Source organism: Ruegeria sp. AF7, assembly GCF_056541885.1.
The window spans coordinates 1-115,343 of sequence record NZ_JBQFYX010000006.1 but is presented as its reverse complement, the minus strand read 5'-3'; the positions used below and the strand labels follow the sequence as shown (position 1 = coordinate 115,343).

Annotated in this window: 96 protein-coding genes and 2 tRNA genes (1 of these 98 running past the window's edge); 46 read left to right on the top strand and 52 right to left on the bottom strand. The window is 55.6% G+C overall.

Features of this window, described 5'->3' with window-relative positions; genetic code table 11:
• The 7 genes from nadC to ACR0AP_RS12685 all read left to right on the top strand — a co-directional run.
• On the top strand, positions 1-104 hold the 3' portion of the coding sequence (gene nadC, locus ACR0AP_RS12715; protein WP_480487362.1) for a carboxylating nicotinate-nucleotide diphosphorylase. 745 nt of this gene lie to the left of the window's left edge; 104 of the gene's 849 nt are visible here — the last part of the coding sequence; its start codon lies off the left edge, out of view; the stop codon is at positions 102-104.
• Between the two features lie 114 nt (positions 105-218).
• Positions 219-1,199: a biotin synthase BioB gene (bioB, locus tag ACR0AP_RS12710; protein WP_209507670.1), complete on the top strand. Its 981-nt coding sequence runs from the start codon at positions 219-221 to the stop codon at positions 1,197-1,199.
• Complete coding sequence (locus tag ACR0AP_RS12705; protein WP_480507023.1) at positions 1,196-2,329, top strand: 8-amino-7-oxononanoate synthase; 1,134 nt, start codon at positions 1,196-1,198, stop codon at positions 2,327-2,329. Before bioB ends, ACR0AP_RS12705 begins: the two co-directional genes overlap by 4 nt.
• Positions 2,326-2,946, top strand: coding sequence for a dethiobiotin synthase (gene bioD, locus ACR0AP_RS12700; RefSeq protein ID WP_480507022.1), 621 nt, complete (start codon positions 2,326-2,328; stop codon positions 2,944-2,946). The genes ACR0AP_RS12705 and bioD overlap by 4 nt, the downstream gene beginning before the upstream one ends.
• Positions 2,943-4,229, top strand: a complete 1,287-nt coding sequence (gene bioA, locus ACR0AP_RS12695) for an adenosylmethionine--8-amino-7-oxononanoate transaminase (RefSeq protein ID WP_480507021.1) — start codon at positions 2,943-2,945, stop codon at positions 4,227-4,229. Before bioD ends, bioA begins: the two co-directional genes overlap by 4 nt.
• Positions 4,226-4,846: a pimeloyl-ACP methyl esterase BioG family protein gene (locus ACR0AP_RS12690; RefSeq protein ID WP_480507020.1), complete on the top strand. Its 621-nt coding sequence runs from the start codon at positions 4,226-4,228 to the stop codon at positions 4,844-4,846. The genes bioA and ACR0AP_RS12690 overlap by 4 nt, the downstream gene beginning before the upstream one ends.
• Positions 4,843-5,598 (top strand): methyltransferase domain-containing protein, encoded by a 756-nt coding sequence (locus ACR0AP_RS12685; RefSeq protein WP_480507019.1) that lies wholly within the window; start codon positions 4,843-4,845, stop codon positions 5,596-5,598. The genes ACR0AP_RS12690 and ACR0AP_RS12685 overlap by 4 nt, the downstream gene beginning before the upstream one ends.
• A 123-nt stretch (positions 5,599-5,721) precedes the next feature.
• Here the strand turns inward: ACR0AP_RS12685 and ACR0AP_RS12680 are convergent, their stop codons facing one another.
• Genes ACR0AP_RS12680 through ACR0AP_RS12670 form a run of 3 tightly spaced genes read right to left on the bottom strand, consistent with a single transcriptional unit; the run spans position 5,722 to position 8,070 of the window.
• Positions 5,722-6,648, bottom strand: a complete 927-nt coding sequence (locus ACR0AP_RS12680) for a carbohydrate kinase family protein (RefSeq protein WP_480507018.1) — start codon at positions 6,646-6,648, stop codon at positions 5,722-5,724.
• Between the two features lie 39 nt (positions 6,649-6,687).
• Complete coding sequence (locus ACR0AP_RS12675) at positions 6,688-7,785, bottom strand: glucokinase (protein ID WP_480507017.1); 1,098 nt, start codon at positions 7,783-7,785, stop codon at positions 6,688-6,690.
• A 42-nt stretch (positions 7,786-7,827) separates the two neighbouring features.
• Entirely contained in the window at positions 7,828-8,070 is a 243-nt protein-coding gene (locus tag ACR0AP_RS12670) for a family 1 glycosylhydrolase (protein ID WP_480487380.1), read from the bottom strand.
• A gap of 107 nt (positions 8,071-8,177) precedes the next feature.
• Here ACR0AP_RS12670 and ACR0AP_RS12665 point away from each other — a divergent pair, with 107 nt between their 5' ends.
• The 9 genes from ACR0AP_RS12665 (at position 8,178) to ACR0AP_RS12625 (ending at position 19,116) form a co-directional block, all read left to right on the top strand.
• On the top strand, positions 8,178-8,927 hold the full coding sequence (locus ACR0AP_RS12665) for a sugar phosphate isomerase/epimerase family protein (RefSeq protein ID WP_480507016.1): 750 nt from the start codon (positions 8,178-8,180) through the stop codon (positions 8,925-8,927).
• A complete protein-coding gene (locus ACR0AP_RS12660; RefSeq protein ID WP_480507015.1) occupies positions 8,927-9,973 on the top strand; it encodes a LacI family DNA-binding transcriptional regulator in 1,047 nt (348 codons plus the stop codon). The genes ACR0AP_RS12665 and ACR0AP_RS12660 overlap by 1 nt, the downstream gene beginning before the upstream one ends.
• A gap of 22 nt (positions 9,974-9,995) precedes the next feature.
• The gene (locus ACR0AP_RS12655; RefSeq protein WP_480507014.1) at positions 9,996-10,745 is read left to right on the top strand and encodes a basic amino acid ABC transporter substrate-binding protein; all 750 of its coding nucleotides are present in this window, start codon (positions 9,996-9,998) and stop codon (positions 10,743-10,745) included.
• Positions 10,746-10,811: 66 nt separating this feature from the next.
• Positions 10,812-12,458 (top strand): amino acid ABC transporter permease, encoded by a 1,647-nt coding sequence (locus ACR0AP_RS12650; RefSeq protein ID WP_480507013.1) that lies wholly within the window; start codon positions 10,812-10,814, stop codon positions 12,456-12,458.
• On the top strand, positions 12,455-14,440 hold the full coding sequence (locus ACR0AP_RS12645; RefSeq protein ID WP_480507012.1) for a beta-galactosidase: 1,986 nt from the start codon (positions 12,455-12,457) through the stop codon (positions 14,438-14,440). The genes ACR0AP_RS12650 and ACR0AP_RS12645 overlap by 4 nt, the downstream gene beginning before the upstream one ends.
• Positions 14,441-14,564: 124 nt before the next feature.
• Positions 14,565-15,689 (top strand): extracellular solute-binding protein, encoded by a 1,125-nt coding sequence (locus ACR0AP_RS12640; protein WP_209507630.1) that lies wholly within the window; start codon positions 14,565-14,567, stop codon positions 15,687-15,689.
• Between the two features lie 116 nt (positions 15,690-15,805).
• On the top strand, positions 15,806-16,918 hold the full coding sequence (locus ACR0AP_RS12635) for an ABC transporter ATP-binding protein (protein WP_480483654.1): 1,113 nt from the start codon (positions 15,806-15,808) through the stop codon (positions 16,916-16,918).
• A gap of 12 nt (positions 16,919-16,930) precedes the next feature.
• A complete protein-coding gene (locus tag ACR0AP_RS12630; protein WP_209597330.1) occupies positions 16,931-17,851 on the top strand; it encodes an ABC transporter permease in 921 nt (306 codons plus the stop codon).
• A complete protein-coding gene (locus tag ACR0AP_RS12625) occupies positions 17,848-19,116 on the top strand; it encodes an ABC transporter permease (protein ID WP_480483655.1) in 1,269 nt (422 codons plus the stop codon). The genes ACR0AP_RS12630 and ACR0AP_RS12625 overlap by 4 nt, the downstream gene beginning before the upstream one ends.
• A 43-nt stretch (positions 19,117-19,159) precedes the next feature.
• Here the strand turns inward: ACR0AP_RS12625 and ACR0AP_RS12620 are convergent, their stop codons facing one another.
• The 10 genes from ACR0AP_RS12620 to ACR0AP_RS12575 form a co-directional block, all read right to left on the bottom strand.
• Entirely contained in the window at positions 19,160-21,076 is a 1,917-nt protein-coding gene (locus ACR0AP_RS12620) for a beta-galactosidase (RefSeq protein ID WP_480507011.1), read from the bottom strand.
• Positions 21,073-21,933 carry an SMP-30/gluconolactonase/LRE family protein gene (locus ACR0AP_RS12615; RefSeq protein ID WP_480507010.1) on the bottom strand — a complete coding sequence of 287 codons (861 nt, stop codon included), beginning with the start codon at positions 21,931-21,933 and terminating at the stop codon, positions 21,073-21,075. The genes ACR0AP_RS12620 and ACR0AP_RS12615 overlap by 4 nt, the downstream gene beginning before the upstream one ends.
• Entirely contained in the window at positions 21,930-22,535 is a 606-nt protein-coding gene (locus ACR0AP_RS12610; RefSeq protein ID WP_480507009.1) for a 2-dehydro-3-deoxy-6-phosphogalactonate aldolase, read from the bottom strand. The genes ACR0AP_RS12615 and ACR0AP_RS12610 overlap by 4 nt, the downstream gene beginning before the upstream one ends.
• A complete protein-coding gene (locus ACR0AP_RS12605) occupies positions 22,532-23,425 on the bottom strand; it encodes a 2-dehydro-3-deoxygalactonokinase (RefSeq protein WP_480507008.1) in 894 nt (297 codons plus the stop codon). The genes ACR0AP_RS12610 and ACR0AP_RS12605 overlap by 4 nt, the downstream gene beginning before the upstream one ends.
• Positions 23,426-23,429: 4 nt before the next feature.
• A complete protein-coding gene (locus ACR0AP_RS12600) occupies positions 23,430-24,194 on the bottom strand; it encodes an SDR family NAD(P)-dependent oxidoreductase (RefSeq protein WP_480507007.1) in 765 nt (254 codons plus the stop codon).
• Positions 24,194-25,900, bottom strand: a complete 1,707-nt coding sequence (locus ACR0AP_RS12595; RefSeq protein WP_480507006.1) for an IlvD/Edd family dehydratase — start codon at positions 25,898-25,900, stop codon at positions 24,194-24,196. Before ACR0AP_RS12595 ends, ACR0AP_RS12600 begins: the two co-directional genes overlap by 1 nt.
• 58 nt (positions 25,901-25,958) lie before the next feature.
• Positions 25,959-27,299, bottom strand: coding sequence for an alpha-galactosidase (melA, locus tag ACR0AP_RS12590; RefSeq protein ID WP_480507005.1), 1,341 nt, complete (start codon positions 27,297-27,299; stop codon positions 25,959-25,961).
• Positions 27,296-28,144 (bottom strand): carbohydrate ABC transporter permease, encoded by an 849-nt coding sequence (locus tag ACR0AP_RS12585; protein ID WP_209507605.1) that lies wholly within the window; start codon positions 28,142-28,144, stop codon positions 27,296-27,298. The genes melA and ACR0AP_RS12585 overlap by 4 nt, the downstream gene beginning before the upstream one ends.
• 1 nt (position 28,145) lies before the next feature.
• Entirely contained in the window at positions 28,146-29,072 is a 927-nt protein-coding gene (locus tag ACR0AP_RS12580) for a carbohydrate ABC transporter permease (RefSeq protein WP_480507004.1), read from the bottom strand.
• Positions 29,073-29,165: 93 nt separating this feature from the next.
• On the bottom strand, positions 29,166-30,425 hold the full coding sequence (locus ACR0AP_RS12575) for an ABC transporter substrate-binding protein (protein ID WP_480507003.1): 1,260 nt from the start codon (positions 30,423-30,425) through the stop codon (positions 29,166-29,168).
• A gap of 140 nt (positions 30,426-30,565) precedes the next feature.
• Here ACR0AP_RS12575 and ACR0AP_RS12570 point away from each other — a divergent pair, with 140 nt between their 5' ends.
• The 3 genes from ACR0AP_RS12570 to ACR0AP_RS12560 all read left to right on the top strand — a co-directional run bounded on the left by ACR0AP_RS12570 (position 30,566) and on the right by ACR0AP_RS12560 (position 34,884).
• Positions 30,566-31,372 (top strand): IclR family transcriptional regulator, encoded by an 807-nt coding sequence (locus ACR0AP_RS12570; RefSeq protein ID WP_480507002.1) that lies wholly within the window; start codon positions 30,566-30,568, stop codon positions 31,370-31,372.
• Complete coding sequence (locus ACR0AP_RS12565) at positions 31,369-32,427, top strand: ABC transporter ATP-binding protein (protein WP_480507001.1); 1,059 nt, start codon at positions 31,369-31,371, stop codon at positions 32,425-32,427. Before ACR0AP_RS12570 ends, ACR0AP_RS12565 begins: the two co-directional genes overlap by 4 nt.
• A gap of 243 nt (positions 32,428-32,670) precedes the next feature.
• Complete coding sequence (locus ACR0AP_RS12560) at positions 32,671-34,884, top strand: NADP-dependent isocitrate dehydrogenase (protein ID WP_480507000.1); 2,214 nt, start codon at positions 32,671-32,673, stop codon at positions 34,882-34,884.
• A gap of 384 nt (positions 34,885-35,268) precedes the next feature.
• On the opposite strand, the gene ACR0AP_RS12555 is transcribed toward ACR0AP_RS12560, so the two are convergent.
• From ACR0AP_RS12555 to ACR0AP_RS12495, 13 genes are all read right to left on the bottom strand, one after another.
• On the bottom strand, positions 35,269-36,303 hold the full coding sequence (locus tag ACR0AP_RS12555; protein ID WP_480506999.1) for a glycosyltransferase family 2 protein: 1,035 nt from the start codon (positions 36,301-36,303) through the stop codon (positions 35,269-35,271).
• Positions 36,304-36,494: 191 nt separating this feature from the next.
• A complete protein-coding gene (locus tag ACR0AP_RS12550) occupies positions 36,495-37,601 on the bottom strand; it encodes a transporter substrate-binding domain-containing protein (protein ID WP_209507596.1) in 1,107 nt (368 codons plus the stop codon).
• Positions 37,602-37,645: 44 nt separating this feature from the next.
• Positions 37,646-38,908, bottom strand: coding sequence for a type 2 periplasmic-binding domain-containing protein (locus ACR0AP_RS12545; RefSeq protein WP_480506998.1), 1,263 nt, complete (start codon positions 38,906-38,908; stop codon positions 37,646-37,648).
• A gap of 21 nt (positions 38,909-38,929) precedes the next feature.
• On the bottom strand, positions 38,930-39,712 hold the full coding sequence (locus ACR0AP_RS12540) for a PP2C family protein-serine/threonine phosphatase (RefSeq protein ID WP_480506997.1): 783 nt from the start codon (positions 39,710-39,712) through the stop codon (positions 38,930-38,932).
• 3 nt (positions 39,713-39,715) lie between these two features.
• Positions 39,716-40,735, bottom strand: a complete 1,020-nt coding sequence (locus tag ACR0AP_RS12535) for an FHA domain-containing protein (protein ID WP_480506996.1) — start codon at positions 40,733-40,735, stop codon at positions 39,716-39,718.
• 201 nt (positions 40,736-40,936) lie between these two features.
• Positions 40,937-43,108, bottom strand: coding sequence for a serine/threonine-protein kinase (locus tag ACR0AP_RS12530; RefSeq protein ID WP_480506995.1), 2,172 nt, complete (start codon positions 43,106-43,108; stop codon positions 40,937-40,939).
• Between the two features lie 341 nt (positions 43,109-43,449).
• Positions 43,450-44,736, bottom strand: coding sequence for a dynamin family protein (locus ACR0AP_RS12525; RefSeq protein WP_480506994.1), 1,287 nt, complete (start codon positions 44,734-44,736; stop codon positions 43,450-43,452).
• The gene (locus ACR0AP_RS12520; protein ID WP_480506993.1) at positions 44,733-46,775 is read right to left on the bottom strand and encodes a dynamin family protein; all 2,043 of its coding nucleotides are present in this window, start codon (positions 46,773-46,775) and stop codon (positions 44,733-44,735) included. The genes ACR0AP_RS12525 and ACR0AP_RS12520 overlap by 4 nt, the downstream gene beginning before the upstream one ends.
• A 69-nt stretch (positions 46,776-46,844) precedes the next feature.
• Positions 46,845-47,711, bottom strand: coding sequence for a hypothetical protein (locus ACR0AP_RS12515; protein WP_480506992.1), 867 nt, complete (start codon positions 47,709-47,711; stop codon positions 46,845-46,847).
• Positions 47,712-47,734: 23 nt separating this feature from the next.
• Positions 47,735-48,136, bottom strand: a complete 402-nt coding sequence (locus ACR0AP_RS12510; RefSeq protein WP_480506991.1) for a hypothetical protein — start codon at positions 48,134-48,136, stop codon at positions 47,735-47,737.
• 46 nt (positions 48,137-48,182) lie between these two features.
• The gene (locus ACR0AP_RS12505; protein WP_480506990.1) at positions 48,183-49,925 is read right to left on the bottom strand and encodes a dynamin family protein; all 1,743 of its coding nucleotides are present in this window, start codon (positions 49,923-49,925) and stop codon (positions 48,183-48,185) included.
• A gap of 8 nt (positions 49,926-49,933) precedes the next feature.
• Positions 49,934-51,946: a dynamin family protein gene (locus tag ACR0AP_RS12500; RefSeq protein WP_480487410.1), complete on the bottom strand. Its 2,013-nt coding sequence runs from the start codon at positions 51,944-51,946 to the stop codon at positions 49,934-49,936.
• Positions 51,947-51,948: 2 nt separating this feature from the next.
• The gene (locus ACR0AP_RS12495; protein WP_209507691.1) at positions 51,949-52,371 is read right to left on the bottom strand and encodes a hypothetical protein; all 423 of its coding nucleotides are present in this window, start codon (positions 52,369-52,371) and stop codon (positions 51,949-51,951) included.
• Between the two features lie 825 nt (positions 52,372-53,196).
• Between ACR0AP_RS12495 and ACR0AP_RS12490 the strand changes: the two genes are divergently transcribed.
• Positions 53,197-53,281, top strand: a tRNA-Leu gene (locus ACR0AP_RS12490).
• A 364-nt stretch (positions 53,282-53,645) separates the two neighbouring features.
• Here ACR0AP_RS12490 and ACR0AP_RS12485 read toward each other — a convergent pair.
• Both ACR0AP_RS12485 and ACR0AP_RS12480 read right to left on the bottom strand, forming a co-directional pair.
• Positions 53,646-53,722: transfer RNA gene (locus tag ACR0AP_RS12485), tRNA-Pro, on the bottom strand.
• 118 nt (positions 53,723-53,840) lie between these two features.
• Positions 53,841-54,956, bottom strand: coding sequence for a THUMP domain-containing class I SAM-dependent RNA methyltransferase (locus ACR0AP_RS12480; protein WP_480506989.1), 1,116 nt, complete (start codon positions 54,954-54,956; stop codon positions 53,841-53,843).
• Positions 54,957-55,253: 297 nt separating this feature from the next.
• Here ACR0AP_RS12480 and ACR0AP_RS12475 point away from each other — a divergent pair, with 297 nt between their 5' ends.
• The 6 genes from ACR0AP_RS12475 to nqrF are packed head-to-tail and all read left to right on the top strand — an operon-like array spanning position 55,254 to position 61,118.
• Positions 55,254-56,597: a Na(+)-translocating NADH-quinone reductase subunit A gene (locus ACR0AP_RS12475; protein ID WP_480506988.1), complete on the top strand. Its 1,344-nt coding sequence runs from the start codon at positions 55,254-55,256 to the stop codon at positions 56,595-56,597.
• Between the two features lie 5 nt (positions 56,598-56,602).
• A complete protein-coding gene (locus tag ACR0AP_RS12470) occupies positions 56,603-57,811 on the top strand; it encodes an NADH:ubiquinone reductase (Na(+)-transporting) subunit B (protein WP_480483685.1) in 1,209 nt (402 codons plus the stop codon).
• Positions 57,804-58,619 (top strand): Na(+)-translocating NADH-quinone reductase subunit C, encoded by an 816-nt coding sequence (locus ACR0AP_RS12465; RefSeq protein WP_209507138.1) that lies wholly within the window; start codon positions 57,804-57,806, stop codon positions 58,617-58,619. The genes ACR0AP_RS12470 and ACR0AP_RS12465 overlap by 8 nt, the downstream gene beginning before the upstream one ends.
• Positions 58,619-59,272, top strand: a complete 654-nt coding sequence (locus tag ACR0AP_RS12460; protein WP_209507137.1) for an NADH:ubiquinone reductase (Na(+)-transporting) subunit D — start codon at positions 58,619-58,621, stop codon at positions 59,270-59,272. Before ACR0AP_RS12465 ends, ACR0AP_RS12460 begins: the two co-directional genes overlap by 1 nt.
• The gene (nqrE, locus tag ACR0AP_RS12455; RefSeq protein WP_209507136.1) at positions 59,272-59,880 is read left to right on the top strand and encodes an NADH:ubiquinone reductase (Na(+)-transporting) subunit E; all 609 of its coding nucleotides are present in this window, start codon (positions 59,272-59,274) and stop codon (positions 59,878-59,880) included. Before ACR0AP_RS12460 ends, nqrE begins: the two co-directional genes overlap by 1 nt.
• 14 nt (positions 59,881-59,894) lie before the next feature.
• On the top strand, positions 59,895-61,118 hold the full coding sequence (gene nqrF / locus ACR0AP_RS12450) for an NADH:ubiquinone reductase (Na(+)-transporting) subunit F (RefSeq protein WP_480506987.1): 1,224 nt from the start codon (positions 59,895-59,897) through the stop codon (positions 61,116-61,118).
• A gap of 54 nt (positions 61,119-61,172) precedes the next feature.
• Here nqrF and ACR0AP_RS12445 read toward each other — a convergent pair whose 3' ends face one another.
• The gene (locus tag ACR0AP_RS12445) at positions 61,173-62,186 is read right to left on the bottom strand and encodes an NAD-dependent epimerase/dehydratase family protein (RefSeq protein WP_480506986.1); all 1,014 of its coding nucleotides are present in this window, start codon (positions 62,184-62,186) and stop codon (positions 61,173-61,175) included.
• Between the two features lie 184 nt (positions 62,187-62,370).
• Here ACR0AP_RS12445 and ACR0AP_RS12440 point away from each other — a divergent pair, with 184 nt between their 5' ends.
• Positions 62,371-63,135, top strand: coding sequence for a metallophosphoesterase family protein (locus tag ACR0AP_RS12440; RefSeq protein WP_480506985.1), 765 nt, complete (start codon positions 62,371-62,373; stop codon positions 63,133-63,135).
• Between the two features lie 2 nt (positions 63,136-63,137).
• Here ACR0AP_RS12440 and ACR0AP_RS12435 read toward each other — a convergent pair whose 3' ends face one another.
• Positions 63,138-63,662, bottom strand: coding sequence for a CBS domain-containing protein (locus tag ACR0AP_RS12435; protein ID WP_480506984.1), 525 nt, complete (start codon positions 63,660-63,662; stop codon positions 63,138-63,140).
• A gap of 123 nt (positions 63,663-63,785) precedes the next feature.
• On the opposite strand from ACR0AP_RS12435, the gene ACR0AP_RS12430 reads away from it, so the two are divergent.
• The 7 genes from ACR0AP_RS12430 (at position 63,786) to ACR0AP_RS12400 (ending at position 71,152) form a co-directional block, all read left to right on the top strand.
• Positions 63,786-63,971: a hypothetical protein gene (locus ACR0AP_RS12430; RefSeq protein WP_209507131.1), complete on the top strand. Its 186-nt coding sequence runs from the start codon at positions 63,786-63,788 to the stop codon at positions 63,969-63,971.
• 66 nt (positions 63,972-64,037) lie between these two features.
• Entirely contained in the window at positions 64,038-65,063 is a 1,026-nt protein-coding gene (locus tag ACR0AP_RS12425; protein ID WP_209507130.1) for an FAD:protein FMN transferase, read from the top strand.
• A 14-nt stretch (positions 65,064-65,077) separates the two neighbouring features.
• Positions 65,078-65,314, top strand: a complete 237-nt coding sequence (nqrM, locus tag ACR0AP_RS12420; RefSeq protein ID WP_480506983.1) for a (Na+)-NQR maturation NqrM — start codon at positions 65,078-65,080, stop codon at positions 65,312-65,314.
• A 73-nt stretch (positions 65,315-65,387) separates the two neighbouring features.
• Positions 65,388-67,058 carry a sulfatase-like hydrolase/transferase gene (locus ACR0AP_RS12415; RefSeq protein WP_480506982.1) on the top strand — a complete coding sequence of 557 codons (1,671 nt, stop codon included), beginning with the start codon at positions 65,388-65,390 and terminating at the stop codon, positions 67,056-67,058.
• A gap of 102 nt (positions 67,059-67,160) precedes the next feature.
• Positions 67,161-68,678, top strand: coding sequence for a 2,3-bisphosphoglycerate-independent phosphoglycerate mutase (gene gpmI / locus ACR0AP_RS12410; RefSeq protein ID WP_480506981.1), 1,518 nt, complete (start codon positions 67,161-67,163; stop codon positions 68,676-68,678).
• Entirely contained in the window at positions 68,675-69,805 is a 1,131-nt protein-coding gene (locus ACR0AP_RS12405; RefSeq protein ID WP_480506980.1) for a murein hydrolase activator EnvC family protein, read from the top strand. Before gpmI ends, ACR0AP_RS12405 begins: the two co-directional genes overlap by 4 nt.
• A gap of 6 nt (positions 69,806-69,811) precedes the next feature.
• Positions 69,812-71,152 carry a S41 family peptidase gene (locus ACR0AP_RS12400; RefSeq protein WP_267367009.1) on the top strand — a complete coding sequence of 447 codons (1,341 nt, stop codon included), beginning with the start codon at positions 69,812-69,814 and terminating at the stop codon, positions 71,150-71,152.
• A gap of 135 nt (positions 71,153-71,287) precedes the next feature.
• On the opposite strand, the gene ACR0AP_RS12395 is transcribed toward ACR0AP_RS12400, so the two are convergent.
• Both ACR0AP_RS12395 and ACR0AP_RS12390 read right to left on the bottom strand, forming a co-directional pair.
• Entirely contained in the window at positions 71,288-71,647 is a 360-nt protein-coding gene (locus tag ACR0AP_RS12395; RefSeq protein ID WP_480506979.1) for a hypothetical protein, read from the bottom strand.
• Positions 71,648-71,658: 11 nt separating this feature from the next.
• Entirely contained in the window at positions 71,659-72,420 is a 762-nt protein-coding gene (locus ACR0AP_RS12390; protein ID WP_480506978.1) for a DUF6478 family protein, read from the bottom strand.
• Positions 72,421-72,670: 250 nt separating this feature from the next.
• Between ACR0AP_RS12390 and ACR0AP_RS12385 the strand changes: the two genes are divergently transcribed.
• The 4 genes from ACR0AP_RS12385 to ACR0AP_RS12370 are packed head-to-tail and all read left to right on the top strand — an operon-like array spanning position 72,671 to position 78,919.
• On the top strand, positions 72,671-75,778 hold the full coding sequence (locus ACR0AP_RS12385) for an ABC transporter transmembrane domain-containing protein (RefSeq protein WP_480506977.1): 3,108 nt from the start codon (positions 72,671-72,673) through the stop codon (positions 75,776-75,778).
• Entirely contained in the window at positions 75,771-76,655 is an 885-nt protein-coding gene (locus tag ACR0AP_RS12380; RefSeq protein ID WP_480506976.1) for a CPBP family intramembrane glutamic endopeptidase, read from the top strand. The genes ACR0AP_RS12385 and ACR0AP_RS12380 overlap by 8 nt, the downstream gene beginning before the upstream one ends.
• Positions 76,656-76,715: 60 nt before the next feature.
• Positions 76,716-77,648 (top strand): acetyl-CoA carboxylase, carboxyltransferase subunit beta, encoded by a 933-nt coding sequence (gene accD, locus ACR0AP_RS12375; RefSeq protein WP_209597255.1) that lies wholly within the window; start codon positions 76,716-76,718, stop codon positions 77,646-77,648.
• Positions 77,645-78,919: a bifunctional folylpolyglutamate synthase/dihydrofolate synthase gene (locus tag ACR0AP_RS12370; protein WP_480506975.1), complete on the top strand. Its 1,275-nt coding sequence runs from the start codon at positions 77,645-77,647 to the stop codon at positions 78,917-78,919. The genes accD and ACR0AP_RS12370 overlap by 4 nt, the downstream gene beginning before the upstream one ends.
• 60 nt (positions 78,920-78,979) lie before the next feature.
• Here ACR0AP_RS12370 and zapE read toward each other — a convergent pair whose 3' ends face one another.
• Positions 78,980-80,038 carry a cell division protein ZapE gene (zapE, locus tag ACR0AP_RS12365; protein ID WP_480506974.1) on the bottom strand — a complete coding sequence of 353 codons (1,059 nt, stop codon included), beginning with the start codon at positions 80,036-80,038 and terminating at the stop codon, positions 78,980-78,982.
• A gap of 149 nt (positions 80,039-80,187) precedes the next feature.
• On the opposite strand from zapE, the gene ACR0AP_RS12360 reads away from it, so the two are divergent.
• The gene (locus ACR0AP_RS12360; protein WP_480506973.1) at positions 80,188-81,423 is read left to right on the top strand and encodes an MFS transporter; all 1,236 of its coding nucleotides are present in this window, start codon (positions 80,188-80,190) and stop codon (positions 81,421-81,423) included.
• A gap of 62 nt (positions 81,424-81,485) precedes the next feature.
• Here ACR0AP_RS12360 and mtnA read toward each other — a convergent pair whose 3' ends face one another.
• The 5 genes from mtnA to ACR0AP_RS12335 form a co-directional block, all read right to left on the bottom strand.
• Positions 81,486-82,580 (bottom strand): S-methyl-5-thioribose-1-phosphate isomerase, encoded by a 1,095-nt coding sequence (mtnA, locus tag ACR0AP_RS12355; RefSeq protein ID WP_480483702.1) that lies wholly within the window; start codon positions 82,578-82,580, stop codon positions 81,486-81,488.
• A gap of 122 nt (positions 82,581-82,702) precedes the next feature.
• Positions 82,703-83,158 carry a YaiI/YqxD family protein gene (locus ACR0AP_RS12350; protein ID WP_480506972.1) on the bottom strand — a complete coding sequence of 152 codons (456 nt, stop codon included), beginning with the start codon at positions 83,156-83,158 and terminating at the stop codon, positions 82,703-82,705.
• On the bottom strand, positions 83,155-84,612 hold the full coding sequence (gene sthA / locus ACR0AP_RS12345; protein ID WP_209507114.1) for a Si-specific NAD(P)(+) transhydrogenase: 1,458 nt from the start codon (positions 84,610-84,612) through the stop codon (positions 83,155-83,157). The genes ACR0AP_RS12350 and sthA overlap by 4 nt, the downstream gene beginning before the upstream one ends.
• A 3-nt stretch (positions 84,613-84,615) precedes the next feature.
• Positions 84,616-85,449 (bottom strand): S-formylglutathione hydrolase, encoded by an 834-nt coding sequence (fghA, locus tag ACR0AP_RS12340; RefSeq protein WP_480506971.1) that lies wholly within the window; start codon positions 85,447-85,449, stop codon positions 84,616-84,618.
• A gap of 102 nt (positions 85,450-85,551) precedes the next feature.
• Positions 85,552-86,481 (bottom strand): AEC family transporter, encoded by a 930-nt coding sequence (locus ACR0AP_RS12335; RefSeq protein WP_480506970.1) that lies wholly within the window; start codon positions 86,479-86,481, stop codon positions 85,552-85,554.
• A gap of 145 nt (positions 86,482-86,626) precedes the next feature.
• Between ACR0AP_RS12335 and ACR0AP_RS12330 the strand changes: the two genes are divergently transcribed.
• Complete coding sequence (locus ACR0AP_RS12330) at positions 86,627-87,244, top strand: TetR/AcrR family transcriptional regulator (RefSeq protein ID WP_480506969.1); 618 nt, start codon at positions 86,627-86,629, stop codon at positions 87,242-87,244.
• 200 nt (positions 87,245-87,444) lie between these two features.
• On the opposite strand, the gene crcB is transcribed toward ACR0AP_RS12330, so the two are convergent.
• Both crcB and ACR0AP_RS12320 read right to left on the bottom strand, forming a co-directional pair.
• Positions 87,445-87,807, bottom strand: coding sequence for a fluoride efflux transporter CrcB (gene crcB / locus ACR0AP_RS12325; protein WP_480506968.1), 363 nt, complete (start codon positions 87,805-87,807; stop codon positions 87,445-87,447).
• Complete coding sequence (locus tag ACR0AP_RS12320; protein ID WP_480506967.1) at positions 87,804-88,172, bottom strand: fluoride efflux transporter FluC; 369 nt, start codon at positions 88,170-88,172, stop codon at positions 87,804-87,806. Before ACR0AP_RS12320 ends, crcB begins: the two co-directional genes overlap by 4 nt.
• Positions 88,173-88,423: 251 nt before the next feature.
• On the opposite strand from ACR0AP_RS12320, the gene ACR0AP_RS12315 reads away from it, so the two are divergent.
• Positions 88,424-90,004 carry an FMN-binding glutamate synthase family protein gene (locus tag ACR0AP_RS12315; RefSeq protein WP_480487475.1) on the top strand — a complete coding sequence of 527 codons (1,581 nt, stop codon included), beginning with the start codon at positions 88,424-88,426 and terminating at the stop codon, positions 90,002-90,004.
• Between the two features lie 85 nt (positions 90,005-90,089).
• On the opposite strand, the gene ACR0AP_RS12310 is transcribed toward ACR0AP_RS12315, so the two are convergent.
• From ACR0AP_RS12310 to ACR0AP_RS12295, 4 genes are read right to left on the bottom strand one after another with little or no spacing between them, the layout of a single operon-like run.
• The gene (locus ACR0AP_RS12310; RefSeq protein ID WP_480483711.1) at positions 90,090-90,746 is read right to left on the bottom strand and encodes an ABC-type transport auxiliary lipoprotein family protein; all 657 of its coding nucleotides are present in this window, start codon (positions 90,744-90,746) and stop codon (positions 90,090-90,092) included.
• On the bottom strand, positions 90,743-92,059 hold the full coding sequence (locus ACR0AP_RS12305; RefSeq protein WP_480506966.1) for an MlaD family protein: 1,317 nt from the start codon (positions 92,057-92,059) through the stop codon (positions 90,743-90,745). Before ACR0AP_RS12305 ends, ACR0AP_RS12310 begins: the two co-directional genes overlap by 4 nt.
• Before the next feature lie 5 nt (positions 92,060-92,064).
• A complete protein-coding gene (locus ACR0AP_RS12300; RefSeq protein WP_480506965.1) occupies positions 92,065-92,880 on the bottom strand; it encodes an ABC transporter ATP-binding protein in 816 nt (271 codons plus the stop codon).
• Between the two features lies 1 nt (position 92,881).
• Positions 92,882-94,006, bottom strand: a complete 1,125-nt coding sequence (locus ACR0AP_RS12295; RefSeq protein WP_480506964.1) for an ABC transporter permease — start codon at positions 94,004-94,006, stop codon at positions 92,882-92,884.
• Between the two features lie 257 nt (positions 94,007-94,263).
• On the opposite strand from ACR0AP_RS12295, the gene ACR0AP_RS12290 reads away from it, so the two are divergent.
• The 3 genes from ACR0AP_RS12290 (at position 94,264) to ACR0AP_RS12280 (ending at position 98,600) form a co-directional block, all read left to right on the top strand.
• Positions 94,264-95,802, top strand: coding sequence for an alkaline phosphatase family protein (locus ACR0AP_RS12290; RefSeq protein WP_480506963.1), 1,539 nt, complete (start codon positions 94,264-94,266; stop codon positions 95,800-95,802).
• A 201-nt stretch (positions 95,803-96,003) separates the two neighbouring features.
• Entirely contained in the window at positions 96,004-97,899 is a 1,896-nt protein-coding gene (locus ACR0AP_RS12285; RefSeq protein WP_480506962.1) for a PAS-domain containing protein, read from the top strand.
• On the top strand, positions 97,899-98,600 hold the full coding sequence (locus ACR0AP_RS12280) for a response regulator transcription factor (RefSeq protein ID WP_480506961.1): 702 nt from the start codon (positions 97,899-97,901) through the stop codon (positions 98,598-98,600). The genes ACR0AP_RS12285 and ACR0AP_RS12280 overlap by 1 nt, the downstream gene beginning before the upstream one ends.
• A gap of 116 nt (positions 98,601-98,716) precedes the next feature.
• On the opposite strand, the gene ACR0AP_RS12275 is transcribed toward ACR0AP_RS12280, so the two are convergent.
• The 5 genes from ACR0AP_RS12275 to ACR0AP_RS12255 are packed head-to-tail and all read right to left on the bottom strand — an operon-like array spanning position 98,717 to position 108,222.
• The gene (locus tag ACR0AP_RS12275) at positions 98,717-100,027 is read right to left on the bottom strand and encodes an HlyD family type I secretion periplasmic adaptor subunit (protein ID WP_480506960.1); all 1,311 of its coding nucleotides are present in this window, start codon (positions 100,025-100,027) and stop codon (positions 98,717-98,719) included.
• The gene (locus tag ACR0AP_RS12270) at positions 100,011-102,158 is read right to left on the bottom strand and encodes a type I secretion system permease/ATPase (RefSeq protein ID WP_480506959.1); all 2,148 of its coding nucleotides are present in this window, start codon (positions 102,156-102,158) and stop codon (positions 100,011-100,013) included. Before ACR0AP_RS12270 ends, ACR0AP_RS12275 begins: the two co-directional genes overlap by 17 nt.
• Positions 102,155-103,579, bottom strand: a complete 1,425-nt coding sequence (locus tag ACR0AP_RS12265; RefSeq protein WP_480506958.1) for a TolC family protein — start codon at positions 103,577-103,579, stop codon at positions 102,155-102,157. The genes ACR0AP_RS12270 and ACR0AP_RS12265 overlap by 4 nt, the downstream gene beginning before the upstream one ends.
• A complete protein-coding gene (locus ACR0AP_RS12260; protein WP_480506957.1) occupies positions 103,488-104,327 on the bottom strand; it encodes a SapC family protein in 840 nt (279 codons plus the stop codon). Before ACR0AP_RS12260 ends, ACR0AP_RS12265 begins: the two co-directional genes overlap by 92 nt.
• A 46-nt stretch (positions 104,328-104,373) precedes the next feature.
• Complete coding sequence (locus ACR0AP_RS12255; RefSeq protein WP_480506956.1) at positions 104,374-108,222, bottom strand: beta strand repeat-containing protein; 3,849 nt, start codon at positions 108,220-108,222, stop codon at positions 104,374-104,376.
• Between the two features lie 228 nt (positions 108,223-108,450).
• Between ACR0AP_RS12255 and ACR0AP_RS12250 the strand changes: the two genes are divergently transcribed.
• Positions 108,451-110,499 carry a dockerin type I domain-containing protein gene (locus tag ACR0AP_RS12250; protein ID WP_480483722.1) on the top strand — a complete coding sequence of 683 codons (2,049 nt, stop codon included), beginning with the start codon at positions 108,451-108,453 and terminating at the stop codon, positions 110,497-110,499.
• Between the two features lie 93 nt (positions 110,500-110,592).
• Positions 110,593-111,384, top strand: a complete 792-nt coding sequence (locus tag ACR0AP_RS12245) for an inositol monophosphatase family protein (RefSeq protein ID WP_480483723.1) — start codon at positions 110,593-110,595, stop codon at positions 111,382-111,384.
• A gap of 3 nt (positions 111,385-111,387) precedes the next feature.
• On the opposite strand, the gene ACR0AP_RS12240 is transcribed toward ACR0AP_RS12245, so the two are convergent.
• The 3 genes from ACR0AP_RS12240 to ACR0AP_RS12230 are packed head-to-tail and all read right to left on the bottom strand — an operon-like array spanning position 111,388 to position 115,226.
• On the bottom strand, positions 111,388-111,954 hold the full coding sequence (locus ACR0AP_RS12240; RefSeq protein ID WP_480506955.1) for a histidine phosphatase family protein: 567 nt from the start codon (positions 111,952-111,954) through the stop codon (positions 111,388-111,390).
• Positions 111,955-113,025, bottom strand: coding sequence for an ABC transporter ATP-binding protein (locus ACR0AP_RS12235; protein ID WP_480506954.1), 1,071 nt, complete (start codon positions 113,023-113,025; stop codon positions 111,955-111,957).
• The gene (locus ACR0AP_RS12230) at positions 113,022-115,226 is read right to left on the bottom strand and encodes an ABC transporter permease (protein WP_480506953.1); all 2,205 of its coding nucleotides are present in this window, start codon (positions 115,224-115,226) and stop codon (positions 113,022-113,024) included. Before ACR0AP_RS12230 ends, ACR0AP_RS12235 begins: the two co-directional genes overlap by 4 nt.
• Positions 115,227-115,343: the final 117 nt, after the last annotated feature.

Below are 115,343 nucleotides of genomic sequence, written 5' to 3'. Positions count from 1 at the left end.
CATTGGAACGGGTCGCATCGATTGCGGCGACAGGGGTTGATTACATCTCGTCCGGTGCCTTGACGCATTCTGCCCGCACCGTCGATCTGGGGCTCGATTTCTGAAGGCGCGGCATTTCCGCTTGATTTATGATCGTTTGCGCCAACACAGTTGCGCATTCAGATTTTATCGATAATAAATCCACAGCAACGCAAGCTGCAGAAAGTTTTATAGATAAAATGATCATCCCACACTCCGGCTGGACCCGTAAAACTGCGCAAGCTATTCATGATCTTCCGCTAATGGACCTTTTGTTCCGTGCGCAGACCGTGCATCGGGAAAACTTTGATCCAAACCAGATCCAGACTTCGAAGCTATTGTCGATCAAGACAGGTGGCTGCGCCGAAGATTGTGCCTATTGCTCGCAATCAGCCCGCAATGGATCAACCTTACCAGCATCGAAGCTGATCGAGGTTCAGCGCGTTCTGACCGAGGCCAAGAAAGCCCGCGATGGCGGCGCGACCCGGTTTTGCATGGGCGCGGCGTGGCGCGAGCCAAAGGCGCGTGACATGGATGCGCTGGTCGCGATGGTCGAGGGCGTCAAGGAACTGGGCATGGAAACCTGCATGACGTTGGGTATGCTCGACGACACTCAGGTGGTGCAGCTGCGCGATGCCGGTTTGGACTATTACAATCACAACATCGACACATCGGAACGCTATTACTCCGAAGTCATCACCACCCGTACCTTTGCGGATCGGATCGATACGATGAACCGGGTGCAGGAAGCAGGGATCAAGGTTTGCTCAGGCGGCATTCTGGGGATGGGTGAACATACTGGTGACCGTATCGACATGTTGCTGACATTGGCCAACATGACGCCTCCACCGGACTCGGTGCCGATCAATATGTTGATGCCGCAGGCCGATACCCCACTTGCCGACGCCGAGCCGATTGACCCGATCGACTTTGTGCGGATCATAGCAACGGCCCGCATTTTGATGCCCAAGTCCTATGTGCGGCTTTCGGCCGGGCGCAGCGACATGAGTGACGAGATGCAGGCGATGTGCTTTTTCGCCGGTGCCAACTCGATCTTTGTTGGCGAAACGCTTCTGACAGCAGAAAACCCCGAAGAAGACACCGACGCGGTCCTGTTTGCGAAACTTGGTCTTCAGGCCGAAAAAGCCGAAACGCGAAACTGCACGGAAGCTGCCGAATGAAAGCAGTCAACCGACTGGAATCGATGCTTGATGCGCTTCAAGCCCGGCACCGCCGCCGGGCCTTGATCCCGACACAAGGGCTGGATTTCGCGTCGAATGACTATTTGGGTCTTGCCGGATCTCAAGTGTTACAACGTGCGGCGCATGATGCGTTGTCGCGGGGTGTGCCTGTAGGTTCGGGAGGTTCGCGTCTGTTGCGGGGCAACCACCCTGAACATGAAGCGCTGGAGCGGGAAGCGGCCGCATTCTTTGGAGCCGAGGCCGCACTGTTCATGGGAGGCGGGTTTCAGGCCAATCAGGCGATCTTCTCCACGTTGCCTGCGGCTGAGGATTTGGTCCTTTATGACGCACTGGTTCACGCGAGCGCCCATGAAGGTATGCGGTCCAGCCGTGCAGGCCTGCGTGCCTTCCGCCACAATGATGTTGCGGATGCACGTAACGTATTGTGCGACTGGCAATCTACAGGCGGTTCGGGCCAGGTCTGGATTGCCGTCGAAAGCGTGTATTCCATGGAAGGTGATCTGGCGCCACTGGAAGACCTGTCCGTACTTGCGCGCGAAGCTGATGCGGTTTTGGTTGTTGATGAAGCCCACGCCACCGGCGTTTTCGGAGGGCGAGGCCGGGGTCTTGCGCATGACCTGAATGCTGATCTGCTGACATTGCATACCTGTGGTAAAGGGCTTGGTGTCTCAGGTGGGCTGATCTGCGGTCCGCGCGTGATGATAGATACCCTGATCAACCGCGCTCGTCCCTTCATCTTTGCGACCGCTCCGTCGCCTTTGAACGCTTCTCTGGTTCGTGCTGCGCTACGGGAGTTGGCCAAGGATGTCAGTCTGGTTGAAGGTGCGCATGAACGTATGCGCCATGCCCATGACACCGCACGGGAACTGGGGTTGCCCGCAGCCGCGTTGAACAGCCAGATCATCCCGGTTGTACTGGGAGACGACGAGCGCACAATGGCGATGGCGGCCACTTTGCAGCAGCAGGGTTTTGACGTTCGGGGCATCCGCCCGCCCACTGTCCCAAAAGGCACATCCCGTTTGCGCGTCTCGATTACCGGAAATGTCACCCTTCAGGATATCTCGACCCTATTTTCAACCATCGCAATCTGTCAGTCGGAGGCCGCATGAGCGCGCTGATCGTTGCCGGAACCGACACAGGTGTCGGGAAAACCGTGTTTTCGGCCGGTCTGGCGGCAGCTTTGCAGGCTCGGTACTGGAAACCTGTTCAATCTGGTCTTGAGGATGTTACAGACACTGAAACCGTCAGCGCGCTGAGCGGTGCCGAGGTCCTGCCCGAAGCGTACCGGCTGAACATGCCCGCCTCACCGCATCTGTCTGCCGAAGACATGGGTATTGAGATTGACCTCTCGCGTCTTGAAATTCCGAAAGTGGACGGGCCTCTTGTTGTCGAAGGGGCAGGGGGCCTTATGGTGCCGCTGAACCGCCAGTCGTTTTTTCTGGACCTGATTGCCGGATGGCAGGCTCCGGTTGTTCTTGTTGCGCGCACCGCCTTGGGAACGATCAACCACACCACATTGTCTCTAATGGCGCTTCGGGCTGCTGGCTGCGAGGTTGTCGGCGTCGCATTCGTGGGTGACCCCGTGCCGGACGTAGAGCAAACCATCGTCGAGATGTGTAAAGTGCATCATCTGGGACGCCTGCCATTTCTGAGCGACCTGACACCGCAGCGCCTGAACGGCGCATTTTCGGCAATCGATGTGGCGACCATTCGGAGGTTCCTGTGACCCCGTTGGAATTTGATGCGCGCCATCTGTGGCACCCTTATACACATGTGCTTGAACCCGGCCCGATGCACCTGATTTCCGGGGCAGAAGGTGTCTGGCTGACGCGTGCTGATGGCATCAGAATGATCGACGCAATGTCGTCCTGGTGGTGTACGGTGCATGGCCACAGGCACCCGGCCATCATCGATGCGATGCAAATGCAGCTGAGTACACTGCCGCATGTGATGTTTGGCGGTCTGACCCACGAACCCGCCGTGGAACTCGGGCGCAGGTTGGTCGACCTTCTGCCAGATGGCCTGGATCGCATTTTCTACAGCGACAGCGGCTCGGTCGCGATTGAAGTCGCGTTGAAGATGGCAGTCCAGTACCAGATTGCCAAAGGCCGGGGCGAACGGTCTGAATTTGCCACGATCCGGGGTGGCTATCATGGCGACACATGGAAAGCGATGAGCGTTTGTGATCCCGTCAACGGGATGCATGGTCTGTTTCGCGGTGCGTTGTCGATCCAGCACTTTCTGCCACGCCCTCACATCCAGTTCGGCGATGTGTGGCTCGACGATCCTTCCGAGAACGGGTTGGAGGCGCTAGAGGCGTTGCTGAATGACAAAGGCAACAGGATCGCCGCGCTGATCCTTGAACCGGTGGTGCAGGGCGCTGGTGGGATGTACTTCTATCACCCCACCTGGTTACGCGGGGCGCGTGCCTTGTGTGATGCGCATGACGTTTTGCTGATCTTCGATGAAATCGCGACCGGTTTCGGACGCAGCGGCGAGATGTTTGCAATGGATCACGCCGGGGTAGTTCCGGATATCCTGTGTCTTGGCAAGGCGCTGACCGGTGGGCATATCACTTTGGCCGCCACTATTGCGACCGAGGCCGTCGCTCACGGGATTGGCGAAAGCGAGGCCGGTGTTTTGATGCACGGTCCCACCTACATGGCCAACCCTTTGGCTTGCTCGGCAGGTGTGGCGAGCCTTGACCAGTTGCAACAGCGAAACTGGAAGCAGGAAGTTGCATCAATCTCGCAGCAGATGAAAACCGAACTCGCGCCCGCGCGCAATCTGCCCGGTGTTGCAGATGTGCGCGTTCTTGGCGCAATTGGCGTTATCGAGATGGAAGAGCGGGTCGACCCCTCCATCGCACATGGATTGGCCGCAGAAACCGGTGTTTGGCTGCGCCCGTTTGCTCGCAATATTTATTGCATGCCTCCCTATGTTATTTCGCCGGACGAACTGAGCAGGGTAACGTCTGCGATGCTTGCTCTGGCTGGGGGGCAGAAATGAAAAGCCGTTGGCTGGCCCAATCAGACGACAGTATTCTGACCCTTGTGTTCGGTGGATGGGCATTAAGCGATGCTCCGTTCCGGGGTCTTACGGGGGGCGGGAATATCCTGTTGGTGGAAGGCTACACCAGCCTCAATGACCCCCTGCCTGATCTCGCCCGTTTCGATCACATTGATATGCTGGCCTTTTCCTTTGGTGTCGCGTCGGCTGCACATTGGCTGGCGTGCTCGGGCTTTCGTCCCGACCGATTGATCGCCATCAGCGGCACTTTGCACCCGGCGTGCCCGGAACGTGGTATTGCGCCTGACATGATCAAGGCAACGGCGGCTCAGCTTTCCGAGCGCAGCTTTGCCAAGTTCTGCCGCCGCGCGGGTTTGCCAGGCGAGCCCCCGGAACTGGACATCGCAGCGGCGCGGCGGGAACTATTTGCCGTGATCCAACGCGGGTCTGCCCCTGATCCGGGTTTTGACAGGGTGTGGATACCCACAAACGACCGGATCATTCCGACAGCGGCCCAAGATGCCGCATGGGCCTCAACCTCGGCCCGAGTCGAACATGTTGCGGGGCCGCACGTACCATTCCTACCGAAGCAAAGTTGGGCGAGTTGGGTATCATGACAGCGCAACTGGCAGACAGGGTGCAGCGGAGCTTTAGCCGAAGCTTTCAAACCTACCACGACACGGCAAATCAGCAAGCCTGGGTCGCAGGCAAACTGGTCTCCGAACTGCGTCGTGCCAGAGCCCCGGACCGTTTTGAAACTGTCTTCGAGCTGGGATGTGGCACAGGGCATCTGACCCGTCTGATGCGACAAAACTTTCACCTGCCAAACCTCATATTGAACGACATCGCGCCGCAGGCTCAGGCAACAGCGGATGCGGAACAGGCGACGTTCATTGCCGGTGATGCGCGTGAAGTTCACTGGCCTTCCCGGATTGATCTGATCGCCTCGGCTTCGATGATCCAATGGATGGAAAGCCCGCTTCAGTTGCTTCACAAAGCGATGGACGCGCTTGAGCCCGGCGGGTGGTTGGCGGTTTCGGGTTTTGGCCCTCAGCAATATCAAGAGCTTAGCGCGATCGGATCTTCAGCGCGTGCACCGGGCCTTACTACGCCAGCTGCTCTTGCCGCTGCTGTCGACGGGCCGATGCAGGTATTGGCCGCTGGTGAAAGCCTGAGACAAACCTATTTCGATACGCCCCGCGAGGTTCTTAGGTATTTGCGAAGAACAGGTGTAAATGGCAGGGCGCAAGGGACATGGACCAAGTCCACGCTGGCTCGGTTCGAAAACGAATACGCTAAGGAATTCGGCACGGACTGCGGGGTCTCACTGACATATCATCCCGTGTGGATCATTGCCCGGAAGCGATAGGTGCTTATTCTGCCGTGGCCCAACGTAATTTGTGAGCCTGCCAGGCGGTCGCAAACTCCGTAGCCACGGCCCTCGGCCTCGATGCGATTGTCACCAGTTCCTTTTTGCGGTTGTTGAAGGCAATCAAATTTCATGTGCCCAGGGCGGCTCTGCCCCGGCGCGTGATACTGTTACGGCGGCAACAGTTGCGCCCAACGCCATGGCCGCCCGCAAGCTTTCGGGGGTCAGATTGCGCAGCCCTTGCTTTGTCAAATGCCCTGCGCGGCTGAGTTCGGTCAAAACCCCAGCATTAAACGTGTCGCCCGCGCCGATCGTGTCGACAACCTGAACAGGTTTTACAGGAACCGAAACCTTGGAACCGTCGGCCAAGTACCCGTTCGCCCCGTCGCCACCCCTGGTCACGATGAGGGCAGACGGACCGGTCTGCAATAAAAGGGACGCTTTGGCGGCCTCGGGTTCGGCTCCTGGGATGATCCAATCAAGATCTTCGTCTGAAACCTTCACAATATCGGACTGCGCAATCATGCGGTTCAGACGGGTTCGATACCGGGTCTGATCCTTGATGAAATCCGGTCGGATATTCGGATCCAACATCACTGCGCGATCCGCTCCGTGGCGGTTCAGAAGGGAGGCATAGGCATCCGCGCAGGGTTCACATGCCAGGCTGATACCCCCAAGATATAAGGCGGACACGGCTGTAAGCTGGTCCGGCATGTCCTCGGGTTGCAGCATTCGTCCAGCGGTGTTTTCATCAACAAAGCCGTAAGTGGCGTGACCGTCTTTTAGCTGTACGAACGCAAGGGTCGTGGGGCGGTCAGAGACGACCACATGTGACGTGTCAACATGGCTTGAAATCAGCGCCTTAGTAATTTGTTGGCCAAACATGTCAGACGACACACCGGTCAGCATTCCGACGGAAACACCCAGACGACCGACTGCGACCGCCGTGTTCAATATCGCCCCACCTGTGTGCGGTACAAATCCTTGTGCGCCCGACACTGTCGGCTCGGAAATCATGTCGATCAGGGCTTCACCACAGCACAGGATCATTTCGTAGTCCTTTTCAGATTATTTTGTCAGGAAGACCTGTTATCGCATCAAAGCGTTCTTGCAGAAATTGTTCGCCCCGATGATGCCGAACTCTGCTTGCTCGGATACATACAGGTTCAACGAGCGGCGCAGTTCGCTGAAACGGCCGCCGCCGTTGAATGCCTCTCTGAACTCATCACCGAACAACCAGCGGTTCTTTTCCGCGACGCCGCCAACAAGAAACACTCCGCCCGCAGGCATCAGTGTGACAGCCATGTCGCCCATCAAAGCTCCCAGATGGGTGTTGAACATCCGAGCTGCCTTTACCGCGACGGGGTCAGAATGGTCGCGGGCGTCGCGCAGGATGTCTTTCGCCGAGCGCGTTGGTGTCTGAACATGGCCTGCCGCCAGCCCGATCGCCTGATAGAGGATAGGCAAGCCCGTACCGCTGAGGAACATTTCAGCTTCCAGCGCGAGGCTGTCACCAAAGAAACACTCGGGCGCAATCCCGCGGGCTGCTTCAAAGATGTCAACTTCGTCTCGGTGACGCGGATACAGACCCACATGCCCACCTTCACCAGAGACTGTATGATAGTGGCCCTCGGAAAACAGCAACGCTCCCACGCCAAGCCCGGTGCCAGGACCCACCACCAATCGCGTGCCTGCGGGCGGTGTTGCGTGACCTTGCAAGACGGCAACATCTTTCTGGGTTACTTCTGCTACCGACCAGGCTGCAGCGGTGAAATCATTAATTACAAACGTATGACTGGCACCGGTGGCCTTGGCCAATTCGGCCTCGGACAGGTCCAGATTGGCATTTGTCAGCCGAATCGTGCCGTTTCGGACAGGGCCCGCCCCCGCCGCCACCACTGCCTGCGGATTTGTTCCGATTTCATCCCGAAGCGCGTGAAACGCTTCAAGCAGATCTTCCAGTGTCCCCGTCGGGCGCTTGCGCAGGTCTGTCAGCTCTCCGTTCGTAACCACGCCCAGCCGTGTGTTGGTGCCCCCTATGTCAGCAACCAGATTCCAATGCTCATGCACCGCACCGGATGGTTGCGCTAACGGCTGAGAGACGTTCTGACCCCCGGAAAGGGCAGACTTGAGCGCCATGAACGACGCTTTTGGTGTTCTCTCAAGCGTTTCAATACTCACGTCCACCAGTCTAAACCTTCTTCCACGTCCGAAGGCCATTCGCATATGTCACAGTAGTGACCAGACAAAACAGCCCTTTACCGGAACATCTTGTGCCAAAGCGTCCCGTACGGCGGTCAGGTGTCGGTCGAGATAATCGATGCGATCATCGTTCTGAAGACGTTCCGCGCTCGCCATACCGGTTTCGGTGATACAGATTGGTGGCCCTCTCGTATAGCCCTTCATTGTTCGGATCAGAAATCGGTTGAGGGTAAATGGCTCGATTTCCCACCCCATCTGGGTTTTGGGCAAAGGCTCGGCGCTTTATTCAGGGTTGGCCGTACGGATCGCATCTATACGGCGCTTGACATGGTTATAATTCATAATCCACCTTAATTGAAACGTTTCAATGGTGAGGGATGCGAGTTTCTGCCCAACTCTACACAGTGCGACAATGCGGTGATCTTGCAGATCAACTGCAATTGGTTGCGGCCTGCGGGTATTCAGATGTCGAAACCACCGGCTTGCATGGCCTGACCCCCGCTCAGATGGCTGGCATTATTATCGGGTCAGGCCTTACTGTTCGGTCAGCACATTTTGATTGGGAAGAGTTTGAAGGGCGATTTACGGATATCGTCGAAGTATTAAACCTAATGGAATGCCGGGTGGCTGTCATGCCTTGGCTGGCGCCCCAGGTGCGGCCCGACGCTGCCGAGGGATGGAGGGCGGTGTCGGGCCAGTTGTCCAAATGGGCAAACCAACTGACAGATCATGGTATCAGCCTTGCGTATCACAATCATGATTTTGATCTTATCGGTGAGGCTGGCGACACACCTCTTGACCTGATCCTTTCCGGCGGAGATGTCTTTTGGCAGCCAGATATCGGTTGGCTGGTTGCGGCTGGCCTGGATCCGGCGGACGCGATCCGCCGCAACGCCAATCGAATCCTGTCCGTGCATGCAAAGGATATTGACCCAGCAGGCGGAACAGGTGACGCGCGCTGGCGCGATATGGGCGAAGGCGTGGTTAACTGGAACGCAACCTTGCGCGCGCTTTCCTCGACCAACTGCACGGACCTGTTTGTCGAACATGACGAAACCGCAGATCACGTACGCACGCTGCAAACGGGTCGGTCGTTTTTGACGGAACAATTGGCAGGATTTGAGTGATGGCGCGGGCGACGATCAAATCGATTGCCAGAAGTACCGGGTATTCCGTTGGCACAGTCTCGAATGCCTTGCGGGATTCCGTATCGGTGAAGCGGGAAACCCGGGAAGAGATTCAGAAAGTTGCATCGGAGCTGGGATACCGGGTGAATCTGGATGGCCTAAAGCTGCGCACTAATAAATCCTATAGAATTGCGGTCATGGTCAGTGTTTCAAATGATGCGGCGGAAGAGTGGGAAGGTGTAGAGTTTACGCGTATTCTGGCCGGAATATCCAACGCGCTAATAGGATCACGCTATCAGCTGAGCGTATTCAGCGCATGTGATGGCGAGGCCGCGCTGCAGACGTTGAAGTCTATCGTGCAGGAAGGGCAGGCTGATGGCGTGATCTTTTCCGGCACGCGGGTTCATGATGAACGCGTCGCGTATCTGCAGGGGCAGGGCTTTCCTTTTGTCACATACGGCATGAGCGACAGCCCTCAACCGCATCCTTATGTGGACCTCGACAGTCAGGCAGCGGCCTATGATGCCACGACCCGGCTGCTTGCGCTGGGGCATCGTCGCATCGCTTTGATAAACCCGCCGGATGACCTGATCTATGCGCAACAACGCCGCCGGGGTTATGCTGATGCGCTGTCAGAATGCGGTGTGGAGTTCGATCCGGCACTGGTTTCCACCGGCCCGACCACCGCGGAATCCGGTCAGCAGAAATTTGCGACGCTTATGCAGTTGCCGAAACCGCCGAGCGCCATCATCTGCGCCAATGAGGCCATAACCCTTGGGGCGCTGTCAGCTGCCGACAAAGCCGGAGTGCAGGTTGGCAGGGACGTTGTGGTCATCTCGAACGATGACTTGAAGCTCAGCCAGTATTTTGTACCGCCACCCAGCACTTATTACTTGCCGATTGCTGAAACAAGCCGTCTGCTGGGTGAGTTCATGTTGAAAGCTTTGGACGGGGTCGATCCGTCCGAGGTTCAGAAAAAGATCAGGGCCACATTGATCGAGCGGCAACCTGACACCCCGGCGCCGGAAGCGGCGCAGACCACCTGATCCAACAAAGGAGTACCTGAACATGATTAAGAACCTACTTGCCGCTGCCACACTCACGACACTGATTGCTCCAGCGGTTATTGCTGCCGACCTAGAGGGTCGTGTTCTGAAAATCGGAACCGATGCGACATACCCACCGATGGAAACCGTGGATGAAACAACCGGAGAGATCGTGGGCTTTGATGTCGATGTGATGAATGCGATCTGCGCGAAGGTCAATTGCGTTCCCAACTTCGTAAACACCGCCTGGGACGGTATCTTTGCGGCCCTTCAGCAGGGTGAGTTCGATCTGGTTATCTCGGGCGTGTCGATCACACCGGAACGCGAAGAAACCATGGACTTTTCCGAGCCTTACATCGTTGTCAGCCAAGCCATTCTGTTGCAGGTCGATAATTCTGACATGACACTTGAGGACTTCAAAGCCGGTGGCCAGAAACTGGCCGCGCAAACCGCGACGACCAACGCCCAATTGGCGGAAGAGCTTGTCGGGCGCGAGAATGTCAGCCTTTACGACAACTTCTCGGCCGCCATTCTGGCGCTTCAGAACGCGGACGTTCAGGGCGTGATCATCGATGGCACTTCGGCGGCGGCCTATGAACAGGAATTTGCGGGCGAATTGACTGTTGGCATTACAGGCCTGCAATCCGACCCGTTAGGCATCGTGTTTCAGGAAGGTGATCCGACAGTGGATGCAATTAACGCTGGTCTGAAAGCCATACAGGAGGACGGAACACTGGACGAGCTGACGGCCAAATACTGGGGCACCAACTGATCCATTAGCGCCCTTTTTTGGTCCGGCGGTCAGCACCGCCGGGCCTTGTTTTAGCGGAGAATTTCCATGTCGCGCCTCAGCACGATCCGCCCGAGTAACCTGGTGTTGCTCGCTGCAGCGCCCTTTATTATCTACCTGTTCGCTACATCCTCAAAATACTTGCGGTCGTTGGTCGCAATTCTGGGGATCGGCATCGACGCGGGGCCCATTTTTGTAGGGTTTCTGCTGATTTCGACCGTTGCGATCCTTGGATATCTTTGCGCCCGGTACGCGCGGTTTTCACAAAACTCCCCCGGCTGGTTGAGGTTCAGTGCGCTTGCTGCGTTACCGGCTGCTGCGGCGCTTTTGGTCATCAGCTTTGTTTCTCCGCAGCTTCTGATGCCATTTGCCGAGTCGGTCTTCTTTCATGCGCTCAGCGAAAACACCTCACCCCTTATCGATCGATCCAGTCAGACCTGGGTACTGTTTCCGGACGTGATCGCCAAGGTTCAGTCGGGACTACAAGTTTTCCTCACAGTTTACGCGGCTGTCGTCGCACTATGCCTGATTTCGGCACGTTTGCAGCCGCCCTGGCGCAGGCGCGTCTTGTTGGGGTTGGAGTGTCTCACGGGCGCGGTTCTGTTTTATCTCATGTTCATGGCTCATTGGCAGTTCGCAACCGGGGTGGCCATTACATTCCGTGCGGCCATTTTTGCCTATATCTTCGCGGCCATTCTTGGTTTGGTCTGGGTCGGGCTGCAATCGTTCAAACCAAAGGCACGTACGACGGTCGTCTATGGTTCGATCAGTTTGGCATTGTTGGCAGCCTCGGCCTTTTTCTTCATGCAGCCGCAGGTCAGCTTTGTTCTGGTGGGCAGCACCGAGGGGCGTATCGCGGTTGTGCGCGGCACGCCGCAGGCGCAGGCTGACATTATCCGGTTTGGCGAGTTCGATGGGGCCGGCGGTCAGCAGTATCGCATCCGCAGCGCAACCGATGCCACTGCCGCGCTTGAACAAATCGAAACGGTCGACAGTGTCTCGGGCGCTTTTATCCCGGAGGAGGCGCATTCGCAAGGTTATCCGGTCCTGTGGCAAACAAGATTTCTACCCGACAAGTACCGCAATCCAGCCCTGGCATTTGCCGTGCTCGGGTTTTTGTTGCTGACACTGACCATCGGCGGGGCTCAGCATAAGCTGCATCCGCTTGCGGTCGGGGCCGAGTTTTTCGTGGATACGATACGTGGCATTCCGATGCTGGTGATCATTCTTTATATCGGTTTGCCGCTGGCGGGCGCAGTCAAGGATGTTACCGGCGGCGGTATCGATATGACCAATATGACACGGGGGATTATCGCGATCTCGGTTGGTTATTCCGCCTATATGGCCGAAATTTTCCGGTCCGGGATCGAGGCGATACCAAAAGGCCAATTGGAAGCGGGCAGCTCTCTGGGTTTGTCGCGATGGCATACGGCGCGGCTTATTGTTCTGCCGCAAGCCCTTCGGATTGTAGCTCCACCGCTTGGCAATGAGTTTATCGCGATGATCAAGGACACGTCATTGCTGTCAATCCTGTCCGTCCGCGACATGACCCAGAGGATGCGAGAATTTCAGGCGGCTAGCTTTTTGCCCTTTGCCCCCTTCAACACGGCAGCAATCCTGTATGTCGTTCTCACACTCGGCTGCGCCAGTTTCCTGAAGTGGATCGAACGACGCACGGCAAAGGACACACGATGAGCGCGCTGGAACTTGGGGTTTGTTACTACCCCGAACAGTGGGACCCTTTGCAATGGCGAGACGATGCTGCCCGAATGGCAGATATGGGGTTGGATTGGGTGCGGATTGCTGAATTCACCTGGGGCCTGATCGAACCCGCGCGCGGTCAGTTCCACTGGGGCTGGCTGGATGAGGTGATTGAGATTTTGGGGCAAGCCGGTCTGCGGGTCATGATGTCCACCCCAACAGCCGCCCCCCCAAAATGGTTGATCGATGAGTACCCCGAAATCCTGCCTGTAGGGCCGGATGGTCGGGTCAGAGGGTTCGGTTCGCGCAGGCATTATTGTTTTTCCAGTGAGGTTTATCTGACCGAGGCGCAAAGGATCGCAACCGAATACGCTCGCAGATATGGTCAGAATTCGTATGTACAAGCGTGGCAGATCGACAATGAGTATAACGACCACGATACAGTTCTCAGCTATTCCGATGCCGCGCGGACTGGTTTTCAGAACTGGTTGGAGGAACGATATGGTGCAATCGACGTATTGAACGACGCGTGGGGAACCGTTTTCTGGGGGTCGCTTTACTCACGGTTTGGTCAGATCGAACTGCCCAACGGGCTGGTCGCCATGCCCAATCCAGCCCACGCGCTGGATTTCGCGCGCTATTCTTCAGAGCGGGTTCGGCTGTTCAACAAAACGCAGGTGGATGTTCTGCGCAAATATGCGCCGGGCCGGGATATCACCCATAACTTTATGGCAGGCAGTTTCGAGTTCGATCACCACGTCGTGGCTGCTGATCTGGATATTGTCGGGTTCGACAGTTACCCGCTGGGGAACCTATTGGGCTCTTCCCTTTCGGATGAAGAAAAGCGCCGTTATCTGCGCACCGGCGCACCGGACTATCAGGGATTTCATTGTGATTTATATCGCAGTCAGGGGCGCGGTCGGATGTGGGTTCTGGAACAGCAGCCGGGTCCGGTAGATTGGGCCGATAAGAACCCCTCTCCGGCAGAGGGGATGGTTCGGCTTTGGACCTGGGCGGCCTATGCACATGGCGCGCAAGCCGTGATGTTCTTTCGCTGGCGACAGGCAAAATCTGCTCAAGAACAATACCATACAGCGATATTGCGGTCAGATGGCAGCCTGGATCAGGCCGCTGTTGAATTGGCCCAGATCGTGAAGGATCGCGCCATTTTGCCACCCGAGAGGCGGGCAAAAGCGCGGGTTGCAATGCTGCTGGATTATACCTCGATCTGGGCGGCGGATATCCTGCCGCATGACAGGGATTTCCCCAATGTCCAGATTTTTCGCGAGTGGCACACTGCTATTCGTGGTTTTGGGGTCGATCTTGATTTTGTTGGCCCTGAAGATGAACTGAGCGACTATGCCCTCATCGTATTACCGCAAAGCATGATCGTGACGGCTGACCTTGCAGACAAGCTTGACGCTTCGGGAGCCAAGATACTGATAGGTGCCCGTTCCGGCAGCAAGACATCCGGGATGAACACTCCTTCCAATCTGGCTCCGGGCGAACTGGCAAAGTTAACAGGTATCCGTGTCACGCGCGTCGAATCACTCCCTTCACTTGCGCAGGAGGCTGTGATTCTTCCCGATGGTCAGCAACTCGAATTCACGGGCTGGCGTGAAATCGTCGAAACCAAAGAGCACGTTTTGGCCCGCTTCAAGAGCGCTTATTGCGATGCCAGCCCGGCGGTCATCCGTTCTGACCGCACGACCTATCTGGCAATGGTTCCGCGTAATGAGCTTTTGCAAGCGATTGTCGGTGAGGTACTGAACTGGGCTGGGATAAATGCAACGCCTTGCGATCCCGATTTGCGCATAACCCAACGCGGCTCGACCTACTACGCGTTCAACTTCAGTGACGTTTCAAAGCCTTTGCCTGTTGGCCTTGCACGTCAAATTTTGCTTGGTTCAGATCCGGTCAATCCAAAGGACATTACCGTTTGGCAGGAGAATGCGGCGCCTCATAATTCAGCTTAGACGTGTCAAATCGCGAAACTGGACATAAGATTTTCGCAAACTGTCACTTTTGGACTGACGGATGGGCGCAGAAAGTCCTATGAATAGAAAACAAAAAAATCGAGTCCAACAACGGGAGAACACTATGGTTACCAAATCATCACTTTCCAGACGCACTGTTTTGAAAGGAGCGGGTGCCGCTGCACTTGCCGCGCCTCTTTACAGCAAGAGCGCACTGGCGTCGTCCGGTGAAATCAACATCCTGATGTGGTCGGATTACCTGCCGCCCAGCTTTATCGAAGAGTTTGAGACCCTTACCGGCATCAAGGTGAACTACACCGGGATCGGCTCAAACGAAGAAATCATCAACAAGATGAAGGCAACCAAAGGTCAGGGCTTTGACATCGTCTCACCGACCAACAACCGCTCGTTGCAGTGGGAGCCGCTGGAGCTGTTGCAGCCCTTTGACATGAACAAGGTTCCGGTCGACTTGGTGAACCCTGCCATGGCCAAAATCGGTACGGATGCTTGGAACTTTGGCGGCGCCGGGGTCCACTGGTTGCCGCATATCTGGGGCACCGAAGGTATTGCATACCGCACCGACTTGTGGCTGCCGGCTGGGGATGCACCATCCTATGGCGACGTCTGGTCGGAAGAAAACGCAGGCAAGACCATGGGCCGCGCGCATTCTATGATGCTTGGCGCTGGTCTTTACATGGAGCGTTCCGGCGAGATGGAGCCGGGTTCGGTCTGGGCCGCATATGGCGATGAAGAAACCATGCGCAAGGTCTGGGGACAGATCACCGACTGGTGCATTGCACGTAAGGATCGCATCAAGCTGATCTGGAACGACGCCGACACGCAGAAGAACGGCCTTCTGAACGAAGGTGTTGTTGTCGGTCAGACCTGGGACGGTCCGCCACTGGCACTGAAATCGGCTGGTGAACCGGTGCACTATCAGGCGCCTATCGAAGGGGCGATGGCATGGGTTGACGGGATGTCGATTCCATCTGGTGCGGCGAATATCGACCAGATCTATGCCTTCATCGACTTCGCCTATCAGGCCAAACCTGCCGGTGTTGCCATCGACAGCCACGGGTACAACTCTCCTGTTCTGGGGGCTGACCAGTATTCTGGCGACACCTACAAGAAGAACTTTGCCGAGGCCTATCCGGGCGACTCGCTGGCCAACCTCAACCCGTGGCCGGCCGAAGCACCATGGTATGCTGAAACGCGGACCGAGTTCGTCAACAAGTTCAAGAGCGCATAAGCGATCTGAAACCATGCCCCTCGCGTTCTGCGGGGGGCAACAATCTGTGCGCCGCTCCGGCGTAACGGAAAGCTATGTGGTGTGGTGACAGCACACACCTCAGGGAGATACCAAAAATGAGTGCAGGGGTCGGAGTCGATCTGGAAAACCTGTGGATCCGTTTCGGTGACTTCGTCGCCGTGCGCGATGCAAACGTCAATATAAACGGGGGCGATTTCTTTTCGTTCCTCGGGCCCTCGGGTTGCGGAAAAACAACGATCTTAAGGGCTGTTTCCGGCTTTCTCGAGCCTAGCGAAGGCAATGTTCTGATCGGCGGCAAGAACATGCGGGGCATCGGACCTAACAAACGCCCCACTGCTCTGATCTTTCAGAACCTGGCGTTGTTTCCCTTGATGAAGGTCTGGGAGAACATCACGTTCTCGATGGAAATCAAAGGTGCCAGCAGCGCCGAACGGCGCAAGCGCGCTGATGCGCTTTTGGACATGATCGCGCTGCCGGGGCAAGGCGACAAACTTCCTAGCGAATTGTCTGGGGGTCAGCGTCAGCGAGTGGCCATCGCTCGCGCCCTTTGCGCCGAGCCGGATGTTCTGCTTCTTGATGAACCTTTGTCGGCACTTGACCTCAAACTGCGCCAGCACATGCGAACGGAACTGCGTGAGATACAGCAGCGTGTGGGCATTACCTTTATCTACATCACACACGACCAGGGCGAGGCACTGACCATGTCAGACAATATCGCCGTCATGCGTGCAGGTGTGATTGACCAGATTGCCGACGGTAAAACCATCTACAACGATCCCAACACGGCTTTCGCGGCCTCATTTGTCGGCGAAAACAACGTTTTCCGTGGCAAGATCAAACAGGTCATGGGCAACGAGGCGCTGATCTCGACCAACCGTTCGGGCGACCTGGTTGCACGGATATCGACCGCCAACCAAGGCAAGATGAAAGAAGGCGATAGTGCGATGATGTTCATTCGCCCCGAAGCTTTCGCCATTGCGCCCGAGGGGGCTTCGGGAGACCATTTTGTTACCGCGCGGGTCAACCACGAAGAATTCGAAGGCAACGTCTTCAACATCTTTACCGAAGGTGAAGGCGGAAAAGAGATCAAGGTGTCGATCCCGAACCATGGACAATCCTTCGAGGACCACACCGGACAGAACATCACGTTGGAATACAAGACGCATAATGCCGTCATCGTTCCTGCGGGTGAACTGGCTGCAGAATAAGGGGAAATACTCATGCCCCAGTTTCTGAAAGACTTCTTCAATCGCAACGGCACCGGCATGGGAGTGGCGATCCTGGGTCTGGTTCTGTTCTGGACCATCGGCCTGATCATCCTTCCGCAGCTGTCGATGTTGGACTTCTCGTTCCGTCCGAACCTGCCGCCGCCAGAGATCGGCGGACCCAAAGACGTATATACGCTAGAGAACTACAAATATCTGATTTATGGCCCCGAAGGCGGCAGTCAGGACTACAACACCGTTGATCTGAGGGTGTTTTTCCGAACTCTTGTGGCTGCGGTTTTTGTGACGGTTTTCAACCTGATCATCTGCTATCCGATTGCCTATTACCTGGGTCAGGCCGAAGGTAGCCATATTCGTATCTTTGCGATCATGCTGATCATCCCTTACTGGATCAACGAAATCCTGCGCGCCTTTGCGCTGCGCATCATCTTTGGGGAAACAGGTGTGTTGAACACGTTGTTCACGGGACTGGGCATCTGGGATACGCCGTTCGACTTCATTCGCAATGACATCGCGCTCTATGCGGGTCTGGGATACGCCTACATTCTGCTGATGATTTTCCCGATGTATAACGTGATTGAAAGTCTGGACAAAAACCAGATCGAAGCAGCACGCGACCTTGGGGCGCCGTGGTGGCGGATACATTGGCGTGTGGTCATTCCTTATGCCAAGCCGGGGATCAGCTCGGGCTGTACCATGGTCTTCATGTTGTCCGCCGGTGCGTTGGCTGCGCCGCAAATTCTGGGCGGGCCGTCCAGTCTGTGGTTCACCCAACTGATCTATCAGCAGTTCAATGACAACAACGACTGGCCACAGGGCGCCGCCTACGCGATCGTTCTGCTGGTCACTTGTATTCTGTTCGTGCTGGCCATGATGCGCCTGTTCAAAGTGAACATGGGGGATATCGGGAAATGAACAATTCCTTCCTCCGTATAAGCATCTGGGTCTATCTGGCGATCTTCTTCCTGTATCTGCTGGGCCCGCTTGTGATCATGTCGATCACCGCGTTCAACTCGTCCGGCTTCCCCCGAATGAGCCCATGGGAATGTCTGACATTCCAGTGGTTTGGCGAACTGTTTCAGGATCAGCGCATCCTGAACGGTATCAAGAACTCGCTGATCATCGGAATCGGCACAGTGATCCTGTCCGTGGCGATGGGTTTGGCAGGCGCGCTGATGCTGACCCAGATCTGGCCGAAGCTTCGCGCGACCTACTATACTGTCATCATCGCACCGATCCTGATCCCCGGTGTGGTTCTTGGTATCTCGACGCTGGTCTTCTGGGACCGGATCAACCGGATGCTGGGGCTGGGTGCAGACAGCTTTCTGTCGAACGGTATTTTCCTGACGGTGATCGGCCAATCCACCTTCATCGCCAGTTACTGTATGCTGGTGCTGGTGGCGCGGTTGCAGCGTTATGATGTCGCCCTGACCGAGGCTGCGCTGGACCTTGGGGCCAGCCACGCTCAGGCTTTCCGCAAAATCCTGCTGCCGTTCATGCGCCCGGCGATTGCCTCGGCGGCGGTGCTGGCATTCTTGGCTTCGTTCGAGAACTACAACACCACCACTTTCACCTTTGGTGAATACCCGACGCTGACGATTGAGCTGGCTCAGAAGGTTCGCTACGGCATCACGCCTGCGATCTCGGCGCTGGCATTCATCATCGTTGCGCTGACGGTTTTCTTCGCTCTGCTTAACGAAGCCAAGCTGAAACGTCAGGAACTGGTGGCCGCGGCGCGTAAGAACGCAACGGTCGAGGAACTGGCTGGAAAGATCAAGCTGCCCAGTTTCTTTGCCGGTAACATGGCCGCCGTGTTGTTGGTCGCATTTGCGGTTGTAACGATCACCGTTATCGGCACAGCGGCGACCTACAGTCCGGCGCAATGCATTGCCGATGTTCGCGAGCAAAAACAGCTGGAAGCGGAACAACGCATTCAGGAACTTCGCAAGCAGCGTGAGGAACGCCGCAAACAGCAGGAGGCGGAAAAAGCCGGGCAGGGTGATGCCCAAACCGCGCCAAAGCCGTCAAATAACAGCGGTTTTGGTAATGTCTTCGCTCCGAACTCGCTGGATGGTAGCGAGAATGAAAGCAACGAAGGTACTTCTGAATCCGAGAGTGAGCCATCCAACAACAGTGGTTTCGGAGGGGTGTTTGACCCCAACAGCCTGAAAAGCGACTAATCGCTGTGCTAAGCGGCAACCAACGCATTTGCCCGGACAGAATTCAAATCTGTCCGGGCAGATTGCGCTTCAGGATTTTCACATCACAACCGCCAATGGTCGACCCGTTCCAGACCACCGGTTCAGCGTTATAGTTGATCAAGAACACGTGATCGGCTGTCTCACGCAGTCGCAGTCCTGGCGGCATTGGCTTCGGGCTCAATCCCGTTTTTCCCGCAGCCAGACCGACGACTCGATCCCATAATATTTCGTTTGGGAAGCCTGCAAGATACCAAAGCCCGTCCCCTGCCATAAGCGCAGGCGCTCCGTCATCAAACCTCAGAGTTTCTTCGGCTGATCCTGAAAGGCGATCAATCCAATGCTGTGCCGCGCCGCCGCCTCGGACCGTCCGGTTGACAGCGGGGGGCAGTGTTTCGACCAAATCCACGTTGCAGTCCAACCCTTTCAGGCCAGGTCGACCAGCGGCGGGGATCTGGAAATCACGGGTAATTGCGCCGCTGCGCGGGCCGAGGATTGCCAGATCCGAGTTGTCCGTTAACCTACGCTCCAAATCCGGGTCAATCGTTGCCAGTCCGGGGGCAAGGATCAGTGCATAATGCGCGGACAGGTCATTGGACGAAACGAAATCAATCGACAACCCCGCCCGGCGCAATGCACGATAAGCTGAGAAGACCAACCGGAAATAATCAAAGCCTGCTCCTTGCGGTAGCGATGTCCAGGCCCAGTCCGAGGGGTAATCAAACAGTATGGCAACTTTGGATTGCGCCTGATGCACCTCGCCCAATGTGGATAGCTCATCCGCTGTCTGACGGGCCTCGTGCAAGGCAGGGGCAGGGCGATTGTCCGGTGTCAGCAAACCCGCGTGCATCTGTTCCTGTGCAAAGGGGGCTTGGCGCCATCGAAAGTAGCTCACAACCTCAGCACCGTGGGCGACAGCCTCAAGCGACCACAACCGTACCATTCCGGGCAGGGGTGCCGGGTTATAGGGCGCCCAATTCACAGGACCGGGTTGTTGTTCCATCACCCACCATCGGCCACGGCCTACTGCCCGGTAAAGATCATGGTGAAACGCCTGCATGTCCGGATCGCCTTGCTGAAGAAAGGCGGTCTTGTGGGCTTCGTCATCTTCCAATCGGTCCGATAGAAATCCGATCGGATAACTGTCCCAAGTCGCAATATCCAGATCCGCGCCAACCTCGAAATGGTCGAAATCCAGAATACGGCCCATGTAGTTGTGCAACAGCGGCGCATCGGTCAAAGGTCGCAACACATCGACCTGAGCTTTGTTGAATGCCACAACCTGATCTGAACTGAACCGACGGAACGCCAGTACATGAGCGGGGTTAGGCTCGGTTACAGTTTGATTGGGTAAATCAACCTCATCGAAGCTACGGTACTCCATCGACCAGAACACGTTTCCCCAGGCCTTGTTCAGCTGTTCTATGGAACTGTATTGAACAGCCAGCCAGCGCCTGAATGCGTTCAGAGCCGGGGTACTATAGCTGACGGTTGTGTCGTGGCACCCATACTCATTATCGACCTGCCATGCCGCCACATACGGGTTGTGACCATAGCGCTTCCCCAGGACCCTTGCGATACGGACACATTCATCGACATAACCCTGGTGGCTAAAGCAATAATGTCGCCGTGACCCGAATTTGCGCACGTTTCCATGTGCATCCACGGCCAGCATGTCCGGATGTTTGTCCAGCATCCAACGCGGTGGCGTTGCTGTTGGTGTGCCAAGCACGACTTTCAATCCCGCCTTGCCAAGTGTTTCAACCGCAAGGTCCAGCCATTCGAATTGCAGGGTTCCGGGGTGGGGCTCCAGCCGGCTCCAGGCGAACTCTCCTATGCGCACCCACGAGATGCCAGTGTCCACCATGCGCGCGGCATCTTCCGCCCACATCGCCTCGGGCCAGTGTTCAGGGTAGTAACACACACCAAGTTCCGGCTTCATAATATGATCCTGTGTTCTGCCTGCCCTCGCCCCGCGTTTGGCATTGCAAAGGTCATGCCGTTGGTGGGTTGGGATTCAATATCCGCGTTGCTCAACCCTTGGCGCGCTGAGGTGCAGAACAGCGTGCCTAAGCTGTCGCCGCCAAAGGCCGGGCAGGACGTATGTAACGCGTCGAAGGAAATGGCCTTTAGGAATTGACCTTCGGGCGTGTAGGCCGCGACACGTCCAACCCCCCATTGCGCGATCCAGATGTTGCCGTCGGCATCAACCACCGCACCGTCCGGGTTCAGGCATTCTTTGCGTAAGTCCAGAAATACCGTGCTTTCTCCTTCGGGCCATCCGCTTTCTGCATTCAAGCTCCAGCGCCTGACCTGCCTGACCGTCGTGTCACAGAAATAGGCCACGGATCGAACCGGGGCAAAACAGATTGCATTGGAAATCGTCACATCCGACACGAGACATCTGAGTGTACCTTTCCAGAACCGATAGATTGATCCGGCCCCGGCTTCAGCCTGTTTGCCCATCGTACCGATCCAGAAACCGCCCCAGGGATCAGCGCGACCGTCATTCGAGCGGGTGATTGGGTTGTCTGCCTCGAGCGGCGTGACCAGCGCTCGATGCCCGGACTTCAAGTTAAACTGCCAAAGACCCGTTTCCGACGCCAAAAGCAGTGTATCGCGATCCACCCAGCCAGCGGCAGAGACATGTTCATCGAAATCCCAGCTTATCTGATTTACGCCTTCGCGCGTCATCAGGCGTTTGTTGAGAATGTCGAACCAGAATAGCTGTTGCCGAGCGGGGTGCCATAGCGGACCTTCGCCCAACGCGCATGGGCGGTCGTCAAAGACCGTACTCATCCTGCCGCCTTGTCAAAGGCTGCCACGATCTGCCCCGCGCGTTCTGCGATTTCGACTGTGTCCATGCCGGGTTTGTACAGCGCTGATCCAATCCCGAATCCATCGGCACCAGCTTTGATCCATTGGTCGAAATTTTCAGGCCCGGCACCACCGACGGCAAAGACGCGTGTTTTCTTGGGCAAGACGGGTCGAAGTGCGGCCAATCCTGTAGGGCCTGCCATGACGCCAGGAAACAGCTTAAGTCCTGTGGCCCCGGCTTTGAGAGCGGCAAAAGCTTCGGTCGGCGTGTAAACACCCGGCCAGCTGTGCATCCCCAACGCCACAGACCGTTTGATCACATCAGCATCATAGTTGGGTGACACGATCAGCCTGCCTCCGGCATTCCGGACGGCGTCCACCTGATCAACTGTTAGTACAGTACCTGCGCCTATCAGGGCGTGATCTTCGAAGGCGCGGGCCAGTATGGAAACGCTGTCGAGCGGATCAGGCGAATTGAGTGGAACTTCGATCCGGTCGATCCCTGCATCGATGATAACTCTACCAACGGCTTCAGCTTCTTGTGGTCGCAAGCCACGCAGAATGGCGATGATGGGGCGGCTCATGCGGTTTGCCTTGTCATGTTTCGCGCCAGCGCCAGTCCGGCCAGCGTTGCTTCGGTGGCGTTTGCAGTCTCAACAAAAGCGCCCTGTTGTTTCAACGCTGCCGCATAGACCCGCGATACGGCATCTGCACCAATGATAGCCAGTTGTTGACCCAGCCAATAGGGACGGGTTGCGGCCAATTCAGCACCAATAAGCAGTCCCGACAGCCGCGCACGCGCGATGCCTTTGTCCTGATTATGCAGCAGGTCCGCAGCCCGCAAGCCGAACAGGCGCGCAGCCAATTGTTCGGGTTTGGACAATGTGTCCGCCACAGCATCGGCAAAGGTATTTTCATCCCATCCTTCACCTATCGAATGCCGCAGCACAGATTGCGCACTTAACAAATCAAAAAGCTCTCCGGTCATGAGCGTCCGGAAACTCACGATTTCACCTGCGCTGACCTGAACCCATTTCGTATGGGTTCCTGGAAGACAGAGGACACCATCCCAGTTCTGGCGAGCACCCAAAAACCCTGCGATCTGTGTTTCTTCGCCCCGCATCACATCTGGTGGGCTCAGTTGCTTTAATCCGGGTATGACGAAGGCCCGGATGCGCGAGTTTGTGCTGGGAACACGGACCGGTACTTGCGGCAAGGGTTGCGACGGAACGGTAGAATAAGGTGCTTCGACCCAGCCTTGGCGTGCACCGACCATACCGCAGGCGATCACATCTATGGGGCCATCCTTCAGCCAGTTTTCAACAAGTTCCAACAGGGCAGTCTGGAACCCGTCGGCTCCGATACGTGCCATACCTTTGTCGGACTGCGCGCAGTCCAGCACCGTTGCCCCCTGCATGGCCCAGACCCGCAGGTGAGATGTGCCCCAATCGGCGGCGATCCATTCAGTATTCATTGTGTCACCCTGAAACCACGACGCCGCCATCAACCGCCATACACTGACCAGTCATCGCCCGGCTGGCGTTGGATGCAAGAAACAATGTCGGTGCAACCATGTCTTCGGGCGTCAAATGTTCTTTCAGGCATTGTCGATCCAAATGCGCGGCCAAATCTTCGGGCGTCGCCCACATATCCAGTTGTTTTTGCGTCAAGACCCAACCGGGAGCCAGCGCATTCACACGTATGTTTTTTGGTCCCAGTTCGCGGGCCAAAGACCGAGTCATCCCTGTAATGCCCGCATTTGATGTCGTATAGATCGGATAGCCTGCATTGCCCATCATGTAGCTGATCGAGCTGAAATTAATGATAACGCCGCCTTCTTTCATTTGCCGGGCCGCTTCCTGACAGGCGAAATAATAGGCTTTCAAGTTTACCTCGATCATCCAGTCCCAGAACTCGGTCGTGGTTTCCTCAAGTGTATGGCGTTGGTCATTGGCCGCGTTGTTAACCAAAACGTTCAGGGGGCCGTGGGCTTTGGCGGCTTTGGCCATTGTCGTGTGAAGAAGCTGGGTGTCGGTCATGTCACCCTTCATGAACAGAGGTGCGCGGCCGTGTTTGTCGCGCATCTCTTCGACAAAACCGCTGGCATCCGATCTGCCGATAAAAGCCACATTGGCCCCCTGAGCCAGAAACCCATCCGTCAATGCTGCGCCCACGCCCGAGCCTCCGCCGGTGATATAGACGGATGACCCGTTCAAGTCATGAAATGTCGCTGGTTGGGTCATCAGTGGCTCTCTCTGGTCACAAGGCGGGTGTCTTTGCCGACGAGGAAATCCAGATCGGCCCCTTGATCGGCCTGCAACACGTGATCGACATAAAGTTTGGCATACCCGCGGGAATAATGTGGCTTGTCTGGGTTCCATTGGGCTCGGCGCGCGTCCAATTCTTTTTCGTCCACCAACAGTTCAAGCTTGCCGGCGCTGGCAGATACGCGGATGCGGTCGCCGGTTTTCACCAACGCAAGCGTGCCACCCGCCTGTGCCTCAGGGCTGACATGCAGGATGACGGTGCCATAGGCGGTGCCGGACATACGGGCATCCGAGATACGGATCATGTCGCGAACGCCTTCCTTCACCAATCTGGCCGGAATCGGCATGTTTCCCACCTCGGGCATCCCGGGATAACCCTTGGGTCCACATCCCTTGAGCACCAGAATGCTTTTGGGTGTGACCGGCAGATCATCCCGGTCGATATTGGCTTTCAGGTCTTCGATGTTTTCGAAAACGAACGCCTCACCCTCGGTTTCAAGAAGGGCATCTGTTGCGGCAGAAGGTTTGACGATGGCTCCGTTGGGCGCAAGATTGCCGCGCAAAACACGAAGGCCAGCAGCGGGCTTCACCGGATCGTTGAAAGGGCGGATGACGTCGCGGTTGAAACATTCGGCACCTTCGAAATGGGCCGAGATGTCCTTGTTCAGAACCGTTCTGGCCGGGCGCAGGAAAGGTTTGAGTTCGCTCAACACAGCCGGAACACCGCCAGCGTAACAGAAATCTTCCATCAGGTATGTGCCCGAGGGCATGCAGTTCACCAGAAGGGGAATCTCTGATCCGATTTCAAAGTCCTTGAGCGTCAGGTCAACGCCCACGCGACCTGCGAGCGCCAGTAGATGCACAACGGCATTGGTCGATCCCCCAACGGCCGCATTGGCGAGGATTGCATTCTCGAAGGCTTCCCTGGTCAATATGTCCGATGGTTTCAGGTCTTCGTCGACCATTTCGACAATCCGCTTGCCGGTCAAATGGGCGAGGGCCATGCGGCGGGCGTCAACGGCGGGCAGGGCGGCATTGGTGGGCAGGCTCATGCCCATCGCTTCGACCAGAGACGCCATGGTGCTGGCTGTCCCCATGGTCATGCAAACCCCGGCACTGCGGGACATCCCGGATTCGGCGCTCATGAACTGCTGAAGGGTCATCTCTCCGGCGCGCACAGCTTCGGAAAACTTCCAAACATCTGTTCCTGAGCCAATATCCTGACCGCGATATTTTCCATTCAGCATAGGGCCGGAGCTGACAACGATCGACGGCAGATCGACCGATGCCGCGCCCATCAGTTGGCCCGGCGTGGTCTTGTCGCACCCGCCCAGCAGAACCACACCATCAATGCCATATGCGCGGATCGACTCTTCGACATCCATGGCCAGAAGATTGCGAAACAGCATGGCTGTGGGTTTCATCTGGGTCTCGCCCAACGACATGACCGGGAATTCGACGGGAAAGCCCCCGGCCTCCCAGACACCGCGCTTTACCCCTTCGGCCAGATCGCGCAGGCCGGAATTGCAAGGGGTCAGCTCCGACCATGTGTTGCAGATTCCGATGATTGGCCGCCCATCGAAGGCGTGATCAGGAAAACCCTGATTTTTCATCCAGGATCGATGGATGAACCCATCCTTGTCGAGTTTCCCGTACCAATGCTGTGAGCGGCGTTTTGACATTGTTCTGTGATGCTTTTTTAGGTCTGGGTGGATTTGAGTATTTGTAAAAAGGTGAAATTCAAGCGGCGCGAGATGGGTGGCACCAATCTGGCAGCCAGTCGGCATGGGCAGACAGAAGGTCGTTCACCAGATTTCGAATTTGGCGCAGGTCCAGTTCGGCGGCGGTGTGCGGGTCCATCATGGCTGCATGATAGATATGCTCGGGGTTCTGGTCGACCAATGCCCTGACTGTGAGTTCCTGAACGTTGATCTGGGTACGCATAAGGGCGATCAGCTGCGGTGGGACGTCTGTGATGACAGAAGGCTGAATGCCATTTGCATCAACCAGACACGGTGTTTCGACAGCGGCCCCCATAGGCAGCTGAGGTATCTGGCCGGTGTTTGGCAGATTGCCATAGGCCACGTAGGCGGTGTCAGAGATGATTGCGTTCATTATGTCTGCCGCAAACTCATGGCTGCGAGTGACGGCTATGTCGCGCCAGTCAGTCAGGGTTTTGGCCTGCTCTTTCCAGTTGTTCATCTGTTCCACACAGCGGGTCGGGTATTCATCCAGTGGGATTGAGAATTTCTCGATCAGGTCCGCCCGCCCGTCTTTGATGAACCATGGCACGTATTCTGCCAAATGCTCAGAACTTTCGGTGCAGAAATAGCCAAGGTGGTCCATCACTTCGTAGCGCACCTTGTTGGGGCAGCGCGGCATCAGCAGCGGCGCCTTGGGGATCCTGCCGCTGACATAACCTTGCCGAAGGGCGGGGTATAAATCTTGTCCCTGATACTCAAGTCGCAGGAAGAAGGCGACGTGATTGACGCCCGCGACCTTGTAGCGAATGTCGTCTTTTGGCAGGTCCAAATCATGTGCCAGTTCCGCCACCGTGTTCTGAACCGAGTGGCACAGGCCGACCTGCTTCAATGATGGGTATCTCTCAGCCAATGCCCAGGTGTTGATGGCCATTGGATTGACGTATTGCAGCAATGTCGCATCAGGGCATAGCTGCATCATGTCATGCGCCACGTCCCACAAGACCGGCACAGTGCGCAACCCCCGCATGATGCCACCCACGCCCAGCGTATCGGCGATGGTCTGGCGCAGCCCGTATTGCTTGGGGATCTCAAAATCTGTGACGGTGCAAGGCTGGTACCCGCCAATCTGAAAGGCAGTGATAACGAAATCGGCACCATCAAGTGCCGCGCGTCGATCTGTATGTGTGGATACTGTCGCGTTTGACCGGACGGAACGGATCAAAGCGCGGGCTACAGCTTCGCTTTCCATCAGGCGTACGGGGTCGATGTCCATCAGCGCAAAATGACTGTCCGCCAGAGCAGGCGTTAACAGGGCATCCCCCACGATATTCTGCATAAAGATCGTGGAACCTGCTCCGACGAATGTTATCTTTGTCATTTTACAGCTCCGAGGGTCAGGCCCGCGATAAAGTGCTTTTGCATCAGGAAGAACATGGCAACCGGTGGCAGCGCTGCTACGATCGAGCCCGCGCTCATCAGTTGGTAGGCGGCACGGAACTGGGCGTTGAAACTGGTGATGCCTGCTGTGACAGGCTGGCTTTCCGCGCCCTGTGTCAGGACGACCGCCCAGAAATAATCGTTCCAGATGAAAGTGAAGATCAGCACGCTGAGCGCGGCTATTGCAGGTTTCATCAGCGGCAGGACCACGTACCAGAAGATGCGCCATTCGCTGATACCCTCGACCCGCGCGGCCTCGATTAATTCAAAGGGCAGGGCCCGGATAAAGTTGCGCATGAACAATGTGCAAAAGCCAGTCTGAAAGGCGATGTGAAACAAGACGAGGCCGGTTTTTGTGTTGTAGAGGCCCAAATCCAGGGTCAGGTCGCGCACAGGCACCATCAGGATCTGGAATGGCACGAAATTGCCGGCTACGAACATGAAGAAGATCCATAGGTTCGATTTGAATTTGTAGATGCCTAGTGCAAAGCCGGTCATGGAACTGAGGGCAACGGCACCGATCACAGTGGGGATAGTGATCATGAAAGAGTTCAGCAAATACCGCGGCATGTCAGAGTTGAAGAAAACCAGCCCGTAATTGACTGCGCCCTCAAAACTGGATGGCAGGCCCCAATAGTTGGCGTTGGTGAAGTCCGCCGCAGGTTTGACCGAAAACAGAGCCACCGCCAGCAGGGGCCCAAGCCACAGCAACAGGGCAATTGGCAGCATCGCCTGATAGGTGATCTGCGCGGCGCGCGGCTGTTTTTCGATAGGTTTGGGAAACATCTTAGCGCCCCCTTTCTTCGCGATACATCGACCAGAGGAAATAGGCGATGAAGCAGAGCATGATCAGGAACAGAACCACAGCGATTGCCGCGCCATACCCCATCCGGAAACCGTATTCGGACAGGGCGACCTCGAACATGTAATAGGCCAGCACGCGGGAGGATCCGAATGGCCCGCCCTGTGTCATGATTGAGATCAGGTCGAAACTGCGCAGCGCCCCGATGATTGTCACGACGAATGCAATGAAAGTCGCCGGGCGCAACTGCGGCAGAATGATGTGCCACAGCATTCTCAAGCCTTTGGCACCATCCAGGCGTCCGGCTTCGATCTGTTCTGGATCGACGGCATTCAGTCCGGTGAGGTAGAGGATCATGCAATAGGCGGTTTGCGGCCAAAGGCCCGCGACGATGATGCCATAGGTGACCAGGCGCTCATCACCCAGCACATTCAAGGGGCCCATTCCAAATAAGCCGAGAAACTCATTCAAAAGGCCAAAAGTAGGATCGTAAAACCACGTGAATACGAGGCCAACAACAACCTGAGAGATGACAAATGGAAAGAAGAACAGCGATTTGTAAAGGCGGATACCCCAGACCGTCTGGTTCAAAAACAAGGCAATGAACAGGCCCGTAGGAATGGCCAGAAGGTACAGGATCAGCCAGATCAGATTGTTTTTGAGCGATATATAGAATGCGTCCCGGTCAACCCACTCCCAATATAAGTCTTCATAGTTGCGCATTCCCACATATTCAGCGGCCCCCAACCCATCCCACTCGTAAAGTGACAGGTTGAAGGACTGGAAGACCGGAATGATCACATAGACCATGAAGAACAGCAGGCCCGGAGCCAAAAATAGCCACGGGGCGATCCGCTGTTGGTTTATGTGAAACCAGCTTTCCTGTTCTGGGGCGTCGGGGGCAGTGGTCATGGGTGTCCCGGGTTTTCTTGAGGTGAAGGCGGGCTGAAACCTGCCCAACAAAGCGGGTCAAGTAGGCCGGGCTTCAGCCCGGCCCAAGCCTGATCAGTTGTCGTAGATACGCTCTCGCGCGCGTTCCAGCTTGGCCAGAATACGGTCAGCATTGTCTGGTTTGACCATGAATTCTTGGAAACCTTCCATTGACACTTTGGCCATTTCAGCCGGCGCGTCGCGGTCCCAGAACTGAGCCACACCGCCGGGGCTGTTGGACGAGAGCATTGAAAAACCCTGCTGCAGGAACTTGTCATCGTCTACTGAGGATTGCGCGTTCACCGGCAGCTGACCGAGGTTTGACCCATTGTTGATCTCGGTCTGTTCGTCCGCCGAGACAACAAAGCGCAGGAATTCACGCGCTGCTTCTTTGTTCGAGGCATTCGCCGGGATATGGAATGTATCGGTCGGCGCGTCTTCAGCCAGTTCGACATCAGGGTTGATTGACACGAATTGGTAGAAATCCAGCTGATCATCGGTCAGCCCTGCTTCACGCAAGGGCGCGACTGCGAAGTTGCCCATCAGGTACGCGGCGGCTTCTCCATTGACCATGAATGGCAAAGCCTCCTGCCAGCTATAGGTCTGATGGTTATCAATGAAGGCCCCCATGTCGATCAACTGCTTCCAGTTGGCAAAGGTCTGCTTGACCCGGTCATCTTCCCAGCTGATTTCACCATTGGCCAGCTGGTTGTGAAAATCAAACCCGTTGGTGCGCATGTTCAGGTAGTCGAACCAGCCACCAGCGGTCCAAAGGAACTTGGTCCCGATGGTATAGCAAGCGCGACCTGAATCGACGATCTTCTGGCAATTTGCCAGCTCTTCTTCCCAAGTGGTCGGTTCGCTCAGGCCCAGCTCATCAAAGATGTCTTTGCGGTAGTAAACGCCCCACTGGTAGTAGGTATAGGGCACGCCCCATTGTTTGCCGTCGATGGTCATCGCGCCTTTGGTTGATGCCAGGTTTTCGGCGATTTCAGGTTCCGACCAAAGATCCGAGACGTCTTCGAACAGACCGGCCTCGACATATGGTTTCATACGGTTGGCGGCGTACCAGGTGGCCACGTCAGGTGTGTCGGCCGTCAGAAAGTTGCGGATCTGGGTCTTATACGCCTCGCGGTCGATCACCGTGGTTTCAATTTCCAGGCCGGGGTGCTGCGCTGCAAACCGTTCGATCATCGCTTCCATCGTTGCGCGCGGGGCCGGGTTCGACGTGTCCAGAAAAATCCGAAGTTCTCCGGTCAGGTCGGCAGCTGCCGGTGCCGCCATAGCAACGCCAAGTGCCAGCGCAGCGGTTGTGCGCTTGAAAGTGGAATACATGGTTTCCTCCCTGTTGTCTCCATGCAAGTTTCAAATAATGAAACCTAGTTTTATATATTGAAAACTACACATCGACTCGGTTAGTCTTGTCAAGACCCTCGTGCGAACTGCGATGGGCAAGCGGAGGAGAACGGACGCTCGTGTCAGGTGACGGAACTATTGGCAAAGCATGTGACGTGCTGGATCAGGTCGCCGCATTTCAGCGCCCTGTGCGATTTTCGGAATTGCTGGACGACAGCGATTTCCCGAAAGCAACACTGTATCGGTTTTTGCAATCATTAACCAATCAGGGAATGCTATGTTACGACCCCGAGCGCCAAACCTACGCTCCGGGTATGCGTTTGGTAAGGCTTGCGCATGCAGCTTGGACCCAAAGCTCACTGGCCCCTATCGCACGTCCGTTTCTCGATATTCTAAGCCAGGAAACCGGCGAGACCGTGCATTTGGCGCAGCTCGATGCAGGTCAGGTTCTATACGTTGATAAACGCAACGCAGCGCAACCGATCGAGATGTATTCTCAGGCGGGTAAGGTGGGCCCGGCCTACTGCACGGGCGTCGGCAAGGCGATGCTTGCATTTCTGGATGAGGGAGACCTTAACCGGGCAATTTCGCAGCAGAGTTTTCACCGCTTTACCGACAAGACCCTGACGTCGGACAATGATCTGCGCACCGATCTTGATCGAATTCGCAGCAAGGGTTTTGCCGTTGATGACGAAGAACATGAACCCGGAATTATCTGCGTTGCCTGCCCCATTCTGACAACAAGCGGTCGGGTCCTAGGCGCAATCTCGGTAACCGGCTCGACCCAACGAATGGATTTTGAACAACTCGAGGCATGGGTGCCTCGTGTGCGGCGGGTGGCTGAACAAATCAGCACCGAGGCACAGGCTTGGCGTTTCCCTGAAACGCGACCAGACCTCGGCAATGACAGGAAGCAAGCGACATGACAGGTGTAACTCTGAACCAGGCAATCAAGCGGTACGGCCAGACGCAAGTCATTCACGGCATCGACTTGCAGATCGAAGATGGTGAATTCTGTGTTTTCGTTGGCCCTTCGGGATGTGGCAAATCCACATTGTTACGGATGATCGCGGGTCTTGAAGAAACGTCGGAAGGCGAGATCCACATAGGGGCGCGGGACGTAACCCACATGGACCCGGCTAAGCGCGGCGTGGCGATGGTGTTCCAGACCTATGCGCTTTATCCACATATGACCGTGGCAGAAAACATGGGCTTTGGGCTGCGCATGAACGGCGTCGCAAAGGCAGAGATCACCAGAAAAGTGCAGGAAGCCTCGAACATTCTGAAACTTGACCAGTACCTCAAACGCAAACCCAAGGCCCTGTCGGGCGGTCAGCGGCAGCGGGTTGCGATTGGCCGTGCCATCGTTCGTGGCCCCGACGTTTTCCTGTTTGACGAACCTTTGTCCAATCTGGACGCCGAGTTGCGCGTGGAAATGCGTGTCGAGATCGCGCGCCTTCATCAGGAAATCGGCGCGACCATGATTTACGTGACCCATGATCAGGTCGAAGCCATGACCATGGCCGACAAGATCGTCGTGCTGCGGGATGGACGTGTTGAACAGGTTGGCGCTCCGATGGATTTGTACCGCGATCCCGACAACCGGTTTGTCGCAGGTTTCATCGGTTCGCCTGCAATGAACTTTCTGGAATGTGATTATGAGGACGGCCTAGTCTCCCATCCCGCACTTAGCAAGCCGTTGCCCGTTTCTGCGGCTATACCCTCTGGTCGGACCAAGGTGATATTGGGCATGCGGCCCGAACATATTCAGATTGACCGTTCGGCTGATGCCTGCACCGTGGACCTGACCGAAGCCTTGGGCGGCGTGTCCTATTCCTATTTACGGACGCCAAATGGTGATAAGCTGATCGTTGAGGAACGGGACGATCAACGAAGCAGAACCGGGGATCGGATCGGCATCGCCATACAGCCAGATCGTGTGATGTTTTTTGATCCAGAGACCGGGCAACGGTATCGTTAGTCACGACCTTCCAGCCCACGGGCAGTCTTACCCGTCCCAAGAGTTGCACGACACTTTATCTGACCCGTGGCAAAACGCGCGGGCAGATGCGATTGATTCCAAGTCAAACGTGATTTAAGGGAAGCCCTGTCAAAACAGAGTCACCCAGGGGCTGTATCGTGGTTTAGCCCCTCTCACGCCACGCAATTGTGGTTGCAACTCTTGGATCGCACGCCCCGAAAGGCTTAAAAAAGGTAAAAGAATATGGCAGATAAATCGAACTTCGACATATTGTATACCATTGTAGACGAAGCGCCAGAACTGGCCAGCGCCTCGTTCCTGCCCATCATTCGCAAGTTCGCATCTGCTGCGGGCGTTCGCGTTGGCACCAAAGATATTTCCCTTGCGGGACGCATTTTGGCAGCATTCCCCGAGAACCTTACCGACGATCAGCGTGTAAGTGACGATCTGGCTGATTTGGGCGAGTTGGTGAAGACACCTGATGCCAATGTCATCAAGCTGCCAAATATCTCTGCCTCGGTTCCTCAGTTGGTTGCGGCCATCGAAGAACTGCAATCGCAGGGTTACGACATTCCGACTTACCCGGCAGAGCCTGCAACGGATGAGGAAAAGGCGATCCGCGCCCGTTATGACGCGATCAAAGGTTCCGCTGTTAACCCGGTTCTGCGTGAAGGGAACAGTGACCGCCGTGCGGCGCGTGCCGTGAAAAACTATGCTCAGAACAACCCGCATTCGATGGGCGATTGGGCGTCGGACAGCAAGACCAAAGTGTCGTCCATGCCGGCCAATGATTTCTATGCAAACGAGATTTCGGCCACCATTACCGCAGCACAAGCAGGCGATGCTAAAATTGAATTTGTGGGCAAGGATGGTGACGTCACCGTTCTGAAAGACGGCTGGTCGCTGGAAGAAGGAACCATAGCCGACGCGACTTTCATGTCGGTCAAGGCACTGTCTGCGTTCCTTGCAGATGCCATTGAGGATACCAAAAAAGACGGGACCATGTTCTCGCTGCATATGAAAGCCACGATGATGAAGGTTTCAGACCCGATCATCTTTGGCTATGCGGTCAAAGCGTGGCTGGCCCCCGTGTTTGAAAAATTCGGCGCGGAACTGGATGCGTTGGGTGTGAACCCAAATTCAGGCCTGGGTGCATTGCTGGAGCGCGTACAGGGTCACGCCGACATCATGGCTGCCATCGACGCGCTCAAGGCGGACCGGCCGTCCATGTATATGGTGGATTCGGACCGCGGGATCACGAACCTGCATGTCCCATCGGATGTAATCATTGATGCCTCAATGCCTGCAGTGATCCGTGCCGGGGGCAAGGGCTGGGACCAGACGGGTGCCAAAGGTGACACCAACTGTGTGATCCCAGATCGGTGCTACGCGACCGTCTATGATGAGGCCATCAAGTTCTTCAAGGCCAACGGCGCGTTGAACCCGTCCACGGCCGGAGCCGTGGCGAATGTGGGCCTGATGGCTCAGAAAGCCGAGGAATACGGTTCGCACCCGACAACTTTCGAGGCGCCGGCCGATGGTACGATCCGCATCGTTCTGGCCAATGGCGAAACGTTGCACAGCCACAGTGTCGAGGCCGGCGATATCTGGCGCGCCTGCACTGTCAAAAAAGCGCCGATCGAGAACTGGATTCAGCTGGCCATGGACCGTCAGCGTCTGACCGGCTCCGAGGCGATATTCTGGTTGGACGCAAACCGGGCCCATGACGCGGAGCTTATCAAATATGTCAAACCGGCGCTTGAGGCTGCTGGCGTGGCCGACAAGTTCCTGATCATGGCCCCGCGTGAAGCGACCCGTCAGTCGTTGGAGACGATCACCGCTGGTAACGACTCGATTGCCATCACAGGCAACGTGCTGCGGGACTATCTGACTGACCTGTTCCCGATCCTGGAGCTTGGTACTTCGGCCAAGATGCTCTCCATCGTTAAACTGATGAACGGTGGCGGACTGTTCGAAACCGGTGCCGGTGGCTCGGCGCCCAAACATGTGCAGCAGTTGGTCGAAGAAAATCACCTGCGCTGGGACTCGATGGGTGAGTTCTGTGCGTTGGGTGAATCGCTGAACTTCCTTGCTGACAGCAAAGGCAACGAGAAAGCGGGCATTCTGGGTGCGGCGGCCGAAGCAGCGACGCAGGGTATTTTGGACAACAACCGCTCACCCAGCCGCAAAGTTGGTCAGCCGGATAACCGCGACAGCCACTATTGGTTTGCACGCTACTGGGCTGAGGCTTTGGCCGCCCAGTCCGAAGATGCGGAACTGGCTGCCGAGTTTGAATCATTGGCCAAGGATCTGGCCGCCAATGAAGCGCAAATCCTGTCCGAGTTGGCCGCAGCGCAAGGTAAAGCTGCGGATTTGGGAGGTTACTATCACACCGACCCAGCCAAAACGGCAGCGGTTATGCGGCCCAGCACAACGTTGAACACAATCATCGGCTAATCGCTAACGGCAAAAAAGGTGATCCCTCGCCTGTTCAAAACATGGAAAGGGACCGGCACAGTTGTGCGGTCCCTTTTTGTATCGCAGACACTGTGACGGAAAGTAGGGTCGGCAAAAGTTTTTTGCATCTACAATGCTTTATAAAAAATTTGTTTGTACTTACGGGATTCCCCTAATAGCAGGACAGCGCTGACTGCTTTAAACCTTGGATAACAGAGAATTTCACTGGTGATGCCTTAGGGCCTTATCACTCACTCAGAGAATGACCAGCATTTGGGGTGCTGGTCATTTCATTTTGGTTCTCAGGATTTTCTGGACAGCTCAGCAGTTCAACCATGGTTGAACACGAAATCGAGTGCTTACAAAAATACTGGAGACAGGGTTTTAGCCAACACGCCGGGGTTCTGGGCTGGCAATCGGCGCTTGTATTCTGTTCGCTCCGCTAACCGCAACACCTTTATGCCGCAGATAAGAAAGGCGACGCGCCTCACGCCGGGCGAGCGCCAGGGATTCCAGGATAAGCGCGCACACGATCGACAGCATGGTTCCAACAAAACCGGATACTGCGACAACCAAAGATGGAACTCGGTCAACCAACCCCGTTTCCAGAAACTCTCGGAAAACCGATACGAAAACGAAAAGCGACGGTAAGAAAATCAACAAGGCCAAAGAGAGGAAGAAAGCGATTGGTTTTTCGTCCTTGATCAGAAGGCCAATCATCTTGAGAATTCGCCACCCATCGGAATAGGTGGCTAGCTTGGAATTCGAATCCGGAAGCCGTGCGACGTATTTGGTCTCAATTTCTCCAATTGGCATGCGCATCTGCATCGCGTGTACCGTAAGTTCAGTTTCAATTTCGAAACCGTTGGAAACCGCTGGAAAACTTTTGACAAAGCGTCTGCTGAAAACACGATAGCCGGAGAGCAAGTCGTTGATTTTGCTTTTAAAGAAGAATTTCACCAGCCCGCTGAACAAGGCGTTTCCAAGTTTATGGCCCCGCCGATAGGCTTGAATGTCGTCGTTTACCCGCGCGCCGTTGACCATATCAAGATTTCGAGAGACCAGCAGATTTATCAATTCAGGTGCTGCCATACTGTCATAGGTCGCATCCCCGTCTGCCATAACGTAGACATCCGCATCCACGTCGGCAAACATCCTGCGGACAACGTTACCTTTACCCTGATATGTTTCAGAATAGACCCGCGCGCCAGCTTCTTGCGCCACTCTGGCTGAGCCGTCCGTGGAATTGTTGTCGAATACATAGATTACGGCTTCTGGCAGGGCGGCGCGGAACTGCTTGACTGTTTCACCAATGGCAATTGCTTCATTGTAACACGGCAAGATAACGGCAATCTCCAAGCCCTGCCACGACGCCCGCGTCAGAGCTCCACTTCGGATATTCAAGGCACCCTGTATCATTTGTTACTCATGCTCGCTGAGATCTGTCACTTGAAGGATGATTGCACTTCATTCCCAAAATGCTGCGCGTATGAGGCAGTTCTGAAGCAGATAAATGGCTGAAATTTGGCATCCGGCTGAAACGCACCGATAATTCAGCAAAAAGGGGCCGGTTCAGGAACCGGCCCCAAAGTTTCAGCTGAACAGAGGGATCAGTTCGATGCTGAGTTCAGCTTTTCATTTTGCTCACGCAGTGTATCCGAGATAATCGCGTACCATTCACCGGATTGACGCATTTCGATCAGACCTTTGTTCATCATTGCGATGTACTCGCGCGCGAATGGGTTAGTACGATGTGCAAGGAAGCTCATCGACGACAATGTAGACACATAGGGGTTCTCAACAATGTCAGCCGATGTCAAACCCATGTCTTTCATTGTTGATGCGAACAGATCAACTTCGAATGCCGCAACATCTGCAGTCCCGGTCAATACGGCGTCAAGACAATCACGGGCCGAATTGGGCTGAACCACAGTCGTGTTCTCGCGGTTCAGTCCTTGTTCTTCCAAGACAACCATGCTCCAGCCTGCCATACGGCAAATGGTCGAGCCTTCCAGGTCCTTGAAGCTTGTCGCGCTTGCGTATTCGCTTTCCGGCAGTGTGAAGAAGCCACCGACGATATCATAAACCGGAACGGAAGCTACGAATTGACTGCAGCGAGCTTCGGTTTCTGGAGACCATTCGTATGTACGGTTAGTACAATCCGGAACAGTCCATGCAATTGAAATATCAAACGCGCCAAGCGGCAACAGTGTATCCAGATGTGAACTCCAGTCGTCGACAAAGCTGACGGAGTACTCGCGGCTGTTTCCAGCCCGCTGAAGGCTGGTCGTTGCCAGACGGGTCATAATGCCCCCGCCACTGAGTGTTTCGGTTGTGAACGGTTCCCAGCCGTTACCTGCCACCATTTTAATCGGCGGCGCATAGACATTCGACCGCTTTACGCTGGCCGCACGCTGTTCTTCAGCAGCGATGATTTCCTGTGCGCTCTGACCGTTCGGCAGGCTGCCGTCTTCACAGGGCAGGGCCAGCACCAAACCAGGGTTGAGAGACCCCGGGTTGGTGATTGCATTCCTGTTCGCGTTGAAGATCGGCTGGTAGTTCGAGGTGCCATAGGCGGCGATCGCGATGGTTGCCAATGTGTCACCGTCTTGCACAGTATAGTTCGTGCACGCTTCCTGTGCAGCGGCGGCGCCTGCGCTCAGAGCTGTGATGGCGGTTGCCGACAGCACTGCTTTCTTAATATTCTCGTTAAACATGTCCACTTCCTCCAGACTTTAAATTGTCAGGCCAGACGGGGGCCTTATCCATTTTCCATTTGATGACGCAGTGCGGTCGACACGATATCGCGCCATTCGCCCGACTGCTGCATGATTGCCAGACCCTGATTCAGCGTCTCTAAGATCGCTTCCCCATCAGGATTATCTTTATGGGTCATGACGTTTAGCGACTTGATCGCCGCCAGGTTGGGGTTTTCGATAATCCGGTGTTTGTAGCCAAGCCGTGCGATGGCTTCCTCTGCCAGATGCGCTTCGATTGCCACGATGTCAGCGGTTCCGTCCATCACAGCATGAAAGCACTCGTCGGGCGATGTTGGCCGCATCAACTTGATGACGGGTTCGTAAAGACTTACCGCGTCCATATGTGAAAGCGACCAACCTTCCGGGCGGCAAATTGTTGTCCCGGCAAAGTCGGCATAGGTCAGCGTCTGCTCGTACCCCGATCCATCGCGTGCAAAGAATGTATCCACGACTTCATAGAACGGGTTCGAGAAATCGTATGTTTCACAACGATTACGGTCACTTTCAGACAACGCTGCTGCATCTTCGCAATTTGGGCGTGACCAGGGGAAGGTGCCGTCAAATGCAAGTGTTGGCATCAATAGATCCAGATGCGACGACCAATCGTTCACGAACTGAATTTTGTACGCTTGTTCCGGTGCGGCCCGCAGCATCGCTGTCTCAACCAGATGCGTGTAAAGCCCCCGGTTGGGCAACGCTTCGTCCGTAAACGGAGCGTAGTTCCCGCCGGTAATCAACAGCAACTGACGATCACGAATTTCCGGGCGCGTTTCAGCGTTAGCATTTCTGATCAGTGCGGCGGCTTCCGAGCGGGCTGCCTCGATCTCTTCTTTGGCAGCGGCCCGTGCAGCGACGACTGCATCTTCACTTGCCTTTTTTGCCTCAGCTTCTGCCGCCGCGACACGGGCTTCCGCTTCGGCCACGGCTTTCTCCGCGCGTTCTTCTGCCGCTTTTACCAGTTCTGAGGCCATTTCAGCCGCGAGGCGTCCTGCTTCGGTGTCGGGCAACTCGGGTGCGCGCCCGACATCTTCCAGGCAAGGCAATTTCAAAACATCGCCGACACGAATGATATTGGGATTTGTGCCGATAACATCCCTGTTCGCATCGTAGATTGGCCGATAATCTTCGGTCGCGTAAACTTGGATTGCCAATTCCCGCAGGCTGTCGCCGCGCTGAATCTCGTAGGTTGAACATGCCTCTTGCGCCGACACCGCGCTTGTGGCGGCGGCGAGGGCAAGGCTTGATATGATTATATGTTTTCTCATGGGTCCTGTTGCTTTGCCTGTTTAATTTCTCGTAAGTTTGGCGACGGCGATCGACAGATTGTCCTGATCGGGATCGCCCTTGGCCTGCACAGCCAGTTGCAAGGCTTCGGCGATTTCCTGTGCTAGATCCTGCTGATGCAGGCGCAGAACATCCTGAATCTCAGCGTCGCTGAGATATTGCAGCCCGTCACTGCCAAGGATCAGAATATCAGCCGGAGACACGATCAGCGGTTCTTCAGGGCAATCCACTTTTGGAATAGCGCCCCCCATGATTACCGACGTCAGTTGGTTCCTGTCCAGTTCCTGTGCTTCAGCTTCCGAAAGCTCGCCAGCGGCCAGTTTTGCGTCGATCACGGGGGCCATCGAGTGGTCTTCGTTCACCTGTGTCAACTTGCCTTCGCGGAACAGGTAAAGGGGGCTGTCTCCGATTGAAATCCTGAACACACGCTGACCCAGAAAGAGGACACCCAACAAGGTGGAGCCCATGTTGAAACCCTGGCCCTGTGCCTCGTTATGGTCAGAAATCGCTGCATTGGCTTGCATGGCAGCCAAGGGCAGCGCGTCAATTGCGGCGCCTTCATTCAAGGTATCGGCTTCTAGCTCGGTATCCAGCGCGTTCCGCCAAGCGGCAATCACCATTTCCGAAGCCACTTCGCCCGCTTCGTGGCCACCCATACCGTCAGCAATCGCGATATAGCCCGCGTCCGATGCGTCGAACATGCGCGCAGCAATCGCGTCTTCCTGCGTTTCCCGCTGACCCTGGTTCAGGATCAGCGCAACATCATATGCCGGAGTAGCCAGCATCTATCAGGAATCCCGCCAATCAAAACCTTCATCGCAGAAGGCCATAAATCGGATTGAGGTTTCACTGATGCGGATTAGATCTCCGCTGGAGAGCGCGATTGTGCTCAGAACGGGTTTACCATTCAGCCGAACAAGGTTGGCCTTACCGCCATGTCCCAGATAGCATTTTCTATCTTCGGGGTCGTAAGCAATAACGGCGTGGTTGGAACGTGAAATGCCTGTGTCGCCGAAATCCAGTTGGATCGCCTGGTCATCGTTTCGACCGATTTGCATCAGACCTTCGGTCAGGGTGATGCTGGCGCCCCGTCCGGGACCTGCCGTCACTACGAGCCAGCCAACCGGGAATGTTTCCTGAGCGGTTTCTGTTTTTGAGACGGGTTCTGATGTTTCAATCAATTCCTGAACATGCGTATCCGCACGCTCAAACCCCAAGAACGTTGTTTTGACCCGTGAACGACGGTCTTCGACCGGGGCGGCAGGCGTGGGCTGAGCCTGCACAGCGACCTCGTCCACCATTGTTGGTTCCTGCATGGGCGGGGTCGCATCTTCAGCTTCCACCTTCTCTGGCGCACTCATTTCAGCTGCATCCAGAGGCGGCTTAACTTCATCCGGTGTTTCTGCAAGCTCGTCGGCTACATGCAAAGTGATGATTTGATCGTCCGAGATATTCTCGTCATCATCGGGGTCGGCCATCAGGTTTTTGGTATCTTGGTCGTCCTCGCCAATCGCATCTTCAACAAAGATGGATTCTTCAACCGGTTCTTCCGTGTTTTCCGCCGCAACTTCGTCGAATTCCGGCATTTTCTCTTCAGGGATAAGCTCGTCTGTTTCCTCGTAGGATTCAGACGTCATGTTTCCACCGGCCAGTGCGGCGCGCAGCGCGTTGAAGTCCGCGATAGGCTCCTGCTTTTCGGTTTCAGGTGCCGCGCTGTCCGCTGCATGAGCGTTGTCTGCAACATCGTCTTCTTTGGTTTTGCCGGCACCTTCGAGAAGCCGGCTCAGAGGGCTTTTGTATTTGAACATGGTGTCGACACCTTCGAATTGTTGGCACGGACCTTTCGTGCCATTGGGCTGCTACCTACCTCCGCGTGAAACAACGCAGAGACACTCAACGAAAAACATGGAAACTGGTACTCTCTGCGGTGGGCCGGACCCCACCGGGCGGCAAACTGAACGCCACCCTCAGTAAACTCACACTGGCAGATCAAAAATGAACCGGTCAGATCACTCCTGCGCTAACTGCATGATCGCGGCTACTTCGGCACCGTTACGGAGCACGGTTAGCTTTGCTTCTGGCTGGCTGTCGGAAACCAGCGTAGCCAGCATGTCATCAAGGCTTTCGGGCCCATTCAATGTCATGTCAGTCTGGCTTTCGCTTAACAGAACATCACCTTTTCGCAGTTGGCCCGTTGGCTCTGCCGGGACGGAGCTAACTTCTGTCTGCCATCCGTCACTTCCCGAGCCGCTGACAGTGAACGAATAACCGTTCTCCAATCCGATCGAGCGCAGCGCAGGCAGTGCTAGCAGGCCATTCTGTGCACGGGTCTTTCCAAGCGGACGATAGCGTGCTGCAACGCGAGTATAGCCGTCTGGATCGACGCTTAGCTTGTCTAGGACCTGCGCAGCGAAAGACATGTCTTCACGAACCTGGTTGCCGTTCAGCGTAAAGATCACAACTCCGGGTTCCACCCACTCGCCGACAATGCTCATGTCCTGATCGGCGTCCACACCGGTAACCGCTATAGTTGCACCTGTTGCGGTGCGGCGGCGGGATGTCTGGAAGGGGATTTCAACATCCCAATGGTGGAACGATATCTGTTGTTCTGCGGGAGTACCGGAAGCGGCATCGGTTTTAGGTTCGGCCACAGCGGCTGCAATCTCTTGTTCTGCTGGTTGTTCTTGGGCACCGACCGTCTCGGTAGTTTCGGACGCTACTTCTGTGGTGGTTGGTTCCGCAGGTTCAACTTGCGCCTGCTCGACAGGCACTTCTGGTTCAGGTTGTTGCTCTGAAGCGACCGCGACGTCGGGTTCAGGTGTTTCGGCCGCGGGCTCTTCCACCGCGGGCGGTTCTGCTTCAGCAGTTTGAGTGGTTGCTTCAGGCAGCGTCGTCGTAACCTCAGCTTGTTCTTCACCTTTGTCGCCGGACATCACAAAGAAACCGCCTGCGGCCAATGCTGCCACAAGCACTGCTGCACCAGCTATCATCTTGCCGCTGCCACCGGATCCGCTCTGAACTACGGTATCAACTGCGACCGGTGTTTCCGCTTTTGCGGAAATCTTGGCCATCTCGGGTTCATTCTTTTTTTCGTTTTCGCGAACAATGTCCGAGTTCCCGGCGAGCAGAGCCGTAACAACCGCTTCGGCATTTTCGCTTTCGGCCTTGATCCGCGCCTTTTCTTCTTCCTTGTCCTTGCGATCCATGCCGACGATCACCGAAACCGGGCGATAGGCGAAGGTATCAAACATCACGCCAGGGCCGCGGAACATGCGCAGCCAATCCAAGGCTGTCTGCAAACGGTCCGTTGCGTGCACTTCCATTGCCTTGTCGATTGCTTCGAGGAATCCATCGGGATATCCGTCAAAGCGATCTGCCAATGGGGTATAAGGGTCGTCCTGCCCGTTGTTGAATGCATTCAGGCGACTCTGGCCGTCGACCGGACGTTCACCACTGATCGCATGGTATAGGGTTGCCGCCAAAACATAGAGATCGCTGCTGGGTCCCTGTTCGGCACCTCGGACGTAAAACTCGTGCGGCGAATACCCGTCTTTTATGACACGCAGGGTCAACAATGCGGCCGACTTGTTTGCGGCTTGCTCACGCGCGGCACCGAAATCGATCAGGACCGGGTTTCCGTTTTCGTCAATCAGGATGTTATCCGGTGAAATGTCACGGTGCAGCATCCCGCTTTGGTGGATGAACGACACCGCGGACAGCATCTTTTCCGTTACCTGTACGATAAAGTCAGGACCACCATCGTTTTCCGGATTTTCAACATAGTCCAGCAGGTCGCAACCACGGATCAGATCCATAGCGATGTAAGCTGTGTCGTTGTCTTCGAACACCTGGTGAACGTCGACGATGTTCGGATGCACCAGACGCGCATGATTGCGGGCTTCCTGAATAAACAGGTCGATAATGGCGCGTAGATCATCCTTGTAGGACGGGTCGTTCGGCTCAACCAGGTCCCCGTTGCGACGGCACAACGCACCGGGGAAACATTCCTTGATCACGACGTCACGCTCCAGGCTGTCGCGCGCTAGATAGGTGATCCCAAATCCGCCATTGCTGAGGTATTGGAGGATTTCATACTGTCCGCGCAACAGCTTTGCGCCCGGTTGCAGTCCTTCAATCTTTGGTTCGTCGTGCGTTGCACCGACAGCCTGGTTGTGGCTCATTTCAATCCGCCCGTTCTACTCATTTTGCGGCTTTATCTAACAGGGCCGGCAGCCCACGAACTCACAACCAAAAACAACCGCAGGACACTTAAGAACGGTTAGACGTTTCAAATTTGACTTTAATGGGGCCGCCTGATGGCTTCACTAAGGATCGTTTTTTTGAATATGGCCTATATAGTATACCAACTACGTGCTGATACTACATATTGACCTATGGGGTGGATAAAACGAAAACTGATGACCCCAAACAGGTCTGTTGGTCTACGAATTCGAAACAATAAAGGGCCGATTCTTCGGCCCTTCGAATCGCTTTACAGCGCTTCAATCCTTGTGAAAAGTGGCTAGGTACCGGTTTTAGGTTGCGCCGCGGCGACGGTACTGCCAGCCCATGCAAGGTTGTCACCAAGCTGTACAAGTATGCTGATTGCGTCTTTCAAAGGCGCATCCCCGCTTTCAAACTGAAGCAACAACAACAAGTCAGTCGCTTTTTCGAACTCAGCCGGAATCCAATCAGCATCAGGATCAATTTCACCACCTTGGTCCAACCGCTCTGCGAAATCTTCGACGATTTCTTGGCAGCTTTGTAGAAAGGCAGCGGGTTCAATATCAGCGGAGTCACGCAGATCTTCATAGATGCTTGCAATGGCAGCTAGCCAGTCTTCAAGAATGGGGTTGTTCAGTGGCGGAAGGGCAGACTCCAACGTTGACTGCATCGAGGCAGTATCGCTTACGGTCGGTTCCGGCTCTGGCCCTTTCAATGTTTCCAGGAATGGCAGAAACTCGTGCTCCAGATCCTTCCGAGCAGCGTTAAGGTCACTGCGCCGCCGGTCAGACGCCGCATCAAGGACCTTTTCAGCAAGTTCCTGGCCACCACAGTTTTCCCAAAGATCGAAATCTGGTTCCGGCTCTTGTGCCATGGCGCGCACCGCGACGGGCGTGCCAATTGGGACCACAGCGCGAAACAGACCTTCTTTTTCTTTGTTCAATCGAGCTAACACCCGATCCAGAGCGGACTGCACCGGGGGCAAATCAGCATGCGTGACCGCCAGCAGGCTGTTGGCTCGTAGCTCGGGCGGCACCTGCGCCCACAAATGCCGTTCTGTTTCACGCCATGCGCTAGTGCCATTAGTACACCAGATGGCACAGTCGACGAATTTCAGCAGGTCCAGTGTCTGTTTGTATGTATCATCCAATGCGCCAGAGCCGGGAAGATCGAACAGCGATATTTCTTTGAGGGCAGGGGTGTTCAATCCAACCGAAATAAAGTCAGGCTCATCCGAAGCGGCCTTCTCCAGTGCTATGCCAGAATATGTCTTGGGCTCCTTGTTCCACCAGCCGACTGTCGTCTCTGGCGTATCCGCGTAGGCAACGATGACAAGTGGCAGCTTAAGATGCTGCGGGCCGGTTGGAAGGATATCCGCCCCTGCCAACATGTTCGCAAGGCTTGACTTGCCCGCCCCGAACTCTCCAGCGAAACCGATGTTGACCGCGTTGGACAAGCGCTCGGCATGGGCCAGGGCCCGTGCGCGCATATCTTCCAAATTCGGGTCCGACGACAACTTTTCTGTCGTTGTCAGAAAACGCTCCAGCTGGCGCACTTCCTGTTCGGTTCCGGGAAACTCAATCATTCCGCAGCCTCTGCTTGTCGTTCGTCCACGTTGCTTGTTCCAAAGACACTATCCAACTCGTCAGCAATACGGCGCGCCCGTTCAAACGCAGCTTGTGCTTCCGCCTGAGCATTCAACTCACCCGCTCCGGAGCGGTGCTCAAGATGGCCTGCCAACAGCGCCAAGTAATGATCCAGAACGGTTTTCAACCGTTCCAGAAGGTTCTCACGCGTTGTGTCGATCAGGTCATCGCCAATCAGTTCGAATTCCTGCACGATCATGCGCTCGGCCCGCGCCACAACGCTGTTGCGCGATATCAGACGCGACAACCAGTTTACACGCAGCTCAACGGTAATGCCACGGGTCAAGGCGGTGGTGTCCGGGCGGAACCAACGCACTGCACTTGTGTTCATGCGATTGTCGACTGGTTCCTGCCAACCTGGCAGTGCCCGCAAAGCGGCGTTGCATTGCATGTCGATCGCGTAAAGTTCGCTCAACATGCGTTGCCGCACAACTTGCGACGCGCCCTGCACCAACTCGCGCATTTGTTCGCGCAAAGGAGTGAAATTCAATTCGGTCGCGCCGCCTTTGGCAAGCAATGGGGATTGTCCTTCAGGTCCGCGCACCACAACAAAGACGGATTCAGAGACTGTGTCATCCATGACCCCACGCAGGTTTGACAGAACATCGTCCATGTCCTTGACGATGTCTTGCGATTTGTCCGCAATCAGTTTGCGCAGATCACCAAGCGTCTTGTCGCTGTCATCCGGGCTGTGCGCCCCCGCGCTGCCTTCGTCTTGCAGCGCACGAAGATGTACCTGTGACCGCTCCAAATCGCCACGCGCGAAGCTGTCGAGATGCTGCCACGCCATCCGCAGCTGTTCGTTTATCGGCCCGTCCGCCAACGCCTGAGTGACATGGCGGCGCAAGTCGGGCAAGCCCGACGCGATCATCGCGGCAAACCGTAGTACAGCCTCACGGCTGATGGGTCCCGGGCCTTGTTTGATCTCGGCCACGCCGTTCAGGTACTGTTGCATCTGTTCCGGGTGCGCCCGCAACCAAGCCAGAATATGATCGTGGTTCACACCGGTTTCATCGCCAGTCAGTGCATAATGCGCCCATTGTGCGCTTCCCATCAGTACATCGATATTCGACGTGCCTAACGCTTTTGCGAGCCCGTCTACAACATCCAGACGCACCTTTGCCGCATCATCGGCCCCGCCGCCCAACTCATCGACTCGGTTGATGAAGACAACGATCTGTCCAAGTTCCAATGCCTGCATCAGCCTGAACAGTTTCAGGTCCGCACGCGACAACGCCTGATGCGCTGACAGAACCACCACAAAGAAATCGGATTCCTTGAGATACTGACGCGAAATCTCCTCACGGATCAGCAGGGGGTCATTTACTCCGGGCGTATCAGTGACGGTCAGAGGGAATGGGAAATGTCCGATGTCGAAATAGACCTCGGCCTTGCGCGTGATGTCGCTGTAAAGTCCCCGATCACTGCCGGGGTCAATTGTTCCATCTTCCGCAGGGTCGTCCCCGGCGCACACGTAACGCGCCAGATCATCGGATGTCAGTTGATCCAGATCGTGGTGTTGACCCAACAGCTGTTCATAACTGTCCCCCAGTCGCCGACGCGCCCGGGTCTTCATGGCTTCGACCTGCTCTTCGATCATCTCGCGCTTGTAGCTGTCCTCGTCATCCGGGAACATGTTGCGCAATTCTTCGCCTTCAGCGATCAGTGATTGCCACTGGTAGTTGTCGAAGAAATGGAACTCGGCCCCTTCGGTTCGACCGTTCGGGTGCCCGAAATGCATGTCGGTGATCACGGTCGTCCAGGGGTTCACGTCCGACGGCAGGTATTCTGCCTGACCGGTGAAGCCGTTGATCAAGCGCGACTTTCCTGCTTTGATTTGCCCGACGAAGGCAACTGACGGTTTCAGTTTCCCCAGATCACCAATGATGCGCGATATGAACTGACGCGTTTCATCATTGCTCGTCCCATTCATGTCTTCTGCGATGCGAATAAGCTCGCGGCGATGTGTTTCACTCATTACTCTTTACCCTGACTACAAAAAAACAACGCATTGAATTAGTCGAAAATTTGAATGCTTTGGGGGCGGTCATTCCTCGGCCTCCTCCAAAGATTTCCAAAGATTGATTACCGCCCCAAGTTTGCGGGCATCGTGGATGGCCACAGCGATCTGCTCGTTATCGCTCAGAACTGCCATACCCGCACCCTTACCACCCGATGGCCGCATGACGATCAGATGCGGGCCTTCGAATTCGCCCCGGGTGTCATTGTTCCAACCAGCAAGATCCGAAACAAAACGTGTCAAAATCTCTTGATTGGGGTGCATTCCCTCGGAAGGTTTGCAGGTTCCTTCGCAAGCCACCGCAGTGTTTTCCATATTGTCCACAAGGACACGACCTGTGGCAAAGCGTTCGGCCCCTTCAAAAAACTGTTGCGCCAACGAATTGCCCGACCGTGCTAACGGGGCAGGGCTGTCATCTGAAGGTTTTTCAACATCTGGAACGACAGACACGATGGGCTCAGAGGAGAGCTCAATTCCGGCGCAGGCGCTTTCGATCTCACTCAGCGTAATACCAACATCATCAACCTCCAGTGATGAGGCGGGCTTTCCTGACATCAGTTCCAATGGGGCAGGTGCGGCTGAGATGTCAGAAACCAGTTGGGCCAATTTATCGACCAGCGCGGTACGTGATTCCGTTTCGAAATCAGGGATCTGCCCGGACGGCACCTGAAACACATCCGTGATCCGAGAGCTGTTCACTTCGATTCTCAGGCAGTTTCCATTTGCCGCGGTCAGTTCCAGTCGCCTGGGCAATATTGTTCCGCGAATGAAACGCAATACAGCCGCCCGACGGGCTGCAGCAGTTTCACCGGGGACAATCACCGTCGGAGACAGGCGGGCAACCGAAGACCGCCCGATATCTTCGAGCATGTCGAGAATGTCTGTGTCCATCATACCGTGACCCCCTCTGGTCCCGTTCAGACTGCGGCCGCAACCGGCTTGAGACTGAGATGCGATTTCGTGAGCGCCAGCCCTACATTCGTGCTGTTGCGGCAGATATAGCAGACCACATGATCAGGATATTCCTTGGTCCGCAAAAAGATGTTCAACCGGTCTTTTGAAAACACCGCGATTTCCCCGAACCCGGCGTTTTCCTCATCAGTGTTTCCGGCCTCGTGCAAGAGCGCTTCAAATGCAGCGACACCCCGCCCCTGAAACAGATTGGCCACTGCGATTGCCAAAGTGTCCAGCGATTCTGCGCAATCTGGATCAGAGACACTGCTGCCTAAAAGCATGCCGGTCTCCATGTCGATATACCCGGCTGCAATGCAGTCGGGTATCGTTTCAATCGCGGTGTTCAATGCATCCTGAATGGACATTTAACTCTTTATCGTCCTTCTTCTCAGCGCTTTGACTAAGGCGTCCTTACAAAACATGCCATTCTGCACTGCTGCTTTCTTTCGTCTTTGGAATGGCTTGCGGGGCGTGTCTGGACTGTTTCGCACTATATTCAACTGCGATCTGGTCAAATTCGGCAAGAAAGGCTTTGAATACATTCTGAAGCCCGACTGCGTCTTTTGGCAGGTCCTCCTTGTTTGTAATTTCCCGCCACATATCCGACGCGCTAAGCGGCGACCCGGCTGCGGATTCTGGAAGATCGATGTGCGCATCGTGGCGGATATCGCGGGCGTCTTCCTCGACTGAGGCTACGACTTCTATCAAGCCGTTTGTCTCAGGCTCAGGTTCGTAATCCTCGGCGTTGTTCTCGGGCTGAGCGGCCATCAGAGCCGCAATGGAGGATACCGAGACTTCGATACCCCGATCATCACGCGATTCAACTTCCGGCGTGAAAACTTCGACTTCGTCCGCTTCGGCCGCGGCTTCACGCAGAGTCGTGTTCAACGAGGTCAGCACGTCATCAACGGACTTGTCGCCCGTTTCAGCATCAGGAGCGTCACCCAGCAGGTCGTCAGCATTATCGGCAGCACCGAATTCACCGGACAGGTCGAACTCGTCCACGTCTTCTTCCAGACCGGCGACATTCTTCAACTCAAGAGGATCGCTTGAGGTGTCCTTGAAGAAGGCACGCAACTCGTCGCTGGTGTCGGTTTCCTCAGACATCTGCTCGGTGTCTGATACCATTTCTGCCCGCAGCCGTTCAGCGTCTTCCGGGTTGATCCGAACCCGTTCGCCTTCGTCAACGCGTCGCTCTACACGGGCTGGCCGGATGGGGAAGCTTGTTACGACATTATGATCGTCGGCTTCTGGCTGCTGTTCGTTTTCCAGCGGATTGACCAGCCGCAAAGGAGTAGCTTCGATGCCGTCCGCCAGTGCCTCTCGGTCGTCTGGTTTGCGGGCGGGGCGCAGTGGTTGAACCTTGAATGCGCCGGACTGGCTTTTGTCGATCTGGTACCGCGCCAGCTGATCGGCGCGATTGTCCATGATCTGTTCTGTGATTTCCAGAAAACTGTCGATCATCTTGCCGCCGCCGCTGCGCGACCACATTTCGGCGTCGCCAGTCTTGTCACGGGCATTGATCGCATCCCGGGCGGAAAACAAAATGGACCGGTTGAACAGATGTCCGGCTTCGCGATTGACGCGTCGCAGAACCTTTTGACGGTCTTTAAGGTTTAGTGCATCCGCCCGCGTCACCAACAGCAGCGAGTTGTGTTGCAAGCGGTCCGGCAGCGAAACCCACGTTGCACGTTCGGTTTCGCGCCAGGCTTGCGTCGCATGGGTGCACCAAATGACGCCGTTTGCCTGCCCGACTGCGCGCTGCCAGACATCTGTCGAAATTTTGGGGTCCGAGATGCCGGGGGTGTCGATCAGATCGACGGCTTCCAGAATATCTGCCTCAAGGAAGATACGAATGAACTGCGCGTCGTTGACGCCAACAGTCTCAAGCTGATCCAGTTCGATTGGCTCAATGCTTCCGTCATGCCGCTTGATATATGGTTTTTCACTGCCCCAGCTAAACCAGACCGGTGGTAACTGGGTTGCAGTAACCTGCGTTGGCAAGGTTTGCGTTCGCAGTAAAAAGTTCATCAGTGTGGATTTGCCAGCGCTGAATTCACCCATCAAAGCGAAAACCGGTTTGCGGCGGGACCACTGCTCGATACGTTCCCATGCTTTCGGTGAAACAAAGCGTGTTTGTGAATCTTTTGCCATTTTTCTACTTATGCCGCTTCGTTGCTTAGGTCTTTCAGGATGTCACCCAGAATCTCGTCTCGCGATTTCTGAGGTTGCAGGCCCGCCATCGCTGCCGAGGTCTGGCTGGAGTTTTTGTCTGCTGATGATGAGATGCTCAGCAACGTTTCCTTCTGTTCCCGCATGAAATCCGCCAGAATAGCGCGGACGTTTTCCAACACGGCCGCAATCTGGTTTTCCTCGATATCCTTGGTGATCGAATTCGCCTCGGACGCGATCAGGCGTGTGTAATCGGCAGCGTATGCTTCAAAACCTTTGCGCTTTTGCCACCAGCGCCGCCACCAGGTACTTTGCAAGTCCAGAGCGATCGTCCGGCCGATCCCCAATGGTGGTGGAACGCGCGGCACGATAGGTGCTTCGATGCTGAATTCGCCCAGGTGGTTGCCAAGAATTTTGTGATACAGCGCTTCGACATCCGCAGCCGCAGTTGAGTAGAGCGCGCCAGCATCCTTACGCATTGCGCGGGCAAAACTGAAATAAGCGGCTTTTTGCAAAGTCCTCAATCCAGCAGGGTCGTATTGCCACGTGCCTTGCTCGCCATTCTTCTCAAGGTGCGCGATCAGAGAATCCGTGGCGCGCTTCACAAAATTCGCCTCGGCTGAGTTCAGGCGCTCCAACACTTTGTCGCGTAATGCATTGGTCAGTTCGGCTGCTTTCTTTTCATATTCCGCAGAAACTTTCGCAATTGCATCTTCCGGAGAAACACCGTCAAGATCACGCGCAACGCCTTCACCCTCTGACAGAGTCTTTGCCACGGCGGTGGCACGAATCTGGCTGGCGATGTTGCGGGCACGATGGCGAACCCGATCCATCAGCCTTGTTCCGGCACCTTCTGCAATACGCTCGTTTATCGCCAGCAGCAGGTCAGGCAAACCGGACAATGCCCAGATTTTATCCAGCGAGGGGGCCTGATCACCGAACCCGGCAGCGAGGTAAAATGTATTGAGTGCTTCGCGGGATTCCTCGTTCAGAATTTCGGGGTTCCCGGTCAGCGCTGCCTCGGCCCACAAGGCACTGCCGAACACGACACTTGTCTTTGCGTCGATGTTGTTCTGTTTCAGAGTATCCAGAATCCGGTCGCGGATTTCGGGGACTTGATTGACCGGGTCTGACAACTCGTCAATCCGGTTCACAAACAGGACAATCTGGCGGTTCTCAAATTGGGCGATGATCCGCATCAAGGCCATGTCCATGGTGGTCAGGGCTTGGCTTGCGGCAAGCACCACAACACAGACTTCGGACCCGCGCAGGCTGCGCAGGGTAATCTGTTCACGCACCATGAAGGTATCGTTGACACCCGGCGTATCACAAAGCTTCAGCGCAATCGGGTACTGAGGGATATCCATGTACAACTCGGCCGACTTGGTCACATCTGCGAACCGGCCTGTTTTTGGATTGATATCCGGGTCGTCCTCATCGCCCAGGCAGACATATCTTTGGATCAGTTCTTCATCGAAGTGATCGTATTGGTGGCTTTGGCCAAGTATCAGATCGAAGTGCTTTCCAAGACGCTCTTCCGACTTTGCTTTCATCTCGCCGATCTGACGGCGAATGTCCTCCATCTCGTCATCTGCACCGGCACGGTTGGCCAACTCGCCCAACCGGCCACCCCCGACCATCAGGTTGTCCCATTCTTCCTGCTCAAAGAAGGTGAACTTGGCCTTGGTGTCGCCCGGTGGACGCGTGTTGATGTTCAGGGTTGTGACGACCGACGTCCACGGGTTCACATCCGACGGAAGCAAAGATGGGCGCCCCGCAAGAATGTTTACAATCGATGATTTGCCCGCTTTTACCTGACCGACCATAGTGATGCTGGCGGTGAAGTTTTCCATCCGGGTCTTGAGTGTTGCCAGACGTGCCGAGGAGCGCGCATCAGCCACCTCAGTCAATTGATCAATCTGCGCCGTCAGTGATGACATTGCAGAGGTCATCGGCGCCAGAGCTTCGTTGCCGACAGACAACAGGTGATCATTGCGCGCCATGCTTAACCTCCGGTTCCCGTAGCTGCGATGCGGGGTTCATGCGAAGGACGTCCTGTTGGAATTCCTGTCAGCGTGTCGATACGTGCGATCAGGTCCAAAGCGTTGCCCAGAATGTCAGCCTCGGCGCGCGGGCTGATGGTTTCGTATGCCTTGGCGTCAGCTAGCACTTCGATCGAGCTGAAGCGATCGCCGTTTTCAAGGCACGCAACGCGGCGTCCGGTCGGGAACCCCTCGGATTTGACCGCGGGCAATGGCATACGCGCGTTGGCCAGCAGGTAGTGGTCTCCGGAGTGGGTTCGGAGCGAAATCCCAAAACCCGTGTTCGGATGGTCCCGGTTCAGGATCTTGAGTTCGCCAAGAAAGCTTTCGCGAGCAAAGAAGACAGCCTCTTGCTCGGCAGTAGCGGAGGGATTCAGATCGGTCACAGCAGTAAACCTTGTACTGGAGTTGAGCAGGAAACTCGTACCGGCGCCAAAGTGGCAAAAAAGACTCATTAACTCCTGCTAAACAACAAGACCCTTCAAGGCGGTCTTATTTTGACGTGAATAAGATTTTTTGGCGTTTGAAATGTGGCAGCTTTGTGGTGGAGTGCTCTTGAGAATGTCTCAACCTGCGCGGGAATGCCTATGACGCAAGTGCCAATCCGCACTTCCTGTTTGAAACCGAGCGGAGACTGGCGAAACACAATAGCTTGTACCTGACGGTACAGGTCATTCAGTAAACTGTATGGTTCTGTAGGACATTGTAGCCGGGTAAGCCATTCTTGTTATTTCAGAACCCTGAAGTCTCTCTCTGAGTTGGCAAGGGTCGCAGATGCGTTTCCTGGGGCGCCGTGGCGGGTAATCCCGCGCCCCTTTCCAAGGGTTAAACTACGAGCGTGCAACGGCAGCGAAGGATGATCTCCATATTCGCTCTTGGTGATCATGCAACAGTCTGTCAGCTTGTCTTTCTGGCCTTTGGTCAACGTAAGCGTGATATTTCGCAGGCTAAATGGGCTGAAATCTAAACTTCTGCACGAATGAAGGGCTCCTCCACATTAGCGTGGTCTTTGACCCGCAGGATATCGGATTTCACGGCCACTTATGTTTCACTGACAAGCCTCTTAGGACTATACATCTTCATTAGATAGTGTGGTTGCCCCATATCCGATCAGAGGATCTACAAACTTGGCGATACGTGTATTTTACCTCTCGCGCTCGGAAGCAAGCTTTGTTATTGACCGCTTCATTCCAGCGCTGCGGCGCTGAGTTGCGGGTGTGGCGAAATTGGTAGACGCACCAGATTTAGGTTCTGGCGCCGCAAGGCGTGGGGGTTCAAGTCCCTCCACCCGCACCACTTTGATCAACTAAAGTTTTGAAGATATTAGCATCTATTGTTCAGTTAGGTTTTGCCCGCAATTGTTCCCCAAGTTCAATCGCTGCTGGTTTCCCTGTCTTCGATCCAATCGCACATCTCTAGCGCACTCAACGGTGCTTATCTTTTCCACTGATGAATAGGGCTTTCCTTATCGGCCCATAAGTCCGGAAGAGGTTAAGAAGGCCGCTGGGATCAATGATAGGAAGATACGAGATATTGCTGCCGTGGATTATGGATGAAGATTGAGATCGAAGTAAGCACATCCAGTGCCAGAAATGCTGTGGATACTGTTTCGGGCGAGCTGCTGCAAACAACAAAGGCGCCCTTGGGCGCCTTGATTTACTGGTCGGAGTGAGAGGATTCGAACCTCCGGCCCCTGCCTCCCGAAGACAGTGCTCTACCAGGCTGAGCTACACTCCGACCGTGGCGGGTGATCTATACGGGGCTTTTCCGATGCGCAAGAGGATTTTGAGAAGCGGTCATCTGAATCTGCCGTCTTTGAACCGGTATCGGATGGGCTAGGCAAGTCACGCGACTCTCATGGCAGAGCGTCCGTTTTGTACAGGCGGATCTTGGTGCCTCCGTGGTCTACCACCGGACCGGGTGCCAGCAAAGGCAGGCGGGTCGCCCGAGCCAGGGCTGGGGCGCTGGTGACCACCCCAACACGCCATCCGCGAAAACGGGTCATCAAGGACTTTCCCAAGGCTCCATAGACAGAGCGCAGACGCTTTTCATCTCCAATCCGCGCCCCGTAGGGAGGGTTCACAATGATCAGCCCGGTTGGTCCCGCGGGGGGTTTGATGTCACTGACGGAAAGCTGTTGAAATTGCGTATTGGCGCTTACCTGCGCTCTCTCGGCATTGGCTGTTGCGGCTTCGATAGCTCCGGCGTTGCGGTCAGAGCCGCAGAAGGTGAGAGTGCATTCAGCAACCTCAGACTCGCTGCGCATGTCTTGCCAGCGGTCAGGGTCGAAGCCAGCCAGGTTTTCGAACGCAAAACTGCGGGACCGACCAGGGCGCAGCCCCAGGGCAATCTCGGCGGCTTCGATCACGAAAGTACCCGAACCGCACATCGGGTCCAACACCGGTTCATTGCCGCTAAATCCGCAGTCACGCAGAAACATGGCTGCCATCGTTTCGCGCATTGGCGCTTTGGCAATTGCTTCTTTATGACCACGCTTGTGCAAAAGCTCTCCAGAACTGTCGACGGAAAATGTACAGATGTCCTTTTCGATTCTCAGCAAGATCCTGACATCGGCGTCGGAAGATATCGGAGCGCCCAGAGTTTCGGATATCGCTTGTTCAACTCTCTGCCGTGCGGCACCGGCATGATATATTCTGGATTTGCGGCTGGTGGCCTCGACTTTGACCGGAACATCGGACCGCAGGAACTCACCCCACGGAAATTTACGCGCGCGTTTGTCCAATTGGGCCAAATGCACCGCAGGAAAACTGCCCAGACGGACCAGAACCTTGTTAGCACCGCGTAACGTCAGGTTGGCGCGCCAGACCTCGGACCACGAACCACGGCAGATGACACCCCCTGGAATCGTCTTGACCTGAGAGAACCCGTTGAACTGCGCCTCGGCAGCGAGGGGAGCTTCAAGCCCCGGGGTGGCAATCAGAAAAATTTCGAAGTCTGTGTCTTTTTCCATTCCGGTTGCTTACACTGGAAGTTCAGCGGGCGCGACACGCAATTTTGACCCGTATTTTTGGCCATATTGAGGGAAAACTCCAAGATTATGCAGTTTGATCTTAACTTTTGGCGGTAACAGGTTTGCGTTTGCGGGCATCCGCGCGTAAAGGGTCCGTGATCAGAATTACGCCTGCGGATTTTGGACCCATTTCGACGCTTTTGCGAGGGGTGCCTGAAAAAAACCGCGTTATTGCATGACCCCATAAGGGTGTCGGCAGGGCTGGCGCAGGAAAGAGGCTTGGAAGAACGTAGCGGCATGCAAACTTTCAAACTTAAAAAAGGGTTGGACCTGCCAGTGGAAGGCGCTCCCGACCAAACCATTCATCCGGGTCCGGAATACTCGACCGTTGGCGTTCTGGGTGGGGATTACATTGGCCTGAAGCCAAAGATGCTGGTGCAGGAAGGTGATAGTGTCGAGCGGGGTACGCCGCTCTTTTGTCACAAAGATGCGCCTGACGCGATGATGGTTGCACCGGTGACAGGCAAGATTGTTGCCATCAACCGGGGTGCCCGCAGGGTGTTGCAGAGCGTCGTCATCGAAGTGTCCGACGCCAATGACACGGGCTTGGATTTTTCGAGCGTGGGCGATGCGCACAGCGCCGAAGGCGTGACTGCAAAACTGTGCGTCGCTGGTCTATGGACCTCATTCCGCACGAGGCCTTATTCGAAAATGCCGGAACCCGGTGCCAAGCCGAACGCGATTTTCGTGACCGCCATGGACAGTGACCCTTTGGCGGCTGATGCCGCCACGATCATTGCCGAAGCGCCCGAGGCCTTTGCTGCTGGGTTGGCGGCAGTCAGCAAGCTAACCGAAGGCAAGACTTATATTTGCCAGAAACAAGGTGACACGATCCCCGGCGCGGATGTCGCCGGTGTCGAGGCCGTGGCGTTTTCCGGTCCACATCCATCGGGCCTGGCAGGAACGCATATTCACTTCCTCGAACCGATTTCGGGGGAAAAGCAAGTCTGGACTATCGGTTATCAGGACACCATCGCGATTGGCCGCCTGATGCAGACCGGGCGTCTGGATCCGAGTGTTGTGATCGCCTTGACCGGGCCCGGTGCGCGTCAGCCGCGTTTGATCCGCACCGTGATGGGCGCGTCCACGGACGACTTGACACGAGGTGAGGTAAGTGTGGACGGAACGCCCCGCATTATCTCGGGTTCGATCCTGTCGGGTCAACATGCCGACGGACCGACCGCATATCTGGGGCGGTTTGCCCGTCAAATCTGTATCATCCGAGAGGATCACGATCAGATTCCGATGGGCTGGATCCGACCAATGCCTTCCAAGTATTCCGTCCAGCCAGTATTGGGCTCGGCCTTTTCCAGAAAACTCTATGCTTTCACGTCCAACCTGAACGGTGGCCGCCGCGCGATGGTGCCGACAGGCGTGTTCGAAGAGCTGATGCCGCAGGATTACCTGCCCACACAATTGCTTCGGGCGTTGCTGGTGATGGATACGGATACGGCTCAGGCACTGGGAGCGCTTGAGCTGGACGAAGAGGATCTGGGCCTTGTGGGCTTTGCCTGTCCGGCGAAATATGAATACGGGCTGGCGCTGCGCGACTGCCTGAAAAAGATTGAAAAGGAGGGCTGATCCGAATGGGATTGCGTAACTTCTTTGACCGGATCGAGCCGAACTTTACCAAGGGCGGCAAGTACGAGAAGCTTTTTCCGATCTACGAGATGGTGGAAAGCTTCATCTACACTCCGAAAACCGTAACCACCGTTGCTCCTCATGCGCGGTCTTACGTGGATATGAAGCGCATCATGACATATGTCGTGATTGCCACTATTCCCTGCATCCTATGGGGAATGTGGAACACCGGTTATCAGGCAAATTCGGCCATTGCCGCGCTTGGCCCAGAGTCTGCAACTGGTTGGCGGATTGCAATTCTTCAGGTTCTTGGCATCTCGTTGAATCCGGACAGTATTTTTGCCAATGTCATGCACGGGCTTATGTACTTCCTGCCGATCTATATTGTCACGTTGGTGGCAGGCGGTATTTTCGAAGTCATTTTCGCAACCGTCCGCGGGCATGAGGTGAATGAAGGCTTTCTTGTCACTTCGATGCTTTACGCCCTGATCATGCCTGCAACCACGCCTCTGTGGCAGGTTGCCCTGGGTATTATCTTTGGTGTTGTCATCGGCAAAGAGGTATTCGGCGGCACTGGTAAGAACTTCCTCAACCCTGCCTTGGTGGGGCGGGCGTTTTTGTATTTCGCCTATCCCGCGCAGATGTCGGGCGATGCAGTCTGGACCCCGGTTGACGGGTTTTCCGGGGCGACGGCTCTGGCTGTGTCGGCTGCCGAAGGCTACCAGGCACTGGCCGCTGACGGTATCACCTGGTGGAGCGCGTTTTACGGCACCATTCAGGGCAGTATCGGGGAAACCTCGACTCTGGCCTGCCTGATCGGTCTGGCCTTCCTGCTGATCACCAAGATTGCCAACTATCGGCTGATTTTGGGATGTCTGGCGGGCACAATTGCGTTCACCTGGCTGTTGAACCTGATCGGGTCCGAGACGAACCCGATGTTCGCAATGCCATGGTACTGGCATGTCGTGTTGGGCGGTTACGCCTTTGGTCTGGCTTTCATGGTGACCGAGCCGGTCTCGGCAAGCCACACCAATGTCGGGCGCTATATCTATGGTGCACTGATTGGTGTCATGGTTGTGTTAATTCGTGTGATCAACCCAGCCTTCCCCGAAGGTATGATGCTGGCCATTCTGTTCGGCAACGTCTTTGCACCGCTGATCGACTATTTTGTCGTTCAGGCCAACATCAAACGGAGGGCGCGTCGCCATGTCTGATACGCAATCCCCTGAACGCAAGGGCGCGATTGCCCGGTTTCTGGCGGCCTCGCCGGATTCGGTTGGCAAAACGATCTTCATCGCTGTTGCGGTCTGTCTCGTTGCCTCGATGATCGTGTCGGCCGCCGCAGTCAGCTTGCGCCCGGTGCAAGAGTCTAACAAGCTGAAGGACAAACAGGTCAACATCCTGCAAGTAGCCGGGGTGTATGAACCCGGCGTCAATGTCACCGAAGCATTTGCCGCATTCGAGCCGCATGTGCTGGATCTGGCAACGGGCGATTTTGTGGACGATCAGTTCGACCCGGCCACCTTTGACGATCTGGCCGCTGCCGGTGATCCGAACCTTAGCGTCGCGCTTGACGACGATCCCGCAGGCATTGGCCGCAAGGCAAAGTACCGGGTGATCTATTTGCTGCGCGACGACGCGGGGGCCTTGGACAAGGTAATTCTGCCACTGCATGGCTATGGGCTGTGGTCCACTCTGTACGGTTTCATCGCGCTGGAGAAGAACGGCAACGATATCTACGGCTTGCAATTCTATCAGCATGGCGAGACGCCGGGTCTGGGTGCTGAGGTGGACAACCCGCGCTGGAAGACGTTGTGGAACGGCAAGAAGCTGCGCGACGACGCGGGAGTGTTGCAGATCACCGTCGCCAAGTCGCAGCCTGCGGCCGGGCCCGACTATTACATCGACGCCCTGGCAGGTGCGACCCTGACCACTGTCGGTGTCGACAACCTGGTGAGATTCTGGATGGGTGACGCGGGTTACGCTCCGTTCCTGGCCAAGCTGCAAGCAGGAGAGATCTGATGTCTCAGACCAAGAAAGAGCTGTTGGTCGACCCCCTTGTCGACAACAACCCAATCACCCTGCAGGTGCTGGGCATCTGTTCGGCTCTGGCGGTGACTTCGTCGTTGCAGGTGGCCTTTGTGATGGCGCTGGCGGTGACCTTTGTGACCGCGTTTTCGTCGATGTTCATTTCGATTTTGCGAAACCAGATTCCCGGTTCGATCCGAATCATCGTGCAGATGGTGATCATCGCCTCGCTTGTGATTTTGGTGGATCAGATCCTCAAGGCGTATGCCTTTCAGATTTCCAAGACTTTGTCTGTGTTCGTCGGCCTGATCATCACCAACTGTATCGTTATGGGCCGAGCCGAGGCATTCGCTATGAAAAATCCGCCGGTAGCATCGTTCATCGACGGTTTGGGCAACGGCATGGGCTATGGCCTGATCCTGATGCTGGTGGGCATCATCCGCGAACTGTTTGGATCGGGCAGCCTGTTCGGGGTGACAATCCTGCAAACGGTCAACAATGGCGGGTGGTACGTGCCCAACGGCCTGTTGCTGCTGCCGCCGTCGGCGTTCTTTGTGATCGGCCTGCTAATCTGGGCTTTCCGCACGTGGAAGCCGAACCAGGTCGAAGAACGTGAATACAAAATCCAGCAGGTAGAGGCGCACTGATGGAAGGGCTTATCTCTCTGGCCGTGAAGGCCGTCTTTATCGAAAACCTCGCGCTCAGCTTTTTCCTTGGCATGTGTACCTTCATCGCCGTGTCGAAAAAGATTTCGACTGCCATCGGGCTGGGAATATCAGTCATGGTGGTGCAGGCCATCACCGTGCCCGCCAACAACCTGTTGCTGTCCTTCCTGCTGAAACCGGGCGCATTGGCATGGGCCGGGTTCCCGGACGTGGATCTGACCTTTCTCGGGCTGATTTCCTACATCGGTGTGATTGCAGCGATGGTTCAGATCCTCGAGATGATCCTCGATAAGTATTTTCCACCCCTCTACAACGCGCTGGGGATCTTCCTGCCTTTGATCACTGTAAACTGTGCCATTCTGGGTGGTTCGCTGTTCATGGTCGAACGCGACTATAATTTTGCCGAGGCGACCACCTATGGCATCTCATCCGGTTTCGGCTGGGCGCTGGCGATCACCGCGATGGCAGGCGTGCGCGAAAAGCTGAAATACTCGGATGTTCCGGACGGGCTTCAGGGGCTGGGCATCACCTTTATCACCGCCGGGCTTATGGCGATGGCCTTTATGTCCTTCTCGGGCGTGAAATTGTAAGGGGGGGCGAGAGAATGGAAACCTTTTCGCTCGGCGTTGTCCTGTTCACCCTGATCGTTCTGGCGCTGGTGGCCATCATTATGGCTGCACGTTCCAAGCTGGTGTCGACCGGCAACGTCAACATCACCATCAACGGTGAAAAGACTATCTCGGTTCCGGCTGGTGGCAAACTGCTGCAAACATTGGCGGCCGAAAAACTGTTTGTTCCGTCAGCCTGCGGTGGTGGTGGTACCTGTGCCCAGTGCCGCGTGAAAGTGCATTCGGGTGGCGGTTCGATCCTGCCGACCGAAGAAAGCCATATCACAAAGCGCGAAGCCTCCTGTGGCGACCGTCTGTCCTGTCAGGTGGCGGTCAAGCAGGACATGGAAATCGAAGTTCCAGAAGAGGTCTTCGGCGTCAAGAAATGGGAATGCACCGTTCGCTCGAACGAGAATGTCGCGACCTTTATCAAGGCCCTTACCCTAGACCTGCCCGAAGGTGAGGACGTGAATTTCCGCGCCGGGGGCTACATCCAGATCGAAGCGCCTGCTCATCAGTTGAAATACACTGATTTCGACGTGCAGGAAGAATATCGCGAGGATTGGGATCGCTTCAATCTGTGGCAATACGAGTCGGTTGTGAACGAACCTATCGAGCGCGCCTATTCGATGGCCAACTATCCGGATGAAAAGGGCATGATCATGCTTAACGTCCGGGTTGCTTCACCGCCTCCGGGCTCAGAAGGAATTCCGGCGGGACAGATGTCGTCCTACATCTTTAACCTGAAGCCGGGCGACAAAGTCACAATCTCGGGTCCGTTTGGTGAGTTTTTCGCACGTGAAACCAAGAAGGAAATGGTCTTCATCGGTGGTGGTGCCGGTATGGCACCGATGCGCAGCCACATCTTTGACCAGCTCAAACGCCTTGAGAACCGCGACCGCAAGATCAGCTTCTGGTACGGTGCGCGGTCCAAGAAAGAGATGTTCTTTGTCGAGGATTTCGACCAACTGGCGGAAGAGTTCGACAATTTCGAATGGCATGTCGCTCTGTCGGATGCCCAGCCCGAGGATGAATGGAAAGGCTATACCGGCTTCATCCACAACGTTCTGTTCGAAGAATACCTCAAGAACCACCCGGCACCTGAAGATTGCGAATACTACATGTGTGGACCGCCAATCATGAACCAGTCAGTAATCAACATGCTGCTGGATCTGGGCGTGGATCGCGAAGACATCATGCTCGACGATTTTGGCGGGTAACTAATGAAACCGGCGCTGAGTGCGCCGGTTTTTTCATTCCGGCGCCAGGTCGACCTATTTTCCATAATAGTCCCGGTACCAATCGACGAATTGGGCAATGCCGTCTTTCAGGTCGGTCTGCGGGCGATAATTCGTCAGTCGCTGCAGCAGCCGATTGTCAGCCCAAGTGGCATGAACATCGCCCATCTGCATTGGCATAAAGTTTTTGACCGCTTTCTGGCCAACAGCCTCTTCGATGGCTTCTATGAAATCCATCAGACGCACCTTGTCTCCGTTGCCAATGTTGACGATGCGGTACGGTGCAACGGGCGACAAGCTGTCACCATCTTCGATATCCGCGCGGCTGGTCGGGCGGACCGGCGGAACATCGATCAGCAACCTGATCCCACGCACAAGGTCTTCTACATGCGTGAAGTCGCGATACATGTCGCCATGATTGTAGATGTCGATTGGTCTGCCATCCAGTATCGCAGCGACGAATTTGAAATAGGCCAGATCGGGGCGCCCCCAAGTGCCGTAAACGGTAAAAAATCGAAACATGGTGGTCGGCAAATCCCACAGATGGGCATAGGAATGCCCCATCGCCTCATTCGCCTTTTTGGTGGCGGAGTAGATCGTCAGTTGGGTGTCGGCTTTTTCTGTTTCGATGAACGGCATGTCCTCGTTTGCACCGTAGATTGATGAGGTCGACGCCATCAAAAGGTGTTCCACTTTGTGCTGACGCGCGATTTCCATCACATTGAACGTGCCCACAACGTTCGACTCGATATAGCTGCGAGGATATTCAAGGCTGTGCCGCACGCCTGCCTGCGCGGCCAGATGGACGATGACATCGGGCTGAAACTCCTCAGCGACCTGCACAAGACGGTCAAAGTTTTCCAAACGGTCTTCAGTTGCCGTAAATCTTGGGGTTTGAAGCAGTATCTGATGTCGACGCTGTTTCAGGGTCACATCATAATAGTCGGTCATCCCGTCATAGCCATGTACCTGAAACCCTTCTGCCAAAAGCAACTTGGCCAGGTGGAACCCGATGAACCCGGCAGAACCTGTAATCAATACTCGTTTCATGAAACCCTCAGAACTCACTGCAAATTCTTCGCTGATCGAATGGCGTTGATCCTATCATCAGATCAACTGCTTGCGAACATCCTGGGGGCCATATCGGACAATCTAAGGCTCGTGGTCAACACTTTGCCTACTCAAACAGTTGCTGATTGCGACCACTACGCAGGGCGGGTAGGGATCAAATGCCATGATGAAAGACTGGATCAGACGGCGGTTCCAATCCGCGGTGAAGAAAAGCACCAATGCGATGCCATGCGACGTGGCACCCGCAGAAAAGGTGACGGCCGTCGGCGACATTCACGGTCGTCTTGATTTGCTTCAGGCGGTTTTGCCACGACTCGACGATCAAAGCCCACTGGTCTTTCTGGGCGATTACATCGACCGGGGGGCATACAGCGCGCAGGTACTGCGGCATTTGCATCACCTGAGTGAAGCGTCAGACGGGCGGGTGCAATGCTTGCTTGGCAATCACGAAGAGATGCTGCTGCAATTTGTAAACGACCCGGAACGTTACGCCAGGCTTTGGTTTCATAACGGCGGAGCGGAAACTCTGGCATCTTTCGGCCTCGTATGTCCCGACGAGTTGGATAGTGGAAAGCATCTGCCTGAACTGGCAGAGCGTCTGCGGCACAAGATGGGCGACAGCTTGCTGGACTGGCTTGCAAATCTGCCGCTGACCTGGACCAGCGGCAACGTCACCTTTGTCCACGCGGCACTTGATCCGCGGCTACCCATTCAATCCCAGGATCGCCAAATCTGTCTATGGGGGCATCCGATGTTTCCACGGCTTGCCCGCAGTGACGCGCAATGGGTTGTGCACGGTCATACAATTGTAAGCCAACCCCGGGTTAGAAACCGAGTTGTGTCGATTGATACCGGTGCCTTTGCCTCGGGCAGATTGACCGCCGCTGAAATAGACGGCGGCAGTGTTAGGTTTTTTTCAATCGGTTGAACCTAGCCAACGATCATCTGCTTCATACGAAGCGCTTCATACTCCAATTCCCTCAGGCGGAAATGCACAACATCTCCGATAGTGATGACACCGCACAAATTGCCATCCCGCAGGACCGGCATATGGCGGAATCGTCCTTCAGTCATGGTTTTCAGCACGTCATTCAGCGTATCCTCGGGCGTGCAGGCCTTTACTTCCGTTGTCATCAGGTCTTCGACCGACTGCGGCAGGGTCTGTCCGGGCGTATCGGCCATGCGACGCACGATGTCGCGTTCCGACAAAATCCCTTGCAATGCCCCGTTCTGATCTGTCACCAGAACTGCGCCAATCCGCTTTTCCTTGAGCGTGTTCACCACCGAATGGATGGTATCATTAGGCCGCACCGAAAACACCGCATCCCCTTTACCATCAAGCAGCTTGGCTACGGTCGTCTGCGAATGCGACAGGTTCGAATCCGCTGATTGGCTGTAGGTCGTCTTGTCGGCTTTGTCACCGCGCGACGGCGACTGGTAAGAGGTTGGAGCCATGGGCAATCTCCTTTTTGGTTCTTGCAAAGTCTTTCCCTTTCACCTTAGCGCAGCTAAACGACCTGTATAGGGTCCAATTGCAAGAGTTGATAAACCGTGGGTCGGGAAAGGGAGCCTAGTCTTTTGAATGAATTCTATCTTACGCCCCCGGTCGCCGCGCTGATCTTCTTTGCGGCTGTTGTGTGCGGTCACAACTTTCGCATGGCGTGGAAGCAACAACAGCCCGGGTGGCAGAAACGCGCGTGGCTGTTCGGTATTCCGGCCGGAACTGGTCTTTTGCTGTTGGGTTTCCTTCCGCTGAAACTGTAATGCCAATTTGACTCTGGCTGGGACCGCTGGCATATGCCGGGCACAGAATGTCCCGGAGATAGCCCAATGCGTCTTTTACCCGTGCTGGCCTTTTTCACCCTTCTTTCAGGCTGTCTTTTTGACAAGGAACCCGAAGTGGTCCGTCTGTCTGGTGAGACAATGGGCACGACCTACAAAATCACCGCAATTGGCGAAGACCTTGACGAAGACGCACTGGCTTCTGCTGTCAGTGAAAAGCTGGCAGCCGTGAATGCCAAGATGTCCAACTGGGATCCGAACTCCGAGGTTTCCGTTTTTTCCGCGTCGTCCAGCACAGATCCAATGCCTATTTCCGACGAATTTGCGCTGGTTCTTTCGGCGGCGAACGAAGTGCACGCAAAATCCGGTGGCATTTTCGACGTAACCCTCGGCCCTTTGATCGAACTTTGGGGTTTTGGCCCACGCAAACCCGAGGACCCGGTGCCATCGGATGCCGATATCAACACCGCGCTGAGCGGTGTAGGTCAGGGCCGCCTGCTGAAGCTCGATACAGATGCTGGCACGCTTGCCAAGTCAAACGCCAGTGTGGGCATTAACCTTTCGGCGATTGCAAAAGGTTATGGAATTGACGCTGTTGCGGAAACCTTGCAGGCCGCTGGCATCGAAAACTATCTGGTTGAAATCGGCGGCGATCTTGTGACCAAGGGTAAGAATGACAAGGGCGAAGCGTGGCTCATTGGCATCGAAAAACCTGAAACGGGTTCGCAAACTATCCAGTTGATCGTTTCTCTGGATGACAGGGGTATGGCCAGCTCGGGCGATTACAGGAACTTCTTTGAAAAAGATGGTGTGCGCTATTCGCATATCATCGATCCGACAACAGGCCGCCCGATCACGCACCGCACCACTTCGGTCACCGTGCTGGCCGAAAACGCGATGATGGCCGATGCCTGGGCAACAGCCATGCTGGCCTTGGGTCAGGAAAAAGGTCTTGCTTTGGCGGAGAAACATAAACTTGCCGTGTATTTCATCTCGCGGGATGTGACAGGCGGCGAAGATGCCTATATCACTGCCCATAGCACGGCGTTCAAAGACGCGCTGGGATCGAACTGACTGTTGGAGCTGAGATGAGTACCTTTATTCTGGCCTTCATTCTTCTCGCTCTCGTCATGGTGGGCATGTCATTGGGTGTCATGCTGATGGGCAAGACCATCAAAGGCAGTTGCGGTGGCCTAAACGCGATCTCGGGCGCGGATAAATGCGTTGTCTGCCAAAAAGATGTCGACCCCGACAGCCCACTGCGCGACAAGCTGCAATGCAAACGCGCCCAAAAAATGCTGGAGCAAATAGACCGTCAGGCCTGACACAGGTTTTGCTTCGTTCTGCGGATAGAATTGGCTAACTAAGTCCTCGAGACTTTTGGGGGAGGGTGTCAACTTGGCTAAGGCAAAAAACATCCTGTTCATCATGTTCGACCAGCTGCGCTGGGATTACCTGAGCTGTTACGGTCATCCTCATCTGCATACGCCAAATATCGATCGTCTGGCTGCCAAAGGCGTGCGCTTCAACCGCGCCTATATCCAATCGCCGATCTGCGGCAGCTCCCGCATGTCCACCTACACAGGGCGCTATGTGCATTCTCACGGCGCGTCGTGGAACGGAATTCCCTTGAAAGTCGGCGAGATTACGATGGGCGATCACCTGCGTAAGGCGGGGATGGATTGCTGGCTGGTCGGCAAAACCCATATGCGTGCAGACGCCGAAGGGATGGCGAGGTTGGGTTTGGAGCCCGACAGCCTAATCGGGGCCCGCGTCGCCGAATGCGGATTTGACGTGTACGAACGGGACGACGGTATGCTGCCCGAAGGTCCGGATGGGTTTTACGACCCCGACGGGGCAAAGGAATACAACAAGTTCCTGAAAGCCAAGGGGTATGAGAGTGACAACCCCTGGCATGACTTTGCCAATTCCGGGTTGGATGCGGATGGCAACGTTTTGTCTGGCTGGTTTCTGAAGAATTCACCCGAAGCCGCGAATATTGCCGAGGAAGACAGTGAAACACCCTATCTGACCGGTCGCGGGATCGAGTTCATGGAAACGCATGATGGCCCGTGGTGCTGTCATCTGAGTTTTATCAAGCCGCATTGGCCGTACATTGTACCAGAACCATACGCCTCGATGTATGGGCCGGAACATGTGCTGCCTGTGGTGCGATCCGACGCGGAACGTCAGAATGCGCATCCCGTGCTGAAAGCCTTCATGGACACAAAGATCGGCCAGACCTTTTCGCGGCAGGACGTGCGTGAGGCGGTTATCCCGGCCTATATGGGGCTGATCAAGCAAGCCGATGATCAGATGGGCCGCCTGTTGGATTGGTTGGAGAGAACCGGGCGGATGGAAAACACGACGATCGTGGTGACATCAGACCACGGTGATTTTCTGGGCGATCACTGGATGGGAGAAAAGACCTTTTTTCACGATGCCTCGACCAGAGTGCCGTTGATCATCTATGACCCGTCGCCCGAGGCCGATGCAACACGCGGTACCGTCAGCGATGCGCTTGTGGAATCCATCGACCTTGCGCCGACCTTTGTCGATGCGGCTGGTGGAGAAGTGGCGACGCATATTCTGGAAGGTCATTCACTGCTGCCCATCCTTTATGGAGAGGTGGACGCGTTGCAACGCGATGTGGTGATCTGCGAATATGACTACTCGGCATCGCCAATCGCAAATGTTTTGGACGTGTCTGTCCGCGATGCGGTGATGTTCATGGCCGCAAGCAAGAAATGGAAACTGATCCATTGTGAAGGTGGGTACCGGCCAATCCTGTTCGACCTAGAGAACGACCCTGATGAGTTGAACGATCTGGGTGACAGCGCGGAACATGCCGGTGTGATTGCCGAGTTGTACGAGTATCTGTTCGCCTGGACGCGGCGGGCGTCCCAGCGCACGACCCGGTCCGAGCAGCAATTGATCGACATGCGCACCAAAAGCCGGGGCAGGGGTGTTGTTCTGGGCGTCTATGATGAAAACGATGCGCCGCTGGACCTGACGGTCAGATACCGCAATCGCAAGGCGCGCCCTTTCCAAAGCTACTTAAAAGACTAACCCTGCTGCGTCGGTTAAAATTGTTCATCATTACGAAGGTGGTTCACCCGTCGAAGTCCAAAGGATAGAAGGTGACCCAAGAGCAGCAAACGGAGTACATCAATGGCCATCCCCAAACCTGTTGTCCTGTGCATTCTAGATGGTTGGGGTCTGTCCGAGGACACTAAAGCCAACGCACCCTATCTGGCAAACACGCCGACCTTTGACGCGATCATGTCTAATTGCCCGCATTCGACCCTGATCACCCACGGCCCGGATGTGGGTCTACCAAGCGGGCAGATGGGCAACTCAGAGGTCGGGCACACCAATATCGGTGCAGGGCGTGTGGTCGCCATGGATCTGGGCCAGATCGACCTTTCCATTGAAGACGGGACATTCTTTGAAAACGAAGCGCTGCAGGCTTTCATCACCAGCGTTAAGTCCGCTGGCGGCACTGCGCATCTGATGGGGTTGATCTCGGATGGTGGGGTGCATGGTCATCTGAACCATATCCTTGCCGCAGCCACTGCCATAACGGATGCCGGTGTCCCGGTTGCACTGCACGCAGTGACGGACGGGCGTGATGTCGCGCCAAGGTCAGCTCTGACTTACATCGCTGAGCTGGAAGAACGCCTGCCCGAAAACGTACGCATCGTCACCGTGAGCGGGCGGTACTTTGCCATGGATCGCGACAATCGCTGGGAGCGTGTCAGTGAAGCATATGGTGCAATGGTCAACGGGCAGGGCCGAACGGCCAGCAGCGCCCATGGCGCGGTTGATCACGCCTATAACCAGTCCGAATCTGACGAGTTTGTCACACCAACCGTATTGACGGGATATGACGGTATTCACGATGGCGACGGTTTCTTTTGCCTGAACTTCCGCGCTGACCGTGCACGTGAAATCCTGCGCGCCATCGGAGAGCCCGGATTTTCCGAGTTCGCGACAGGACCGCGCCCGAAGCTTTCAGCACTGCTGGGCATGGTCGAGTACTCTGACGGGCATAATGCTTACATGACCACGGTTTTTCCAAAGCGCACGCTTGTAAATACGCTGGGCGAATGGGTCGCCAAGCAAGGGCTCCGTCAGTTCCGACTGGCGGAAACCGAGAAGTACCCGCATGTTACGTTCTTTTTGAATGGCGGTAAGGAGACGCCCGAACGAGGTGAGGACCGCTTTATGCCGAGCTCGCCGAAAGTGGCGACCTACGATCTACAGCCCGAAATGTCATCCGCAGAGGTTACGGCGAAGTTTATCGAAGCCATCGAAGGCGGGTATGACCTGATTGTTACAAATTATGCCAACCCCGATATGGTTGGTCATACAGGTGATCTGAATGCCGCAATCAAAGCATGTGAAGCCGTCGATCAGGGGTTGGCGCAAGTCATTGCGGCTCTTGAAAAGGTCAAGGGGGCGATGATTATCACGGCCGATCATGGTAATTGCGAAGTCATGGTTGATCCTGTGACCGGCGGCCCGCATACGGCCCATACGCTTAATCCTGTTCCGGTAGCGCTGGTTGGCGGGCCAGAAGGTTCTATATTGCGCCAAGGACGTTTGTCCGATCTCGCCCCGACCCTGCTTGAACTGATGGGTTTGCCTAAACCCCCGGAAATGACCGGGGAAAGCCTGCTGTCATGAAACCGGCTGCTCTGGCAGTGTGTCTGTTTTTGGCCTTGCCGGCGCTGGCCCAGCCAGACGCTTCCAAGGCTGCTTTGGATGCAGCGCAGATGCTCGAGCAGGCGTCCATCGCGTTATCCGAAGCCGAAAGTGCCCGGGACCGGGTCAATGCTCTTACGGAGACGATCCATGCCTATGAGGCCGGGCTGGGTGCGATGCGGGTGGGATTGCGCCAAGCGGCTACCCGTGAGGCGCAACTGAGTGCCGAGTTGCGGGCGCGCGAAAAGGAAATCCGGCGATTGCTCGGTGTTCTGCAAACCATTGAAACGACCGAACCACCCGTTTTGATGTTACATCCCGCCGGCCCGTTGGGGGCTGCTCGCGCGGGTATTATGCTGTCCGAGGTCACCCCCGGCCTGAATGCCAGCGCGCAGGAACTGGCGCAGGACCTAAATGAAGTGCAGACATTGCGTGTCTTGCAGCAAAAGGCCTCGGAAACTTTGACAGAGGGTCTGACGGGCGTTCAGGCGGCCCGTACCCGTCTGAGCGAGGCAATTGCCGACCGCACGGATTTGCCCCGCCGCTTCGTAGAAGACCCGGTACGTACGGCCATCCTGATCTCGTCGACTGAAACACTGGATGGTTTTGCAAGTGGTCTGTCCGAGATCTCGGAAGGAGAGATCCTCGACAGCAATGCCAGCGTCTTGGACAGGAAAGGCCGGATATCAATGCCGGTACAGGGTATCTTGCTGCACAAGGCCGGTGAAACGGACGCCGCCGGTGTCACGCGCCCCGGCCTGATCGTAGGGACACGCCCGCGCGCTTTGGTCACATCGCCTACCGCTGCGACAATTCGCTATCGCGGGCCGCTGCTGGATCTGGGAAACCTGATAATACTTGAACCTCAATCGGGACTTTTGTTCGTGTTTTCCGGTTTGCAGGAGGTCTATGGCCAGACCGGTCAGGTGATCCCAGAGGGCACACCAGTTGGTCTGATGCCCGGTGAAATGCCGGGAATCGGCGCAATTTTGTCAACAAGCAGTGATGGCACTGGAACTGACCGCTCAGAAACGCTCTATATAGAGGTAAGAGAAGACAATCGCCCCGTGGACCCGGAATCGTGGTTTCGGACCGACAAGGATGGATAAACGCGTATGAAGAAATTTGTGGTGGCCGGTCTGGCTGGAACTGTGGCAGGTATTCTTGCAACAACTCAGATCGCAGGACCCCTGCTGGCGCAGGAGGCCGAGAACAAGGCAAGCGTCTATGAACAGCTGGATTTGTTCGGCGACATTTTTGAACGTATCCGCGCCCAGTATGTCGAAGAGGTTGAGCCCGAAGAACTGATCGAGGCGGCGATTGACGGCATGTTGACATCGCTTGATCCGCATTCGAGTTATCTTTCCCCCGATGATGCCGAACAGATGCGCGTGCAGACCCGGGGCGAGTTTGGTGGGTTGGGTATCGAAGTCACGCAGGAAGAAGGCTTTGTCAAAGTTGTATCACCCATTGACGATACCCCCGCCGACGCAGCCGGAATCGAAGCCGGGGATTTCATTACCCATGTGGACGGTGAAAGCATTCTGGGCCTGACGCTGGACAAAGCTGTTGACCTGATGCGCGGCCCGGTCGGATCCGAAATTATCATCACCGTCGTACGTGAAGGTGAACCTGATCCGTTCGACGTCACTATTATCCGTGACACAATCAAGTTGACCGCTGTGCGCGCTCGGACCGAAGGCACCAGTGTCGTTCTGCGTGTGACCACGTTCAACGACCAGACCTTCCCGAACCTGCAGGAAGGATTGCAGGAACAGATTGCTGAAGCGGGTGGCATCGACAAGGTCAACGGTTTTGTTCTGGACCTGCGCAACAACCCAGGCGGCCTGTTGACTCAGGCGATCAAAGTGTCGGACGCGTTCCTGAACGAAGGTGAAATTGTCTCCACGCGCGGCCGCGACCCGAATGAGGGTGAGCGGTTCAACGCCACCCCCGGGGATCTGGCTGAAGGCAAGCCAATTGTGGTGCTGATCAATGGCGGCTCGGCCTCGGCATCCGAGATTGTGGCCGGTGCATTGCAGGATCATCGCCGCGCTATCGTTGTGGGCACCAAGAGCTTCGGCAAGGGATCCGTACAGACGGTCATGCCGCTGCGTGGTGACGGCGCCATGCGCTTGACCACATCGCGCTATTACACTCCGTCGGGACGATCAATCCAGGCCCTTGGCGTCAGCCCAGACATCATTGTTGAACAACCTCGCCCTGCACCTGCGGAAGAAGAGGAAGAGAACAACGGGCGTACCCGGTCCGAAGCTGACCTGCGCGGCAGTCTGAACAATGACAGCCTGAGCGAGGATGAAATCCGCCAGATCGAGGAAGATCGCGCAAGGGCTGAAGCAACCGCTGAGCTACGGAAAGAGGATTATCAACTGGCATATGCCATAGACATCCTCAAAGGCCTGTCAGCGTTCACCCCACACGGGCCGTCCCAATAACCAAACCAATGGGCCGCGTACAACGCGGCCCATTTCTTTCTGTCTCGTAAGATTTTTTTGTCATCCAGCAGCGCGATCCGAATGCGACGCGCAGAGTGCGCATAACCGAATGGATGATCCGATTTCGCAAGCGTTTCAGCCGTCTCTGCGACTTACCCTTCGGAAAGCGCGTTTCAGCATATCCAGCTCCGCGCGCAAAAGGTCCACTTCCGCCCTGAGATCATCGGCGGCGGGCTCTCCTGCTATTATGGAGAAACTCCCAAGTTTATCGACACTGCCTGCGTCGACTATGACGAAGCTGTGCACGCCTTCGGACAGGGCTGTGACGGGTACCGGAACATACAGATTCCATCCGTTGTCTGTAGGTGAAAGCTCAACACCCTCCAGAGCTTTGCCCAGATATCGAACCTCCAACTCTGGTTGCCGTTCGGCCTCAACATGGCCGTGCCAAATACCGTTTTCGAACCGAATGAAAGTCAGGGATGGTTGTGTCATCTTTGATCGTCTCACAAGTCCGCGCGATGGAAGCGGCAAAACGCAAGGTCTCGCACACTCATACGGTTCATCTGCGGTTTCTCAAAAATAAGATCCAGCCAGATCTTTTCGATCCGACGTTCATTCAGAGGCAGGTGAGCCAGGTCGAAATCAACTGCGTTCACGGTGTCAGAAGGGTCTAGCTGCCGCAAAACCTGCTCCATGTTGGGCCCGTGCTGAACATTGAGACGTGCAAACACGCCAGACGGTTTCTCGCAGTCAATCAGGGTTTCCAACCGGATCAGATGCTCGCGTGTCAGGTCGCGGGCAACCTCACGCGGCAAATCGATAGATACCGACAGGAACGACCCCTCGAAGCCAAAAACCTCGACCTCCAGACTGAACGGGGCCAGATCACTTGCCCCCCGGTTGCGGATTTGCCGCACAGCGATTTCGGTCAATGGGCAGTCGTGAAATAAGCTGACCTGATCGTCCATGACCGTTTTACGGGGAACAGAGGCCATGCCGGATTGCAACAACGGCGCGCGCCACAGGTCGGGTCGCCAGCTCCAGTCGGTGCCGACAGGCCGGTGAAACTGAGTTGATCCTATTTTCGGGCGGAGCAAGCGCGCATCCGCCAGTTGGATCAGGCGATCCAGTTGTCCACGCAGACTGCGCGCCTGATCGCGTTTCACCCGCAACTCGGCCTGCGCCGAATCTGGCGCCTGCCGCACGGCCCGGCGCCAGCGGCCGAGCGTCCTGCGATGAATATAGCGATCCAGAATCCTGCGCATGGTCTCTTCGTCCGATAATGTCCTTCTTTAGTCAAAGAAATGAGTAGGAATAAACCCGCAATCACAAAAACACTACTTGAGCGCTACGTTTTCTGGTTGGTGGCCAAGCATAAAAAAGATAGGTGCCGGATTTGGAGCCTGACCCCGTCAATTCTTGCAATACGTCGGGTCAATGCTTACCGTCTGTTTCCTGAAAATGGGTTACCCCTGAACAGCCATACTTCAGTTCAGCTATCGATAAGGCCAGGCTATGGAGCCCACATTATTTTCTTTTATTTGGAAGCATTCAAAAAAGCAGCAACTTGTCCTGTTGCTGTTAACGGTCCTGTCCTTCCCGTTTCTATATGCGTCGCTGGAGCTACCTAAACAAATCATCAACGATGCCATCGGTGCGCCGGGCGACACGGTGACAATCTGGGGCATCACAGTGTCTCAGGTTCAGTACCTGATGATATTGTGCTTTGCATTTCTGGCTACTGTGATTGCCAGCGGGTTGATGAAGATGCGCATCAACACGATGAAAGGCATCTTGTCTGAACGAATGCTGCGCCGACTGCGCTTTACGTTGATTCAACGCACAATGCGCTTTCCGAAATCCTATTTTGCAACCACCAGCCAAGGAGAGCTGGTCTCGATGATCACATCCGAGGCCGAGCCGATGGGCGGCCTGATGGGGGATGCGATTGCGCAACCGGTGTTTCAGTTCGGTCAGATGATGACAATCGTCACGTTTCTGTTCATGCAAAGCATCTGGTTCGGTTTGGCAAGCATTGCGCTGATCCCGCTTCAGGCCTGGTTGATCCCGAAGTTGCAACGCCAGATCAACTTGCTGAACAAGGACCGTATTCAGGAGGTCAGGCGTCTGAGCTCGGAAATCGGGGAAAGTGCGGCGGGCATCAGCGACCTGCGCACGAATGGCGGCTGGCGCTATCGTCTGGCGCAGTTCAGTCATAGGCTGGGGACCTTGTTCGAGATCCGGTTCAAGATCTACAACAAGAAATTCTTTATGAAATTCCTGAACAATCTGATCACTCAGATGACGCCGTTCCTGTTTTATTCGGTGGGCGGATACCTGGCGATCACGGGCGAGGTGACAGTAGGTGCATTGGTTGCCGCGTTGGGCGCGTACAAGGACCTAAGCGGGCCCTGGAAAGACCTTCTGACCTACTACAACCAGGTACAGGACATGTCCCTGCGGTGGGAGGTGGTCACCGAAAGATTTGCCCCGGACAACATGATCCCCGAAGAGCTGTTCATCGGAGAGCCGGAAACCATCCCACATCTGACCGGTGATATCGAATTGCGAAATGTGACCGTTCGCGATGGCGACGGCAAAACCATTCTGGAAGACATTGATCTGACCATCCCGCGGGGCGCGCGTGTGGCGATTCAATCCGCCCATGCGTCGGAACGTAATGCGTTGGGCCAGTTGCTGACCCGCGAGGTGCTACCTGTTCAGGGGGATGTGGTCATAGCTGGCCACAAGCTGGACGAATTGCACCAATCAGTTATCGCGGCCCGGATCGGGTATGCCTATTCACGCCCCTATCTGTTTGACGGAACTTTGGGCGATAATCTGATGATGCCGTTGCGCACCCATCCGCAGCACGAGGCAGATGCCATAAGAACCCCGTCCCGTCGTCAGATCGAGTCTGTTCGGGCGGGTAACCCACCGGATTCGCTGGAAGATGAGTGGATCGATCCGGGACTGGCCGGTCTGGACGATATCGATGGAATACGTGACTGGTGGTTCCAGCTGGTGGAAGCCATGGGGATTGACGAGTTCATGTTCCGGCGCACTCTGCGCACCCAGTTTGATCCAGAGATACACCCGATACTGGCACAGGAAATAGTCAGGCTGAGAGAATCCATCGCCGAACGGCTGAAGGCAAAAGGACTGGACCGGTATGTCTATCGGTTCGATCCAAACCAGTTCAACCCGGCCGTCCCGCTTGGGGGCAACTTGTTGTTCGCGGCACCGTCGCGTGACATATCTCCAGACATTCTGGCCGGAGACGCGCGGTTCGTGCAATTGCTCAGCACCCATGATTTGGCAGATGACGCGATCAGCATATCGAATGCTGTCATGGATACTCTTGGCAAGACATTTGGGCGGGACGGGGCCGACCATCCCCTGTTTCTGCGGCTTGGCATGTCCAAGGACATGTATCATCGGCTGCTCGATATTCAGGACCGGCGCAAAGCCAAAGGGAATGCTGCGCTGAGCGATCAGGAGCGTGCCTTGCTACTGACAGTGCCTTTCCTTCTGACAGCAGAACAGATCGGCCCGGATTTCCCAGAGGAATACAAGGAAAAAATCCTTGCTATCCGCAAGACCCAGGCCGAGCGGTTGCGCGGTGCAATGGACGGTTTGTTCATGTCTGTGGCGCCTGACATCTATGTGCCGCGCTTGACCGTGATGGAAAACGCAATCTACGGCCGGATATCGTTGATGGCGGGTGCCCATGCCGAAGATATCGAAGACATCGTTGCCGAGGCCATGAACGAAGCCGGTCTGCGCCGTCGGGCAGCGGCCATTATCTATGACCTGCCGTCCGGGTTGGGCGGCAACAACCTTCCAACCGTGTTTCAGGAGCGTGCCGCTTTTTCACGCGCAGGCATCAAACGCCCCGACGTCCTGATCCTGGACAAGGCGCTGGCCAGCCACGACTCGGAAAGTCGGTTGCGCACGCGCCTGAAACTGAGAGAGCTGCTGCCCGATTCCATCATGATATTCATGGAGGATCATTTTGCGCATCCCGAAGCTTATGACTTGTTTGTGGAAATCAAGGATGGACGGATCGACGGCGTCTCGCGGAGCAGACCAGCGCATGAGGACAGAACTTCGGACGATCTGAGCCGTAAACTCGAGATTCTGTCTGCAACGAAGCTGTTTTCAGGCCTGGATGGCAGAAACCAGAGGCTGCTGGCGTTTTCGGCGCAATGGTACGAAGCCAGCGCCGGACAAGTCATCTTTTCCCGCGGTCAGGCGCCGGATGCGGCCTATTTGTGCATTTCAGGACAAGCCAAACTGGATTGGTCCAATGAGGATGGAACGAAACGCACAATCTCGATCATAGAACCCGGTCGGCTCATCGGAGACCTGTCCATCATTACCGGGGAACCAAGGCAACTGGATCTGGTCGCGACGGAAGATAGCAGCTTCTTGCGCATCGGCGCAGAAGAACTGCGTGCCGTTGTTGAAAGTGACGCTTCGGTCGCTATGCAGTTGCTTCAAACAGTTGCAGGGTATCTGACCACGCTTTCGAACAGAATCAGCGTGGCCCAGAACGCCGAAGACATGTTTCCACCCGTGACGGATGAAACGGCGCAGGAAGGTATTGGTAAGAATGCCTAGCGCGTATTCAGCTCATGCGCGCCTGGTCGAAACAGCCCGCGCCAAACCCGAAATCTGGCGTCTTTTGCTGGGGTTGGCATTGATCGCCGTGTTGGTCAGCGTTTCGAACTTGGTGTTTTTCACCGCGATCGCGGGGTTGGGTTCGGAGGAATGGGCACAGGAACTTTTGCGAGGCAACACACCTATAGCGCTGCTACTGTTACTGGCCAGTTTCGGGTTCATCATTCTTGGCGTGGCGGTTGCCGCACGTCAGCTTCAGCACCGATCCTTGCGATCAATTTTTGGCCAGCGTAGTCTGTTTGCAGCCCAATTTCTGAAAGTGCTGAAAGCCCTGCTTTTCTTGGGCGCTGTCGGTGTCTTGCTGCCGCCCTACGGTTTGGGGGATTCTCTGTCAAAGAATCTGCCATTTTCAACTTGGCTGTTGTTGCTTCCGGTCTCTGTGTTGGTTGTCCTGATTCAGACCAGCGCCGAAGAAGTTCTGTTTCGGGGGTACATTCAGCAAGCGCTTGCAGCCAGATTTCAGTCGCCCGTCGTTTGGATGGGGGTTCCGTCTGTTTTGTTTGCGGCTGGCCATTACACGCCGGAACTGGCAGGAGAAAATGCAATTCTGTTTGTGCTGTGGGCATTTGTTTTTGGGATGCTTGCATCCGATCTCACAGCGCGCTCAGGTACATTGGGGCCTGCTATCGCCTTGCATTTCTTCAATAACATCATCGCACTATTGTTCGTTTCCCTGCCGGATAGTCTGAGCGGGCTGGCGCTTTTCTCGCTTCCGTTCGATGCATCTGACGCTGAACAGCTTCGTCCCTGGCTGGTGGTGGATTTGGCGGTGATGTTCGTATGCTGGCTGGCGGCGCGGCTTGCGCTCAGGCGTTGATTGCATTTCTTTCCGTGGCGTCTTATTTGACGTCAACACCGCACAAGCCAAGGTTCCGACATGAACTGGATCACAAACTACGTCCGCCCCCGGATCAACTCGATCTTCTCTCGCCGCGAAGTGCCCGAAAACCTCTGGCAGAAATGTGACGAGTGCGGAACGATGCTGTTTCATCGTGAACTAGCGGAAAATCAGAACGTCTGTACCCAATGTGACCATCACATGGCGATTACCCCACGCGAGCGGTTCAATCACCTGTTCGACGGCGGTATTTTCACTGAGGTTGCAGTGCCAGCGCCAAAAGAAGATCCCTTGCATTTCCGCGACCAGAAGAAATACCCCGAGCGTATGCGAGCGGCGCAGAAAAAGACCGGCGAAAAAGAGGCGATGCTGGTTGCCAAAGGCGAAATCGGACGCACGCCAATCGTTGCAGCAGCGCAGGATTTCTCCTTCATGGGCGGATCAATGGGCATGTATGTGGGCAACGCGATCATCGCGGCCGCTCAAGAAGCGGTTAAGCTAAAGCGCCCACTGATCCTGTTCTCGGCAGCGGGTGGAGCGCGGATGCAGGAAGGCATTCTCAGCCTGATGCAAATGCCGCGCACAACCGTGGCCGTCGAAATGCTGAAAGAAGCAAATCTGCCCTATATCGTTGTGCTGACCCATCCCACCACCGGTGGTGTGACGGCGTCATATGCGATGTTGGGCGATGTCCACATCTCTGAACCGAACGCGCTGATCTGCTTTGCCGGTCCCCGAGTTATCGAGCAGACGATTCGCGAAAAGCTGCCCGACGGCTTCCAGCGGGCCGAGTACCTGCTGGATCACGGGATGCTGGACCGTGTCACCAAACGTACCGAGATGCGTGACGAACTGATCACCATCACCCGGATGCTGATGAACCAACCGCCGGCGATCAAAGGTGACCTGCCAGCACCGACACCGGATGAAACGGCCAAGGTCGCGCAGGCCGAAGAGACCGGGAAAAAATGAACACCAAGACATCTGACGCCATCCTCGACCGGATGATGGCGCTACACCCCAAGATCATTGATTTGACCTTGGATCGCGTCTGGCGATTGCTGGCCGCCTTGGACAATCCGCAGCTCAAGCTGCCACCGGTTATCCATATTGCCGGGACCAATGGCAAAGGCTCGACCCAGGCCATGATCCGGGCGGGCTTGGAAGGGGCAGGGCGTTCCGTTCATGCCTACACCTCGCCCCATCTGGCGCGATTTCACGAACGTATCCGGTTGGCGGGCGAACTGATTTCAGAACCCGACCTGACTGCGGTTCTGGATGAGTGCTACGCGGCGAATGGCGGCGAAAACATCACGTATTTCGAGATCACAACCTGCGCTGCCTTGCTGGCCTTCTCTCGCTGCAAAGCGGATTACACTCTGCTCGAGGTCGGTTTGGGCGGACGGCTGGATGCAACAAATGTGATTGATGAACCGGCGGTGACAGTCATTACGCCTGTTTCAATCGATCATGAACAGTATCTGGGCGACACTTTGGGAAAGATTGCCGCCGAAAAGGCGGGAATTATCAAACCCGGTGTGCCATGCATCGTCGGCCCGCAGGAAGACGAGGCACTGGAGGTGATCGAGTACACAGCCGCCCGGTTGGGCGCACCGCTGCTTATACATGGCCAGCATTGGCACGTTCATGAAGAAAACGGGCGCTTGATCTATCAGGACGAAACCGGGTTGCGTGATCTGCCGCTCCCCAACCTGCTGGGTGCACATCAGTTCCAAAATGCCGGTGCCGCCTTGGCGGTTCTGCGTCATCTTTCAATGGGTGACACTGCCTACGAGGCTGCCGTGTCCAATGCCGATTGGCCCGCGCGTATGCAACGTCTCAAAACCGGTCCGCTGACCGAGCAAGCCCCCCAGGTCGAACTGTGGCTGGATGGAGGGCATAACGCGGCCGCAGGTATCGCGCTGGCCGATGTGCTGGCAAAGATGCCGCAACGCCCCACGCATTTAATCTGCGGTATGCTCAACACGAAAGACGTGACTGGGTATCTCGCGCCACTGTCCAGACAGGTTGCAAGCCTGACCGCCATCTCCATACCAGGAGAGGCGGCCACGCTCAGCGCCGATGAAACCGCCGCCGCTGCCTCCAAAGTTGGCCTGCCTTCTTCAGTCGCTGCAAGTGTTTCGGAAGCGTTGAAGACAATCACGGACAAAGACCCACAGGCGCGTGTCTTGATCTGCGGCTCCCTTTATCTTGCCGGAAACATCCTGCGCGAAAACGGTTAAGCTTCATCTTTTCGCAAATACTCCGGGGGAGGCGCGCGCAGCGCGACGGGGGCAGAGCCCCTACTTCCCCCAGTTCTGGTCCTGCATTTCCCGCAGGCGCGACGCAGTACGCTCAAACTCAAAGGTGCCTTCTCCTTCGACATACAACATCTCGGGTTCCGCCGCAGCCGAGCAGATCAACCGAACTTTTGCCTCGTAGAGCGCATCTATCAGGATGACAAAGCGCTTGGCTTCATTGAAGTTATTTCTCGACAAACGGGGGATATCCTCAAGCACCAACACTTTAATTGCTTCTGCGATAGCCAGATAGTCCGCCGGTCCCAGCATCCGGCCACACAGGTCATAAAACGAAGCCCGTGCAACCCCGTTGCGAAATGCGGGCAGTTCGACGGCGCGTCCTTTGACCTGCAATATCAACGGATCGGCAGGCCCTCCTGCAAGATCTTTCCAGACATCCCGAATTTTCTGCCGCGCCTCAGGCCCGATGGGCGTAAAATAGACCGGGGCACCCTCTAGTCTGTTCTGACGGTAATCCGTGGGCGATACCAGTTCCCATACCTGCAACTGGTCTTTGATATGGGCAATAAAAGGCAGGAACAATTGCCGGTTCAACCCATCCTTATACAGCTCGTCCGGATGCCTGTTCGACGTGGTCACAACGACAACGCCACCTTCATGCAGCAGGTCAAACAAACGGCCGACGATCATCGCATCCGTAATGTCAGTGATCTGCATCTCGTCGAAGGCCAGCAGGCGGACGGATTTCACCACCTCCTTTGCCACGGGTGCCAGCGCATCTTCGACGTTCTCTTTCCGGGCCTTGTGCATTCCGGCATGGATTTCCTGCATGAAGGCATGAAAGTGAACGCGCCGTGCGGGGACTTCACCCAGCGTGTCGACGAACATGTCCATCAGCATCGATTTTCCACGTCCGACGCCACCCCACAGGTATAGGCCTTTAGGCGGAGGCGGAGCCTTGCGGAAAAAACCTCGTTTAACCGGCTCGGCCAGTGCCGCACGGATGCGCTCAAACTGGGGCAACACGGCTTCTTGAGCGTCGTCACGCGTCAGAGTTCCATCCTCGACGCGGGCTTCGTAGTGCGAAATCAGATCCGTCATGACCCAGAGCCTTACCCATGACCCAGCCCGTTGAAAAGAAGCCTTTTCCCTGACGTATCAAATTTGCTTATCCGTGACCGCAAATCTGTTGAATTGACGCAACCCGTAAATCCAGTACGGTCCGTCGGACCAAGCTACCCGAGGTCTCTATGCCGCAATCCACCCGCATGTTGAACCCGATCCTGATCGTTGGATGCATCATCATCACGGTCAGCTTTGCCGTGCGCGCGTCTTTCGGCGTGTTTCAGATTCCGATCGCCAGCGAATTTGGCTGGTTGCGCACGGATTTCTCACTGGCGATTGCAATCCAGAATCTGGCTTGGGGCATCGGCCAACCGATCTTTGCAGCTATCGCTGAGAAAGTAGGGGACCGAAAGGCCATTATCCTTGGCGCTTTGACCTACGCTGCCGGTATGGTGCTTTCAGCCTGGTCCGTCACACCTCTTGAACACCAAGTCTATGCGTGGCTGGTGGGGTTTGGCATTGCCGGAACCGGGTTCGGCGTGGTTTTGGCTGTGGTCGGTCGCGCGTCCTCTGATGAAAACCGGTCCATGTCGCTGGCCATCGTTACCGCCGCGGGCAGCTTTGGGCAGGTTCTGGGCGCGCCGACGGCTGAGTGGTTGCTGTCATTCCTGCCCTGGCAACAAGTCTTCGTCGTGTTTGCCGCTGCGATTCTTGCGCTTGTATTGACCTTGCCTTTCATGCGGGCGCCTCAACCAGCTTCAAAGGCAGAGTTGCAAGAAAGCATGGGAGAAATTCTGGGGAAGGCGTTCCGAGATCCTTCTTACGCTTTAATATTTATTGGGTTTTTTAGCTGCGGTTACCAACTTGGATTTATCACGGCCCACTTCCCCGCATTCGTGACCGAGATGTGCGGACCGATCCAAGCCGGCAGCGTGCTGCATTCCATCGGCATCACATCCACGTCCGCACTTGGCGCGGTATCGATTTCACTGATTGGTTTGGCCAATATCGCCGGGACTCTTTTGGCAGGTTGGGCGGGTAATCATTTTCCCAAGAAATATCTGCTGGCCTCGGTTTATGCCGGTCGAACGCTTGCTGCGGCGTTGTTCATCATTTTCCCGATAACGCCGCTGTCCGTCATTACATTCTCGCTGGTGATGGGGTCGCTTTGGTTGGCCACCGTTCCGCTCACGTCGGGTCTTGTCGCGCACCTCTATGGTTTGCGTTACATGGGAACACTCTATGGCATAATCTTCTTCAGCCATCAGGTTGGCAGCTTCCTGGGCGTCTGGCTGGGGGGGCGTATGTATGACCAGTATGGTGACTATGCCCTGGTCTGGTGGATCGGTGTGGCAATAGGGGCCTTCAGCGCCATCGTTCATCTACCTATCCGAGAGAACCGTCTGGCAGTCCCCGCCTGACGTGACGTTTCGCGCTCGACCTACGTGCGCGTGCCAGCGGTAACGCCGTGTGGGGTGTTAATCTAGCCGACTCGATCCGGAAACAATCCTGCAAGGCCTTCGGCCGAGGCGGCACAGACGCCGCGTTCGGTGATAAGCCCCGTCACCAGCCGGTTGGGTGTGACATCAAAGGCAGGATTGCCACCTTTCGTCCCGTTCGGGGTGACGCGAACATCGGCAATATCCCCCTGTCCATCCACGCCCATGACATGGGTCACTTCTTTTTTATCGCGTTCTTCGATTGGGATTTCCGACACTCCATCCCGAACCGTCCAGTCAATCGTGGGCGAGGGCAGGGCGACATAAAACGGAACCCCGTTGTCCCGCGCCGCCAAGGCCTTCAGGTAGGTGCCGATTTTATTGCAGACGTCGCCTTGTGCCGTGGTCCGGTCTGTACCGGTGATGACGGCGTCAACCAAACCATGTTGCATCAGGTGACCGCCTGCATTGTCCACGATGTAACGATGGGGAATGCCGTGTTCGCCAAGTTCCCAGGATGTCAGCGCCCCCTGATTTCGTGGTCGGGTCTCATCCACCCAGACATGAAGCGGAATGCCCGCGTCATGCGCGTGATACATCGGGCTTGTCGCCGTTCCCCAATCCACCGTTGCCAGCCAACCGGCATTGCAATGCGTCAATAGCCGCACCGGTTCACCTGCGGGCTTTCGGGCTGCAATTTCTTTGATCAGTTGCAGCCCATGGCGACCTATCGAGGCATTGATCTCAACATCTTCGTCTGCAACCTCCTGTGCGAGTGCCCAGGCCCGTTCAGCACGATCACTTGGGGCAAGTGGCATCAGCGAGTCGCGGCATCTGTCCAAGGCCCATCGCAGGTTTATTGCCGTTGGGCGGGTCGCGTGCAATACGTCATACGCGGCGTCGAACGAAGCGTTAGAGCTGTCACGGGACATCTGTTCGGCAATTCCAAACGCGGCTGTTGCACCAATCAGTGGCGCACCCCTGACCCACATGTCGCGGATCGCTGTCGCAAATTCATCCAGCGTTTTCAGGGCAACCACCCGAAAGTCATGGGGCAGCCAACGCTGGTCGATAATCCGAACCTCACCTGCCGATTTGTCCCACCAAATCGACCGGTAATGAGCACCCTGTACTTTCATAATTCGGTCTCCGTTTGCGAATAGCCTGATCAGAAGTCTTTCGCAGCCTGCGTTCTTTCTGCGGGCTTGTAAACGGGCGTTTCTGGTTGCAGGCTCGCATTTTAACTTGCCGATGATTGCACTTATCCTCGGGTCGCCGCGCGAAGTTCCCGCTCTAAGGCGTCCAGAAACCTTGAACGATCGGCTTTGTTGAATGGTCGGCCGCCGCCTCCGGCCCCAAGCGGATTGGCGGCCCGAAGGTCAGCCATCAGATCACGCATTGCCAATTGCTGGCCTATGTTGGCTGCCGTAAAGGCTTCGCCGTTCGGGCGCAAAACTCGGGCACCCGCTTCGACGCATTTCGCAGCCAGAGGGATATCGGAGGTAACAACTACATCCCCTGCGCCGCAGCGTTCTGCTATCCATTTGTCGGCTTCGTCAGCGCCTTCCGAGACCACGACGACCTGAGCCAACGGGTTTGCTGACGGTCGAAGACCGCCATTCGACACCAGTGCCATAGGCACCTTGTGTCGCGTTGCAACCCGTTCGGCCTCGGCCTTTACAGGGCAGGCATCGCCATCGACATAGAGCGTTGTCACGCCTTTTTGGCCTCTTTTTTCTCTGGTTCAGCAGGTTTTTTCCGCACCTTGAATTCGTCCGGGATCGGCATCCGGTTGAAAGCATCCAGCCCGGCGATCTTGTAAGCCTCGGCCAGAGTTGGATAGTTGAACGTATTCTGAACGAAGTAATCGACAGTGCCCTTCAGGTTAAGCACCGCCTGAGCGATGTGGATCAGTTCAGTCGCACCTTCGCCCACAATCTGCACACCCAAGACACGGCGGGTCTTCAGCGAAAACAGCATCTTCAGCATGCCGTGTTCCAGCCCCATGATATGCCCGCGCGAGGTTTCGCGGAATCGGGCCACGCCGACCTCATACGGAATGCCACGTTCCTGAAGTTCTTCCTCGGACATGCCGCAGGTGGAAATTTCGGGAACCGAGTAGATACCATATGGGTACCACGGGCTTTCCGGCAGTGTAGGTGTCTCGAGCGCATGGCAGGCAGCCACACGCCCTTGCTGTAATGAAGTCGAGGCCAGCGAAGGGTGACCGATCACATCCCCGGTCGCGTAGATATGCGGAACCGCGGTCTGATATGTCTTGCGGTCTACCTTGATCCGATTGCGGTGATCGGTTTCCAGTCCAACTGAATCCAGATTGAGTTTCGATGTTGCGCCCATGCGCCCGGCTGCAAACAGCAGCATTTCCGCCCGCACGTGGCGCCCGTTTTCAAGGGTCACTTCCACATGCTCGCCCGCATCTTCAATCTTTTCGACAGCCGATCCCAACCTCAGATCAACACCGTTTTCGCGGATCTGATGGGTGAAATCATGAATCAAGCGGCTATCGATGAAGTCCAGAAACGTATCCCGCGGCTCGATCAGCGTCACCCGAACGTCCAGTGCCGAGAACATCGTGGCGTATTCGACCCCAATGACCCCGGCACCGATAACAACCAGTGAACGCGGGATTTCCGCCATTTCCAGAAACTCGTCGCCATCGACCACGGTCTTGCCGTTGAACGGAACATAATCGGGGCGGTAGGTCTTGGTTCCTGTCGCAATCAAAAACTTGGCGGCCGTTACACGTGTGGTCTCTCCGGCATCGGTGGCGACTTCCACTTCATGTGGCCCGACGAACTTGGCTAAACCGTCCAGAGTATCGACGTGGTTCCGGTTGAACTGATGTTCCAACACATCGACCTCGTGATCGAGGGTCATGTGCAGGCGGGCTTTCAGATCTTCGGCGCGGATCTGGTCCTTGACCCGATAGGAACGGCCATAAAAACTGCGCTCGCGCCAACCGGACAAATTCAGAACTGTTTCGCGCAATGTCTTGGATGGGATAGTGCCCGTGTGAACGGACACCCCACCAAAACGGTCTTTACGGTCGATCACCAGAACCCGTCGCTTGAGCTTGCCAGCCTGAATGGCTGCAGAACGCCCCGAAGGCCCGGAACCGATGATGACCAGATCATAATCGTATTTGCTCATACCTCAGTCTCCGTACAGCGCTTCGGCGTGGAAAACGATGTGGTCTTCCATGAAGGTAGACACGAAGAAATACGAATGATCATACCCCGGCTGGAGGCGGAAGGTTGCTTGCTGGCGACGCTCTGCGATGGCTTGGGCAAGCGCTTCTGGGCGCAGCAGGTCCATGAACTGATCATTGGTGCCCGTATCGATCAGGATGGGGCCGTCGAAACCGGTTTCTTTCATCAACAGGGAAGCATCGTGTTTGGCCCAAAGGGATTCATCATCCCCCAGATACGCGCCCAGCTGTTTGCGCCCCCAGTCAGCGCCCGTCGGGTTCGCGATGGGTGCGAAGGCCGAAACCGAGCGGTACCGTCCCGGAAGGTTCATGGCCAGTGTCAATGCGCCATGCCCGCCCATGGAATGACCCGTAATGGCCTGACGTTCGCTGTCGATGGCAAAGTTTTCGAACAGCAAGGCGGGCAATTCGTCGGCAATGTAATCCCACATCCGGAAATGCGGTGCCCAAGGCTCCTGCGTGGCGTTCACGTAGAACCCAGCGCCCTGGCCCAAATCGTAGTCGTTGTGATCCGCAACACCTTCACCGCGTGGCGAAGTGTCGGGAAATACCACCGCAATGCCTTGTTCCGCAGCCCAAGCTTGTGCGCCGGCTTTTGTCATCGCGTTTTCATGGGTGCAGGTCAGACCAGACAGATACCACAAGATCGGAACCGGGCCATCTTTCGCCTCGGCCGGAAGAAAAAGGCCAAACGTCATGTCGCATTGGCATGCCGACGAAGCATGTCGATACACGCCTTGCACTCCGCCGAAACAGGCATTTTCCGAAAGGGTTTCCATCAGGCATCGTCCTTATTCTAGAGTCGCAACATGGCTAACGATCCACGGACCCGGCGTAAAGTCCGAGTGCCTTTGGAGTGAGTATTTTTAAAAGGGTGAAGGTCAGGGGGTACCTAGAGCCGCAATAACAAGTGGTATGGTGACAATGCTGACGAGCGTCGACAGTAAAATAGCAGCCGAGGCGCGCTGTGGGGCAATGCCGTAATGCGCGGCCAGCATATAGACATTTCCTGCCACGGGCAGAGCTGCTGCTGCAATTGCAACGCTTGCCGGGAATGTTCCAACCGGGATCAGCCAGATCAGGGCGATTGCCACGAAAAGCGGGTGGAGCACCAGTTTGCAGAAACTCAACCAGGCTGCGATCTGAATTCTTTCTGCGGATTTGCCAGCAAGGGACGCACCGATTGCAAAAAGCGCTCCGGGGGTTGCGGCACCACCGAGGATGGTCAGAAAGTTGTTCAGCGGATCGGGAACCGGGATTTGCAGGGATGACCAGACGAGCCCGGCAGAGATCGAGACAATCATCGGGTTCTTGAGCAGACCCATTCCAATCAGTTTGAATGTGGCTGGGGTCAGCCTTCCGTCGCGACCACCGTTGATCAGGATCACGATCAGAGACGAGAATACCACCAGATCTACGGTCAGGACCAGCATGACCGGACCAATAGCGGCTTCGGTGAACAGCAGCGCGAGCATCGGCAGGCCAAGAAAGCCAACGTTCCCAATAGCAGCGCATTGTGCCTCAACCGCCGAAGTAGGCACGTCCAGGCCGCGTATCCACGCAACGCAAGTTGCTATGCCATAAACAGCAGCGGTTCCAATGAGATAACCGAAGATCAGTCTTGCGTTGAAAATCTCTGCAAAGGGTAGGGTCGCCGCAAATCGAAAAAGCATTGCCGAAAGCGCGAAGAAGAAGACGAACTTGGTCAGGTATGCGGTTGCTTCGGCCGTAAAGAACCGTGTGCGCCCAGCCCAAAAGCCAAGGCCGATGATTGCAAAAAAGGGAAGTGTACGCAAAAAGATATCGGCCATGGGCCAAGTCCTAGCACGGTTTAGAACCGTCGCAAGAGCTCAACACCCCAAATTGGGCGAGGTCAGAGTTAAAGGGAATACGAGAATCCTTGTACCTGAACCGAACGGTTTATAAACTGTGACAGGTATTGATCGAGGAGATGACATGACCCAGACCGCCACCATCCTGCGCACAGGCCGAAAGTTTGATCAGGTTTTGCGCGGGGCCCGAGAGGTTTTCATGGCGGACGGATTCGAGGGCGCAAGCGTGGATGATATTGCCCGCGCGGCTGGGGTGTCAAAAGCAACCTTGTACAGCTATTTTCCGGACAAGCGCCTTTTGTTCATGGAAGTTGCACAAACGGAATGCTGTCTTATGGCTGAACGGGTCGTGGCGATGATCGACGAGACCAAACCCGCCCGCGAAGTACTGATGATCGCGGCGACGCAGTTGACGGCGTTTCTGGTTTCAGATTTCGCGCAGCAGGTTTTCCGCATTTGTGTTGCCGAACGAGACCGGTTTCCGGAACTTGGCCGCGCATTTTACGAAGCGGGGCCGCAAAACGGCCAGCGTCAAATGGCAGAATACCTTGAAAAAGCCGTGGCTAAAGGTGAGTTAGCAGTTGAAAATGTCCAAATAGCGGCTGAGCAGTTTTCCGAGCTTTGCAAGGTAAGGATCTGGACTCGAGCGGCCTTTGGAATTCAGAAGTCGTTCAGCAAAGAAGAAATCGCTGAAGTAGCGACACAAGCCGTTGATATGTTTCTTGCCCGTTATGAGGTCTGATCCGATTAAGAAATGGCCCATGTCCGGATCAGGGACACAGACCATTGCTCACACACCAGAACACTCGATGCAGTTCAGCTTACTGCGATAAGTCTTTTCAAACTCTTTATTTGTCAAACTATTGGCGCGGTTTGGGACTCAACGTAGGCTGGAAAGAAGAGCAGATCAGCGTCCGAGTTTGTTGCCCAGTTTGGTGCGCTTTAGCTCGCTAGCAACAGGCCAAGCCAGAAAGAAAACCAGCACAGAGCAAGGCTGATCAGAATATTGCCTGCTGCCAAATACAATGTGCGTTCGCGGTGAAGTTCAAGCGATTGGTAGGCAAAGCTGGAGAAAGTCGTAAAACCGCCGCAAAACCCGAAAACAAGGCGTTTTTGGTCCTCGGGTATGTCTACAGGACCGCCCAGATACCCAACCCAGATCCCCAGCAGCATGCTACCCAACACATTTACGAGTAAGGTCGCTAGTGGCAAGTCGTGCCGAATCTTCAGCGCCAGCCAATGGCGCATCACGGCCCCCAGACCTCCACCCAAAGCGAACATGGAATGAAGATACACTTCGCTCATGACGGCGTCTTTTCGGAATGAAAATGCCGTCCAAGTCTTTCACCAAACAGCGCGGCAGCAAGGCCAAATGAAACTTCCAGCCCGATTGCCAGGGACGTTACCCATAGGCCGCCGTCGGCTATTCGTTCAAGATCTGCGACAAAAGACGAAAAGGTCGACAATCCACCGCAAAACCCGACGGCGCCAAGATGCAGAACATGCGCGTGCACCTTATTGCGCACGGAATATAGCCAGCCCAGAACAAAACAGGCGACTACGTTGATGCCAAAAGTCGAGGTGAGAAAGCTTAGACCTGGGATCTCTAGTGTAAACGCCTCACGCAACAACGACCCAAGTGCACCGCCTGCGAAGACGGATAGAAACATCACGCTTTTTCGGTCATGCCAGAGGTGGGATTGTGTGTTTGCCAAGGATCGGCCCTTTGTCGTCCGTTAAGCGTGATTTATCCGCCGGTTGCACCGGGTTCAACAGTTGGGCGGTTCGTAACATGATTTCACGTTTGCGTCCCTCAGCAGACATTTTTCCGCGGGCACTTGAAATAAAATTTCAATCTGTTTCACGTTGAGTTCTGACAGCATGGCTCATCAGCCCGATAATAACACAAGGAGTATGGAACATGATTGTACGCAGAATTTTCTTTTTTCTGAGCTGTGTCTGTCTGCCGGTGGTTCTGATCCTTGGGTTCTTCTGGTCTCATGCGCTTTGGCTTCTGATCATTTTGGTGCCGTACGCGATCATCGGTCTTTATGATGTTCTGACGACCAGGCATAACGTCCTGAACAATTACCCGGTTCTTGGGCATTTCCGGTACATGCTGGAATTTGTAAGCCCGGAAATTCGCCAATATTTTGTGGAAACCAACGAAAGCGGACGGCCTTTCAACAGGATTGTCCGAGGGCTGGTTTATTCTCGGGCCAAGGGGCAGGTGGACACACAGGCGTTCGGCACGCAATACGACATTACCGAAACCGGGTATCATCGCGCCAACCACTCACTAGCCCCCAAACATGTAGACAAAAGTGAAGAACGCATAGTGCTGGGGGGTCCGCAATGTACGCAACCCTACAGCGCCTCACGCCTTAATGTGTCTGCCATGAGCTTTGGCGCGCTCAGCGCCAATGCCATCCGCGCGCTGAACGGAGGAGCCAAGGATGGGGGGTTCGCGCATAACACCGGAGAGGGCGGGCTGTCACCGCATCATCTGGCCGAAGGCGGGGACATCATCTGGCAAATCGGGACGGGTTACTTCGGGTGCCGGACCCCTGCTGGTGGATTTGACAAGGACAAGTTTGCCGAAAAGGCAGGAAGGGACGTGGTCAAGGCTATTGAGATCAAGCTGTCTCAAGGTGCAAAGCCCGCCCATGGCGGTGTTCTGCCTGCTGCCAAAGTCGATGCCGAGATTGCCGAGATACGGGGAGTGCCCGAACATCAGGATGTGATTTCTCCGCCCACCCACAGTGCCTTCGATGGGCCCACAGGTTTGATGCATTTTGTCCAGCACCTGCGAGAAATGTCAGGCGGCAAACCTGTCGGGTTCAAGCTGTGCATCGGCAGGCCGTCCGAATTCATGGCGATCTGTAAAGCAATGCTTGAAACGGGTATCTTGCCGGATTTCATCACAATTGACGGGGCCGAAGGGGGCACGGGCGCAGCCCCGGTGGAATTTACCAACCGGTTGGGTATGCCCCTGAACGAAGCCTTGATCTTTGTCAGCAACTGTTTGCGTGGTGTCGGAGTGCGTGACAAGATTCGGATCATCTGTTCCGGAAAAGTGGCGACCGGTTATGACATGGTCGAGAAGTTGGCGCTTGGTGCCGACATGTGCAACTCGGCGCGCGCGATGATGTTTGCGGTGGGTTGCATCCAGGCATTGCATTGCAACACAAACCGTTGTCCGTCAGGGGTGGCTACACAAGATCCCATCCGCGGGCGCGCTGTGAACGTGCCGCAGAAACGCCGCCGTGTTCATCGCTATCACGATGCCACACTGGAAAGTTTCCGCGAGCTTTTGGGCGCGATGGGCAAGGAAAAAGCGTCCGAGTTACATCCCCGTGATATCCTGCGCCGAACTGCGGACGAGCATGAGCGTACCTATGCCGAGCTTTATATTTATCTGGAGGACGGTGCCTTGTTAAAGGACGACATTCCCGAAGAATTTGCAGATGATTGGAACCGAGCTTCGGCCGCACAATTCTGAAAACCACATTGGGTAGCGCGATGATTGGTCATGTGAAAGCGCGGCCGTAATTGCCCGCTTTTTCCGCCGTCTTATGCAACTTTCGTTATCTGGGAATGGATCGCGGGTTGTTTGCCACGTGGGTATTGATCTTGCGAATGCTCCATTCAACAGAATCTCTCATCGCGCGCCCCAAGGCCAGGTCAAACGCGTTGATCAGATCCGGCGTCTGATCGCTTGCCGCCACGACGTTTTCCTGGAACGAGCTGGATGCAACGATTTTATCTTCGTATTCGTCGATCACCTTGATGTTAATGCGAACTTCGACGCGAATATTGGCTCCGTTCTCGGTATTTTCGATCACGACCCCCTGAAACTCTCGAAGGTCCGGGGCTATTACATAATCGGCCCGCAGGCCAACGGTTGAGCGTCCAACAGCTGCGACTTTGCCCGAGTTCTCAAAGCTTTCAACCAACAAGGTTTGAACGATCAAGGGCGCGCGATCCACCCAGCGGGCGCGGGGCAAATATTGAACCTGCAACGAGGTGGGCTGAATGGCAATCTGGTCCGTGTTTACAGCGGCAGTTGCCGTGGGTTCCTGAACGACGATCTGCTTTTCAATCCTGGGCAGCGCCGAGGAAAACGTGCTTTTTGGGGTCAGCAGATACAAATCATTCGGTTTCGCCGCTTGTTGCAACGTGCCCAGACCAGCGCAGCCGCCAAACAACGCGACCATCAACATTGCAAGTGCAGGCTTGATCATTGACGAAACTCCGATGCTTGGGTGCCCAACAGGAAACGTGCCGGATCGCGTTGAACTTTGTCTACGAGGCGATCCAGACCGATGACAAGGCGCTGGGATTCTTCGATGAAACGAATAAATTGAGGCAACCCGACACGCAGGAAATCCGAAACTTGTCGGCGGTTGCTCTGAACAATGCCATCGATGGTTCCCAGTAGTTCGGACGCGGAATTTGACGCGCTCAGGACGTCGTCCGAGATCTGGTCGATCTTTTCCGTGATGCCCGCGACGGTTTCGGTCACCTGATTGGCCGCCTTCCGGACATCTTCCGCAACAGGTGCCACGTCTTCCTCCATGACACGATTTGCAGAGTCAAAAGCGGATTCTGCCGAAGCCAGCGCCCCCTTGGCGGACTCCATCGCCGTAGTAATCGAGCCAAGCGTCGTATTGGCGTTCATCACGGTTTCGTTCACAATTCCAAGGGTAACGCTGCCTTCATCAGATAAAACGGTCAATCGTTCAGCCAGTTGCGAGCCTCGCTCGATGAAAGGCTTCACGTCTTGCTGCAAAATACGGTCCGCCATCTGAATGGTTGTATTAGCTTCATCCAGCGCTGTCTTGGCGGACTCGGATGCCGTTTTGACAGCTTCCAGTGTTTCAGAGCCGGTCTTGAGCGTTGTTTGAGCGGTTTCGATCAGAGGGTCCAGCCGCTTTGAAAACGCGCCAATATCCTGCGCAGCGCTGCCGATATCACTTGCGACGGATTCAAAACTTGTCAGTGTCTTGTCCAGTTTACCTGTAGCCGAAGCAAGATTGTCCAGAATACCGCTCACAGCTTCCCGGTTTTTATCATCGACGACTTTGTTCAGGTTTTCCAAAAGCGTCACGGCTTCATCCAGAGCTTTTGGCGCGCCTTCGAACAGGGATTGAATTGCGCTGCGTTTGCTCTTGATAATGCTCTTTTGTGGCAATCGTTCAGCGTTAGCCGATCCACCGGTCAGTTCAACATAGCCAACACCGGTTACGCCAAGTGACTGAAGCTGTGCGATTGTCTCATCGGTTATCGGAATGTCTGCGTCCACTTCAATCCGCACCCGAACCTTTGACGGATCATTTTCGTCCAGCTGCAAGGAAACAACCTGCCCGACAGGCAAGCCGTTGAAGTTTACGCCGCCTGCCGCCGACAGACCCGCGACATTGTCGAAAAGAACATCGTAGTAAGCGTATTGGCGCGTGATCTCAAACTTGGCGAGCCACAGGAAAAAGCCGAATGCGCCCAGCAACCCCGCAAGGGTAAACGCGCCAATGAGGATATAGTTCGCCCGGGTTTCCATTGCCTTTACCTGTTTTGCCCCTTCTGCTGCGCCGCGCGGGCGCGGGGGCCTGTGAAGTATTCCTGTACCCAAGGATGGTCGACCTTGGTCATGTCCTCAATCGGACCTTCAACCAACACGCGCTTTTCTGCAAGCACTGCAACGCGGTCACAGATGGCGTAAAGGCTGTCCAGATCATGGGTGACCATAAAAACTGTCAACCCAAGTGCCTGCTGTAACTCGCCGATCAGTTCATCATATGCCGCTGCGCCGATAGGGTCCAATCCTGCGGTCGGTTCGTCCAGAAAAACGATCTCGGGGTCAAGGGCCAGCGCCCGGGCCAGCGCGGCGCGTTTGCGCATACCGCCCGATAATTCCGAGGGAAACTTACCGCAACTCAGCTGTGGCAGGCCCACAAGGCTGATCTTCAATGCACCCAGAGACTCCATCAGTTTTTCGCTGAGACCTGTGTGTTCCCGCAACGGAGCCATCACATTTTGGAGCACGGTCAGCGACGAAAACAGTGCCCCGTCCTGAAAGGCAACGCCCCAGTGGCGTTCGATTCTGCGACGATCATCTTCCGGACCATTCAGAACATCGACGCCCAGAACTTCGATTTCTCCGGCGGCGGGTTTGTTCAGCCCTACGATAGTTCTGAGTAATACGGATTTACCGGTGCCCGACCCGCCGACGATTCCCAGAACCTCTCCCCGCCAGACGTCAAGATTTAGGCCTTCATGTACCACTTGCGTACCGAACTGAGTTCGGAGCCCGTGCACACGAATGACCGCCTCGCGGTCTGTGGTCGCGGCCAACGATACCTGTTGTGTGTCATTGTTCATGTCATATTCCGATCTCTGAGAAGAAGATCGAAAACAAAGCATCGATTGCGATCACCATGAAAATGGATTGAACAACTGATGCTGTCGTACGTTGACCGACACTTTGGGCGGACCCTTTGACCTGCATTGCCTGCCAGCAGGCAACAACGCCGATGACGAGCGCAAAGAACGGTGCCTTGATCAGGCCGACCGCCAGTTGCCAGACGTCGGTGTTTTCCTTCAAACGAGTAAGAAACATGCCGGGGCTTACACCCAGGTCGATCCAGCTCATCAAGGCGCCGCCAAACAGGCCTGCCATATCGGCGACAAACCCCAATATGGGCAGCATGATCAACAAGGCCAATACGCGGGGAATGACCAAAACTTCGATCGGGTCCAGACCCAGTGTTCGCATTGCGTCGATTTCTTCCTGCACTTTCATCGAGCCGATAGACGCGGTGAATGCAGAACCCGAGCGCCCGGCAACGATTATGGCCGTCAACAATATGCCCAATTCACGCAGAACCGAGATCGAGATCAGCTCGACCACGAATATCTCAGCTCCAAATTGCTTCAGTTGGGTCGCGCCCTGAAAGGCCAGTACGACACCGATCAGAAATCCCATAAGGGCCACGATTGGCAGTGCCTTGAACCCGGTTTCTTCCATGTGCGTGACCAGCGCTGCCTTGCGCAGTCGCCATGGCATGACAATGGTACGAAACAGCCTATGCAGTGTCAGACCCAGAAATTCGAGGATCGAAAGTGTGTCCCGCCAGGCACCTACCGTGATGTGGCCCATTTGGGCGATCAAATCTAGCAGACTTCGCGGTTTATCAAGCTCACCGGGTTCGTCGGGGATGCTGCGGGTTACAGTATCGATCAGAGTGGCATGTGCTGGTTTCACCCCTTGAAACTCAAGTGTTGCACCTTGCGACGTGAAGCGTCTGCCGAGATCCGCGATCAGCCAGGCACCGCCTGTATCAAGAGCTTCGACATCGGACAGATCAAGAACGACCCTGTCTCCGGTTAGATGGACAGAGGCAAAACCCTGCTCAACGGTTTGCAGCGATTGCGTGAGCAGCTCTCCGGATATGCGTACACGAGTGCCGCTGGAATCGTGTTCTGAGATAATCGAAGGTTGCGTCATGAGGTCATGTGAATTGAAACATTCAATGTCCGCAATGGCTTTGTGCCATTGGACTTCTTTTTGCCGCGCTGGATGGCCTAGACGTCACGCCGACCGTCGCATTGGAGCTATGCTGAACAGGTGCATGCCAGAGGTTGTCGCACAACAACTTTGTCGGGATAGCACGCCTTTGCCTGACCGACAAATCGGTTGCGCTATGGCGGGAAGCAATACACATTCCGCGTTGTTTGTTACGGCGCGGAATCGGAGAAGTCGGTATGCATCAGACCAAGAACGTCTTGTTTGTCATCATCGACCAACTTAGAGCGGATTGCCTGTCCGGGGCCTTGGCAGACCATGTGAACCTTCCGAATTTGCGGGCTTTTATGGATGAGGCCGTGACCTTTACCCGCCATTTTTCGGTCACCAATCCCTGTGGTCCCTCGCGCGCATCGATTCTGACCGGTCAATATGCGATGAATCATCGGTCGGTAAGAAACGGAACGCCGTTACGGCACGATACCCCAAACATCGCCACGGCGATGCGCAAAGCTGGTTACTTGCCAATGTTGTTTGGGTACACAGATACCTCCGCCGACCCGCGCGTCCATGATCCCAATGACCCTGACCTCAAGTCTTACGAACAGTCGATGACCGGGTTTGTTGAAGTTGTCGAAATGCGCCTTGAAGAATCATATCCTTGGCAAGCGCATCTGATGAAAAAGGGGTACCAGTTCGAAAAGTACTGGGATGTCTACAAGCCCGTTTCGCCCGACGGTGGACACCCGCGGCTGAATGATCCCGCGCTGTATCGGGCGGAAGACAGCGATACAGCTTTTCTGACAGATGCCTTTCTTGATGGGATCGCGCCGCATCGTGGAAAGGGTTGGTTCGCCCATTTGACCTATATCCGCCCGCATCCGCCCTTGGTCGCACCGGCCCCGTACAATGACATGTATGACCCGGCGGATATCCCTCTGCCGCACTGCTTGCCAAGCGCAGCAGCAGAAAAAGCAGTGCACCCGTTCTTTGGACCAAAGCTGGATACCTTTAGCGCGAAAAAATTCGTTCACGGTTTCGATGACGTTGAACCTACGGACGAAAACATTCGCACCTTGCGTGCTATATATCTGGGTCTGGCGACCGAGGTTGATCACCACATCGGTCGTGTTGTCCAGTACCTGAAGGACAGCGGGCAATACGACGATACATTGCTGGTTATCACCGCCGATCATGGTGAAATGCTGGGGGATCGACACAGCTGGGGCAAAATGACGGTCTACGACGCAGCGTATCACACACCGCTGATGATCCGTTTGCCCGGGAATGAAGCTATGGCGGGAAGCAAGATCACCGTTCCAACCGAGTCCGTGGATGTCACTCCGACCATACTGGACTGGATTGGTCAGGCTGTTCCGAACGCTATGGATGGTCGGTCCTTGCTGCCATTGTTGCGGGGTAATATCCCGGACAATTGGCGCGACTATTCTTTCAGCGAACTTGATTTCTCAGAACCTGAAAACCCGACGTTATGGCAGCAGGAATTGGGGACCGGTAACAGCGACTCGTGTTTGGGAATATTGCGGGATGAACGGTTCACCCTGGTCGAGTTCGCTGCCGATCTGCCCCCGATCCTGTTCGACCATCAAGGTAAGGGCGAATTCGAGAATGTCGCGGAGAATCCGGATTTTGCAACAGATCTCGCACGGTTAGGCCGACAGATGTTGCGCCACCGGATGAAAAATATGGACCACACATTGTCCTTGCACTCGATCACATCTGAAGGCGCAAAATCCTGTCCCAGATACACATCTTAGAACGCGGTTTATTGTCAACGTTCATCTATTCTGGCTGTACCGGATGCTCGGTCACGGGCGGGTGTGTCGAAGTATTGTGCTTTGTGCACTCCCGGATTGCAAAAAGCAATTGAACGAAGACAGGGTCCGAAACGCCTCCCCTCAATTCCACTACCCGTGCATGGTTTCAGATGCTAGGCATGAGCCGAGGAGAAGACGAACTTGGACATAACGGAAAAGCGTATCAAGGCGATGACGACCGCCGGGCTGAACCTGATCGGTCAGGCGCTTTCCATTTATGACAGCAAATTGCAACTGGTGCTCAGCAATCGCCGTTTCCAGGAAATGTTCGGTTTGCCGGACGAGCTTGTTCAAAGGGGTGCTTTGTTTCGGGATACGATCCACTTTCTTGCCAGCCGCGGTGAGTATGGCGACGATGAAAGTGTCGAGGAAATGGTCAATCTGCGCGTCCAGCAAGCCTTGGCGTTTGAGCCTCACTACATGGAGCGCGTGCGTCCCAATGGGCAGGTTGTTTCAATTGAAGGCGCACCGCTGCCACAAGGCGGGTGGGTCGCGGTCTACACCGATATCACCGGAACGCGGCGGGCGGAAAACCTGTTGCGCGCGCGGTCTGAGGAACTGTCGGAACAGTTGCTGAGCCACGCGGAAGAACTGTCCGCAACCAACCGCAAACTTGCGGCCACGATCGCGGCGCTGGAAGAGGCCAAGCGGGAATTGACCGAAATCGAAGCTCGCACACGTATGGTGACCGAGATGATGCCGGCTCATATCGCGCATTTGGACAGCGACGGCCGTTACGATTACTCGAACCGCCGGCTGAGCGCCGTCATGCCCGGGCGTCCGTCCGATATTCTGGGACTTCATATTTCTGAAGCGTTAGGCACGGCCGCCTTTGAACGGGTTCAGGCCCATTTGCTTAAGGCCTATAGCGGAGAGCCGTCGGTCTTTGAGTTCACTGAAGATCAGGATTCCCGCCGTATTCGGGTTTCGTTTACGCCAGATGGGGCAGGGGGTGTGTACGTGATGTCGGTGGACATCACCGAAGAGACACAGGCACGCGTTGCATTACAGCAAACCCGCCGCCGGGCGATGGCTGCCCAGATGACCAGTGGGCTTGCCCATGACTTCTCCAATCTGCTCACTATCATCCTTGGGATGCAGTCCCGCCTCGACAAGATGGATTTGCCGGATGGCGCGCGGGAACTTGTGGCGGCAACTCAACAAACCGCGCGTCGGGGCGGGCAACTGCTGAACCGGATCGCCGACATGACTGGAAACCGAACGCCGCAACCGCAAGCCACTGACATTGGGGGATTGTTGGAAGATCTGAGGATTCTGGCGACACCGTCACTGCCACGGGGCGTGGGCTTGTCTGTCGTAAACACCTTGCCGAAACAGACATTGATGCTTGATCCGGGTATGGTTCAGGATGCGCTGCTAAACTTGGTCCTAAATGCCCGGGACGCCTGCGGAAGCACGGGCCAGATCACAATCAGTGCACATGCCATTGGTGAGATCTGGATCGAAGTCACGGTTTCCGACACTGGGCCGGGGTTTTCACCCGAGGCGCTTGAAAAAGCGCTGAACCCGTTTTTCACAACAAAAGGGAGCGACGGTTCGGGTCTGGGGCTGCCGATGGTTTATGATACGGTCAAGCTTGCTGGTGGCGATCTGAATCTAAGAAATACGCCATCTGGGGCCTCAGTTGTCATGCGTTTGCCTTTTCGGCCCGCTCCTCCGGCGCAGGACGGATTGGTACTGTTGGTTGAAGACAGCGAAGACCTGCGCGGGCAGTTTCGGGACATGCTGGTGGATTTGGGCTTTACTGTCATTGAAGCAAATTCAGTTGATGAAGCACTGGCCTTGATATCAAGTGTGAAGGATATTTCGCTGGTCTTGTCCGATATCCGTTTGGAAGGACACGGTACAGGCTTGGATATCCTTGAACAGTTGAAACCGGGGTTGCCGCTTATCCTTATGACATCTCTGCCAAATTCAGATCCGCTGCATCAACGGGCCCTTGCTTTGGCACCTGTTTTGCGTAAACCGTTCTCACAGGCCCAATTGTCCGCTCTCATCCAAGCCGAGGCCGCCTGATGTCGCAACCAATGGTGACCATTCTCGACGACGAACCCGAAATTCGGCGCATTCTGAAGGATGCACTGGAGGATGCCGGTTTCCGGACGCAGAGCTTTTCTCGTGCCAGAGAGTTTGAAGCAGCCCTAAATCGAGTGACCCCGGATGTTTGCCTCGTGGACCTGTCTTTACCAGATACCGACGGGCTGGCGCTTGTTCATCGCTTGGCGCTGGAACAGGGTGCAGCTGTGATCATTATTTCCGGCCGGGCACAGGTTCAGGACCGTGTGACCGGGCTGGAGCTTGGCGCAGATGACTATATTACCAAGCCGTTTGACCCTACCGAGGTCGTAGCCCGGGTCCGGGCAAGGTTGCGCGCACCGCGCGGGCGGACGTCACAATCGGACAGGGCGGAATTCAACGGCTGGATTGCGCATTTTGATCGGTATGTTCTGGAAGACGGGTCAGGGTCTGAAACACCTTTCAGCCATGCTGAAGGCGAGGTTCTGCGTCTGTTTCTGGAAAGCCCCAAACGGCTGATCAGCAGGGGGCAGATGCAGGAGTCTTTGGGCGGTGCGGCCGGCGACAGTTTTGATCGTGCTATGGATGTCAGAATCTCCAGATTGCGTACGAAACTTGGTGAAGATCCAAAGAATCCGCGCCTGATCAAAACGATTTACGGTGCCGGGTATATTTTCCTGGGGGATGTCGACTGGAAATAATGAGCTCTGGTAGTCAGATTTCGAACCTGAATTTCTATCGACCCCCTCTGCATCAGGCAATGTTGATTGAGTATACTGTAAGAGCCTGAAAAAAAACTATTTTATGGTCTTTTCAGTTACTCACGCAAAGCTTGATCTTTTATTTTCACGACAGGTTCCAGCAGATACTCCAATACGGATTTTCGACCTGACAAAATGTCAACCTCTGCGATCATGCCGGGTATGATTTCCACAGCAACACCATTTCCATCGAGCATGGTGTCGCTCGTGCGAATTTCCACAACGAACACCTCTTCGTCGTTCCGCTCTGAACGTGTGACGGTATCGGCGCCAATCCGTACGATTTCACCATCCAGCGCCCCGTATCGCGCAAAGTCATAAGCTGTAATCTTCACTTTCACAGGCTGTCCAGCGCGTAGAAACGCAATATCTTCGGGCTTTACGTAAGCTTCGACCAATAGTGTGTCGTCCAGGGGAACAATCTCGACAAGGTCTTCGCCACTCCGCGCCAAACCCCCAATGGTTGTTCGGTGGATGCGGTTGACGATACCGCGAACCGGAGAGCGAACCTGCGCTCGTGCAGCGCGGTCGCGTAGGGCTGGCAAGGCGGGTTGCAAAGCCGCCAGTTCCGCAGTTGCAATGGCTAATTCAGTAAGCGCCGCACTTCGAAATCGGCTGTGAGCAGCTTGAATGCGATCATCTATTTCATCTAATCCGGTTTGCAACCTACTGGTCACGGCTTCGGCACGGACCTTGCGACCGCGCCACTCGGCTTCGCTGCGCCGCAACGCCAGCAATGTCGTTGCCGGTTCCATTTGCCGCTCGACAAGCGGAGCTATGATTGCACGCTCCTCCCCAAGCACCTTTAGGGTTTCTTCTGCTGTTACCTGATCCACTAAACCTTCTTCGTGTTCTTGCTGCTTTTGTTCACGTTGTCGTTCCAATATTGCGATTTCTGCTTCCAGCTCTGCTTGCCGACCCTTATACAATGCAGTTTCCGAACGCACGACACTGGGTGCACCTTCGATCAACTGCGCATCGAAATTCAATTGCGTACCATCAATTTCTGCCTGCAGTCGTTGTGCACGGGCTTGCAGTCCGAAAGCGCGCTGTTGTTCTTGGCCAAGTTGGCTGTCGAGTTGTGTGGCGTCCAGTTCCATCAACAATGTTCCTTTGTCGACCAACTGACCTTCGCGCACATGGAGCGACCGCAACACGCCAGGTTCGGAGGCATCGATCACCTGAACGTCGCCCGAAGGTACGATCCGTCCATCGACGCGCGTTACGTCATCCAACTCGGTCAAATGCGCCCACAGCCCGGCCGAGACAATACAGGACAGGATCAACAGCAAGAGCAATGAACCACGAACGGGGGACCGCCCCTGCATTTCGCGCGCCAACTTCGCCAGATCAGGATGCTGCGACATTCAAGTGCCTCCCTTTCTGGCGCATGTGCTGCGTCAGCAAGCTCTTGGGCCCATCAGCTGCGATTTTTCCGTTTTCCAGAACGATAACTCTGTCCACAAGCTCCAGCAGGCTGGTTCTGTGTGTTACAATGACCAGGGTTGACCCGGAAGTTGACTTACTCAGACGCTGAACCAGTTGGGCTTCGCTTTTGACGTCCATCGCACTGGTTGGCTCGTCAAAAAGCAAAACCGGAGGACGCCCGACAAGTGCCCGTGCCAGGGCGATTGCCTGCCGTTGCCCACCGGAAAGCCCCTCACCACGTTCCGCGAGTTGAATATCATAGCCCAAAGGATGGCTGTTCACGAATTCTTCGACTCCGGCAATGCGGCCGGCTTCGACAATGTCGCAATCTCTGGGTCGGATTGCGCCACTGGCGATATTGTCCCTGACAGACCCCGAAAAAAGCCAGACATCCTGTAAAACGGATCCGATATTGCGTCGCAAGTCACCCGGGTCGATCTGACGTATGTCCAATCCATCAACCATGACCGAGCCCACTCGTGGCGTGTAAAGCCCCAATAGCAGGCGCGCAATCGTGCTTTTCCCGCATCCGATTTGACCGAGAATTGCGACTTTCTCACCGGGCTTAATTGTGAATGAGACACCACGCAGGGTATCTTCGCCTTGGTCAGAATACGAGAAATACACGTTATTGAAGGCAAGTGCCCCTTTGAAATCAGATCGGGTCAGCCATGTGCGCCCCTCCGGGCGTTCGCTTTTTGCATGCATTAGCGCATTGAGACTGCGATAAGCGCATCTGGCCTGGTTAATGCGGGTCAACGTCTGCGCCAGTTGACCCAGAGGGGCCAACGCCCGACCGGTCAACATTACCGAAGCGACCAGCGCACCCATGCTGGCTTGCCCGTTCGTGATCAGAAAAACACCAAGAAATACGACAAGCACTTGCGCGGCCTGTTGGGTGAATCCGGTCAGGTTCAGCGCGAATTGCGTGACCGTCCGGCTTCGCGCACCATGCGCTGACTGCTGTTCGATGGCCTGTTCCCATCGTGCGCGCATTTTTTGGCCTGCTGCCGTTGTTTTTATGGTTTCTAGTCCCGAAACAGCCTCAACCAGAACTGATTGTTTGGACTGCCCATCGGACAAGCTTCGTTCCGCCATCCTTGATAAAACTGGCTGCACTGCCAAACCTGTCAGGAGCACCAAAGGTACGGCCAGAGCGGGGATCAAAGCCAGTTGTCCCCCAACCAGATAGATCACCAGGATGAACAACCCAATGAAAGGCAGGTCGACAACGGCCACCAGCGTCGCGGATGTAAAGAACTCTCGCAGAGTTTCAAACTCGCGAATGGTGCTGGTCATAGCACCAGTAGACCCCATGCGCGATTTCATCTGGATGTTCAGCAACTGGTCGAAAATGCGACGGCCCATCAACAAGTCGGCTTTCTGCCCGGCCTTGTCGATAAATCCCGCCCGCAGCAACTTGAGGGCAAAGTCAAAACACAATGCCAACGCCACGCCCATGGTCAAAGCGATCAGCGACTCAGTCGCTTCGTTGGGCAATACCCGGTCATAGACCACCATGATGAAAACGGACGTGGACAAACCAAGAAGGTTTGCCAGCGCCGCTGCGAGTGCGACCTGAATGTATGACCAACGACTGGCGGATAGCGCGTTCCAGAACCAGTGACCGCCATGTGAACTGGCCCCCCCCAACGTTTCGCCGTCGTGATGGCGACGGAACAGGATTGCGTAACCGGTATAACAGGCTGCCAGCCTGTCTTCGGAAACTTCACCGACACCTTCGCCTAGCTCTGGGTCGAAGACCAATAAAGCGCCGGTTTGCGTTCGTCCGTGAAAGACAACGGCTTTATCTTCTGCCAACAGCAACAGGGTGGGTGTCAGATTGTTGTCCAATTCGGAAAGGCGCTTTGCCCCATACCCCGCCTGCATGCCCGCCTTTTGCGCGAGGGCGAGAATGTCCCGTATTGTCAAATCCCCATCTGCGCCAGTTTGCGCCGCGTGCAGCGCCGCGAGACTCAATGGCCGTTCAAGTGCCGACGAGATATTCAACAGGCAGGCTTCAAACGGCGTCAGCAGCGAGGCATTGGGGGCAGGGTCGGATGCGTTCATTGTGTACTGCCCCAGTCGCCCAATGAAACCCCAAGCAGGTCGAGTATGTCGCCGGTCAGGCTTAGGGCTGCATAATTGGTCAGAAAGTAGCTCTGTTCCGCAAGGATCAAACGTTCCTGAGCATTAACGTAGTCCCGCTGCGCATCCAGAATTTCAATGAGGCTACGGCGGCCGATCGAAAATTGTTCACGGGAAGCCGCGATATTTTCAGCGTTAGCCTCCACGGCAATCCGGGCTTCGCGCAACCGATCGGCACCCGCTTTTTGATCTGAACGGATAAAACCCAGCTCTCGCGTTATTTCGCGGATCAGTTGCTCGCGCGCAAACTCAGTCTCTTTGACTAGCGATTCCGCAGCTGCTATTGCGGCGCGACGTTGGCCGGTGCTGTCCAGCTCGTAATTGAAGGAAAGATCCACTCCAAAATTCGTGTCACGATTGTTATCCTGGTTCGCGAATGCGGCGACCCTGACATCAGGGCTGCGACGCGCTTGCGCTGCGGACAATTCTGCCTTGGCAGCCAGAAGGCTTGCATCGGACCGCCGAACCTGAGGGCTGTTCATTATGATCTGCATGTCACTTCTTTCCAGTCCAGGTGCCGGAACAGGTGCAGGAAGAGCGCCGGGCTCATCCCCGAATATCTCGCGGAATCGCGCTTCGGCCCGGTCTGTGCGCGCATGCGCATCAGCCAGCTTTGTGCGCGCATCGGACATGCGCGACCGGGCAGCCAGGACGTCGGCACTCGAACCGACGCCGTTTTTTGTTCGGTCGGTTATCTGGCGAACAAGCTCTTCATGGGTCAAAACATTCTGTGCTGCGACGCTTTGAATCTTTCGTTGATCGAGGACAAGTACATAGGTCTCAATAGCTGCGAGCGCAGTGGATGAGGCCGTTTGAATCTGATCACCTCTGCTTTCCAAGACACGTGCCCGCGCAGCGGTCAGATCTCCCGAGGCCGCCCCTCCGTCATAAACCAATTGCGAGACCCTCAGATACGGCGAGACGTCCGCGATATCTGATGCAATCCTCTCAGACCGTGCGTTTAATCCCAGCGAAATCTCCGGGAGAAAAGCGCCTTCAGCTGCGTCTTGTTTAGCCTTCACGATGCCCATTCTGGATTTGGCTTGCGCCAGGTTAGGACTGTTCTCAACCGCCTTTTTCACCCGCTGCCCGAAGGCGCTGTGACTGAGTGATTTTGATGGTTTAGTTGCCCCGGCGCCGGCTGTTTGGGCTGCAAAGGACATCGTAACTGGCGTCAAATCAGGTGGACGCGTGCAGGCAGAAATGGAAATCAGAAGCAGACTGAACGCAATAAAATAATAAGAATACTTACTAAATGGCATACTGACCCTCCTGCCACCGATGGTCCAACAAGCTTTCCTTTCGTTGGGCGGCTGCCAGCGCCTCCATAAATTCTGAAGCATCCGACCTAACACCGGTCGACGACTTTTTCGCCAATTCTTCGGCTCGCATTTGAGCTGGCAAAAGCCACGCGCAATGGGTCAACGAAACTTGGTGGGCATGTATGAGGCGCAGGCCTCCGTTCATGGCGAGTAATGACAGATGCGCTGAAGGAACTTGCCGCAAAGCAGCCAGGTCGACGCCGAAGTAACCGCCGAGGCATTCGTCCATTTGTACGCAGGCGAGTGGAGAAAAAAGCCCCATACCACCTATCGTGCGGCACAACTGATATGTGTTCTCCAGTGACGCTGTAAGCTTGCGAAAGAACGCCTGAACATTTTGCAGTTCAGGCCCCAGCGCTCCGGTTCGGTCAAAGAATGGCTCATCGTCGGGGTTGTCGGTAACCAGGTCCAAGCTTTCGTTGACAAGCAAAACAAACTCCCCCTCTCCGGTTTTGTCCTGAAGCTCAGGTGATCGGAACTGAAATGGCACACACCGTAGTGCCGAGGGAACGTAGCTTGCGCGCCATTCCCCTTTCGCTGACACGAATGGCGTCGGTTTGTCTGGTGTCATCGATAAGATTGCCACGGGGTAAAATCCCCGTTCGGATTTCCGGAACGCGATCGGAAAAGTGGCTGCTGCCTGTAGGACCTCTGCCTCTGCCACCGGGCAGTCGACCATGTCGCGCGCGAATTCGAACGACGTGTAACGTTTCCAGAACCGATGACCATGTCGTAATCGTGTGACCGGGGTTAAGCCAATCTGCGCCATAACTGCCTCGTGTTTCTGATGAACGCCAATTTTTTCCTGAGTTGGTTCAAGCCGTCGCACCGGTTGGGTCGGTGTGTATGATGTTGTCCGCAGTCAAGCCGCTGAGGTCGGCCAGGCCATGGAAAGTGGCGAGGGTTTCGACGTTGGCATCGCCAGGTGTCACGAAATCAGCTTTGATCAGAACACTGTCTGTTCCGTCCGTTGCCATCACATAGAGCTCATCACCTGCAAACGCTCCGGCGAGGCTCTCGACAGCCGTTTCGAGTGTCGCGGCAGTGAGGTCTGCAAGAACGGTATCGAGGCCCACAAATCCGGTGTCTGTGCCCAATGTGCCGCCGACAGAAAGCAGCTCGAAACCGGTGCCATCACCGCGAAGTGAAGCGACATTCAGTCCGCTGAACATCAGAGCGTCGGTCACATCTGCTGCGGGCCCAATTGTGAAACCGGTTATGCTGTCTGCGCCATTGTTGTTCGGGTCGGCTTCAAAGACAACGACGTCCCGCCCGGCTTCGGTGATGTCAATGCTGTCATCGCCACCACCGCCACGAATGATTGTATCCGTGTTTGCCGCGGTTAGGATGTCATTGCCATTGGTACCAAACTGAACTGCGACAGGGCCACCTTCTGGTGTTTTGATCGTTAACTCAATGGGTTGAGCAGCGTCCTGTACTGTCATCGTGAAGGTGACAAGAGGCTGAGACAAATCGGAAAAAACAGTCGCCGCTCCAGCGAAGTTGATGATGTCTCCTGTACCTGGGTTTGCAAGGAACAAATCGAACGCGCTGTTTTCCGAGTCAGACCCGGTATCGAAAGTGGCGACAGATGAGTCGAACTCAAGCTCCGCTGTAAAAGCCAAGCCACCAGAGATGTCACGATTTGCATCGGCATAAATGGCAAATGTAACGGTTGATCCACTGCGTCCGACCTCAGAGATCACGTAGGCAGCTGGTTCATGAGCAACCGCCTGATCCGATACAAGTAAGGGATCTGGTCCCCCTGCAACGGTTGCCTGGGCTGATATAGTCAGGGCATCCCCAGCTTCTATGGCGGCGAAATCTGACGACGCAACAGCCAGTGTCCAGGATCCGTCCGCGGTTACTGTCGCGCTGCCGATGGAGCTGCCGTTCAGCAAAACATCTACAATCTGGCCGTTTGAAAGCCCGGCAGAGGAACCGCTGACAGTAATGCCTGACGCCTTGGCATCAGCAAGAGCCACTGCGTTGTTCACGCCGATATCGTTCAGCATCAGAATAGGTCGAAAGTCCGTCGTTACCGAACTGCTTGCCGGTACTGCGCTGTTGCCAGCGATATCGTCAACTGTTGCGGTGATGGTGTGGTTTGTTCCGTCGGACAGCGCGCCCAGGTCGCTGGCTGGCACAGTGATCGCCCAGGTTCCGCCCAAAGCAATACCGGTATAGGTTTGCCCACCAAACGTGACAGAGACTGTTTGGCCATCTTCCGAGGTCGTCGTACCTGAAATTGTCAGGTCTGTACCTTGTTCCGTTACATCCAATACGGAGCCAACCGGCAAACTGTCGATCGTGATTGCTGGCGCTGTAAAATCGGTTGTAAAACTTGTCGAGGTTTGGTTGCCATTCCCAGCAGCGTCTGAAACAGAAGCCGTGACATTATAGACACTTGCGTCCTGGAGGCCTGAAAGTTCGGCAACTGTTGCGGTATAGGTCCAGACACCACCGGACACCGTTGCTGTACCGCTTATATCTACAGTACCGTCAGTTCGAGCAATCTCAACAGTAATGACTGTCCCATCCTGAGCGTCAGAAGTTCCCGCGACAACCAGGTTGGTACCTTGCTCAGTAGCGTTCATGAGAGCGCCATCAGAAATACTGGTTATTCCAAGGGTGGGAGGGGTGAAATCGGTGGCGAAACTATTGCTGGCTTGTGACGCCGGATTGCCTGCTGCGTCCGAAACATCAGCCGTGACCGTCACGGTGGCGGCATCAGAGAGGGCCGCAAGATCTATGGCGGGGACAACTGTGCTCCATGACCCTCCGGTGGCTATCCCAGTGTAAGATTGCCCGTTCAAAGTGACGGTAACGACTTGACCGTCTTCAGCCGACGTAGCGCCCGATACTGTCAGGTCTGTCGCCAATTCGACAGCATTCAAGAGCGCCCCGGTCGAGAACGTGTCGATGCTGAGGGTTGGCGCTGTGACGTCTTTCGAAAGGGTCACGTCGGCCTGAGGGGCTGTGAGCCCGTTGGCGTCGCTGACGTCTGCGGTGATCTGAAAGCTGCCACCGTCGGCCAAAGATGCCAGATCACCGGCTGGGACTGTTACAGTCCATGTTCCGCCCGTCACTGTTGAGTTATAGGTTTGACCATCCAGTGTGACGGTGACTTGCTGGCCATCTTCGACATTGGCGGTTGTCCCGCTTATGGCCAAACTTGACCCGGCTTCAGCAGCGTTGAGAACTGCGCCGACAGAAAGAGGAGATATCGAAATAGAGGGGCCGGTCAAGTCCACTGGTACAGTAACAAGAATCGGTGCGGCCGGGTTGCCAGCGACGTCCTCGACCGCCACAACAATTGCAGCAGGTGTTCCAGTGGACAGACTGCCGAGGTCGGAATTGGGGATCGTGACAGTCCAATTTCCGCCTGTCGCAATACCGGTGTACACCTGACCGTCGAACGTGACGATGATGGTTTGCCCGTCCTCGGCCGTGGTGGAACCCGTTAAGGTTAAGTCACCAGCCACATCAATCAGGTCAATTGATCCACCCGCAACGGGATCCAGAGAAACACTTGGAGCGGTGAAATCCGTATCAAAACTTCCGCTGGCCTGTAGGGCCGGGTTTCCAGCCGCGTCAGCGACGTCTGCCGTTACATTTACGATTGCACCGTCAGGCAAGGCGCTAAGGTCGGCCGCCGGGACGGTTACACTCCACTGTCCACCGGAAACCGTACCGGAATAGTTTTGCCCGTTCAGTGAAACCGTTACGGTTTGCCCGTCTTCTGCATCGGTTACGCCAGTGACAGTCAGGTCGGTCGCTTGCTCGGCTAGGTTGAGAACCGGTCCGTCAGAAAAACCGGTGATGGACAGGCTTGGTGGAACCGTATCGATGTCAAATTGAACGGATTGTGTTGACAATTCAGTACCCGACCCATCCAGGTTCGTGATGGTCACCGTCGATACCCCCTGTGGAAGTGCGCCGGCTTCGGCGGCTGTCAGAGAGATACTCCAGCTGCCATCGGGGTTGGGTGTCACGGTTTTGACCAGTGACCCTATTGTGACTTCAATGGTTGCCGTCCCTTCGGGAGGGATGGCGTTGGTGCTGATGTTGTTCAGCGCAGTAGATTGCAGATCAGCCAGGTTGAGGCTTGGGTATGTCGGGGCGGGTTCGGACACGACGGAGGTGGGCTCGGATACGACGGGGCTGTCACCGCCACCGCCGCCACCTCCTGCGGCCGCAGCCGCCCCTGCCAGGCCCAATCCGCCCAACGCCGCGCCGGCACCACTGATGCCGCCTGCGGACGCACCCGCGGAAACACCTGCTTCCACGGCGCTGAACTGGGCAATCTCCTGAACCGCGTTCTCAGCGATCATGATGGCACCGCTGTCCAGGATCTGGACGTTTTCAGCTGCCACGATCATTGTGCGGCCATCGGCCATTTTTAGAAGAACATCGCCATTCTTCATCAACTTGACCGAGCGAACGCCTGGAATGGTTTCCGCGAACTGGAAAGCATACAGTTCTTCGATTGTGGCTTGTGATAACGCGGGCAAGGCCATCAAAGTTGAAATCAACCCGCCGGCCGCGCCGCGCCCTGCCCAGCGGCCAAGTTTTCCATCGATCCACTGGCGAATGTGTTGCTTGCGGTCCGTTTCCGAAGGTTCAGCCGCCGGACGGTTGTTGAACTCTGGTGCTTTGGTCATCTTACCCTCACATGTGGTTTCCGCGATCACCGAAATGGAAGACAGATCGCGCTGATAACGGCTGGCTCATCTGTCTTTCCCACTGGTTACTGTTGCGATCGAAAGTGAAAAATTGAGTTAATCTGAAACCGAACTTCTCGTTTTCACCACAATTCCGCTTTTGTTTCGGTCCGTGCATCAGGTCATCTTTTGGTCAAGGCCAGGGGTGGCGATGGAGGTGTGGCTGTGATGCTTCAATTCGAAGGTGTGGTGGCAACGGGGAGCGCGGCGCTCGATTCAGGTATCGGCGATACGGCTTTAAAAACGTTTAACGGAACCACGTATCTTTATACCGTCACCGGACCGGGTGGCGGCGTCGCGGTCTGGAGGCTGGTCGAGGGCGCGTTACCGCAACTGGTCGACACGGAATATTACAGCGGCACAATCACGTTTCACGTTGGTCGCAGTGGCACACCGATAACGCTGGCGGGATCCGAACAACTTGTACTGGATGTGAATATGGCGGTCGGGTTGGTCGGATATGACCTGAACGTGGATGGCACCCTGGACAGCCTTACGGAAACCGGATCTCTGGCAGGAGGAGGAGATATCTCGGCGATTGTTCAAGTGTCGATCGGACCCATGGATGTTCTGGCAATGGCTCATGAAGAAACGGGTCAAATCGGGACATATCTTGTTAATCCAGATGGAACGCTGAGCCTTGCTGGTCTTGTTGCTGGCTCTGGAGACGCGATGCAGACGCTGCGCGCAGGAACAGACCATTTCCTGATCTCAAGTGATGCGGCCAGCAATACAGTCTCAACTTATCGGATCGACAGCATTTCCGGTCAGTTGACCGAGATTGACAACAGTTCAGCCATGGGAACCCTTGGAATCTCGACTCCGACAGCCGTCGAAACGATCGATGCCTACGGCAAGCCCTGGGTGATCGTGGCGGGCGCAGGCAGCGACTCGCTCAGTGTGCTTCAATTGAAAGCTGACGGCAGCCTGAGCGCCACAGACCATATTCTGGATTCGCACACGACCCGCTTTGAATCCGTGCAGGACCTTGAAGTCGTGGACATCAACGGGCGCGTATTCGTCGTGGCGGGTGGCGGCGACGATGGGCTTACATTGTTCACGCTGACACCGGAAGGCCAGTTGGTCTATCTGGACAGTTTCGCCGACACTTTGAGTAGTGGATTGCAGAATGTCGAATCGCTGAGCCTTGCTCACGTCGGCAATGAGTTGCAGATTCTGGTTACGTCGCAACAAGACGCTGGAGTCACTGTCATTTCGGTTCCTGTCGATGATCTTGGGGTCGTGAACAAAGGGTTTGGAACAGTATCGGGGACGGCCTTTGACGACATGCTGAGTGGCAGTATTCTGGATACCACCCTGATGGGTGGCGATGGCGATGACATACTGATAGCAGGAACAGGTGCTACGACCATGTCAGGTGGGGCAGGGGCCGACATTTTCGTGATGCAGTCGGGCAGCGGTCTGACCACGATCACGGATTTTCAACCGGGTGTGGACCGTCTGGACATGTTCGACTACCTGCTGTTGCGGTCCCCTCAGCAACTGACATTCACCAGCACCACCCAAGGGGCGCGGATAGAGTATCGGGGCGAGGTGGTGCAGGTTCAGTCCGCTTCGGGCGGAACGCTGACCAGTACCGATATTTTCGGGGCCGGGTTTGAAGGCCCCGATCACATTCCGGTTGAATTCGGTGATTTCGGCGGTTTGAAGCCGGACAGTTCGGATGGCGTGCTTGGGCCAATCACAGTGGACAGCCGATCTGTAAATCCCGGATTGTCGGATGCGGAGATTAGATTCACTCCGATCGGCGGTGGCACGGTATCTGTCACGGCTGACGATCAGGGACAATTTGACTTGGACCTTCCGGATGGCACGTTCCCTGGAAGACTGGACATCATCAAGCACTATTCGACGGCAAGCAAAGAGATCGACGCAATGGACGCTTTACAAGTGTTGCGCATTTCGGTTGGCCTCGATCCGACATGGGGGCCCGCCGATGCGGAAAACCTAATCGCAGCGGATATCAATCAAGATGGAACCATCAATGCCCTGGATGCACTGGCGATTTTGCAGGTGGCTGTTGGGAAAACCACTGCGCATGAACCTCAATGGGTCTTCTTGGATTCAGATGCGGATTTGTCGGGAGTTACAAAAAGCAACGTTGATTATCAGACTGGAATGGATGTTGTAGCCATAGACGGGGTGATAACCGCCGATATGACGTCCATTTTGCTCGGCAACCTCGAGGCGGCATGAATTGAATTGAACGGTGCTGCAACTCAGTCATTGCAAGCCTTCCGCTTGGACCGCAATGTTGGCCTTAGATACACAAACACAAAAGGACAGGCCATGAATCGTCTTTCGGAACGCAGAGATTTTGCCATCGCGGTCTGTGAAGAAGCTGGGGTGATAGCCGAGAAATACTTCTTGGACAGGAGTAATCTGGTTATCGATCAAAAAGGTGCTCAGGACTGGGTGAGCGACGCGGACAAAAACGTCGAAGCCTTCATTCGTCAAAAGATCATGGATGCTTGGCCGCAGGATGGGATATTTGGCGAAGAACACGGCGCTGCCACAGGCAAGAGCGGTTTTGACTGGGTGATTGATCCAATTGATGGAACTACGAATTTCGTCAATGGCATACCCGTATGGACGATTGTTCTGGCCGGTGTCACCGAAGGGCACACTGCGGTGGGTGTGATCCGGGATCCGAGTATGGATGAAACCTTTGTGGCAACACGCGGAGAGGGCGCGACACTGAACGGTTCACCGATACACGTGGCCTCTGGGGTTGCTCTTCGGGATGGGACGGTTTCTGTGGGGTATTCGAACCGGATCGAAACTCGCCACGTCGTGCCGGTGGTTGCAGAACTGATCGAGCGCGGTTCCATGTTTCACAGAAACGCCAGCGGTGCATTGTCATTGGCCTATGTCGCAGCCGGGCGACTTCTGGGTTATGTGGAAGAACACATGAACGCCTGGGATTGTCTGGCTGGGCAATTGTTGGTTGCAGAAGCGGGCGGTGTTGTCGAAGATCAAGACGCCGACGCGATGATCCGCGACGGTGGGCGCGTGATCGTCGGTACACCAGATGTATTTGAAAGTTTGTTGGAAATCGCAGAGAACGCTTGGGGGGCTTAACGTCTAGGCCATTGGCAACCAAGTGGAATTAGGTTGCAAAGTTGTCAGACTTGTCTGCCAATAATGGCCTTGTGACGGTTGATCGTACTGGCGGTCAATCGGAATCCCGGAAAGCTCACACCACAACAATGTCCCGACCGCACCATGTGTAACGATGGCGAGGTCTCCGGTGCCATGGGCACGAGTGATTTCCAAGACTGCCCGGTGAATGCGCCTCTGCGCGTCGGCCGCAGTTTCCCAACCGCGAAAGCTAATGTCCGGCTGGGCAAAGAATGCGTCGGCGGCCGCCTCGAACCTTTCCCGTGGCAGGAAACCAGTGGTACTCCGATCATTCTCGCCAAGTTCCGGGTGGATATTTAGAGGCAACCCCAAGGGCGCGGCCATAATCTCACCAGTGTCGCGAGCCTTTCGTTCGCTGCTGGCCCAGATATGGCTGACATTGGCCATAGCTTCACCGGCGGCAAAGGATGCGGCGCGCCGGCGACCTGTCGTGCTCAGACCCCATTCCGTAATGGGGGTATCCGGATCAATATCGACCTCGGGGTGAGTGATGATCAGTAAATTCGGCATCTAGTCAGGCAGAAGTACCGGCCCTTTGCCCGCAAACCCCATCCTGATTTCGGTACCCGGTGCAAGCGGTGCATCAACATCATCGTGGACCGCAAAAACCTGACCAAATGCGCCGGTCAGCGTGTATTCCATCCGCACGCCAACATAGGTTGCCTTCGCCACTGTAGCGGCGATGCCGTCATCAGAACCAATCACAAGGCGCGAGGGTCGTACAGCGATGGTTGCGGGCCCATTGGTCAAACCCCGACGCGGCAGAGTGTGACGGTATCCTTCGATCTCGATCGTTGCAGTATCACCGTCAGTTGCAATGATTTGACAGTTGAGCAGGTTTGCCTCGCCTATGAAATCGGCAACAAACCGGTCATTCGGGGCATCATAAAGCTCGCGAGGTGTACCCATCTGAGCGATCGCGGCGTTCCGCATCACAACAATCTCGTCCGAGACGGCCAGGGCCTCTTCCTGATCGTGGGTGACATAGACAACCGTCAATCCAAGGTCTTGCTGAATGGCCCGGATATCCTCGCGCACCTGGCGTCGCAGCTTGGCATCAAGGTTGGATAGCGGCTCGTCAAACAGCAGAACCTGTGGTTCAAGAACCAGCGCTCGCGCGACGGCGACACGTTGTTGCTGACCACCCGAGAGTTCGGAGGGAAGGCGATTGTCGAACCCCTTGAGCCCTACCAATTGCAAGCCATGCAAGGCGCGGCTGCGAGCCTCTTCCTTGGCAAAGCCCGAGAATGTGAGGCCGTACATTACGTTCTCCAGCACGCTCATGTGGGGAAACAGCGCGTATGATTGAAACACCATTGATACGTCGCGGTCTGTTGCGGGCAGATTGGTGACGTCACGGTCGCCAATCATAATCTTGCCAGAGCTTGCCATCTCTAACCCGGCGATCATGCGCAACGTTGTCGTTTTCCCACAGCCTGATGGGCCAAGCAGCGTGATCAGTTTTCCTGCATCGACATGAAGGTTAATTTTATCAACAGCAACAACATTTTTGCCGAACACTTTCGACACGTTCTCAAATAATACCGGTGCGGCCTTGGAACCGATTTTGTTGTCGGTCATGAGGGTGTCTCCGTTGTGCTCTGTGTGCGCCGACCGATCTGGACCCGACCGACGAGAAGTTGCAATAACCCGACCGCTGCCAGCATCACGAAGATTAGCGTCGTCGAATAAGCAATGGCGAGACCATAGTCGTTATTCTCGACCCGCCCGATGATATAGCTGGTTGCCATGTCGTATTCGGCGCTGACCAGAAAGATGACGGCCGAGATCGCCGTCATGGCACGAACAAAGCTGTAGACAAGCGCAGCAAGTATCGCAGGACGCAGCAGCGGAAGGATGACATTCCGGAACGTCTGCCACGAGTTTGCGCCAAGGGTCAGCGAGGATTCATCAAGGCTGCGGTCAAGCTGCGACATGCTCGCAATGCCGGCGCGAACGCCAACCGGCATATTGCGGAAGATGAAGCTGACAACAAGGATGACACCTGTACCGGTGATTTCGATTGGCGGAACGTTGAAGGCAAGAATATAGCTGACACCGATCACCGTACCGGGGATTGCAAAGGACAGCATGGTCCCAAACTCGAAAGCGTTCTTGCCTGCAAAACTCTGCCGGGTCAGCAGATAGGCCGTTACCAACCCAACCGCAGCAGTCAGTGGTGCCGCGATTGCCGCGATAGTGATGGTGGTCCAGAAACTGTCCCAAGCGGCTCCGGTCCAGCGTATTCCTTCTTCTTCTAAGCGGACCGAGAATGCGGTGATGTAGTGCTTGATCGTCAGCGAGTTATCGACCCCCCACAACTCGACCACACTGCCGTAGATGATCATCGCATACACAACAATTGTGAACAGCGCCCAACCCAGAGCAACCAGCAGTACGGGAACCGAGAGGCCAGTTGGCATCAGCGGATGCACCCCTGCATCACCCTTGCCGGTAACCGTTGTGTAGCTTTTCTTTCCCAGCCAGGCGCGCTGTGCGTAAAAGGCCGAAAGGGTAAAGAACAGCAATACCATGGCTAAAACCGCAGCCCGGCCTTGATCATATTGGGCACCGACAATTGCGAAGAATATCTCGGTCGAGAGCACGTCGAAGTTCCCGCCCAACACAAGCGGGTTGCCGAAATCGGCCATGCTTTCGATGAAGCCCAGAAGAAAAGCATTCGCAAGACCGGGCCGCATCAGGGGCAAAGATACTGTCTTGAACGTCTGCCATCTGCTGGCGCGAAGCGTCTGCGCCGCTTCCTCCATCGACGGAGAGACGCCTTCAACCACACCGATCAGCACGAGAAACGCGATAGGCGTGAACGCGAGTGTCTGTGCGATCAGGATGCCGGGCATTCCATAAAGCCAGCGTGTCGGTTGTGTGCCGAAAAGCTCGGCAAAGAACCGGGTGACCGATCCGGACAGGCCAAAAAGCAGGATAAGCGCCAGACCAATCACGAACGGCGGGGTGATGATCGGTAGAACGGTCAAAGCCCGCAACGCGCGTTTGTAGCGAAAGCCGGAGCGTGTCACGACCAATGCGAAGCACAGACCCAAGACCGTGGTGATGACGCCAACAAGGATGGCGAGGAACAGTGAATTCCAGGCGGCACCGCAGCGCGCACCCTGAAGACACCCCAATCCCCACAGTCGATCATCAAAGAACTTTGAGAAGAATACCGCGATGGAATAAGCGCCATCTTCGGTGATGAAGGCGGCGAAAAGCATCTTGGCGATCGGAAAAAAGACAAACGCGGTGACAATTGTAATCACGCCGCCGATAGCACTGACGACAAAGACATCACCATTAATCGCGCCTCTGGCCGCGATGCCCTGAGTAAGCAGGAACAGAAAGCTTGATGCGCAGATCATTGCGCCATAGCCCATTCCGTACTGACGGTCGCCAAGCTCGCCAAACAGCGATTCCAGCCAATCGAAGTTGAAGCCTCGGATGCCAATGCCGAAGCCCTGTGCGATCAGCCAGCCGAAGCCGAGCGCGCCGGAAAGGATCAGAATGCGGGCATAAAGCGGGTCAGACTTGGCGCGCTTCAACACCAGTAGCGGAAGAGCGAGCGCGATCAGGAGTGGAGCGAGCCAAAGCTTCTCACCTTGTCCAATCAGAAACGCTGCCGGGGAGTAATCCTGGTCGAAGGGGTAGCCGTCCAAAAGCCACTCGAACGACCATAGCCCGCCGTCCACCATGTACCATGGCAGCAGGCAGAATCCGACCCACCCGGCGATGATCCAGAAGATCAGGACCGGATGGGTCGTTTTTGACATATTATCTGTAGTGGTTCAGATGTGATCTGACAGTTGGCCGTTTTTCCGGCGGCGTCTGTCAGGTCAAGTTTGGTTCAGGAACTTTTCCTTCCAGATCTCTTTGCCCTCGATCATGGT

Coding starts and splice junctions, on each gene's coding strand:
- bioB (WP_209507670.1), top strand. CDS start 219: ATGATCATCCCACACTCCGGCTGGACCCGTAAAACTGCGCAAGCTATT.
- ACR0AP_RS12705 (WP_480507023.1), top strand. CDS start 1,196: ATGAAAGCAGTCAACCGACTGGAATCGATGCTTGATGCGCTTCAAGCC.
- bioD (WP_480507022.1), top strand. CDS start 2,326: ATGAGCGCGCTGATCGTTGCCGGAACCGACACAGGTGTCGGGAAAACC.
- ACR0AP_RS12690 (WP_480507020.1), top strand. CDS start 4,226: ATGAAAAGCCGTTGGCTGGCCCAATCAGACGACAGTATTCTGACCCTT.
- ACR0AP_RS12685 (WP_480507019.1), top strand. CDS start 4,843: ATGACAGCGCAACTGGCAGACAGGGTGCAGCGGAGCTTTAGCCGAAGC.
- ACR0AP_RS12680 (WP_480507018.1), bottom strand. CDS start 6,648: ATGATCCTGTGCTGTGGTGAAGCCCTGATCGACATGATTTCCGAGCCG.
- ACR0AP_RS12665 (WP_480507016.1), top strand. CDS start 8,178: ATGCGAGTTTCTGCCCAACTCTACACAGTGCGACAATGCGGTGATCTT.
- ACR0AP_RS12660 (WP_480507015.1), top strand. CDS start 8,927: ATGGCGCGGGCGACGATCAAATCGATTGCCAGAAGTACCGGGTATTCC.
- ACR0AP_RS12655 (WP_480507014.1), top strand. CDS start 9,996: ATGATTAAGAACCTACTTGCCGCTGCCACACTCACGACACTGATTGCT.
- ACR0AP_RS12650 (WP_480507013.1), top strand. CDS start 10,812: ATGTCGCGCCTCAGCACGATCCGCCCGAGTAACCTGGTGTTGCTCGCT.
- ACR0AP_RS12645 (WP_480507012.1), top strand. CDS start 12,455: ATGAGCGCGCTGGAACTTGGGGTTTGTTACTACCCCGAACAGTGGGAC.
- ACR0AP_RS12640 (WP_209507630.1), top strand. CDS start 14,565: ATGGTTACCAAATCATCACTTTCCAGACGCACTGTTTTGAAAGGAGCG.
- ACR0AP_RS12635 (WP_480483654.1), top strand. CDS start 15,806: ATGAGTGCAGGGGTCGGAGTCGATCTGGAAAACCTGTGGATCCGTTTC.
- ACR0AP_RS12630 (WP_209597330.1), top strand. CDS start 16,931: ATGCCCCAGTTTCTGAAAGACTTCTTCAATCGCAACGGCACCGGCATG.
- ACR0AP_RS12625 (WP_480483655.1), top strand. CDS start 17,848: ATGAACAATTCCTTCCTCCGTATAAGCATCTGGGTCTATCTGGCGATC.
- ACR0AP_RS12620 (WP_480507011.1), bottom strand. CDS start 21,076: ATGAAGCCGGAACTTGGTGTGTGTTACTACCCTGAACACTGGCCCGAG.
- ACR0AP_RS12615 (WP_480507010.1), bottom strand. CDS start 21,933: ATGAGTACGGTCTTTGACGACCGCCCATGCGCGTTGGGCGAAGGTCCG.
- ACR0AP_RS12610 (WP_480507009.1), bottom strand. CDS start 22,535: ATGAGCCGCCCCATCATCGCCATTCTGCGTGGCTTGCGACCACAAGAA.
- ACR0AP_RS12605 (WP_480507008.1), bottom strand. CDS start 23,425: ATGAATACTGAATGGATCGCCGCCGATTGGGGCACATCTCACCTGCGG.
- ACR0AP_RS12600 (WP_480507007.1), bottom strand. CDS start 24,194: ATGACCCAACCAGCGACATTTCATGACTTGAACGGGTCATCCGTCTAT.
- ACR0AP_RS12595 (WP_480507006.1), bottom strand. CDS start 25,900: ATGTCAAAACGCCGCTCACAGCATTGGTACGGGAAACTCGACAAGGAT.
- melA (WP_480507005.1), bottom strand. CDS start 27,299: ATGACAAAGATAACATTCGTCGGAGCAGGTTCCACGATCTTTATGCAG.
- ACR0AP_RS12585 (WP_209507605.1), bottom strand. CDS start 28,144: ATGTTTCCCAAACCTATCGAAAAACAGCCGCGCGCCGCGCAGATCACC.
- ACR0AP_RS12580 (WP_480507004.1), bottom strand. CDS start 29,072: ATGACCACTGCCCCCGACGCCCCAGAACAGGAAAGCTGGTTTCACATA.
- ACR0AP_RS12575 (WP_480507003.1), bottom strand. CDS start 30,425: ATGTATTCCACTTTCAAGCGCACAACCGCTGCGCTGGCACTTGGCGTT.
- ACR0AP_RS12565 (WP_480507001.1), top strand. CDS start 31,369: ATGACAGGTGTAACTCTGAACCAGGCAATCAAGCGGTACGGCCAGACG.
- ACR0AP_RS12560 (WP_480507000.1), top strand. CDS start 32,671: ATGGCAGATAAATCGAACTTCGACATATTGTATACCATTGTAGACGAA.
- ACR0AP_RS12555 (WP_480506999.1), bottom strand. CDS start 36,303: ATGATACAGGGTGCCTTGAATATCCGAAGTGGAGCTCTGACGCGGGCG.
- ACR0AP_RS12550 (WP_209507596.1), bottom strand. CDS start 37,601: ATGTTTAACGAGAATATTAAGAAAGCAGTGCTGTCGGCAACCGCCATC.
- ACR0AP_RS12545 (WP_480506998.1), bottom strand. CDS start 38,908: ATGAGAAAACATATAATCATATCAAGCCTTGCCCTCGCCGCCGCCACA.
- ACR0AP_RS12540 (WP_480506997.1), bottom strand. CDS start 39,712: ATGCTGGCTACTCCGGCATATGATGTTGCGCTGATCCTGAACCAGGGT.
- ACR0AP_RS12535 (WP_480506996.1), bottom strand. CDS start 40,735: ATGTTCAAATACAAAAGCCCTCTGAGCCGGCTTCTCGAAGGTGCCGGC.
- ACR0AP_RS12530 (WP_480506995.1), bottom strand. CDS start 43,108: ATGAGCCACAACCAGGCTGTCGGTGCAACGCACGACGAACCAAAGATT.
- ACR0AP_RS12525 (WP_480506994.1), bottom strand. CDS start 44,736: ATGATTGAGTTTCCCGGAACCGAACAGGAAGTGCGCCAGCTGGAGCGT.
- ACR0AP_RS12520 (WP_480506993.1), bottom strand. CDS start 46,775: ATGAGTGAAACACATCGCCGCGAGCTTATTCGCATCGCAGAAGACATG.
- ACR0AP_RS12515 (WP_480506992.1), bottom strand. CDS start 47,711: ATGATGGACACAGACATTCTCGACATGCTCGAAGATATCGGGCGGTCT.
- ACR0AP_RS12510 (WP_480506991.1), bottom strand. CDS start 48,136: ATGTCCATTCAGGATGCATTGAACACCGCGATTGAAACGATACCCGAC.
- ACR0AP_RS12505 (WP_480506990.1), bottom strand. CDS start 49,925: ATGGCAAAAGATTCACAAACACGCTTTGTTTCACCGAAAGCATGGGAA.
- ACR0AP_RS12500 (WP_480487410.1), bottom strand. CDS start 51,946: ATGGCGCGCAATGATCACCTGTTGTCTGTCGGCAACGAAGCTCTGGCG.
- ACR0AP_RS12480 (WP_480506989.1), bottom strand. CDS start 54,956: ATGGAAAAAGACACAGACTTCGAAATTTTTCTGATTGCCACCCCGGGG.
- ACR0AP_RS12475 (WP_480506988.1), top strand. CDS start 55,254: ATGCAAACTTTCAAACTTAAAAAAGGGTTGGACCTGCCAGTGGAAGGC.
- ACR0AP_RS12470 (WP_480483685.1), top strand. CDS start 56,603: ATGGGATTGCGTAACTTCTTTGACCGGATCGAGCCGAACTTTACCAAG.
- ACR0AP_RS12465 (WP_209507138.1), top strand. CDS start 57,804: ATGTCTGATACGCAATCCCCTGAACGCAAGGGCGCGATTGCCCGGTTT.
- ACR0AP_RS12460 (WP_209507137.1), top strand. CDS start 58,619: ATGTCTCAGACCAAGAAAGAGCTGTTGGTCGACCCCCTTGTCGACAAC.
- nqrE (WP_209507136.1), top strand. CDS start 59,272: ATGGAAGGGCTTATCTCTCTGGCCGTGAAGGCCGTCTTTATCGAAAAC.
- nqrF (WP_480506987.1), top strand. CDS start 59,895: ATGGAAACCTTTTCGCTCGGCGTTGTCCTGTTCACCCTGATCGTTCTG.
- ACR0AP_RS12445 (WP_480506986.1), bottom strand. CDS start 62,186: ATGAAACGAGTATTGATTACAGGTTCTGCCGGGTTCATCGGGTTCCAC.
- ACR0AP_RS12440 (WP_480506985.1), top strand. CDS start 62,371: ATGATGAAAGACTGGATCAGACGGCGGTTCCAATCCGCGGTGAAGAAA.
- ACR0AP_RS12435 (WP_480506984.1), bottom strand. CDS start 63,662: ATGGCTCCAACCTCTTACCAGTCGCCGTCGCGCGGTGACAAAGCCGAC.
- ACR0AP_RS12425 (WP_209507130.1), top strand. CDS start 64,038: ATGCGTCTTTTACCCGTGCTGGCCTTTTTCACCCTTCTTTCAGGCTGT.
- nqrM (WP_480506983.1), top strand. CDS start 65,078: ATGAGTACCTTTATTCTGGCCTTCATTCTTCTCGCTCTCGTCATGGTG.
- gpmI (WP_480506981.1), top strand. CDS start 67,161: ATGGCCATCCCCAAACCTGTTGTCCTGTGCATTCTAGATGGTTGGGGT.
- ACR0AP_RS12405 (WP_480506980.1), top strand. CDS start 68,675: ATGAAACCGGCTGCTCTGGCAGTGTGTCTGTTTTTGGCCTTGCCGGCG.
- ACR0AP_RS12400 (WP_267367009.1), top strand. CDS start 69,812: ATGAAGAAATTTGTGGTGGCCGGTCTGGCTGGAACTGTGGCAGGTATT.
- ACR0AP_RS12395 (WP_480506979.1), bottom strand. CDS start 71,647: ATGACACAACCATCCCTGACTTTCATTCGGTTCGAAAACGGTATTTGG.
- ACR0AP_RS12390 (WP_480506978.1), bottom strand. CDS start 72,420: ATGCGCAGGATTCTGGATCGCTATATTCATCGCAGGACGCTCGGCCGC.
- ACR0AP_RS12385 (WP_480506977.1), top strand. CDS start 72,671: ATGGAGCCCACATTATTTTCTTTTATTTGGAAGCATTCAAAAAAGCAG.
- ACR0AP_RS12380 (WP_480506976.1), top strand. CDS start 75,771: ATGCCTAGCGCGTATTCAGCTCATGCGCGCCTGGTCGAAACAGCCCGC.
- accD (WP_209597255.1), top strand. CDS start 76,716: ATGAACTGGATCACAAACTACGTCCGCCCCCGGATCAACTCGATCTTC.
- ACR0AP_RS12370 (WP_480506975.1), top strand. CDS start 77,645: ATGAACACCAAGACATCTGACGCCATCCTCGACCGGATGATGGCGCTA.
- zapE (WP_480506974.1), bottom strand. CDS start 80,038: ATGACGGATCTGATTTCGCACTACGAAGCCCGCGTCGAGGATGGAACT.
- ACR0AP_RS12360 (WP_480506973.1), top strand. CDS start 80,188: ATGCCGCAATCCACCCGCATGTTGAACCCGATCCTGATCGTTGGATGC.
- mtnA (WP_480483702.1), bottom strand. CDS start 82,580: ATGAAAGTACAGGGTGCTCATTACCGGTCGATTTGGTGGGACAAATCG.
- sthA (WP_209507114.1), bottom strand. CDS start 84,612: ATGAGCAAATACGATTATGATCTGGTCATCATCGGTTCCGGGCCTTCG.
- fghA (WP_480506971.1), bottom strand. CDS start 85,449: ATGGAAACCCTTTCGGAAAATGCCTGTTTCGGCGGAGTGCAAGGCGTG.
- ACR0AP_RS12335 (WP_480506970.1), bottom strand. CDS start 86,481: ATGGCCGATATCTTTTTGCGTACACTTCCCTTTTTTGCAATCATCGGC.
- ACR0AP_RS12330 (WP_480506969.1), top strand. CDS start 86,627: ATGACCCAGACCGCCACCATCCTGCGCACAGGCCGAAAGTTTGATCAG.
- crcB (WP_480506968.1), bottom strand. CDS start 87,807: ATGAGCGAAGTGTATCTTCATTCCATGTTCGCTTTGGGTGGAGGTCTG.
- ACR0AP_RS12320 (WP_480506967.1), bottom strand. CDS start 88,172: ATGTTTCTATCCGTCTTCGCAGGCGGTGCACTTGGGTCGTTGTTGCGT.
- ACR0AP_RS12315 (WP_480487475.1), top strand. CDS start 88,424: ATGATTGTACGCAGAATTTTCTTTTTTCTGAGCTGTGTCTGTCTGCCG.
- ACR0AP_RS12310 (WP_480483711.1), bottom strand. CDS start 90,746: ATGATCAAGCCTGCACTTGCAATGTTGATGGTCGCGTTGTTTGGCGGC.
- ACR0AP_RS12305 (WP_480506966.1), bottom strand. CDS start 92,059: ATGGAAACCCGGGCGAACTATATCCTCATTGGCGCGTTTACCCTTGCG.
- ACR0AP_RS12300 (WP_480506965.1), bottom strand. CDS start 92,880: ATGAACAATGACACACAACAGGTATCGTTGGCCGCGACCACAGACCGC.
- ACR0AP_RS12295 (WP_480506964.1), bottom strand. CDS start 94,006: ATGACGCAACCTTCGATTATCTCAGAACACGATTCCAGCGGCACTCGT.
- ACR0AP_RS12290 (WP_480506963.1), top strand. CDS start 94,264: ATGCATCAGACCAAGAACGTCTTGTTTGTCATCATCGACCAACTTAGA.
- ACR0AP_RS12280 (WP_480506961.1), top strand. CDS start 97,899: ATGTCGCAACCAATGGTGACCATTCTCGACGACGAACCCGAAATTCGG.
- ACR0AP_RS12275 (WP_480506960.1), bottom strand. CDS start 100,027: ATGTCGCAGCATCCTGATCTGGCGAAGTTGGCGCGCGAAATGCAGGGG.
- ACR0AP_RS12270 (WP_480506959.1), bottom strand. CDS start 102,158: ATGAACGCATCCGACCCTGCCCCCAATGCCTCGCTGCTGACGCCGTTT.
- ACR0AP_RS12265 (WP_480506958.1), bottom strand. CDS start 103,579: ATGCTTCAGAATTTATGGAGGCGCTGGCAGCCGCCCAACGAAAGGAAA.
- ACR0AP_RS12260 (WP_480506957.1), bottom strand. CDS start 104,327: ATGGCGCAGATTGGCTTAACCCCGGTCACACGATTACGACATGGTCAT.
- ACR0AP_RS12255 (WP_480506956.1), bottom strand. CDS start 108,222: ATGACCAAAGCACCAGAGTTCAACAACCGTCCGGCGGCTGAACCTTCG.
- ACR0AP_RS12250 (WP_480483722.1), top strand. CDS start 108,451: ATGCTTCAATTCGAAGGTGTGGTGGCAACGGGGAGCGCGGCGCTCGAT.
- ACR0AP_RS12245 (WP_480483723.1), top strand. CDS start 110,593: ATGAATCGTCTTTCGGAACGCAGAGATTTTGCCATCGCGGTCTGTGAA.
- ACR0AP_RS12240 (WP_480506955.1), bottom strand. CDS start 111,954: ATGCCGAATTTACTGATCATCACTCACCCCGAGGTCGATATTGATCCG.
- ACR0AP_RS12235 (WP_480506954.1), bottom strand. CDS start 113,025: ATGACCGACAACAAAATCGGTTCCAAGGCCGCACCGGTATTATTTGAG.
- ACR0AP_RS12230 (WP_480506953.1), bottom strand. CDS start 115,226: ATGTCAAAAACGACCCATCCGGTCCTGATCTTCTGGATCATCGCCGGG.